This window comes from Cupriavidus sp. 2KB_3, from assembly GCF_052115685.1.
Classification (GTDB): domain Bacteria; phylum Pseudomonadota; class Gammaproteobacteria; order Burkholderiales; family Burkholderiaceae; genus Cupriavidus; species Cupriavidus campinensis.
Genome location: NZ_JBFRHD010000015.1, coordinates 1 through 112,600, shown reverse-complemented (window position 1 = coordinate 112,600; position 112,600 = coordinate 1). Strand labels below are relative to the sequence as shown.

At 67.7% G+C, this 112,600-nt stretch carries 101 protein-coding genes and 1 pseudogene (1 of these 102 cut by a window edge); 48 read left to right on the top strand and 54 right to left on the bottom strand.

Translation table 11 applies throughout. From position 1 onward, the window contains the following. The 3 genes from AB4120_RS17295 to AB4120_RS17285 all read right to left on the bottom strand — a co-directional run. Positions 1–285, bottom strand: the 5' portion of a protein-coding gene (locus AB4120_RS17295) for a 5-carboxymethyl-2-hydroxymuconate Delta-isomerase (protein ID WP_149137865.1). The gene continues 81 nt to the left of window position 1, outside the view; 285 of the gene's 366 nt are visible here — the first part of the coding sequence; the start codon lies at positions 283–285; its stop codon lies beyond the left edge, outside the window. Positions 286–360: 75 nt separating this feature from the next. After that, positions 361–1,191 carry an IclR family transcriptional regulator gene (locus AB4120_RS17290; RefSeq protein ID WP_149137864.1) on the bottom strand — a complete coding sequence of 277 codons (831 nt, stop codon included), beginning with the start codon at positions 1,189–1,191 and terminating at the stop codon, positions 361–363. Positions 1,192–1,201: 10 nt separating this feature from the next. Next, complete coding sequence (locus AB4120_RS17285; RefSeq protein ID WP_149137863.1) at positions 1,202–2,788, bottom strand: class I adenylate-forming enzyme family protein; 1,587 nt, start codon at positions 2,786–2,788, stop codon at positions 1,202–1,204. Positions 2,789–2,986: 198 nt separating this feature from the next. On the opposite strand from AB4120_RS17285, the gene AB4120_RS17280 reads away from it, so the two are divergent. The 4 genes from AB4120_RS17280 to AB4120_RS17265 all read left to right on the top strand — a co-directional run bounded on the left by AB4120_RS17280 (position 2,987) and on the right by AB4120_RS17265 (position 7,669). Continuing rightward, positions 2,987–3,355 carry a DUF3649 domain-containing protein gene (locus tag AB4120_RS17280; RefSeq protein WP_316248530.1) on the top strand — a complete coding sequence of 123 codons (369 nt, stop codon included), beginning with the start codon at positions 2,987–2,989 and terminating at the stop codon, positions 3,353–3,355. Continuing rightward, positions 3,355–4,995: a PepSY-associated TM helix domain-containing protein gene (locus tag AB4120_RS17275; protein WP_149137862.1), complete on the top strand. Its 1,641-nt coding sequence runs from the start codon at positions 3,355–3,357 to the stop codon at positions 4,993–4,995. Before AB4120_RS17280 ends, AB4120_RS17275 begins: the two co-directional genes overlap by 1 nt. After that, on the top strand, positions 4,992–5,366 hold the full coding sequence (locus AB4120_RS17270; RefSeq protein WP_149137861.1) for a DUF3325 domain-containing protein: 375 nt from the start codon (positions 4,992–4,994) through the stop codon (positions 5,364–5,366). Before AB4120_RS17275 ends, AB4120_RS17270 begins: the two co-directional genes overlap by 4 nt. Before the next feature lie 122 nt (positions 5,367–5,488). Further along, the gene (locus AB4120_RS17265) at positions 5,489–7,669 is read left to right on the top strand and encodes a TonB-dependent receptor (protein WP_262389832.1); all 2,181 of its coding nucleotides are present in this window, start codon (positions 5,489–5,491) and stop codon (positions 7,667–7,669) included. On the opposite strand, the gene AB4120_RS17260 is transcribed toward AB4120_RS17265, so the two are convergent. Next, positions 7,663–8,520 (bottom strand): AraC family transcriptional regulator, encoded by an 858-nt coding sequence (locus AB4120_RS17260; protein WP_149137859.1) that lies wholly within the window; start codon positions 8,518–8,520, stop codon positions 7,663–7,665. The two genes, AB4120_RS17265 and AB4120_RS17260, sit on opposite strands and share 7 nt — an antisense overlap. 142 nt (positions 8,521–8,662) lie before the next feature. Between AB4120_RS17260 and AB4120_RS17255 the strand changes: the two genes are divergently transcribed. Next, complete coding sequence (locus tag AB4120_RS17255; RefSeq protein ID WP_149137858.1) at positions 8,663–9,208, top strand: carboxymuconolactone decarboxylase family protein; 546 nt, start codon at positions 8,663–8,665, stop codon at positions 9,206–9,208. 15 nt (positions 9,209–9,223) lie between these two features. Here AB4120_RS17255 and poxB read toward each other — a convergent pair whose 3' ends face one another. The 5 genes from poxB to AB4120_RS17230 form a co-directional block, all read right to left on the bottom strand. Further along, the gene (gene poxB / locus AB4120_RS17250) at positions 9,224–10,951 is read right to left on the bottom strand and encodes a ubiquinone-dependent pyruvate dehydrogenase (RefSeq protein ID WP_441642624.1); all 1,728 of its coding nucleotides are present in this window, start codon (positions 10,949–10,951) and stop codon (positions 9,224–9,226) included. Positions 10,952–11,145: 194 nt separating this feature from the next. After that, a complete protein-coding gene (locus AB4120_RS17245; RefSeq protein ID WP_149137857.1) occupies positions 11,146–11,796 on the bottom strand; it encodes an HAD domain-containing protein in 651 nt (216 codons plus the stop codon). Positions 11,797–12,124: 328 nt separating this feature from the next. Beyond that, positions 12,125–12,328 carry a hypothetical protein gene (locus AB4120_RS17240; RefSeq protein WP_092296587.1) on the bottom strand — a complete coding sequence of 68 codons (204 nt, stop codon included), beginning with the start codon at positions 12,326–12,328 and terminating at the stop codon, positions 12,125–12,127. Positions 12,329–12,479: 151 nt separating this feature from the next. Then, the gene (locus AB4120_RS17235) at positions 12,480–14,087 is read right to left on the bottom strand and encodes a methyl-accepting chemotaxis protein (RefSeq protein ID WP_149137856.1); all 1,608 of its coding nucleotides are present in this window, start codon (positions 14,085–14,087) and stop codon (positions 12,480–12,482) included. A 198-nt stretch (positions 14,088–14,285) separates the two neighbouring features. Continuing rightward, on the bottom strand, positions 14,286–15,044 hold the full coding sequence (locus AB4120_RS17230) for a response regulator transcription factor (RefSeq protein ID WP_441642623.1): 759 nt from the start codon (positions 15,042–15,044) through the stop codon (positions 14,286–14,288). A gap of 316 nt (positions 15,045–15,360) precedes the next feature. On the opposite strand from AB4120_RS17230, the gene cls reads away from it, so the two are divergent. The 3 genes from cls (at position 15,361) to AB4120_RS17215 (ending at position 18,223) form a co-directional block, all read left to right on the top strand. Beyond that, the gene (gene cls / locus AB4120_RS17225; RefSeq protein ID WP_149137854.1) at positions 15,361–16,797 is read left to right on the top strand and encodes a cardiolipin synthase; all 1,437 of its coding nucleotides are present in this window, start codon (positions 15,361–15,363) and stop codon (positions 16,795–16,797) included. Positions 16,798–16,902: 105 nt separating this feature from the next. Continuing rightward, positions 16,903–17,556, top strand: a complete 654-nt coding sequence (locus AB4120_RS17220) for a TetR/AcrR family transcriptional regulator (protein WP_441642622.1) — start codon at positions 16,903–16,905, stop codon at positions 17,554–17,556. 247 nt (positions 17,557–17,803) lie between these two features. Beyond that, the gene (locus AB4120_RS17215) at positions 17,804–18,223 is read left to right on the top strand and encodes a hypothetical protein (protein WP_149137853.1); all 420 of its coding nucleotides are present in this window, start codon (positions 17,804–17,806) and stop codon (positions 18,221–18,223) included. A gap of 33 nt (positions 18,224–18,256) precedes the next feature. On the opposite strand, the gene AB4120_RS17210 is transcribed toward AB4120_RS17215, so the two are convergent. The 5 genes from AB4120_RS17210 to AB4120_RS17190 all read right to left on the bottom strand — a co-directional run bounded on the left by AB4120_RS17210 (position 18,257) and on the right by AB4120_RS17190 (position 23,805). Continuing rightward, on the bottom strand, positions 18,257–18,676 hold the full coding sequence (locus AB4120_RS17210; RefSeq protein WP_149139271.1) for a hypothetical protein: 420 nt from the start codon (positions 18,674–18,676) through the stop codon (positions 18,257–18,259). A 277-nt stretch (positions 18,677–18,953) separates the two neighbouring features. Continuing rightward, positions 18,954–19,772, bottom strand: a complete 819-nt coding sequence (locus AB4120_RS17205; RefSeq protein WP_441642621.1) for an endonuclease/exonuclease/phosphatase family protein — start codon at positions 19,770–19,772, stop codon at positions 18,954–18,956. After that, positions 19,772–22,006, bottom strand: coding sequence for a VTT domain-containing protein (locus AB4120_RS17200; RefSeq protein ID WP_149137852.1), 2,235 nt, complete (start codon positions 22,004–22,006; stop codon positions 19,772–19,774). Before AB4120_RS17200 ends, AB4120_RS17205 begins: the two co-directional genes overlap by 1 nt. Positions 22,007–22,139: 133 nt before the next feature. After that, entirely contained in the window at positions 22,140–22,913 is a 774-nt protein-coding gene (locus AB4120_RS17195) for a helix-turn-helix domain-containing protein (RefSeq protein WP_149137851.1), read from the bottom strand. Beyond that, the gene (locus AB4120_RS17190) at positions 22,897–23,805 is read right to left on the bottom strand and encodes a DMT family transporter (RefSeq protein WP_149137850.1); all 909 of its coding nucleotides are present in this window, start codon (positions 23,803–23,805) and stop codon (positions 22,897–22,899) included. The genes AB4120_RS17195 and AB4120_RS17190 overlap by 17 nt, the downstream gene beginning before the upstream one ends. 213 nt (positions 23,806–24,018) lie before the next feature. On the opposite strand from AB4120_RS17190, the gene AB4120_RS17185 reads away from it, so the two are divergent. After that, a complete protein-coding gene (locus tag AB4120_RS17185; protein WP_441642620.1) occupies positions 24,019–24,561 on the top strand; it encodes a cupin domain-containing protein in 543 nt (180 codons plus the stop codon). A gap of 179 nt (positions 24,562–24,740) precedes the next feature. Continuing rightward, positions 24,741–25,205 (top strand): hemerythrin domain-containing protein, encoded by a 465-nt coding sequence (locus AB4120_RS17180; protein ID WP_149139270.1) that lies wholly within the window; start codon positions 24,741–24,743, stop codon positions 25,203–25,205. Between the two features lie 96 nt (positions 25,206–25,301). On the opposite strand, the gene AB4120_RS17175 is transcribed toward AB4120_RS17180, so the two are convergent. From AB4120_RS17175 to AB4120_RS17165, 3 genes are all read right to left on the bottom strand, one after another. Continuing rightward, positions 25,302–25,838, bottom strand: coding sequence for a ferritin-like domain-containing protein (locus AB4120_RS17175; protein WP_441642619.1), 537 nt, complete (start codon positions 25,836–25,838; stop codon positions 25,302–25,304). A gap of 203 nt (positions 25,839–26,041) precedes the next feature. Then, positions 26,042–26,431, bottom strand: a complete 390-nt coding sequence (locus AB4120_RS17170; RefSeq protein WP_149137848.1) for a mechanosensitive ion channel protein MscS — start codon at positions 26,429–26,431, stop codon at positions 26,042–26,044. A gap of 131 nt (positions 26,432–26,562) precedes the next feature. Next, positions 26,563–27,060, bottom strand: a complete 498-nt coding sequence (locus tag AB4120_RS17165; RefSeq protein WP_262389935.1) for a Dps family protein — start codon at positions 27,058–27,060, stop codon at positions 26,563–26,565. Between the two features lie 289 nt (positions 27,061–27,349). On the opposite strand from AB4120_RS17165, the gene AB4120_RS17160 reads away from it, so the two are divergent. The 3 genes from AB4120_RS17160 (at position 27,350) to AB4120_RS17150 (ending at position 30,097) form a co-directional block, all read left to right on the top strand. Then, positions 27,350–27,712: a response regulator transcription factor gene (locus AB4120_RS17160; protein ID WP_316248529.1), complete on the top strand. Its 363-nt coding sequence runs from the start codon at positions 27,350–27,352 to the stop codon at positions 27,710–27,712. A 188-nt stretch (positions 27,713–27,900) separates the two neighbouring features. Further along, on the top strand, positions 27,901–29,454 hold the full coding sequence (locus AB4120_RS17155) for a sensor histidine kinase (protein WP_149137845.1): 1,554 nt from the start codon (positions 27,901–27,903) through the stop codon (positions 29,452–29,454). Next, complete coding sequence (locus AB4120_RS17150; protein WP_149137844.1) at positions 29,444–30,097, top strand: response regulator transcription factor; 654 nt, start codon at positions 29,444–29,446, stop codon at positions 30,095–30,097. The genes AB4120_RS17155 and AB4120_RS17150 overlap by 11 nt, the downstream gene beginning before the upstream one ends. Positions 30,098–30,106: 9 nt before the next feature. Here AB4120_RS17150 and AB4120_RS17145 read toward each other — a convergent pair whose 3' ends face one another. The 12 genes from AB4120_RS17145 to AB4120_RS17090 form a co-directional block, all read right to left on the bottom strand. Then, positions 30,107–30,259, bottom strand: a complete 153-nt coding sequence (locus AB4120_RS17145; RefSeq protein WP_187645257.1) for a hypothetical protein — start codon at positions 30,257–30,259, stop codon at positions 30,107–30,109. Between the two features lie 23 nt (positions 30,260–30,282). Further along, positions 30,283–30,582, bottom strand: coding sequence for a hypothetical protein (locus AB4120_RS17140; protein ID WP_441642618.1), 300 nt, complete (start codon positions 30,580–30,582; stop codon positions 30,283–30,285). A gap of 160 nt (positions 30,583–30,742) precedes the next feature. Next, positions 30,743–31,168: a DUF3331 domain-containing protein gene (locus AB4120_RS17135; RefSeq protein WP_149137842.1), complete on the bottom strand. Its 426-nt coding sequence runs from the start codon at positions 31,166–31,168 to the stop codon at positions 30,743–30,745. A gap of 31 nt (positions 31,169–31,199) precedes the next feature. Continuing rightward, positions 31,200–32,147, bottom strand: coding sequence for a helix-turn-helix transcriptional regulator (locus tag AB4120_RS17130; protein ID WP_149137841.1), 948 nt, complete (start codon positions 32,145–32,147; stop codon positions 31,200–31,202). 238 nt (positions 32,148–32,385) lie between these two features. Further along, on the bottom strand, positions 32,386–33,708 hold the full coding sequence (gene oxlT / locus AB4120_RS17125; protein WP_149137840.1) for an oxalate/formate MFS antiporter: 1,323 nt from the start codon (positions 33,706–33,708) through the stop codon (positions 32,386–32,388). A 564-nt stretch (positions 33,709–34,272) separates the two neighbouring features. Further along, entirely contained in the window at positions 34,273–34,842 is a 570-nt protein-coding gene (locus AB4120_RS17120) for a YcbK family protein (protein ID WP_149137839.1), read from the bottom strand. A gap of 40 nt (positions 34,843–34,882) precedes the next feature. Continuing rightward, the gene (locus tag AB4120_RS17115; protein WP_187645256.1) at positions 34,883–36,502 is read right to left on the bottom strand and encodes a L,D-transpeptidase family protein; all 1,620 of its coding nucleotides are present in this window, start codon (positions 36,500–36,502) and stop codon (positions 34,883–34,885) included. Between the two features lie 41 nt (positions 36,503–36,543). Further along, entirely contained in the window at positions 36,544–37,950 is a 1,407-nt protein-coding gene (locus AB4120_RS17110) for an ABC transporter ATP-binding protein (RefSeq protein WP_441642617.1), read from the bottom strand. After that, positions 37,947–38,744 (bottom strand): ABC transporter permease, encoded by a 798-nt coding sequence (locus AB4120_RS17105; RefSeq protein ID WP_149137838.1) that lies wholly within the window; start codon positions 38,742–38,744, stop codon positions 37,947–37,949. Before AB4120_RS17105 ends, AB4120_RS17110 begins: the two co-directional genes overlap by 4 nt. Beyond that, positions 38,741–39,793, bottom strand: coding sequence for an ABC transporter permease (locus AB4120_RS17100; protein ID WP_262389831.1), 1,053 nt, complete (start codon positions 39,791–39,793; stop codon positions 38,741–38,743). The genes AB4120_RS17105 and AB4120_RS17100 overlap by 4 nt, the downstream gene beginning before the upstream one ends. Further along, a complete protein-coding gene (locus AB4120_RS17095) occupies positions 39,781–41,343 on the bottom strand; it encodes an ABC transporter substrate-binding protein (protein WP_441642616.1) in 1,563 nt (520 codons plus the stop codon). Before AB4120_RS17095 ends, AB4120_RS17100 begins: the two co-directional genes overlap by 13 nt. Positions 41,344–41,348: 5 nt before the next feature. After that, positions 41,349–43,475, bottom strand: a complete 2,127-nt coding sequence (locus AB4120_RS17090; RefSeq protein WP_441642615.1) for a TonB-dependent siderophore receptor — start codon at positions 43,473–43,475, stop codon at positions 41,349–41,351. 215 nt (positions 43,476–43,690) lie between these two features. On the opposite strand from AB4120_RS17090, the gene AB4120_RS17085 reads away from it, so the two are divergent. The 9 genes from AB4120_RS17085 to AB4120_RS17045 all read left to right on the top strand — a co-directional run bounded on the left by AB4120_RS17085 (position 43,691) and on the right by AB4120_RS17045 (position 55,744). Continuing rightward, entirely contained in the window at positions 43,691–44,194 is a 504-nt protein-coding gene (locus tag AB4120_RS17085; protein ID WP_149137835.1) for a DUF4381 domain-containing protein, read from the top strand. Continuing rightward, positions 44,191–45,219, top strand: a complete 1,029-nt coding sequence (locus tag AB4120_RS17080; protein WP_441642614.1) for a vWA domain-containing protein — start codon at positions 44,191–44,193, stop codon at positions 45,217–45,219. The genes AB4120_RS17085 and AB4120_RS17080 overlap by 4 nt, the downstream gene beginning before the upstream one ends. Then, the gene (locus AB4120_RS17075) at positions 45,216–46,796 is read left to right on the top strand and encodes a vWA domain-containing protein (RefSeq protein WP_149137833.1); all 1,581 of its coding nucleotides are present in this window, start codon (positions 45,216–45,218) and stop codon (positions 46,794–46,796) included. Before AB4120_RS17080 ends, AB4120_RS17075 begins: the two co-directional genes overlap by 4 nt. Continuing rightward, positions 46,793–47,923 carry a BatD family protein gene (locus tag AB4120_RS17070; protein WP_441642613.1) on the top strand — a complete coding sequence of 377 codons (1,131 nt, stop codon included), beginning with the start codon at positions 46,793–46,795 and terminating at the stop codon, positions 47,921–47,923. Before AB4120_RS17075 ends, AB4120_RS17070 begins: the two co-directional genes overlap by 4 nt. Before the next feature lie 109 nt (positions 47,924–48,032). Beyond that, positions 48,033–49,328, top strand: coding sequence for a formylglycine-generating enzyme family protein (locus tag AB4120_RS17065; RefSeq protein WP_149137831.1), 1,296 nt, complete (start codon positions 48,033–48,035; stop codon positions 49,326–49,328). After that, positions 49,325–51,166 (top strand): arylsulfatase, encoded by a 1,842-nt coding sequence (locus AB4120_RS17060; protein ID WP_441642612.1) that lies wholly within the window; start codon positions 49,325–49,327, stop codon positions 51,164–51,166. The genes AB4120_RS17065 and AB4120_RS17060 overlap by 4 nt, the downstream gene beginning before the upstream one ends. Before the next feature lie 29 nt (positions 51,167–51,195). Next, positions 51,196–53,763 carry a fused MFS/spermidine synthase gene (locus AB4120_RS17055; protein WP_441642611.1) on the top strand — a complete coding sequence of 856 codons (2,568 nt, stop codon included), beginning with the start codon at positions 51,196–51,198 and terminating at the stop codon, positions 53,761–53,763. Next, entirely contained in the window at positions 53,760–54,746 is a 987-nt protein-coding gene (locus AB4120_RS17050; protein ID WP_441642610.1) for an AAA family ATPase, read from the top strand. The genes AB4120_RS17055 and AB4120_RS17050 overlap by 4 nt, the downstream gene beginning before the upstream one ends. Before the next feature lie 26 nt (positions 54,747–54,772). Further along, entirely contained in the window at positions 54,773–55,744 is a 972-nt protein-coding gene (locus tag AB4120_RS17045; RefSeq protein ID WP_149137829.1) for a DUF58 domain-containing protein, read from the top strand. 12 nt (positions 55,745–55,756) lie between these two features. On the opposite strand, the gene AB4120_RS17040 is transcribed toward AB4120_RS17045, so the two are convergent. The 5 genes from AB4120_RS17040 to AB4120_RS17020 all read right to left on the bottom strand — a co-directional run bounded on the left by AB4120_RS17040 (position 55,757) and on the right by AB4120_RS17020 (position 61,384). Further along, positions 55,757–56,836 (bottom strand): glycosyltransferase, encoded by a 1,080-nt coding sequence (locus AB4120_RS17040; RefSeq protein WP_149137828.1) that lies wholly within the window; start codon positions 56,834–56,836, stop codon positions 55,757–55,759. 91 nt (positions 56,837–56,927) lie between these two features. Further along, positions 56,928–58,157: a phage tail protein gene (locus AB4120_RS17035; protein ID WP_262389830.1), complete on the bottom strand. Its 1,230-nt coding sequence runs from the start codon at positions 58,155–58,157 to the stop codon at positions 56,928–56,930. Between the two features lie 333 nt (positions 58,158–58,490). Beyond that, positions 58,491–60,725: a phosphocholine-specific phospholipase C gene (locus tag AB4120_RS17030; protein ID WP_149137827.1), complete on the bottom strand. Its 2,235-nt coding sequence runs from the start codon at positions 60,723–60,725 to the stop codon at positions 58,491–58,493. A gap of 47 nt (positions 60,726–60,772) precedes the next feature. Continuing rightward, positions 60,773–60,922, bottom strand: coding sequence for a hypothetical protein (locus AB4120_RS17025; RefSeq protein ID WP_186296850.1), 150 nt, complete (start codon positions 60,920–60,922; stop codon positions 60,773–60,775). A gap of 138 nt (positions 60,923–61,060) precedes the next feature. Continuing rightward, positions 61,061–61,384: a hypothetical protein gene (locus AB4120_RS17020; RefSeq protein ID WP_144198312.1), complete on the bottom strand. Its 324-nt coding sequence runs from the start codon at positions 61,382–61,384 to the stop codon at positions 61,061–61,063. 345 nt (positions 61,385–61,729) lie between these two features. Here AB4120_RS17020 and AB4120_RS17015 point away from each other — a divergent pair, with 345 nt between their 5' ends. Both AB4120_RS17015 and AB4120_RS17010 read left to right on the top strand, forming a co-directional pair. Further along, complete coding sequence (locus AB4120_RS17015) at positions 61,730–63,688, top strand: lactonase family protein (protein ID WP_441642609.1); 1,959 nt, start codon at positions 61,730–61,732, stop codon at positions 63,686–63,688. A 45-nt stretch (positions 63,689–63,733) separates the two neighbouring features. Next, positions 63,734–65,719: a lactonase family protein gene (locus AB4120_RS17010; protein ID WP_149137825.1), complete on the top strand. Its 1,986-nt coding sequence runs from the start codon at positions 63,734–63,736 to the stop codon at positions 65,717–65,719. Positions 65,720–65,745: 26 nt separating this feature from the next. Here the strand turns inward: AB4120_RS17010 and AB4120_RS17005 are convergent, their stop codons facing one another. The 3 genes from AB4120_RS17005 to AB4120_RS16995 are packed head-to-tail and all read right to left on the bottom strand — an operon-like array spanning position 65,746 to position 69,007. After that, positions 65,746–66,501, bottom strand: a complete 756-nt coding sequence (locus AB4120_RS17005; RefSeq protein WP_441642608.1) for a Coq4 family protein — start codon at positions 66,499–66,501, stop codon at positions 65,746–65,748. Positions 66,502–66,524: 23 nt separating this feature from the next. Continuing rightward, entirely contained in the window at positions 66,525–67,493 is a 969-nt protein-coding gene (locus AB4120_RS17000) for an alpha/beta fold hydrolase (protein ID WP_149137824.1), read from the bottom strand. Continuing rightward, positions 67,490–69,007 (bottom strand): flavin-containing monooxygenase, encoded by a 1,518-nt coding sequence (locus tag AB4120_RS16995; RefSeq protein WP_149137823.1) that lies wholly within the window; start codon positions 69,005–69,007, stop codon positions 67,490–67,492. The genes AB4120_RS17000 and AB4120_RS16995 overlap by 4 nt, the downstream gene beginning before the upstream one ends. Before the next feature lie 73 nt (positions 69,008–69,080). Between AB4120_RS16995 and AB4120_RS16990 the strand changes: the two genes are divergently transcribed. The 3 genes from AB4120_RS16990 to AB4120_RS16980 all read left to right on the top strand — a co-directional run bounded on the left by AB4120_RS16990 (position 69,081) and on the right by AB4120_RS16980 (position 71,693). Next, positions 69,081–69,710, top strand: a complete 630-nt coding sequence (locus AB4120_RS16990) for a TetR/AcrR family transcriptional regulator (protein WP_149137822.1) — start codon at positions 69,081–69,083, stop codon at positions 69,708–69,710. Between the two features lie 70 nt (positions 69,711–69,780). Beyond that, positions 69,781–70,704 carry a bifunctional helix-turn-helix transcriptional regulator/GNAT family N-acetyltransferase gene (locus tag AB4120_RS16985; protein WP_149137821.1) on the top strand — a complete coding sequence of 308 codons (924 nt, stop codon included), beginning with the start codon at positions 69,781–69,783 and terminating at the stop codon, positions 70,702–70,704. After that, positions 70,701–71,693, top strand: a complete 993-nt coding sequence (locus tag AB4120_RS16980; RefSeq protein WP_441642607.1) for a DMT family transporter — start codon at positions 70,701–70,703, stop codon at positions 71,691–71,693. The genes AB4120_RS16985 and AB4120_RS16980 overlap by 4 nt, the downstream gene beginning before the upstream one ends. Here AB4120_RS16980 and AB4120_RS16975 read toward each other — a convergent pair. Then, entirely contained in the window at positions 71,616–72,491 is an 876-nt protein-coding gene (locus tag AB4120_RS16975; RefSeq protein WP_149137819.1) for a LysR substrate-binding domain-containing protein, read from the bottom strand. The genes AB4120_RS16980 and AB4120_RS16975 overlap by 78 nt on opposite strands. Before the next feature lie 96 nt (positions 72,492–72,587). Here AB4120_RS16975 and AB4120_RS16970 point away from each other — a divergent pair, with 96 nt between their 5' ends. The 6 genes from AB4120_RS16970 (at position 72,588) to AB4120_RS16945 (ending at position 78,008) form a co-directional block, all read left to right on the top strand. Next, positions 72,588–73,466: an HpcH/HpaI aldolase/citrate lyase family protein gene (locus tag AB4120_RS16970; RefSeq protein WP_149137818.1), complete on the top strand. Its 879-nt coding sequence runs from the start codon at positions 72,588–72,590 to the stop codon at positions 73,464–73,466. Between the two features lie 51 nt (positions 73,467–73,517). Continuing rightward, positions 73,518–74,525 (top strand): tripartite tricarboxylate transporter substrate binding protein, encoded by a 1,008-nt coding sequence (locus tag AB4120_RS16965; RefSeq protein ID WP_441642606.1) that lies wholly within the window; start codon positions 73,518–73,520, stop codon positions 74,523–74,525. Positions 74,526–74,551: 26 nt separating this feature from the next. Beyond that, a complete protein-coding gene (locus AB4120_RS16960) occupies positions 74,552–75,772 on the top strand; it encodes a CaiB/BaiF CoA transferase family protein (protein ID WP_149137817.1) in 1,221 nt (406 codons plus the stop codon). 28 nt (positions 75,773–75,800) lie between these two features. After that, entirely contained in the window at positions 75,801–76,664 is an 864-nt protein-coding gene (locus AB4120_RS16955; protein ID WP_149139265.1) for an amidohydrolase family protein, read from the top strand. Between the two features lie 32 nt (positions 76,665–76,696). Then, positions 76,697–77,674 (top strand): tripartite tricarboxylate transporter substrate binding protein, encoded by a 978-nt coding sequence (locus AB4120_RS16950; RefSeq protein ID WP_149137816.1) that lies wholly within the window; start codon positions 76,697–76,699, stop codon positions 77,672–77,674. Positions 77,675–77,885: 211 nt separating this feature from the next. Beyond that, positions 77,886–78,008: a hypothetical protein gene (locus tag AB4120_RS16945; RefSeq protein ID WP_262389829.1), complete on the top strand. Its 123-nt coding sequence runs from the start codon at positions 77,886–77,888 to the stop codon at positions 78,006–78,008. A gap of 10 nt (positions 78,009–78,018) precedes the next feature. On the opposite strand, the gene AB4120_RS16940 is transcribed toward AB4120_RS16945, so the two are convergent. The 6 genes from AB4120_RS16940 to AB4120_RS16915 all read right to left on the bottom strand — a co-directional run bounded on the left by AB4120_RS16940 (position 78,019) and on the right by AB4120_RS16915 (position 84,006). Further along, positions 78,019–78,699: a GntR family transcriptional regulator gene (locus tag AB4120_RS16940; protein WP_149139264.1), complete on the bottom strand. Its 681-nt coding sequence runs from the start codon at positions 78,697–78,699 to the stop codon at positions 78,019–78,021. 88 nt (positions 78,700–78,787) lie between these two features. Next, positions 78,788–79,789: a TRAP transporter substrate-binding protein gene (locus AB4120_RS16935; protein WP_149137814.1), complete on the bottom strand. Its 1,002-nt coding sequence runs from the start codon at positions 79,787–79,789 to the stop codon at positions 78,788–78,790. 73 nt (positions 79,790–79,862) lie between these two features. Beyond that, entirely contained in the window at positions 79,863–81,128 is a 1,266-nt protein-coding gene (locus AB4120_RS16930; RefSeq protein ID WP_149137813.1) for a TRAP transporter large permease, read from the bottom strand. A gap of 1 nt (position 81,129) precedes the next feature. Continuing rightward, positions 81,130–81,774 (bottom strand): TRAP transporter small permease, encoded by a 645-nt coding sequence (locus AB4120_RS16925; protein WP_149137812.1) that lies wholly within the window; start codon positions 81,772–81,774, stop codon positions 81,130–81,132. Between the two features lie 116 nt (positions 81,775–81,890). Then, positions 81,891–82,832, bottom strand: coding sequence for a dihydrodipicolinate synthase family protein (locus AB4120_RS16920; protein ID WP_149137811.1), 942 nt, complete (start codon positions 82,830–82,832; stop codon positions 81,891–81,893). Between the two features lie 316 nt (positions 82,833–83,148). Further along, entirely contained in the window at positions 83,149–84,006 is an 858-nt protein-coding gene (locus tag AB4120_RS16915; RefSeq protein ID WP_149137810.1) for an amidohydrolase family protein, read from the bottom strand. Between the two features lie 101 nt (positions 84,007–84,107). Between AB4120_RS16915 and AB4120_RS16910 the strand changes: the two genes are divergently transcribed. The 4 genes from AB4120_RS16910 to AB4120_RS16895 all read left to right on the top strand — a co-directional run bounded on the left by AB4120_RS16910 (position 84,108) and on the right by AB4120_RS16895 (position 87,190). Next, positions 84,108–84,878, top strand: a complete 771-nt coding sequence (locus tag AB4120_RS16910) for a GntR family transcriptional regulator (RefSeq protein WP_149137809.1) — start codon at positions 84,108–84,110, stop codon at positions 84,876–84,878. A gap of 36 nt (positions 84,879–84,914) precedes the next feature. After that, entirely contained in the window at positions 84,915–85,889 is a 975-nt protein-coding gene (locus AB4120_RS16905) for a tripartite tricarboxylate transporter substrate binding protein (protein WP_262389828.1), read from the top strand. Positions 85,890–85,934: 45 nt separating this feature from the next. Next, complete coding sequence (locus AB4120_RS16900) at positions 85,935–86,933, top strand: Bug family tripartite tricarboxylate transporter substrate binding protein (RefSeq protein WP_149137808.1); 999 nt, start codon at positions 85,935–85,937, stop codon at positions 86,931–86,933. 62 nt (positions 86,934–86,995) lie between these two features. After that, positions 86,996–87,190, top strand: a complete 195-nt coding sequence (locus AB4120_RS16895) for a DUF1059 domain-containing protein (protein WP_092296395.1) — start codon at positions 86,996–86,998, stop codon at positions 87,188–87,190. Between the two features lie 64 nt (positions 87,191–87,254). Here AB4120_RS16895 and AB4120_RS16890 read toward each other — a convergent pair whose 3' ends face one another. Then, positions 87,255–87,473 (bottom strand): DUF2188 domain-containing protein, encoded by a 219-nt coding sequence (locus AB4120_RS16890; RefSeq protein ID WP_149137807.1) that lies wholly within the window; start codon positions 87,471–87,473, stop codon positions 87,255–87,257. Positions 87,474–87,641: 168 nt separating this feature from the next. Between AB4120_RS16890 and AB4120_RS16885 the strand changes: the two genes are divergently transcribed. The 6 genes from AB4120_RS16885 to AB4120_RS16860 all read left to right on the top strand — a co-directional run bounded on the left by AB4120_RS16885 (position 87,642) and on the right by AB4120_RS16860 (position 95,110). Next, positions 87,642–88,076 carry a MerR family transcriptional regulator gene (locus AB4120_RS16885; protein ID WP_149137806.1) on the top strand — a complete coding sequence of 145 codons (435 nt, stop codon included), beginning with the start codon at positions 87,642–87,644 and terminating at the stop codon, positions 88,074–88,076. 70 nt (positions 88,077–88,146) lie between these two features. After that, complete coding sequence (locus AB4120_RS16880; RefSeq protein ID WP_149137805.1) at positions 88,147–88,437, top strand: hypothetical protein; 291 nt, start codon at positions 88,147–88,149, stop codon at positions 88,435–88,437. A gap of 79 nt (positions 88,438–88,516) precedes the next feature. Continuing rightward, entirely contained in the window at positions 88,517–89,350 is an 834-nt protein-coding gene (locus tag AB4120_RS16875; RefSeq protein ID WP_392388536.1) for a helix-turn-helix transcriptional regulator, read from the top strand. Between the two features lie 102 nt (positions 89,351–89,452). After that, on the top strand, positions 89,453–90,100 hold the full coding sequence (locus AB4120_RS16870) for a LysE family translocator (RefSeq protein ID WP_149137804.1): 648 nt from the start codon (positions 89,453–89,455) through the stop codon (positions 90,098–90,100). Positions 90,101–90,273: 173 nt separating this feature from the next. Further along, a complete protein-coding gene (locus AB4120_RS16865; protein ID WP_262389827.1) occupies positions 90,274–93,960 on the top strand; it encodes an autotransporter outer membrane beta-barrel domain-containing protein in 3,687 nt (1,228 codons plus the stop codon). Between the two features lie 22 nt (positions 93,961–93,982). Further along, positions 93,983–95,110, top strand: coding sequence for an NAD(P)/FAD-dependent oxidoreductase (locus AB4120_RS16860; RefSeq protein WP_149137802.1), 1,128 nt, complete (start codon positions 93,983–93,985; stop codon positions 95,108–95,110). 10 nt (positions 95,111–95,120) lie between these two features. Here the strand turns inward: AB4120_RS16860 and aspT are convergent, their stop codons facing one another. The 3 genes from aspT to AB4120_RS16845 all read right to left on the bottom strand — a co-directional run bounded on the left by aspT (position 95,121) and on the right by AB4120_RS16845 (position 98,195). Next, the gene (gene aspT, locus AB4120_RS16855; protein WP_441642605.1) at positions 95,121–96,809 is read right to left on the bottom strand and encodes an aspartate-alanine antiporter; all 1,689 of its coding nucleotides are present in this window, start codon (positions 96,807–96,809) and stop codon (positions 95,121–95,123) included. Positions 96,810–96,901: 92 nt separating this feature from the next. Beyond that, positions 96,902–97,672: a bestrophin-like domain gene (locus AB4120_RS16850; protein WP_187645255.1), complete on the bottom strand. Its 771-nt coding sequence runs from the start codon at positions 97,670–97,672 to the stop codon at positions 96,902–96,904. Between the two features lie 25 nt (positions 97,673–97,697). Then, positions 97,698–98,195, bottom strand: coding sequence for a hypothetical protein (locus AB4120_RS16845; RefSeq protein ID WP_441642604.1), 498 nt, complete (start codon positions 98,193–98,195; stop codon positions 97,698–97,700). A 326-nt stretch (positions 98,196–98,521) separates the two neighbouring features. Between AB4120_RS16845 and AB4120_RS16840 the strand changes: the two genes are divergently transcribed. Beyond that, positions 98,522–99,895 (top strand): glutamate decarboxylase, encoded by a 1,374-nt coding sequence (locus AB4120_RS16840; RefSeq protein WP_149137799.1) that lies wholly within the window; start codon positions 98,522–98,524, stop codon positions 99,893–99,895. 36 nt (positions 99,896–99,931) lie between these two features. On the opposite strand, the gene AB4120_RS16835 is transcribed toward AB4120_RS16840, so the two are convergent. From AB4120_RS16835 to AB4120_RS16825, 3 genes are all read right to left on the bottom strand, one after another. Beyond that, entirely contained in the window at positions 99,932–101,356 is a 1,425-nt protein-coding gene (locus tag AB4120_RS16835; RefSeq protein ID WP_441642603.1) for a DUF2252 domain-containing protein, read from the bottom strand. Positions 101,357–101,371: 15 nt separating this feature from the next. Next, positions 101,372–103,141 carry a SulP family inorganic anion transporter gene (locus tag AB4120_RS16830; protein ID WP_441642602.1) on the bottom strand — a complete coding sequence of 590 codons (1,770 nt, stop codon included), beginning with the start codon at positions 103,139–103,141 and terminating at the stop codon, positions 101,372–101,374. Between the two features lie 73 nt (positions 103,142–103,214). Then, positions 103,215–103,526 carry a hypothetical protein gene (locus tag AB4120_RS16825; protein ID WP_149137796.1) on the bottom strand — a complete coding sequence of 104 codons (312 nt, stop codon included), beginning with the start codon at positions 103,524–103,526 and terminating at the stop codon, positions 103,215–103,217. A gap of 429 nt (positions 103,527–103,955) precedes the next feature. Here AB4120_RS16825 and AB4120_RS16820 point away from each other — a divergent pair, with 429 nt between their 5' ends. Continuing rightward, complete coding sequence (locus tag AB4120_RS16820; RefSeq protein ID WP_441642601.1) at positions 103,956–104,498, top strand: hypothetical protein; 543 nt, start codon at positions 103,956–103,958, stop codon at positions 104,496–104,498. A gap of 16 nt (positions 104,499–104,514) precedes the next feature. Here the strand turns inward: AB4120_RS16820 and AB4120_RS16815 are convergent, their stop codons facing one another. Then, positions 104,515–105,498: an NAD(P)H-quinone oxidoreductase gene (locus tag AB4120_RS16815; RefSeq protein ID WP_149137794.1), complete on the bottom strand. Its 984-nt coding sequence runs from the start codon at positions 105,496–105,498 to the stop codon at positions 104,515–104,517. A 139-nt stretch (positions 105,499–105,637) separates the two neighbouring features. Here AB4120_RS16815 and AB4120_RS16810 point away from each other — a divergent pair, with 139 nt between their 5' ends. After that, positions 105,638–106,510 carry a LysR family transcriptional regulator gene (locus AB4120_RS16810; RefSeq protein ID WP_441642600.1) on the top strand — a complete coding sequence of 291 codons (873 nt, stop codon included), beginning with the start codon at positions 105,638–105,640 and terminating at the stop codon, positions 106,508–106,510. A 212-nt stretch (positions 106,511–106,722) separates the two neighbouring features. Here the strand turns inward: AB4120_RS16810 and AB4120_RS16805 are convergent, their stop codons facing one another. Further along, positions 106,723–107,187: a CBS domain-containing protein gene (locus tag AB4120_RS16805; protein ID WP_149137793.1), complete on the bottom strand. Its 465-nt coding sequence runs from the start codon at positions 107,185–107,187 to the stop codon at positions 106,723–106,725. Positions 107,188–107,454: 267 nt separating this feature from the next. Between AB4120_RS16805 and AB4120_RS16800 the strand changes: the two genes are divergently transcribed. Both AB4120_RS16800 and AB4120_RS16795 read left to right on the top strand, forming a co-directional pair. Then, on the top strand, positions 107,455–110,196 hold the full coding sequence (locus AB4120_RS16800; RefSeq protein ID WP_441642599.1) for a cation-translocating P-type ATPase: 2,742 nt from the start codon (positions 107,455–107,457) through the stop codon (positions 110,194–110,196). A 276-nt stretch (positions 110,197–110,472) separates the two neighbouring features. Further along, the gene (locus AB4120_RS16795; protein WP_441642598.1) at positions 110,473–110,883 is read left to right on the top strand and encodes a LysE family translocator; all 411 of its coding nucleotides are present in this window, start codon (positions 110,473–110,475) and stop codon (positions 110,881–110,883) included. Here AB4120_RS16795 and AB4120_RS16790 read toward each other — a convergent pair. Next, positions 110,880–112,262, bottom strand: a pseudogene (locus tag AB4120_RS16790) (ISNCY family transposase). The gene AB4120_RS16795 and the pseudogene AB4120_RS16790 sit on opposite strands and share 4 nt — an antisense overlap. Positions 112,263–112,600 lie beyond the last annotated feature (338 nt).

The window sequence follows — 112,600 nt, the reverse complement described above, 5'->3', positions numbered from 1 at the left end:
GCCGGGGCGCACCGCATCGGTGAGGACACCGCACACCGCCTGCGCGATCTGCTTGCGCACGGCCTGCTCGCGCCCATCCAGAATCCAGACCGTGGCGTGCACGAAGGCGCGGTCGCGGTTTTCCGTACCCTGGCGGTAGGTGGTCAGCGTCACGCAGCGGGACTTGATGTCCGGCTCGCCAAACTGGCCGGTGGCCAGCAGCGCGGCGTTGGCTTCATCCAGCAGCTCGTCCTGCGAGCAGGTCAGGCGGGTGTTTTCGGTGATTTCGATGATCAGTTGCGGCATGGCGGGAGCGTCGAAGGATCGGAGGGAAAGCCAGCATCGTACGGCAAACCGGCGCCCTCCGGGGAACCCCTCGGCTCAGGCCGCCACGCCGAACGCGGCCTCGATGCGGCGAATGTGGTCGCGCAGCAGCGGCCGCACCTTTTCCAGCAGATGCGCCGGCGGCACGATGGCGTTCGGGCCGCTGCAGCTGAGCGTCATCGGCGGCAGGGACTGGCCGGGCCGGAAGGCGAGGGCGATGGAGTTGATGTCCGGCAGCCATTCGCCGAACGATGTGGTGCAGCCGAGCCGGCGCGCCTCGTCACGGCTGGCGGAGAGCACGCCCTCGGCGTGGGCCGCGCTGACGCGGTCGTCGGCGCGGAACGCGGTCAGCGCCTGGCGCTGCTCGGCCGGCGGCAGGGCCAGGAGGTAGGCCCGCCCGGCAGCCGTGTTGAGCCCCGAGACGCGGCTGCCCACGGCCACGCGCAGCGTGAGGTAGCTCTCCGACTGGCAGTTCTCGTAGATCAGCATGCGGCCCCGGTCGCGCACGATCAGCGAGGTCACGCCCTGCGAGAGGTCCGCCAGTTCCTGCATGTAGGGCCGCGCCACGGCCAGCACGTCGGCGCCGGGCTGGCCGGCCGGTACCAGCGCCAGCGCGGAACTGCCCAGCCGGTAGCGCACCGGCTCCGTGAGCGCCTGCAGGTAGCCGAGTTCGGTCAGCGTGTGCGTGAGGCGCGAGACGGTCGATTTCGGCAGCCCGCAGCGCTGCGCCAGTTCGGCATTGCCGAGCTCGCTGTCGAAGGCGCGGAAGCACGCCAGCACGTCGAGCCCGCGCGCCAGCGCAGTCACGAAATGGCGGTCTTCCTTGCGGTTGTCCGCCTTGGGCGCGGCGGGCGGGAGGTCGGGGAGGGAATCGGCCTGGCTGTCCATGGTGCGTTGCTCAAAGGTTGCCGGCGGCAAGCTGCTCGCGCAGCTTCGCCTTGAGGATCTTGCCGGAGGGCGCCGCGGGCAGCTGCGCCACCACGCGGATTTCGGCCGGCATCTTGTAGGGCGAGAGGCGGTCGCGCAGGAAGGTGCGCAGCGCGGGCTCGTCCAGCGTCATGCCGCCGCGCACCTCGACGAAGGCGATCACTTCCTCGTTGCCCTCGGTGGCCCGGCCCACCACGGCCGATTGCAGCACGGCCGGGAACGCGTTGAGCGACTGCTCGACTTCTTCCGGGTACACGTTGAAGCCCGAGTGGATGATGATTTCCTTCGAGCGGCCGACGATGGACACCGCGCCGTCCGGGTCGATGCGCGCGAGGTCGCCCGTATGGAGCCAGCCGTCGGCATCGATGGTCTGCGCCGTGAGATCCGGGCGCCGGTAGTAGCCCTTCATCACGTTGGGGCCGTGCACCAGCAGTTCGCCGCTGCCGTCCGGCAGGGGGGAGCCCAGGCGGAGCTCCACATCCGGCACCACCGGGCCGACCGAGCAGTCGGTGCGCGGCGCATCCACGCGGGTCTGGCACACGGTGGGCGAGGTCTCCGTCATGCCGTAGCCGTTGTGCAGCACGATGCCGAAGGCGTCCTCGAACGAGGCCTTGAGCGACGCCGTGAGCGGCGCGCCGCCCGACTGCGCCATGCGCAGCGACGGCGTGCGCAGCGACTGGCCCTGCGCGCGGCTCCATTCGATCACCTTGGCGTACATGGCCGGCACGCCGTGCAGCACGGTGAGCTGTTCCTCGACCAGCGTGCGCGCCAGCTTCTCCGGGCGGAAACGCGGCTCGTAATAGACCGTGGCGCCGTTGGACACCGGGCCCACCAGCAGCACGGACAGGCCATAGACGTGCGAGATCGGCAGCACGCCATAGACCCGGTCGCCGGCCTGCACGCGGGCCTGCAGACGGTTGGAATGGCCGATGAACATCAGGTTGGCGTGCGTCAGCATCACCGCCTTCGAGGCCCCCGTGGTGCCCGTCGTATAGATCAGCGCGGCCACCTGCTCGCGGGCCTCGGCGGCCACCGGCTCGGCCACGGCCGTCTCGTCGATGGCGCTGACCAGCAGCTTGCCGACGTGCGCCCACGCCGCCGCATCGGCCCACTGCGCGCCGCGCGCCAGCCCGTGCTCGCGGGCTTCGGGGAAATCGTTGTCCAGATAGAAGGTCACGCGCGCGCCGGCGTGCTCGACGATATTGGCGATCTCGCGCGCCGACAGCCGGGCGTTGACCGGCACCGACCACGCGTCGATGGCGCTCAGCGCCAGCAGCAGCACGGCGCAGCCGACGCTGTTCTCGGTGACCAGCACCACGCGGTCGCCGCCGCGCACGCCGAGCGCGGTCAGCGCCTGGGCGGTCTCGCGCACGGCCAGGTCCAGTTCGCCATAGCGCAGCGCGCGGTGGGCATCCATCACGGCCACGCGGTCAGGATGGCTGGCCACCCACGGCCCCATGGTCTGGTGCAGGCGCTGGAAAGCCGGGCGGAAAGCGTTGGATTGGGCGGGGGTTGACGCGTGACCAGAACGGTCCGCGGGGGAAGCGGTACTGCGCATGCATGTCTCCGGGCAAGGCTTCCGGCGTGAAGTCGCCGGTATTGATGCGTCGCATCGTCCCATCGATCCGCGGGGGCTGTCAACCGCAGCGTGGAATCCACGTTCTGCAATGCAGAATTACGATAGGGCGCACGTGGGACGCACATTTGGGCTTTTCGCGACATGTATCCAATGTCTATACCGCGGAAACCCGCCAAAATGCGATGCCTGAAAGACAATGCAGATGAGAACGCTTATCATTGCGGCTTTTACGGAATTCGCAGCAACATGAAGCAGGGCATTTCGACCAGTTATCGCGTGGCGGTCGCCTCGCGGGCGATCGCCGGCATCCTGGGCGGCTACGGGCTCGCGGCACTCGCCACGGGCTGCGTCGCGCTCGCGCTGGCACGCTGGACCGGCATGGCGCGCGCCGAGGCGGTGGTCACCGCCTCCCTGCTGTCGTTCCTTTGGTACGCGCTGGCCGTGATCTGGGTGTTCGCCGTCGATTCGGCATGGCGCGCCTGGATCGGACTGGCCGTGCCCTGCGCGGCCCTGGGACTGGGCTGGCTGGCCCTGCGGAGCGCGTAATGGCCGAATTGCGAAAGGGTCAGGGGCTGCGCCAGTCGATGGCGTGGCTGCATACGTGGTCGGGCCTGCTGGTCTGCTGGGTGCTGTTCCTCGTCTTCTGCGGCGGCACCGCCAGCTATGTGAAGGACGAGATCACGCTGTGGATGAAGCCCGAACTGCACGCGCGGCTGGGTGGCGACATCTCCGCCGCCACAGCCAGCCAGGCCGCCGAGGGCGCCATCGCCTTCCTCCGCCAGCAGGCGCCCAATGCCGAGCGCTGGTTCATCAATCTCCCCGACGACCGCCGTCCCACCACCACGGTGTCCTGGCTGCGCCAGCCGCGCCCCGAGGATGCCGGCAAGGGCAACCGCGCCCGGCTGGAGACGCGCACGCTGGACGCCGTGACCGGCACCCCCGTGCCCGGCGCCCGAGAGACGCGCGGCGGCGAGTTTCTCTACCGCCTGCATTTCGACCTCCACTACATGTCGGCGATCTGGGCGCGCTGGATCATCGGCTTCTGCACCATGTTCATGCTGGTGGCCATCCTGAGCGGCGTGATCACCCATCGGCGCATCTTCGCGGACTTCTTCACCTTCCGCGCCCGCAAGGGGCAGCGCTCGTGGCTCGATGCGCACAACGCCACCGCCGTGCTGGCGCTGCCGTTCCACCTGATGATTACCTACACCGGCCTCGTGACGCTGCTGTTCATGTACATGCCGTGGGGCGTGCAGGCGGTCTACCAGGGCGATACGAAGCGGTTCGACGCCGAACTGGGCCTCCGCGCGCCGCGCGTGCAGGCCGCCGGCGTGCAGGCGCCGATGGCCCCGGTGGGGCCGATGCTGGCGCAGGCGATTGCCCGGTGGGATGGCGTGGCCCCGGCACGGATCAGCGTGGAGCGCCCCAACGACGCCAACGCCATCGTCACGATGACCCGCGATGCGGGCCACAGCCTGTCTTCACTCCGTCCCACCGTCGTGTTCGCCGGCACCACCGGCGCATTCAAGGAAACGTTTGGCGACGATCCGGGCAATGCCAGCGCCACGCGTGGCGTGATGGTGGGCCTGCACGTCGCGCACTTCGCGCCGCCGCTGCTGCGCGCGTTGTTCTTCGCCTCCGGGCTGGCTGGCTGCCTGATGGTGGCAACCGGCGCGCTGCTCTGGGCCGTGAAGACGCGCCAGAGCCACGCACGCACGATTGCCGCCACCGGCCGCACGCCGTTCGGGCTGCGGCTGGTGGAGGCGCTCAACCTCGGCGTGATTGCCGGCCTGCCGATTGCGTTCGCCAGCTACTTCTGGGCCAACCGGCTGGTGCCGGTGGGTATCGCGCAGCGGCCCGACATGGAAATCCGCATGTTCTTCACAGCCTGGGCGATCGCGGCGCTGGTCGCCCAGATCCGCCCGACGCGCGGCATGTGGCGGGTACTGCTGGGCATTGGCGCCGTACTGTTCGCGGGCCTGCCGCTGCTGAATGCGCTGACCGGCACCGACCATCTGGGCGTGACGCTGCTGCATGGGCCGGCAGTACTGGCGGGCTTCGACCTGACCGTGCTGGCGATTGGCGTGGGGCTGGGCGCGGCGGCGTGGTGGCTTGGGCGCCCGCGTCCGGCGGCACGTGGCGCCGGTGCGTCGGCGCGCACGGGTGCCATGGGGGAGGCGTCATGAGCGTACCCGCCATGTGGCCGGTCTGCGTGGCCGGCATCGGATTTGCCGTGGGCGGCTTTACCTGGCTGGCCCAGACCATCGACCGGCATCACGCCGACATCTTCGGCCGGGGCGCCGAGCCGCCGCCGGCTCGCGTGCGCCGCCTGCGCTGGCAGGGCTGGATCGCGCTGGCACTGGCACTGGCGGCCTGCGTGGCGGCCCAGGGCTGGGCCTTCGGCGTCATCTATTGGGCCGGCCTGCTTACCGTCAGCGCCCTGACGGTGGTGGGCGCCTTCTCTTATGCACCGCAGGTCACGCCGCGCATCGCGCGCGGCGCGATCGGCATCGGTGTGGCTGCCGCGCTGGCCGCGATCCTGATCGTGCAGGCGTAGCAGTACGAACGAGCGTCGCCGTCAGAGCGACGCCGCCATCCAGACGGATACGGGAAAAAACCCGCCCGCCGCGATCAGCGGCGCGGACGGGCATGAAATCGTTTTACTTTGGGAGTGTCACCTTGTCTTATTCCGTACCGCGTGCCGGACGTGCGTCCCGCACGCCGCTGCGCCATCTCGTGGCCGCATTGGCCGCTGCCGGCTTGTTGCCGACCATCGCCTTCGCCCAGGAGGCGACCCAGCCAGCCGCCACGGCGGAGAGCGCAACGCTGCCCGCCGTGACCGTGCATGCTGACGCCTCGCCAGACCCTTTGCCCACCCCCTATGCCGGCGGGCAGGTCGCGCGTGGCGGCCGCCTTGGCGTGCTGGGCAACCAGGACTTCATGGACGTGCCGTTCAGCGTGACGTCGTACACGTCCCAGCAGATGCAGAACCAGCAGGCACGCAGCATTGCCGGCGTGCTGGCCGATGATCCGGCGATCCGCACCGCCTACGGTTTCGGCAACTTCGCCGATACCTTCGTGGTGCGCGGCTTCCAGCTGACGACCGACGATATCCAGTACAACGGCCTGTTCGGCATCGCGCCGCGCCAGCTGGTGGCAACGGAAGGGCTGGAGCGCGTGGAAGTGTTCCGTGGCGCCAGCGCCTTCCTGAACGGCGTGTCGCCCGGCGGCACCGGCACGGGCGGCATGATCAACCTCGTGCCCAAGTACGCCACGGCGGCGGACATCACGCAGGCGACCATCGACTATACGAGCGACTCGCAGGTGGGCGGCCATGTGGATGTGGGCCGCCGTTTCGGCAAGAACCGGGAATTCGGCGTGCGCGTCAATGCCATGGCGCGCGGCGGCGATACCCCGGTGGACAACGAAAGCCGCCAGCAGCGCCTGTTCACGCTGGGCCTGGACTACCAGGGCGACGCGTTCCGCGTGAATGCCGACTTCGGCTACCAGAAACAGCGCATCAACCAGGGCCGCAGCACGGTCCAGCTGTCGGGTACGGCCCTGCCGGCGGTGCCGTCCGCCTCGACCAACTTCGCCCAGCCCTGGACGTATTCCGAGCTGGAGGACACCTACGGCACGATCCGCGCCGAGTACGACGTCACCAGGGACTGGACCACCTACGCTGCCTTCGGCGCGCATCACACCAACGAGTTTGGCAGCTACAGCGGCGCGAACGTCGGCAACAACGGCTTTGGCACGGCCACGCGGCTGACCACCCCGTTCAAGCAGGATACGTACACCGGTGAAGTGGGCGTGCGCGGCCGCTTCGTGACCGGCCCGGTCAAGCACACGGTCAACCTGAGCTGGTCCGGTCTGGAGCAGGCGAAATCCAACGCCTTCCAGTTCTCGCCGTCGTTTGCGACCAATCTCTACAACGCGCCGACCGTGCCGTACCCGGCCGCCTCGACCACGGGCAATATGGCCGATCCGAACGTGACGGGCCGGGTCAACATCAACGGGGTGTCGTTCTCGGACACGCTGTCGTTCCTGAACGACCGTGTGCTGCTGACCGGCGGCGTGCGCCAGCAGGTGATGAACATCCGTGGCTACGCAACGGCCACGGGCGTGCAGACGGCGAACTACAGCGAGTCCGCCACGTCGCCGATGTTCGGCCTGGTGGTGAAGCCGCTCCAGAACGTCTCGCTGTACTACAACTACATCGAGGGTCTGGCGCAGGGCGGCACCGCGCCGTCCAATACGATCAACGCCGGGCAGGTGTTCGCGCCGGCCAAGTCGAAGCAGCATGAAGTGGGCGCGAAGTACGACGCGGGCAGCTTCGGCAGCACGCTGGCATTCTTCCAGATCGAGCAGCCCACGGGCGTCACGCAGGGCAATGTGTTCGCCGTGCGCGACCAGCGCAATCGCGGCGTAGAGTTCAGCGTGTTCGGCGAGCCGCTGCGCGGCGTGCGCCTGCTGGGCGGCGTGTCCTATATCGACTCCAAGGTGTCGAACACGGGCAGCGCCAGCACCGAGGGCAAGCCTGGCGTGGGCGTGCCGATCTACACGCTGACCCTCAGCGGCGAGTACGACCTGCCGTTCCTTCCGGGTGCGACGGTGTCCGGCCGCTATATCCAGACCGGCCGCCAGTCCGCCAACACGACCAACACCATCAGCCTGCCGTCGTGGAACCGCTTCGATCTGGGGGCGCGCTACACGTTCAAGGCCTCGCAGCTGCGCTATACGGTGCGCGCGGGCGTGGAGAACCTCGCGGACAAGGACTACTGGGCGTCGTCGAGCGGTGGCATCCTGGTGATTGGCCAGCCGCGTACCTTCAAGCTGTCGATGACCGTGGACTACTGAGTCCGCAACCAGTCGCGCGGGGACTGGCCGACCTTGGCCAGGAACGCGCGCGACAAGGCCGACGGGTTGGCGTAGCCCAACTCGTCGGCCATCAGTTTCAGCGGCATGCCGTCTCGCAGGCGGGCCTGCGCGAGACTGATACGCCAGTCGGCCAGATAGTCGGCTGGCGTCTGTCCCACCACCTCCCGAAACGTCGCCGCGAACGCACTGCGCGACATCCCGGCGCACCGCGCCATCGACTCCACGCCCCATGCTTCGCCCGGTGCCTCGTGCACGGCCACCAGTGCCCGCGCCAGGCGCGCATCGGACAGGCCCGTGATCAGGCCCGGCTGGATGCCGGCCTGCTCGGGATGGTCGAGCAGCCAGCGCAGCAGCTGGATCAGCACCACCTCGAACAGCCGGTCGGCCAGCAGGCGCTGGCCGCAGCGCACCCGCTCGGTCTCGGCGAACAGCAGCGCGAGCGCGGGATCGAGCCCCTCCACCTGCGCCAGCGGCAGCACGATCAGCGGCGGCAGGGCGCGCGCCAGCGGATTCATCGCCCCGCCATCGAAATCGAGCGTGGCGCAGGTGAACTGGGACCCTTCCGCCGGCGGATTGTGGAAGGTGTGGACGGTGTAACGCGGATAGAACAGCAGCGATGGCTCCTCGATCACCAGCCGGGTGGGCAGGGCGCTCGCGCCGTGGGTGACCTCGGTGCGCCCCTCGCGCAACACGTGGAGGAAGCCCCGGCCGGCTTCATCGAAGCGGGTGACACCGCAGAGCGGCCCGGCGTGGAACAGGTGCGCGCGGATGCGGAAGCGTTCAAGCAGCGCGGAGAGGCGATCGGGCTGGGATTCTGGCAGTGCGGACATGGGCCTGGACGAAAAGGATGGTTTCGTGGACGAATTGTATCCTTTCGTACGGCGTCTGCGGCCATAGTGGAGACACCCCGGAGGCAGGCGATGAAGCCGGCACCCGGGAGCCAACCCATCTCTCTATATATAGGAGTTCATCATGACCGCACGTGTTTCCCTGCCCGACGCCAGCAACGCCCCCGCCGGCAGCACCGCCGCCCTGGCCCAGATCCAGGCCGCCTTTGGCACGACCCCGCAGATGTTCCGCGCTGTGGCCAATTCGCCGGCCGCGCTGCAATCGATGTGGGGCGCGTTCGGCGCGCTCGGCGGCGGTGTGATTCCGGCGCAGCTTGGCGAGAAGATCGCCGTGGCCGTTGCCGACCGCAACCGTTGCGAATACTGCCTGGCCGCCCATACGGCGCTGGGCCGCAAGGCCGGCGCCACCGCCGAGGAGATGGTCGCCGCCCAGGCCGGGCGCGCCGAAGATCCCCGCACCGCCGCCGCGCTGACCTTCGCGCTGAAGCTGGTGAACGACCGGGGTCAGGTGACCGACGCCGACGTGGCCCAGCTGCGCGAAGTGGGCTTCGGCGACGAAGAGATCGTGGAAATCGTCGCCCACGTCGCGCTGAACCTGTTCACCAACTACATCAACGTGGCGCTGAACGTGCCCGTGGACTTCCCCAGCGTGAAGCTCAACCCGCGCTAAGCCGTTAAAGCGCGTCTAGCGCAGCAAGTTCGACCGCGCCAGTTCGATGACCTCGTCGGCGCGGCCGTTCATCACGGCCTTCATCGCCCACAGGCTGAAGCCCTTGACCTGCTCCGCCTTCAGGGACGGAGGCATCGCCAGTTCCTGCGTGTTGGTCACCACGTCGAGCAGGGCCGGCCCGTCATGCGCGAGCATGGTGGCGATGGCCTCCGGCAGTTGCAGCGGGTCTTCCACGCGCTGGGCATGCACGCCGATGGCGCGCGCCATGGCCGCGAAGTCGGGGTTACGCAGTGACGTGCCCGCCTCCAGGAAGCCAGACGCCTTCATCTCCAGCGCGACGAAGCCCAGCACGCTGTTATTGAAGATCACCACCTTGACGGGCAGGCCCTGCTGGGCCAGCGTCAGGAAATCCCCCATCAGCATCGCAAAACCACCATCGCCGGACAGGCTGATGACCTGCCGCCCCGGACAAGCCGACTGGGCGCCGATGGCCTGCGGCAGTGCGTTCGCCATCGACCCATGCGCAAGCGAGCCGATCAGCCGCCGCTGGCCGTTCATGCGCAGGTAGCGCGCGGCCCAGATCGTCGGCGTGCCGACGTCGAAGGTGAAGACGGCGTCCTCGGCGGCCTGCTCGCTCAGCAGGCGGGCCAGGTACTGCGGGTGGATCGGCTTGCGGCCGCTGTCGCCGGTGGCCAGGTCGTCCAGTTGGCGGCGCGCGTCGCGGTAGTGGCGCAGGCTCGCCGCCAGATGGGCCTCGTCGGTCTTGGGGGTGAGGCGTGGCAGCAGGGCGTCCAGCGTGGCGCCGACATCGCCCACGAGCCCCATGTCCAGCCGCGTGCGGCGCCCGAGGTTTTCCGGGCGAATATCGATCTGCACGACCTGCGCGCCCTCGGGGTAGAACTGGCGATACGGGAAATCGGTGCCGAGCATCAGCAGCGTGTCGCATTCCTGCATGGCGTGGTAGCCCGAGCTGAAGCCGATCAACCCGGTCATGCCCACATCGTACGGATTGTCGTATTCGATATATTCCTTGCCGCCCAGGGCGTGCACCACGGGTGCCTTCAGCATGGCCGCAAGCTGGACCACCTGGTCGTGGGCACCAGCGCAGCCGCGCCCGCACAGCAATGTCGTGCGCTGGCTGCCGCGCAGCAGGCTGGCCAGTGCATCGAGCGAGGCGGCGTCCGGCGTGACAACCGGCGCGCGCAGGGCAATCGCGGCGGGCGCGGACTCGGCGAAGGTGCCCTCGCGCAACGCCACGTCGCCGGGAATCACGATCACGGCCACGCCCCGGCGGCCCACCGCGGCGCGGATCGCGGACTCGAGCACACCGGGCAACTGCTCGATGCTGGTGACAAGTTCGCAGTAATGGCTGCACTCCCGGAACAACTGCTCGGGGTGGGTTTCCTGGAAGTAGCCACGCCCGATTTCGGCGCTCGGGATATGGGCGGCGATGGCCAGCACCGGCACGCCAGACCGGTGGCAATCGAACAAACCGTTGATCAGATGCAGGTTGCCGGGCCCGCAGCTTCCGGCGCAGACGGCCAGCTTGCCGGTCAGGTGCGCTTCGGCGCCCGCCGCGAAGGCGGCAGTTTCCTCGTGGCGGGTGTGGATCCAGTCAATGTCGCCGCGCTGGCGCAGCGATTCGGTAATGCCGTTGAGGCTGTCGCCGACGACGCCGTAGATGCGTTCGACGCCCACCGCGTGCAGGACGCGGGTGATGAGGTCGGCTGCGTGGATGGCCATGGTGCTCTCCTTGTGCGATCGGTGCCTGCGAGCGAGGCGGAATTCCAAGGTACAAGGGTAGGCGGTGAGCGACGGCGAGGATAGCGCGCGGGGTCGGTCCTTTCCGATCCGCACGGCGCGCCGGCAGGGCGAATGCGCTGTGGCCAATGAAAAAGGCCGCCTTGGAGGCGGCCTTGTGAGGGGCGCGGAGCCGCTCAGGCGTGCAGCGCGGCCGGTTGCAGCGATTGGCCGGTCAGGCTGGCCACGGCGATGGCCATGGCCTGCTCGCGGGCCTCGGCGGCGGCCGGCGCGGGCATGAAGCGCTCGGGGGCTTCGCGCGCCAGTTGTTGGAGGTGGCGCAGCTTGGCCTGGAGGCCGGGTTCCACGCGCGAATCGGGCGTCACCGTCGACGGGCAGGCCACGCCGAGGATGTCCAGCGCCTGGCGGAAGTTCTCCACCGTCAGCCCCTCGGCCGGATTCACCTGCACGAGGTGGCGGCGCTGCGCTGCCGTCATCGACGACGGGGCGGCCGTCGACAGGATCACCCAGCTACCGGGTGCGGCGCGCTGCGTGAACCAGGCGTCGATCTCGGCGCCATGACCGCCCGCCACGCGCGGGGTCATGCCTTCCACCTGGAGGTCGAGCTGTTGCAGGATCGCGGCGGGGGTGCCACGACGCCAAGCGTCGGACACCACCACGCGGGCGCCGGCAATGCCGAACAGCCGGCGCAGGAAGCCCAGCGCGATCGGATCGAAGAAACGGACATCCCTCAGGGTGCCGCTCGTTGGCGTACCGCCCAGGCGGGCAGCGGAGCGGTCCGAGTAGAGGACGCCGGGTACGTCCAGCATGATGAGGCGTTCAGACATGATTTCCCTGTGGTAGTCGGTGCTGTTTTGGTCGAGACAAGCGTACTCGGCAATTCGGCCTCTGCGGCGCCACAAAACGTGCGTAAGTGCAACAGTTCTGTAACTTCTACACCGGAGGCGTAAATGCCCGTTACCCCTTGTTCTCAAATGTTTCTGCCCGACACACCTGCCTGATGCCGGGGTCGATTCCGGCGCGGATGCGGGCGCAATGGAGATGAAAACGAGCGCGCCTGCACATCGGTTGACATAACTCGATTAGGGGAATTACTAGGATTTACCCGAGGCGGGAAGGGGCGGTGGGAATGGCGCTGAAACCGGAGGGGGCGGCTTACCGCTTACGCAGTAAACGCATTTCGAAATGCTCGAATGATTGCTGGCACGCCGCGCTGCAAAACAACACGGTGGGACCCACGGGCTGCTCGCAGCCATGACAGGCGCCGCACGGCTTGAGCCGTGGCGCCCAGTCGCGGCCCGCCGCGTCCAGATCATCATGAAAGGACGAATCGTCCTGCACTGCCTTGCGTAGCGCCATGCCAGGTCCTTGCTGTGCGTCCCGGTTGAGAGGCAAGCGAACATGCTAGCCGGGCTGTGGCCCGGAAAGAATCAGCATTCGCTTATTTACGACAGCAAAGACCGGAAACTTTAACAATGGCGTGACATTGGTGCGGTGCAGCGTGGCCGGGCTACTGGAACTGGAAGCGGGACACGTCAGATTCCAGCGCGGCGGCTTCCTCGTCGAGCCGGTTGGCGTGCAGCGCTACCGTGTCCACGAGCGCGCTGTTCTGCGCCCCGGTCTGCTCGAGTTCCGCGAGGGCATCGCCCACGGTGCGGATGCCGGCGGCCTGTTCCTCGGCCAGCGCACGCAGATGGCCCGCGAGGCTGTGGCTGCGGTCGACCGCCGATTCGATGCCTTCCATCGCCGCCACCACGCTGCTGCTGAGGCTGGCGCTGCGTTCGATCTCGCGCGTGGCGTCGCCGACGATGCCGCCGATTTCGCGCGCGGCGTTGGCGCTGCGCTGGGCCAGCGCGCGTACCTCCTGCGCGACCACCGCGAAGCTGCGTCCCGCCGCGCCGGCGCGCGCGGCTTCCACGGCGGCGTTGAGCGCGAGAATGTTGGTTTGAAACGCGATGCCCTCGATCACCGTGACCACCTCGGCGATATTGCGCGAGTGGCCCAGCACGGTGGCCATGGTCCCGTTCATGTCGCGCACCACCGCCATGCCGGCGCCCGATGCGGTGCGTGCCTCGTTGGCCATCGTGCTCGACTCATTGGCCTGCTCATGCACCTGTTCGACGAGCGCGGTCAGGCGCGCCATGCTGGCCGCCGCGTGGCGCAGGGCCTCGGCCTGCTGCGCGGTGCGCGCCGCGAGTTGCTGGTTGCCGTCGGCAATGTCGCCGCTGGTGGCTGTGATCTCGTGGGCGGATTCCTGAATGCGGGCCAGCACGCCGGCCAGTTCGTCGCGCATGCCGGCCAGGAAGTAGAGCAGGCTGGTTTGGTCGTCCTTGCGCAGGGCGATATGCGCGGTCAGGTCGCCGCTGGCGATGCGATTGGCTGCCGCCGCCGCGTCGCGCGGCTCGCCGCCGAGTTCGCGCGTCAGGCTGCGCGCCGCGAACCACGCCAGCGCGCCAGCCGCCACGAAGCTGGCCACCAGCAGCGCGGCCATCAGCGTTTGCGCGCCGACCTGGCTCGCGGCAACGCCGGCCACAGTGTCGGCAGCCTGCCGCTCCATGCCGGCGCGCGTGGTCTCCATCAGCGCGCCGAGCTTTTGCAGTTGCTCGCCCAGGAAGTGACCATCGACGGAGACGGCGCTGTCGAACTGGAGGGCGTCCAGCGGCTGCTTGTTGATCAGCGCTACATAGCCTTGCATCAGCTCGCCCGCCGCCGCGCGCTCCTTTTGCAGCGCCTGTGCCTGGCGCGGCGCGGCCTGGCGCACGCCGTCCACGGCGGCGTCCAACTGGCGCATGGCCTGTTGGATGTCCGCGCCGGCAGCGTCGCGCTCGGTGGTGCTCGTGGCCAGCGTCAGCGCGAGTTGCGCGCGGCCCAGCGTGGCCAGCGCAGCCTGCGCGCGCTCCGCCGAGATGGCGCCGCGCATATCGCGTTGATACAGCGTGTCAGTGTCCTGCTTGAGGGAAACCAGATTGAGGATGCCGATCAGGCCGACCACGGCCCCGAAGACATAGACCAGGATGAATGCGGCGGACAGCCGCGCCGCCAGCGGCAGTCGCAGCAGCCGTTGCCACACGGCTTCGCCGCGTGCGCGCGGCAGACTCAATTGGATGGCTTGCAACACGAAACACACTCCTGCCGGGGTTGCCCCGGCCATGCCATGACCCGATGCCCGCCGCGTGGCTGCCTGGCCGTGCCGCCCGGTTGTGGTCGGCCGGGGCATGTTCCCGTTGCGGTGCGCCGCCATGCTCGGCGAACGGTGTGACGCAGGCGTGACACCCTCGCACAGGCAGGGGAGATGGGCGCAGGCTGGGCGGGCTGGCTACGGCTGCAGCAGGGGCTGGCCGGGCGGGCCCGTCAGGTCGGCGCGGACGGTCTGGTCGAGGATGTCGAGCCGGTAGCCCTGCGCGTAGACGACGTTGACGGTGACGCCGTTGGCCGGGCAGAGGTCAAGCGTGCGCCGCATGCGCGAGACCAGCCCCGCCAGCGCGCGCGAGAGCGGCGGCAGGTCATGACCCCAGATCATGTGTTCGATCCGCTTGCTGGCCAGGATGCGGCCTACGTTGGCAAACAGCAGCGTGGCCAGGTCGAACTCCTTCGGCGTCATGGCGATGCGGCGGCCGTTCAGCATGGCAAAGCGGCCGGGGCTGTTCAGCTCGTAGGGGCCGGCGCGCATCGGCAGGTTGTTGCGGAAGCGTGCGCCGCACATGCGCCTTCGCAGGGCGGAGATGCGCGCCAGCAGCACGCGGTTGCTCAGGGCTTCGAGCACGTAGTCGTCGGCGCCGGCGTCGAGCGCCTCGACGAGGTCGTTGTCGTTGTTATGCTGCCCGCCGATCATGATGATCGGCATGTCGCGGGCCCGTACGGCGCGCACGGCACGGATCACGTCGATTGCGGAAATGTCGTGCAGGTCGCGGTCGACCAGCAGCATGTCGTAGCTGTCGTGGCTGAGGCCGTGGATCAGGTCCCGTCCGGCAAGGAACAGGGTGCACTGGAAACCCGCGAGGGAGAGCAGGTCCTGGATGGGGTGGAGGCGGGCCGCACGGCTAGCCAGTAAGGCGATGTTGGTTGAAACACTCATGCTGCAACTACCAGAAAACTGAAACGGATTGACGGAGAGGAACCGTCAGAGCGTAGCGGTGGCATGCCTGGCCGGACAATCGTCATTCCCTTAAATGTGGGGCAGCGGCGTCGCGGCGGCGGGCTTATCCACAGAACGTGTGGATAACTGGCAGGCGGGCGGAGGCGCACCGGCGTCGGCACGCCATTGCATCGGCGCGCCTAAAAATGAGGCAGCCGCGCAGGCATATGGCGATCGGGGGGATGCCCTCATGTGACGGGTATGCCAGAATGAGGCTCAATCCATGTACGGGCCCGCAGCGCCGAACCATCCGCCAATGTTGATGAGTCCTAGCGTGATCGCCGCAGTGATGGTCGCCTTCCACATCGTTGGCGTGATGGCCGCGCTGCATGCCGTGATGACGGTCCGCACCGCGCCCGGTGCCATTGCGTGGGCGGGGTCGCTGGTGATGATGCCGTACTTCGCGCTGATTCCGTACCTGATCTTCGGCCGCAGCACCTTCGCCGGCTACGTCAACGCCCGCCGTTTCAACAACGACCGCCTGCGCGAGATCCGCCGTGGCATGACCGCGTCCGAGCGCGAGGCCCTGTCGGCCTGCGTGGTGACAGCGCCGGCGCAGGCGTGCATGCGCGCGCTGCCCGGGCTGACCGGCATGCCGTGCCTGGCCAATAACGACGTGCGCCTGCTGATCAACGGGCAGCAGACCTTCGAAGCCATCTTCGCCGCCATCGACGCCGCCACGCAGGTCGTGCTGGTGCAGTTCTTTATCGTCCATGACGATGAACTGGGCCGCGAACTCCAGCGCCGCCTGTGCGAGCGTGCCCGCGCCGGCGTGAAGGTCTATTTCCTGTTCGACAGCATCGGCTGCCACGGACTCGGACGCGGCTACGTGCGCACGCTCCAGCAGGCGGGTGTGGAGGCCCGGCCCTTCGCCACTCATCCCGGCTTTGTCAATCGCTTTCAGCTGAATTTCCGCAATCACCGCAAGCTCGTGATCGTAGACGGCGCGCGCGCCTTCCTGGGCGGGCACAACGTCGGCAACGAATACCTGGGTGGGCGGGCGCCGCTCTCGCCGTGGCGCGATACGCATATCGAAATTCGTGGCGCGGCGGTGCTGGAGTTGCAGATGGCGTTCGCCGAGGATTGGTACTGGGCCGCACGCGAGGTGCCGTACCTGATGTTGCCGCCGCAGGGCGATGTGGGCGAGATGATCTGCCAGGTGGTGCCCTCCGGCCCGGCCGACGCGCAGGAGACCTGCTCGCTGTTCTTCGTCGAGGCGATCCAGTCGGCGCAGAAGCGGGTCTGGATCACCTCGCCATACTTCGTGCCGGACGAGGCAGTGTTCGCGATGCTGCGCCTTGCCGTGCTGCGCGGGGTGGACGTGCGGATTCTGATTCCGTCGCGCCCGGACCACCTTGTGGTGTACGCGGCGTCCACCATCTACGCCTACCAGGCGGTGTGCGCGGGCGTGAAGGTCTACCGCTACCAGCCTGGCTTCCTGCACCAGAAGGTCATCCTGATCGACGACGAGGCGGCCGCCGTGGGCACCGCCAATCTCGATAATCGCTCGTTCCGGCTCAATTTCGAGATGATGGTGATGACCGCGCATCCGGCATTCGCGCGGGATGTCACGCGCATGCTGGAGGCCGACTTCGCCGAGGCGCGCGAGATCAGCCGCGACGAGTTCCTGGCCTCGCCCGCGCTGCTGCGGGTGGCGATGCACGTGGCCAAGCTGTTCGCCCCCATTCTCTGAACGGCGCCGCTGCCGACGTTGTCCACGTTGGCGCTGGCGCTATTTGTGTACACTGTCTACTATACATAGCAGAATGAGTGGGCGATGTCCACATGGGAGTTTGACATGAGCCGAGTCGCCAACACGCCGCCCACGCGGAGCACTTATCGACATGGCGATCTACGGCGCGCCCTGCTCGAGGCCGGGATCGATCTTGCACGCACCGGCGGCCCGGAGGCCGTGGTGCTGCGCGAAGCCACGCGCCGCGCGGGCGTGGTGCCGAATGCCGCGTACCGTCACTTCGCGAGCCGACAGGACCTGTTGCAGGCGGTACGTGCCGCCGCGCTGTCCGGTCTGGCCATGGCCATGGAGACCGAACTGGCCACGCTGCCCGCCAATGCTTCTGCCGCCGAGCATGCGCGCGGGAGCCTGCGCGCGGTCGGTGCGGGCTACCTTCGTTACGCACTGGCCGAGACCGGCCTGTTCCGCACCGCATTCTCGGTGCCGGACGACGTGGAGGATGACCCGGACCCCGCCAAGGCCGGCAACAGCGGCCTCAACCCCTTCCAGTTGCTGGGCGCCGCGCTAGACCTTTGGGTCGATGCGGGCCTGCTGCCGGCGGCCCGCCGCCCCGGCGCCGAGTATGTGGCCTGGTCCGCCGTCCATGGGTTGGCCATTTTGTTGATCGACGGCCCCCTGCGCAGCCGCGCGCAGGAACAGGCCGGCATCATCGGTGCGCGGCTGCTGGACATGGTGGAGAACGGCCTGACGATGGCCTGAGACCAAAAAAATGCCACGTGGCGGGGACCACGTGGCATCCAAGTAAAAGAATGCCAGCGAGGGGTCAACTCTGGCACTCCAGCGGGTACCTGCATTGCACAGGCGGGGGCCAGTGTAAGAAGACGATTCTGATTCGTGAATAGGAATAGTCCGAAAGTGGATTTTCGCCGCGCAAATATTGTCTAACGCCCATGGGGCGACGGTCGAAGTCGCCCTCGGCTTTGATGCAGGTCAATGGGAGTGCACGATGAATGGGGCGCGCGGTTGGAAGATGGCGGGCATTGCGGGCGCCACATGGTTGCTGGGCGGCTGCGTGGCATATCCCGGCTATGACACGGCGGACTACTACGGGAGCTATCCGTCCGGCTATGCGTCGTCAGGGTATTACGGCGGCTATTACAGCGGCTATCCCGCCTATGCCTACGGCTATCCGTACGCCGGGTATCCGTACTACTACCGGCCCTGGTATGGCGGCTTCTACGGCAACGTCTGGTATGGCAGCGGATATCGCGGCTACTACGGGCGTGGGTATCGGGGCTATTACGGGGGCTACCGCGGCTACCACGGGGGACACGGCGGTTACCACGGGGGTTACCACGGCGGTTATGGTGGCTACCATGGCTATGGCGGTGGGGGCAGAGGTGGCGGCGGCCGTGGCCGGCGCTGAGCCTGTGACCCAGCGCGATCCCGCCTACGGCAACTACGGCAACTGCCTGAGCTGGCCGATCACGGACATCAGCCGCCCGTGCGCCACGATGACCGACGATTCATCCTGCAACGCTTCCTGATAGCGCTTGCGAAACGCCTCGTCCCCGCGCTCGCTGAACAGCTTCTGCGCGGCGCCGGCCACGGCCCGGCAGGTATCGTCATGATGTTCGTCGCCCTCGAGTTCCTCGTCGATCTCGATGATGAGGCGCGACAGCGGGTCCAGCCAGCGAAAGAAAGATTCCTCGGTGACCAGTTGCACGAACTGCCCGGCCGGAATCGGACCGTGCAGACGCTCGTATTGACCACGGTCGTAGCCGATGACTTCCTTGTGTACCTGGAGCAATGCCGCGCGCAGGGCGCGCAGGCCTAAGCGGCGGGTTTCCTGGGTGGCAAGGAACTGTTCGCTGGGCATGCCTTTTCTCCACTTTCCTGTTCCGGGACAGGGCGTGTCGACATGACCCGTCGGCGGGGTCCTCCCGGGAACCGCCATCGCCTGCCCGATCGTTTTCGGTGTTGCATCGCCATGCGGCATGACATGGCGTCTGCGAGAGTCAAGTATAGGAAGCGAGCGTGGCGCAGACCAGCGCGCAAGCCTAGCGAGATACCCGTATTGCGGCCCTGCGGCAAACCGTGGCGGCCATGTGGGTGAGCCTGAAACAAGATGCCGATGCTGCGATGCAAGGCGCTGTTCAGGCACCCGGCTCCTGCAACGGTGCACCCGTTGTGGCGACGATTTCCTCGGGGGAAGGATGGGCGCGCGCGGTCAGCCGCAGGCGCGCGAGCAGCGGAAGATGATCGGACGCCAGGCGCGTCAGCGCGCTGCGATGGCCTGCCACCGACACCAGGTGCGCGCGTGGCGAAGTCCAGATCCGGTCCAGCGCGAGGAAGGGCCAGCGCGACGGAAATGTCGAGACATGGGGCGTGCGTTCGAAGTACGCATGCAGCCAGCGCAGCGGCCTTCCCCACAGGAACCACTCGTTCACATCGCCGAGCAGGATGGTGGGCTGCTCGGGCGCCTCCGCCAGCGCGGTGAGCAGGCGGCGCACCTGCCAGCGCCGCTCGCCGGGCATCAGGCCGAGGTGCGTGGCAATCACGCGCAGCGCGAAGGTGTCGTGCTCCACGGCGTTGCATTCGAGCATGGCGTCGATGGCGCCGCGCGGCTCGTGCCCCTTCACGCTGAGGTCGATATGGCGGATGCGCAGCGGCCGGTAGCGCGTGAGCAGGCCGTTGCCGTAGTCGCCGTCCTCGCGGACCAGCGTGGGGCCGGGAATGGCGTGCAGGCCGGTGTGCGCGGCGAGGAAGCGCAGCATGTCGAAGCCGGTGGTGCGCGACTCCACCTCCTGCAGGGCGATCAGGTCTGCGCGCAGTTCCGTCACCACATCCGCGATGCGCTTCGGCACGAAATGCCCATCGGTGCCCACCCCGCCGTGGATGTTGTAGCTGGCCACGGCGATGTCCGCATGCAGTGACCCCGAGGGGTCTTGGGTGGGCGGCAATGGCGCGTGCATCAGGCCCCCTCGCGCGACGGCGCGCTGGTGCAGGGTGGCGGGTGCCGCGCCGCCGCAGTGGCAGTCGCAGTGGCTGCCGCATGGCGTTCGGCGTTGGCTGCGCGCTCCCGACGCTTGCGCCGCCGGCGCAGCAGCACCGCCACGGTAATCGGAATCAGCAGCACCAACGCCAGCAGGGCGAAGGTGCCCGCGCCTGGGTCCTTGGCCACGGCGGCAATCCGGTCCACCAGCGAGGCGGTGATGAGAATGCCCGGCGTCATGCCGATGGCGGTGCCGAGCAGGCAATCCCGCAGCCGGATGCGCGACGCGCCCACCACCAGGTTGACCAGCGTGAACGGCGCCACCGGCACGAGCCGCAGCACCACCATCGCCAGCACGCCATGCTGCCGCACCTTGTGGCTCAGCCGGTTCAGCCGGCGTCCGCCCAGGCGCCGCACCGCGTGGCGGCCCAGCAGGCGGCCCGCCGTGTAGCCGCCTGCGGCACTCAGCACCGTGCCGGACAGCGCCAGCAGCGCGCCGTACCAGGGCCCGAACACGACCAGCGTAACCACGATCAACAGCGTCACCGGAAACATCACCAGCCCGCCCGCCACGAAGGCGGCCATCATCGCGCCTGGGGCAAACGGCATGTCGCGCACGTGCTCGATCATGGTCAGCAGGTAGCGGAAGTCGGCCCACTCGCGCAGCGGTGTGTAGCGCCACGCGAAAGCCATGCCGCCCAGCACGAGCACCAGCAGCACGAACACCGCCACGCGGTTGGCCGCGTGGGGGCGGGCCTCGTGGCTGACGAACTCACCCATGATCTGATCGCTGTCGATGGGTTCGATGGGGTCCAGCAGCCGCGCATCGGGCAGCGCGGCGTCGACTTCGTCCGGCACGGTCGGCGAGAATCGCTCCAGCGTGCGCCCGTCGCTGCGGTGCAGGGTCTCGATGGCGGCGTGCAGGCCGCCGGCGTCCGCCAGCGCGGCGTCGAGCTCGTCCGGCGTGACGGCGAGGTGCTCGCTCAGCAGCCGCCCGCGCATCGCCCGGATGCCGGCAGCGATCTTGGGATCGCCATTGGCTTCCACCACGAGGTTGCATTCGGTATCGAGCCCGAACGAGCGATTGCTGAGATTGGCCGACCCGATCGTCAGCAGCTGGTCGTCCACCACCATGACCTTGCTGTGGACGTTGACACAGGCATCGCCAAGGTCCGGCACATGCGGGCAGTACAGGTGGAACCGCGCGTGCGCGTCCGCGCCGCGCAGGCGCCGGCAGAGCCGTGCGCGCAGCACCCCCATGCTCGCTTCCTCCAGCCAGCCGCTCTCGGTGCGCCGGGACACCAGCGCAATCTCGGGCCCCTCGGGCTCGCGCAGGCGCTTGGTGAACGCATCGGCAATCAGGCCGGAACTGAAATACTGGTTCTCGAGGTAGATGCCCTGGCGTGCCGCGCCGATGGCATCCAGATACAGCTCGCGGATCTCCGACACGCCGGGCTCGTCCTCGCAAGCCGGCGAGGTCCGGCTGATGCCGACGTCCACATTGGTCAGATCGGGTGCGATGCTCTCCGGCCACGCATCCCCCAGCGGCCGGTCCGGCACACGCGGCTGGCGGCCCGTGGCGCGCAGCCAGCGCGCCGCCGCCAGGTCGCCCAGCGCAGCGGCGGCATCGCCATCGACCACGCACTGCACGTCATGGAAGGGCGGGTAGGGCTTGCCGTCCAGATCCACGCGGCGCGGGTCGTCGGCCAGATGATGATGGGTGTCCCAGCGCCGGATGGTCAGGTCCAGCCCGCCCACGAAGGCCACCTGATGATCGACCACGACCACCTTCTGATGATGCGAGGCCCCGGGCGGATGGTTGCCATCGAGCCGGAAAGACAGCCGCCGATGCGTCTGCCAGTGCATCTTGGCGGATGGCAGCCACTCGCGCTCCAGCGCGAACACCATCGCGAAATCCCAGCTCAGCACGTAGATCCGCAGGCCGCGCCGGCGTTTGCACAGCGCGTTCAGGAAGTCGCGCAGCGTGGGCGGCAGGCCATCGTCATGGTCCCCGCCGCCCGGGGTCATCACCATCCGGCTGTCGATGTCCCAGCCGAGGATGAACACGCTGTGCGTGGCCTTGGCCAGCGCCTCACGGAGTGCGGAAAAGTACGCATCGGCGTCCACCAGCATCGAAAAACGCTGGCACGGCTCCACCCGCCAGCAGTTGTGGCCGGGGCGCAGGAGCGGGGAATTGGGAAGGGCGTCGGACATCACCCGGCCACAGGCGCAAGTTTTGTACCGGATCGGGAATTCGCGCCAGGACTGGCTTCGGAGGAGGGCGGACCCCTGCCGGCGGTGTGCGCCTTACTCGGCTTTGTAATTCTGACAATCGATGGCGAGCGCTTCAGGGGCCCCGCGCCGCCTCGCGCCACGCCCCCGGCGGCAGGCCGAAGCGGCGGGCAAATGCACGGGTGAACGTGGTCTGGTCGGGATAGCCGACACCGAAGGCGATGTCGGCCAGCGGCATCGTGCCGGCCATCAGCCACTGCACGGCCTGATCGAGGCGCAGGCGGGTCTGGTAGCCGTGCGGGGTGTCGCCGAAGGCTTCGCAGAACAGCGTATGGAAGTGGCGGGCGCCCCAGCCGAAGCGGCTGGCGAGTTGGTCGGCGCGCGGCGGCTCGGCGAGGCTGGCGCGCAGGCAGGCGTCGATCGCCAACACCGGGAAGCGGGCGGCGTCGTGCCGGGCGAGATCCTGGCCGAGCGAGGTGGCCAGATTGCCAGCCAGGATGGCCGCGCGCTGCCAGTCGTGCTGCGGCGGGGCGCCCGGGCGGGTTTTGGGGATGGCGACGAGCGTGCGCACCTGGGCGGCAAGTGGGCCGTCCAGCGCAAAGGTGCGGGGGCGGGCCATCAGTCGGGCCGGGAGCGCCACGGAGCTGGCCGGGAAGTCGGCCACCAGTTGCAGGTTCTCGGTCAGGCCCACGCAGACATGGTGTTCGCCGCCGGGCACGACGAGGCCGTGTTCGGCATCCACCCGATAGGCGTGGCCATCGATTTCCAGTTCGATGGCGCCGTCCACGCCGAACAGCAACTGGTGGTAGTCGTGCGCATGGCCGAGCGGCTGCGGCTGGAACCGCCGGGGCTCGACCAGCGGGGCGGCGTGATCAGCGCGCTTCGGCACGTTGCGTCCGTCCCTGGGTCTGGCACAGCCACACGCCGGCGCCGGCCACCGCCATGCCGAGCCACTGGAGCGGCACCAGATGGTCGCCAAACAGCAGGGCGGCCTGCATGGCGGCCAGCGGCGGGGCAAGGAACATCAGCGCGGCGGCGTTGGCGGCGCGTCCGCGGCGCACCAGCGCCAACAGCAGCCAGGTGCCCAACCCCGACAGCACCAGCGCGGCATAGGCCAGCGACGCCCAGAGCGTGGCGCCCGGCTCCCAGTGCAGCGCCCCCGGGCCGCCATTGACCATGACCAGCGCGCCGGCCACCAGCATCGCGCCGGCATTCTGCCAGGCCGAACTGGCGCGAATGTCGGCCTTGGCGATGGAGGTCTTCTGCAACAGCGTACCCATGGTGATGGAAACAATGGCCAGCAGGCCGATCAGCACGATCCACGGCGACACCGCGTGCGGTGCGCCGGCCCGCATCGCGGGCAGCACGACCAGCCCCACGCCGGCCGCGCCGAGCGCGAGCCCGCGCCAGGTGCGCATCGAAGGTAGCTCTTTTAATAGGGGGATGGCAAGCAGCGCGGTCAGCAGCGGCTGCAGGGCGCCCAGCAGCGCCATCACGGACGGCGACAGGCCGTGCGCCACGGCGCCGTAGCCGGCACACAGGTAGATGCCCTGCATCAGCGCGCCGGCCAGCAGGTGGCGGGGCACCTCGCGCGGCGCCGGCCACGCCGCGCCGGTCAGCAGCGCCGCCAGCGTGAACATCAGCCCGGCCAGCGCGAAGCGGGCGAGCAGGAACAGGCTGGTGTCGGCCACGGGCACGACCGCCTTGCCGACAATAAAGCCGGTGGACCAGATCAGGACGAAAGCCAGGCCAGGCAGCCAGGCGGGCAGGGGGCGCGACATGGGAGCGGTACTCGATCAGATTCCGGGGCGGCCGGCATTGGCCGCAATGGGGGAGATTGTCCGGCAGCGTAGCGGGGCGGAAATCGGCTGTCTTGGCGATTCCTGCAATCGGCGGCGGGCCGATGCCGTCGATCATCGGACAAATCCAATAGACCTCATGGACAATAAGCGCCTCGTCCACGTCTCTCGGCCCCGATTGGGCCGCTTTCTGCCATGCAACCGACCGCGCCCCATCACCGCCTGATCCAGGACCTCGGCCTCGTGCCCCATCCGGAGGGGGGATTCTACCGGGAGACGTACCGGGACGCCGCACGGGTCCGCCGGGCCGATGGCGCGGAGCGCTCGGCCTCCACGGCCATCTATTACCTGCTCTGCGATGACGCGTATTCGGCGTGGCACCGCATCCGCGCGGACGAAGGCTGGCATTTCTACGCCGGCGGGCCGCTCGACGTGCATGTGATCGATGGCGCAGGCCGGCTGCACACCCACCACCTCGGCAACCCCCTGCACGACGCCGGCACCGCGTTCCAGGCGGTCGTGCCGGCCGGCTGCTGGTTCGCGGCCGAGCGCGTGGCGGGCTACGGCGGCGGTTATTCACTGGTGGGCTGCACGGTGGCGCCGGGGTTCGAGTTCAGCGAGTTCGAACTTGCCGATGCGGCGGCGCTGGCCGCCGCCCATCCGGACCACGCCGAGGTCATCGCCCGGCTGGCGCCCCGGCCCCCCAAGCGCCCCCCCTCGCGGCCACAGCAGGGCTGACCGCCTCGATCCCTACGTTTGCCGGCAAGTTTTACACGTAGCGGGTGCGCCCCGCCCCCGCCGCGCGCCGATGTTGCGGCGCCGGGCGGTCGGGAACGGCTTTTGCAGAACCGGTCCACGGACCCGTTTTCGCATGTCCGCTACCTACCCCGCAAAACCCCACAGAACGAGGAGTCATCATGGATAAATCCAAGATCCCGGTCGGCCAGCGCCCGGCCCTGAGCCTGTTGCTGGACGACCACCGCGCCGTCAAGAAGCTGTTCAAGCAGTTCGAGGAAGCCAGGGAGGACAGCGCCAAGCAATCGATTGCCGCAGAAACCTGCCACGCGCTGACCATTCACGCCCAGATCGAGGAAGAGATCTTCTACCCCGCCCTGCGCGGGGTTTCGGACAAGATCGACGACATGCTCGATGAAGCCAAGGTGGAGCACATGGTGGCCAAGCAGTTGATCGCGAAGATCGAGTCTGGCGACAAGGACATGCTGGACGCCAACTACAAGGTGCTGACCGAGTACGTCGGGCACCACGTGGAGGAAGAGGAAGGCGAGCTGTTCAAGGCCGTGATCCAGGCCAAGATCGACCTGAAGGCCGTGGCGGCGCAACTTGAGGAGCGCAAACACGAGTTGGAAGGCGTGACCGCCTGACGCTAGACGCGGACGTAAAAGCCAAAAGGCCCATCCATGGCGGATGGGCCTTTTTTATGAGCTGCGATTAGTGGCGTTTAATGCGCTTTATCGCCTTCAGCCCTGATTCGCGAGCAGATCGGCCAGCTCACCGGCATGTTCTTCCTCGACGGCCAGGATCTCTTCCATCATGCGGCGCGTGGTCGGGTCCTTGTCGCCCAGGTACTGGACGATCTCGCGATAGCTGTCGATCGCAATCCGCTCGGCCACGAGGTTCTCGCGGATCATGCTGGCGAGGTCGTCGCCCTCGCTGTACTCCGAATGGCTGCGCGTCAGCAGGCCGTCCGGCGACAGGTTGGGCTCGCCGCCCAGTTGGACGATGCGCTCGGAGATCTGGTCGGCGTGGCCTTGCTCCTCATTGGAATGCTGGAGGAATTCGTCGGCAACGCTCTTCGAGTTCGGGCCCTTGGCCATGAAATAGTGGCGGCGATAGCGCAGCACACAGACGATTTCCGTGGCGAGTGCGGTATTGAGCAACTCGATCACGGTGTTGCGGTCGCCATCGTAGCCCTCGGTGACGGCGCCGTCTTCGATCTTCTTGCGGGCACGTTCACGCAGGGTCTTGATGTCGGTGAGGAAGGGCTGGGATTGCATTGTGATGGACTCCTTTGCCAACCGAGAGCGGGGCCTTGAGTGGGCGCTGATGTGGACGCTGATGTGGGGATTTGGTGCGTATCTATCTTAGAGTTCCGCCCCCACGGCGCGGCGTCAGCCCGTGCCCCATTCTGCTATCGGGCTCGGTCCTACAACCCGCCGGCCAGCCGTCTGGGCTGGCGCGGCGCAGGCTTGACGGCGGCTCAGTAGCCGTAACGGTTGTAACCGGGGTTGTAACCTTGGTTGTAACCCTGGTCATAGCCCTGCTGGTACTCGACCTGCCCGTAACCGACCGGGGCGCACGGCACGTAGGCACGGTGGTAGTTGCTGTAGCAGTAGCCCGGCGGCACCTGCGGGGCGGCGTAGGCCACCGGCTGCGGCGGCGCGTAGACCGGCGCCGGCGCAGCCACCACGGGCTGGCTGTAGACCGCTGCGCCGATGGCCAGCGCCGCGATGGCGCCCACGGCCAACGCGGCCACCGCGCCGTCCGACCCGCCGCCACCGTGATGGCGGCCGCGGGCCGACGCCGGCCCGGCGGCCAGCATGGCGGCGCAGAGAACGGCAATACCGGTGTAACGAATCGATTGACGCATGTCGGGCTCCTTGTCGGCCGATGATCGGCCTTGCTCGATGGGAGCCATCATGCCCTGCGACGCATTACAGTGGGTTACGCGATGGTGAGCAGATGTTACGGCTGCAACATCTGGCGCGGCTCTGGCGCGAGTTACTCGCTGGCTTCGGCCAGGAACCAGGCGCGGCGCTGGGCTTCGTCGATCCAGTTCTCGAGCAGGCTGGCGGTGGCCACGTCGCCGTGGTCGTCGCAGACGCCGTGGGCGTCGAGCATGATCGCGGCCAGTTGCAGATTGTCGGCGCGAAGTTCCGCCAGCATGTCGCGCGGGGCCACGCGGTCGGCATCGTTGTCGCGCAGGCGCTGCTGGCGGGTCACGTCGCCGACGGAGCGCAGCGTGGCGGCGCCGAGCTTGCGCACCCGCTCGGCGATGTCGTCGGTGATCGCGAAGATCTGCGCCGACTGCTCGTCGAGCATCAGGTGGTAGTCGCGGAAGTGCGGGCCGGACATGTGCCAGTGGAAGTTCTTGGTCTTCAGGTAGAGCGCGAAAACATCGGCGAGCAGCGGGTTCAGGTGCGCGGCGATGGCGGCGACGCCCTTGGCATCCGGGATGGACGGGGCGACGGTGGCGGTGACGAGGGAGGGCGCGGGCATCATGGCTCCTGGCGATCGGCAAACATTCGGGGGAATCCGGGCAAGGCTCGGGGTGTCTTGCCGCCATGATCGGGCCGCATGCCGCGCCGCCGTTGCCGCCGGACCCCGGAATTGTCGATAACGCACGCTGGCGCGCCCGGCTGGGGGGGCGGACCAGACTATACATACATATAGTTACGCCGCCGGAGCGGGCCTCGTATCATGCCTGCACGCATCCCGGCATGTCGCTCCGGGCATCGCTGCGTGTTTCAGTCGGGTCGAGGTAGTCGCTTTGCACAACAAACAGTTATTGGCCATCGTCGACGACGATGACTCTGTCCGGGTCGCCACGTCGCGCCTGGTTCGCTCCCTGGGTTGGGAAGTCATCCTTTTTGACACCGCCACCGCATTCCTGAACTCCGGCTGTGCCGCCGAGGTGGATTGCGTGATTTCCGATGTCCAGATGCCTGGCATCACCGGCATCGAGATGCATCGCCGGCTGACCGAAGCCGGCGTGCACGTGCCCGTGATCTTCATCACCGCGTTTTCGGTGGAAGCCACGCGCAGGCAGGCGATGATGAACGGTGCGCTCTCCTTCCTCAGCAAGCCGGTGGACGGCGCCTCGCTGCAGGCGTGCCTGGACCGGATCGGCAAGGCGGCACCCAGCGCATAAGTGCCGTACCCTGCCGTACGTCACATTTTGCCACCTGCTATGTATAATTCCTGCGCACACATCCAAGGTGGATCGATGGCACGTCCGTGCCCGCCCGCACCACGACTGTGCACGCGACCGCCCCGCAAGACTGCCGACGGCCAGCGGTAGTTGAAACCGCCGAAGTCCCCCGAGGAGCCACCCCGAGCATGTCCCAGCCAACCGCCGTGCACAGGCCGAAATCCGAGAATCCGCGCGTGCTGCTGACCCTGGCGGCCCTGCTGACGCTGGCGATTTTCCTGATCGATATCCTGACGCCGCTGACGATTGCCGTGGCGGTGCTCTATGTCGTGGTCGTGCTGCTGGTGGCCGCCACCGGCTCGCAGCAGGCCACGCTGTATTCGGCCATCGGCTGCGCCGTACTGACCATCTTTGCCTTCCTGTTCCAGCGCACGGTCAGCGAGGACGCCGGCCCGCTGGCGCGCTGCGTGTTCAGCCTGCTGGCGGTGGCCAGTACCTCGCTGCTGGCCATGCGCAACCTCGCCAAGACGGCCCAGCTGCACGAAGAGATGCAGATCCGCGCCACGGCCGAGGCCGCCCTCGCGCGCAGCGAAGCCTTCCTGGCCGAAGCGCAGCAGCTGAGCCAGACCGGCAGTATCGCCATGCGCGTGCCCGACGACACCATGACATGGTCCGACGAGGCCTACCGGATCTTCGGCTATGACCGCACGGTCACGCCCGCCCCGGATCTGATCCTGGCGCGCGCCCATCCGGAAGACCTGCCGCTGGTGGTATCCGTGCGCGACCAGATGCGCCGGGGCGTACCGCTGATCGACGTGCGGCATCGGCTGCGCATGCCGGACGGCACGATCAAGCACGTGCACCTGGTGTCGCGCCGGCGCGCGGCGGCGCCGGACTATACCGAATACGTGGGCGCGCTGATGGACACCACCACGGCCGTCCAGACCCAGCAGGCACTGCAGCGCACCTCCACCGAACTCGCGCATGTGATGCGCATGACCACGCTGGGCGAGCTTGCAGCGTCCATCGCCCACGAGGTGACGCAGCCGATTGCGGCCATCGTCACCTGTGGGGACTCCGCGCTGCGCTGGCTGAACCGGCCGCAACCGGACGTCGGCGAGGCCACCCAGTCCATCGACCAGATGATCCGCGATGCACGGCGCTCCAGCGACATCATCCGGCAGATCCGCTCGATGGCGCAGAAGCGCGATCCGGTCTACGCCGAGACTGCGCTCGACAGCCTGGTGCGGGAGTCGATCGAACTGATGCGCCGCGAGCTGCAGGATCACCATGTGGAATCGGTGATCGACCTGACGCTGCCGGACGCGATGATCTGCGGCGACCGCGTGCAGCTTCAGCAGGTGCTGATCAACCTGCTGATGAACGCCGTGCAGGCAATGGAAGGCGCCAGCCGTCCCCGCAGGCTCTGGGTCAACACCGCGCTGGCCGAGACGCGCCAGGTGCAGGTCACCGTGCGGGACGCCGGCAAGGGCATCGCGCCGGAAGATGCCGACCGGCTGTTCAGCGCGTTCTTCACTACCAAGGCCGAGGGCATGGGCATGGGCCTGTCGATCTGCCGCTCCATCGTGGAGGCGCACGGCGGCCGCATCTGGGCCGAATCGCCGCCCGAGGGCGGCGCGGCCTTCCACATCATGCTGCCGTTGCATCTTGCCGATGCGGCGGACGGCGAATGCGCGGCGCTTCGGCACGCTGCAGAAGCAGGGAGCGAACATGGGCAATGAGTCGGGCGCCGCCAACGAGGTGGCAGGTGGCGTGGTCTATGTGGTGGACGACGACGAGTCGATGCGGGTTGCCGTGGCGATGCTGCTGCGCTCCGTGGGCCACCAGGTGCAGACGTTTGCCTCCGCGCAGGAATTCCTGGCGTGCGAGCGGCCCGACGCACCCAGTTGCCTGATTCTCGACGTGCGGCTCAAGGGCCTGAGCGGCCTGGCCGTGCAGGAGCAGATCGGCGCGGGCCAGATCAGCATTCCTATTGTCTTCATGACGGCTCATGGCGACATCGCCATGTCGGTCAAGGCGATGAAGGCGGGCGCGACGGACTTCCTCGCCAAGCCGTTCCGGGACCAGGACATGCTGGACGCCGTGAACAGCGCCCTGGCGCGCGACGCCCAGCGGCGCGTGGCCGACCAGTCGAGCGCGGACTTGCGCCAGCGCTATGCCACGCTGACCCAGCGTGAGCGGGAAGTCATGGCCCAGGTGGTGCGCGGGCTGATGAACAAGCAGATCGCGGCGAACCTGGGCCTGAGCGAGATCACGGTGAAGATCCACCGCGGCCAGGCCATGAAGAAGATGGGCTCGCGCTCGCTGGCCGACTTCGTGCTGAAGGCCGAAGCGCTCGGGATGACATCCGACGCTTCGCAGTAAGCCGTCGCGTCAGCCCGGCCCCCACGCCGAGATCAGGGCCGCCATGCCGCAGCAGGCGGTGCAGACCCCAATCCAGCAGCAAATCAGCTTGCGTTCGCGCCACGTGATCGGGGCGGGATAGGACACGTGCTGGGCGGGCATCGTCGAGGTCTGGATGGGCATGATGGGCTCCGGGGGCCTGGGACTCAGGCGTCCGACTTCTCGGGCGAGGCCGAGACACCGGTCAGGTCGCGCCCGGCCAGTTGCAGCCTGGCGGAGGCATCCACGGATTGATCGAAGCGTGCGCCATCGGTGTAGGGGTCGCGCGGCGAATCGACGCGTGCGCCATCGGTGTAGGGGTCGCGCGGCGAATCGACGCGGGCACCATCGGTGTACGGGTCACGCGGCGAGCTGACGCTGGCGTGGGCCACGGTGGCGAAGCTGCCGAGGCTGCCCAGCACGAGCAGGGCGGTTGCGGCGAGGGTGCGTTGGGTGCGTGTGGTCATGGGAATCTCTCCATCAGTGAGGGTGCAGCTTTGGGTTTCCTGGCGGCTCACCGCGCATTGCCGGCTGCCTGGAATCAAGCTTAGAGACTCACGCCCCGGAAATCATTTGTACATCCGTTGCCGCCGATAGCGCATTCGTTGCGGGGCCTCATCCTTAGGTTTAACTCGCCGCAACGGCAGCCACCACGGACTGCGCCAGCAGGACTTCGGCCAGGATCATCGCATCGGCATTGCGCGCACGGGGGCGCTGCGGCCGGGGCTTGTAGATGGCATCGCCGGGCTCGATCTCGCGGCCGCTCATGGCGCAGAAGCCTGCCACGCGCGCGAAGGCGGTGCCCCATTGCTGCTCGCCGTAGCGGCAGTGGGTGGCATCGTTCCACGACAGCACGGCGGTGTGCGCATCGGGCAGGTCGATGATGCGGATCAGCACGCCGGCCAGGTCCTGGCGGCCGCAGCGATGGTAGGACACGGCGCTGCCGGCGGGCTGGTCGGGCTGCGCAAACAGCAGCCCGAGTGCCTGCTGCCAGGGGTCGGGGCGGTTGCGCGTCGGCGCAACCTGGTCTGTCACGAGGTTGTCTGCAAGCATGATGGGGCTCCGGGTTGAGGGCGACGGCCGCTCAGGCGGCCTTGCGGTCCAGGCTGCGTTTCACGCGCCAGTTGTAGGGCGTCTCGCCCACAAAGCGCTTGAACACGGTGGTGAAGTGCGATTGCGAGCGGAAGCCGCAATGCATGGCCACGTCGAGAATCGTCTGGCCGGTGGCGGTCAGCAACGACTGCGCGTGCTCCACGCGCCGCCGCAGCAGGTATTCGTGCGGACGCAGGCCGGTGGCGCGGCGGAACTGCGCCGCGAAGTGCATGCGCGTGAGGCCGGTGCTTTGCGCGATATCGGCCAGGCCAATCGCTTCGGACAAATGAGCGTCGATGTAGTCGGTGGCGCGGCGCAGGCGCCACGGCGGCAGCGGCGCCAGGCTGCCGCCCGTGGCCTCCGTCGCACCGGCCTGGAAGTGCCGCGCCACGAGGCGCGAGACAATGGCCAGGCTCACGCTCTCCACGAAGATGCGGCTCGCGCCGGCGTCCTGCACCTGCGTCATCGCCAGGGCCTGACCGAGCCGCTCGAGCGCCGGGTCCTGCAGCAGCCTGGGCGAGTCCAGCACAATGTCGCCGGCATGGGGGCGATCGAACAGGTCGGCGTGGCATTCGGCCAGTACCGCCTGCGTGGCATACAGGTGGAGCACGTCGGCGGGCGCCTGGAAGGTGGCGCGCACCGGTACGCCCGGCGCGGTCACCTGCACGGCGCCGGCGGTGACGCGCCCGTCCACCAGCGGCCGGCCTGCATGCACGAACGCCAGCGTGGTGCAGCGCAGGTTCATGGCGATGCAGTGGTGGGTGTCGGCGCCGGGGTGGAAGACCTGGAGCGGCTCGCTGGGCTCGAGCGTCCAGCGCGAGACCGGGATCTGGGCGCCCGTGTCGTGGGAGGGTGCGCGCCACCGCTGCTCTGCGCCGATGAGCCCTGGTGGCGCGGACGGGCGGGCGGTACTGACCGGGATGAGCGAAGCGTGATGCATGACGGCCCCTTTGAACTGAACGTTGAAGCGGTTCTGGGCCGCTAGACCCAGCATGGCTTCAAGGTATATCAGGCAAAGGAGGCCGAATAGCCCTACAAACGGTTGCGCACGGTGTCAAATGGTTTGCGCAACTCATACCTTGGTTTAGTCGGCCAGGCGCGCTGGGGACCAAGAAAAACGGGCTTCCGAGGAAGCCCGTCGTCCGCTGGATAGTACGCGGTCTCGTGCGAAAGTGCTTTCAGGCGCTGACGGGCGCGCCGCCCGCTGCCGACTCCTTGGCGAACAGGCTCTTGGATGCCGCCACATGGCTGGCCAGCACCGGCCGCAACACCACCACGGCCAGGAAAGCCGCCGTCAGATCCATGCATGCCACGGTGTAGAGCACCGTGGACCACGTGCCCGTGGCCTCCATCATCAGGTTGCCGATCGGCACGAACAGCGCGCCAATCCCCTTCGCCGTGTAGAGCACGCCGTAGATCTTGCCGATGTGCTTGGTGCCGAAGGCGTCGCCGGCCAGTGCCGAGAACAGCGAGTAGACCTCGCCCCAGGCCAGGAACACCACGGCGGACAGGATCAGGAACGCGTACGGGTTGCTGCCGAAATACCCCAGCGCGATGATGCCGATGCCCTCCAGCGTGAAGGCGATCACCATCGTCTTCTCCCGGCCGATATGGTCCGAGATCCACCCGAACAGCGGCCGCGAGATGCCGTTCATGATGCGGTCCAGCATCAGCGCCAGCGGCAGGGCCGCCATCACGAAGAAGTGGAGATCGACCTTGAAGTCTTTGACGCCGAGATCCTTGGCGATGACGCCGAGCTGGGCCACGGCCATCATGCCCCCGGTCACCACCAGGATGAACATCATGAACATCAGCCAGAACAGCTTGGTGCTCATGGCCTCCTTGAGCGTGTAGTCGCGCGTGGCCTGGGCCAGCTTGTGCGACGCCCGGGTTTCCTGGGCACGCGGCGAGCGCAGGAACCACGCGGCCACAAAGGCGATAGAGCCCTGCAGCACGCCGAAGAAGAAGAACGTGTCCTGGAAGCCGGACGACTCGATCATGGCCGCAATGGGCAGGATCGTGGCCGCCGAGCCCGCGCCGTAGCCGCCGGCGGTCAGGCCAACTGCCAGCCCGCGCCGATCCGGGAACCATTTCAGGGCGTTGTTGATGCAGGTGGCATAGATCGACCCGACGCCAATCCCGCCCACCGCCGCACCGAAGTAGAAGCCCGCCAGCGTGGTGGCCTGCGAGTTGATGATCCAGGCCGCGCCGATAAACAGTGCGCCGAACGCCACCATCAGGCGCGGGCCGAATTTGTCGATGAAGTAGCCCTCCACCGGCGCGAGCCAGGTCTGGACCAGCACGAACAGCGTGAACGCCACCTGGATCTGCGCGCGCGGCCAGCCGTAGGTCTGCTGGATTTCCGGCACGAACAGCGTCCAGGCGTACTGGATGTTGGCCGTGGCCACCATGCAGACGACGCCAAAGGCCAGCTGGATCCAGCGGGTCCGATCCGATGCCTGTTGGTTCGGGGTGAGTGCGGCGGAGGATGGGCTAGTCATGGCGCGCTCCCTGGGTGGTTTGTTGTGGCATGTTTGTCTCCTGTTTCCTGGTTGCGATGTGCGCTCGCGAAAAGGAATAAATCGTATGCCGGCCCATTTATCGATTGGGCGGTCAAATACAAAGTATGTGATATACCAGCCCAGCGCAAGATAAAGACGCAGCAGGGTTTTCACCAAATACAGTGATTATCGGAATCAATGCGGATGGCTCAGATCAGGGACGAATCAATAATGCCCAAAAAAAATGCCCGCAGGCGTCCCGGCGGGCGGAGGCACGTTGCGTGACACCAGTCCGCAGCATGTAGCTGCAGTTATACGCACAAAATAAGGGGCGCGTACGCGGTTTTCCGTCAAATGACAAAAATGTAATGGAGATAATCTATCGGGGCAGATCGATTAATGCCGTAATTGGCGCGCTGCGGAAAAATGAAAATGCAGGGGAATGAGCGGCAGGACGCCGGGTGGGGGTAAATGCCGCGAGTCTGATTGATGGATTATCAGCCGGGACGAATCAGGTTAAGTCATGAATCCGCGCGAGGGCCGCGCGGGATGTTACGGGAAAAATCAACCCCAGTGCCGCACGCGGCCGGTATCCACGTGCACGAAGTTGTCGCGCGTGTAGATGCCCACGCCACCGCCGCCCAGGGACACCGCCGCATCGCGCAGGTCTGCCAGCGGCACGCCGGGCAGGCGGATGTCGATCGCCATGCCGTCCATGTGCAGGCTGCGCCGGGCCACGCCACCGCCCCGGCTCTTGCGCAGGCGCTCGTTCGTGACCGGGCTGCGGTAGCCGGAAATCACCTCGTACGCCTGGTCGGCACCCAGCACGCCGCGCAGGTCGGCGAGCAGCCCGAACAGCTTCGGATCGATGTTGCCCACGTCGCCCGAGTAGTGGTCGCGCAGGAAGCGGTTCAGCGCCTGCTGGGCGTCCGGCAGCACATGGTCGCCCATCGCGTAGACCAGCGAGATCTGCTCGCCAGTATGCGTATGCGAGAACGACAGCGCCCGCGCCCCGGGCACGCTGGCCAGCGCCAGACGCGGCACCGCCAAGGCAGACAAGCCAGCGGCAAGGGCCACACCGCCGGACTGGCGAAGGAAACGGCGGCGGGCTGGCGTGTTGCGGGTATGCGTCATGGCGATGGGGGCGAAAGGGGGCAAACGCGAAACCGGGAAGTCAGGAAGCACGCGCAGGGCGCGCGGCAGCATCGCTAGTGGGGCTTTGCCGCCGCACGGGACGCTGTTGAAGCGCCTGTTCGAGCACTTTGTCCTGTCCGTAAATATCAGCGAGGAAGTATACCCGCCCATCGGCCCGCGCAATCGCCGTGCCGTAGGCCAGCACCACCGGCAACGGCGCCTGCAGGGACACCGTGTTCGAGCTGCCCTTGGTCATGGCCTGACGGATGCGCGCCTCGGTCCAGTCCGGCTGGTCCTGGAGGACAAACTTCGCGAGTTCGACCGGCGCCTCCACGCGGATGCAGCCGTGGCTGAAGTCGCGCCGGTCACGCTCGAACAGCTGCGGCGACGGCGTGTGATGGAGGTAGATGTTCTGGTTGTTCGGAAACACGAACTTGATGTCGCCCAGCGCGTTTAGCGGCCCGGGTCGCTGGCGGATGCGCATCTTGCCGGCCAGCACCGCGCTCAGGTTGGCCTCGTTCAGCGTCGGCACGGCCGTCGTGCCGGACACGAATTCGAAGCCCTGCCGCGTGAAATAGCCCGGATCGCGCCGGAAGCGCGGCACCAGCTCCGCCCGCGCGATGGAGGGCGGCACGTTCCAGTACGGGCTGAACTCGATGTAGCGCATGTCCTCCTCGAACAGCGGTGTGCGGGTGTCCAGCGCCTTGCCGACGATGACCTTCATCTCCAGCCGGATGTCGAGCTTGCCGTCGCGGTAGTCGTAGGCGCGCAGCACGAATTCCGGCACGTTGACCACGATCATGCGCGGGCCGTCGGCCAACGGGGTCCAGCGCAGCCGCTCCATGGTCAGGGCGATCTGCCTGACGCGCGCCGCCGGCGGCGTATTCAGCTGGGCCAGCGTGCCCTTGCCGATCACGCCATCGGCGGTGATCCCATGACGGGCCTGGAAGGTCTTCACCGCATCCACCAGCGCGCCCTTGTAGCCGTCCGTCGCGGGCGTGCCCGCCGGCAGGTCGCCCAGTGCCGCCAGCCGCTGGGTCAGCTGGGGGAGGGCGCTGTAGGGCTGGCCCGGCGTCAGCTTGCCACCGGGCGGCGCGGGCAGCGGCGCGGTCCACAGCGGCTCGGCGGCGAGCGCGCGATAGCGGGCCAGCGCCGTGCGCAGCGTGCCATAGAGCGGGAAGGCCGGCGGCGCCTCGCGGATCGCGTCGGGCAGCCGGTTGGCGGCCAGCGCGGCGCGCAGGTAGGCGTCCGGATCGAACGGCTTTTCCTTGGAGACATCGAAGCCCGCATGCACCTTGCGCGGATCCACGCGCCCCCGGCGCAGGTCGGACAGAAAGTGTTGCATCGACTGGGTCAGTGCGCCGTCGATGCGCTCCACGGCCTCCGGTGCCAGCGCGGGGCCGCCAGCGGCCTGCGTGACCACGCGGCCCAACGACTCGGCGTCGTAGTCCTGGGCCTCGAGCCCGTCCGCGCCGGCATCGCTCAGTGCCGTCACGGCCTGCCGCGCGGCCTGCGTCGGCTTGCCCTCGACAAACCAGAGCGGCTCCGCCCACGCGCTGGCCGCGCCGCAGAGCAGCCACGCCGCGCAGATCGCGGCAAGGCGATGACGGGCACGGGAGGGGGACGCGGGCAGGATCGGCGGCGCTGCGGCAAATGTCATCGTCATTGGCATGGGCGAGTGCATTGCGGGAACGGGCTATCCTACCCGATCGCCATGCGACGGTCGCTCACGCGGGCGGCGATCTCCTCGTCGTGCGTGACCAGCATCAGCGCCGCGCCAGTGTCCGCACAGGCCTCGAGGATCAGCGCCAGGGTGTCTTGCTGGGTCACCGGGTCGAGCCGCGAGGTGGGTTCGTCGGCGAACAGGAAGGCGGGCGTCAGCAACAGTGCGCGCAGCAGCGCAAAGCGCTGGAGTTCGCCACCAGAGACCGCGCCAGGCCGGCGCGCGAGCAGGTTCGGCGCCAGCTTCAGCCGCTTGAGCAGCGGCGCGATGCGCGTCCGGTCGATCCGGTGCAGCGCGGCCAGATCCTCCAGCGCGCGGCCAATGCTGGCATGTGGGGCGAACGCGCCGGCAGGGTCCTGGTAAAGTTTCTGATAACGCACTTTTTCGATCCAATCCGGCCGATGCACTGTCCCGGCGTCCGGCGCGACCAGCCCCAGCAGCACGTTGCCGAGCGTGGACTTGCCGCTGCCGCTGGGCCCGGTCACCGCCAGCCGCTCCCCGGCGCGCAGGGTGACGTCGAGGGAACGGAACAAGCTGCGGTCGCCGAATTGCTTGCTCACGCCACACGCGCGCAGGATTTCATCGCCACCGGGCGACGGCGCGCGCACCGCCGGCCAGTTCGCCGGTTCGGCGGCCACCAGCGCGCGGGTATAGGCATGCGCGGGTGCGCCGAGGACCGCCGCGGCGTCGCCCCGTTCGACCAGCCTGCCGTCGAGCATGACCGCCACATCGCCCCCCAGCGCGCGGGCCACCGCGATGTCGTGGGTGATCGTCAGCAGCGCGCAGCCAACGCCCAGCGCCGCCTGCAGCCGGGCCACCAGTTCATCGCGCCAGACGCGGTCGAGGCCCTTGGTCGGCTCATCGACAATCAGCACCGGCGCACCGCCCGCCCGCGTGATGGCGAACGCCACCCGCTGCGCCATGCCGCCAGACAGCGTCGTCGGCCACGCCTGCGCCGCGTGCGCCATGCCCAGCCCGTGCAGGTCGTGCAAGGCGCGCTGCCACGCCTGCGCGTTGCCGAGCCCGGCCAGCGCATGCGTCTCCGCCAGTTGCCGGCCCACGCGCATGGTTGGATCGAGCGCGAACCACGGCTCCTGTGGCAGCAGCGCCAGTTGCCGGCCCCACATCGCCCGCCGCGTGGCGGGGTCGGCGGCATCGCAGCGGCGGCCATCGACGGTGAGGGTGCCGCCCGCGCGCAGGCCGTGCGGCAGCGTGCCCATCAGCGCATGCGCCAGCAGGCTCTTGCCGGAGCCGCTTTCGCCGAGCAGCGTCAGGGCGCGTCCTGCCTCCAGCGTGAACGACACCGGCGCAAGCAGCTGGCCATCGGCGCTGGCTACGTTCAGCGCATCCACGGCCAGCAGGGGATGGGTGTCGATGTGGGTCATGCGGCGGCCTCCGCCGGCTCGCCAGTCGATACCAGCACCAGCCCCAGGATGGCGAGGCCGAGCAGCAGGATCGGCCAGGCGATGATCCACGGCGCCTCCGCCGCGTAAGGGAGCAGCTCGGTCATCATCAGCCCCAGTTCCGCCGCCGGCGGCTGCGCGCCCAGGCCGACAAAGCCCATTGCCGCCAGCGCCAGCACCGCCGCGCCCGCGCCAAAACTCATCAGCGTGGCCAGCAGCGGCGCCAGTTCCGGCAGCAGATGCCGCCGCACGATATAGCCCGGGCCAAAGCCGAGCAGCCGCGCCGCTTCCACGTGATGGCTGGCCAGCACCACGCGCGCCGTGGCCCGCGTCACGCGGTAGTACTCGACCCACAGCACCAGCGACAGGCCCACATAGAGCGGCCAGTAGTCGCCCGGCGCAAACGCGCTCAGCAGCAGCACCAGCAACAGGCCCGGCAGGGCCAGCACCGCGTCTGCCACGGCGCCCGTCAGGCGCTCGGTCCAGCCGCCGCGCCACGCGGCCAGCAGGCCCAGCAGCGTGCCCGGCACGGCGGCGGAGGCCACGCTCAGCAGCGCCAGCCCGAGCGATAGCCGCGCCGCGCTGGCCAGCCGCGCCAGCATGCTGCGGCCCAGATGGTCGGTGCCGAGCGGCTCGGCCAGCTGCGGCGCCTGGAGAATGCCGTACAGGTTCTGCTCGAACGGCGCGCGCGGCGCCAGCCAGGGGCCGACGATGGCGAACAGCGCCAGCATCAGCAGCAGGGCGGCGCCGGCTTTGCGGCGGGGATGCCAGGTCATCGGCCCCTCCCGATGCGCACGCGCGGATCGATCCCCGCGCAGGCCAGATCCACCAGCGCATTGAGCGCCACGAACAGCAGCCCCATGACCAGCGCCGTGCCCTGGATCATCGGCACATCGCGCCCGAAGATCGCGTGCACCAGCGCATGGCCGATGCCGGGCCACGCGAACAGCGTCTCGATCACCACCACGCCCTCCACCAGAAAAACCAGTTGCACGCCGAGATAGGCCACCAGCGGCACGGCGGCGTTGCGCACGCCGTGGCGCAGCAGGGCGGCCCGGTCGGAGAGCCCCTTGGTGCGCGCAAACAGGAAATACGGAGACGCGGTCACCGTGACCATCGCATCGCGCGCCACGCGCATCGCCGTGGCGGAGAGGCCCAGCCCCAGCGTGAGCGCCGGGGCGATCAGCGAGCCGTGCGCCGCATCGCCGCCGGCCGGAATCAGGCCGAGTTGCACCGCCAGCACGGCCACCAGCACGATGCCGAGCACGAACGGCGGCAGCGCGCGCAGCAGCACGGACAGCCACAGCGTCAGCCGGTCCAGCCGGCCCCGGGGCCGCAGCCCCGCCGCGAAGCCGAGCGGCACGGCGATGGCGCAGGACACCGCCAGCGCCGCCAGCGCCAGGGCCAGCGTATGGCCCAGTTGATGGGCGATTTCGGCCGCCACCGGCGCGCCCGTGACCGCCGAGACGCCCAGGTCCAGCCGCAGCAGGTGCCCCCACCAAGCCACCAGGCTCTCGAACCACGGCAGGCCGAGCCCCAGCTCCGCGCGCACCGCCTCGGCGGCCTGGGCGGTGACCATGTCGTAGCCATAGCGGCCGGCGGCGATCCGGAAGGCCATGTCGCCGGGCAGCAGCCGCATCATCAGGAAGCTCACCGTGCCGACCAGCGCGGCCACCACGAGGGCCTGCACGCCGCGCTGGAGCACGATGCGGCCCAGCTGGCGTGCGGTGTCGCGGCGGGATGTGGGGAATGTGGAAGGAGGCGTGAGCGTGGGCTCGGCCACCGGGGCGGCGCCGGGCAGGGCGGCGCGGGTCAGGTTTTCCATTGCAGTTGCGTGAGCCGGTAGGAACGTTCGAAAGGATCGATGGACACCCCGGCCAACCGGGGGCTGGCCGCCAGCGTCTGGCGATACCAGACCACGGGGATCAGCGGCATCGCGTCGTGCAACGTGTCCGCCACCTGCCGGCGCAGCGCCTCGGCGCGCGGGCCTTCCGGCGTGGACGGCAACGCGGCCAGCGCCGCAGTCACCACCGGCGACGACCAGCGCATCGGCCCCCAATCCCCGCCCTGGCCCGCAAAGTCCTGCGCCACCGCGCCGAAGGCGTCCGGCACCACGCCAAAGTTGCGCGCCAGCAGGCCCACTTCGAGCGTGCCGTCGCGATGCCCGAACGGAATGTCGCTCGAATTGCCCACCGCCACGCGCACCGCCACGCCCACCTGCCGCCACTGCTCCTGGATGGCGGCGGCGATCACCGGCAGCTCGGGGCGGTCCGGGAAGGTGCGCAGCGTCAGCGCGAGCCGATCCGGGCCGCGCCGCAGCAGGCCGTCGGCGTCGGGCCGGAAGCCGGCCTCGGCCAGCAGGCCGCGCGCGGCGGCAGGGTCGTAGGCCAGCGCGGGCAGGCGCGGATCGTGCCAGCCGGGCAGCGCGGGCGGGAACAACTGGCCCGCCGCCAGTGAAGGGTCGCGCAGGATGGCGCTAGCCATGCCGCGCCGGTCCAGCGCCAGCGCCAGCGCGCGGCGCACCCGCGCATCGGCCAGCAGGGGATGGCTGGCATTGAGCTTCAGCAGCGTGGTCCGGGGAACGGTTACGGCGTGGACGGCGACGGCGCGGCCACGCTGGAGCCGCGCGATGCTGCCCGGATCGAGCCCATAGGCCAGATGGGCCTGCCCGGCCTCGGCCATCAGCGCGCGCATCTCGGCGCGGCCCACCGACAGATACGCGGCCCGCGTCACGGCTGGCCGGGCGCCGTGCCAGCCGTCGAAGGCTTCCACGGCGAAGTGCTGCGGCGGGGCCAGTTCGGTTACGCGGTACGGGCCCGATCCGATGATCGTGCGCACCGAGCCATCGGCGCCGAACGAGGCCGGCGCCAGCACCTGCGTGCTGCTATGGGAGAGCAGCGCCAGCAGGGGGGCGAAGGGGCGCGCGAGACGGATGCGGACCGCATCGGCCTCTGCATGGGCCTCTGCATCGATCCCCGCGATAGGCGCGGCACCCAGCACCCCGGCGGCGTGACGGTCGCGCCCGAGGGCGGCCACCACATCGGCAGCCGTCACCGGCGTGCCGTCATGGAAGCGCGCGCCCGGCCGCAGCGCGAAGCGCCATTGCAGGCCGTCTGGCGACATCTGCCAGCCAGCCGCCAGCCCCGCTACCGGCACGCCGGCCGCGTCGTAGTCGACCAGCGTCTCGGTGACCTGCATGCGCGAGAACAGATAGCCGTTGCGCAGCGGATCGAGGCTGGAAAGCTCCCACGGCCCGATCACGCGCAAGGTGGGCAGCGGCTGGGCGCACACGGCTTTCCCAGCGCCCACCGTCGACGCAATCGGCGCCGCCAACGCAGCCTTCAGCAGCCGCCTGCGCTTCCCAATGTTCGCCATGGCGGTCAGTAGCTGAGCCGCAGGCCCAGCCGCACCGTGCGGCCCGCGCCCGGCAGCACCCACACGCTGCTGTAGGAGCTGGCGTACCAGGTCTTGTCGAACAGGTTGTCCACGTTCAGCGTCACGCGCACGGTCTTGCTGTACTGCCAGTAGGCCAGCAGGTCCGCCAGCGTGTAGGCGGGCAGCGAGAAGCTGTTCTGCGCATCGCCCGACCGCTTGCCGACATAGCGCACCCCGCCGCCCACGCCGTAGCGCTGGCCGATGGGCGCGGCGTCCTCGTAGACCGCCATCAGGCTGCCGCTGGTACGCGGGATATTGAGCAGCGGCGTGCCGGCGGCCAGCGTGCTGTCCTCGGTGATCTCCGCGTCGGCATAGGCCAGGTTGCCGCTCAGGCGCCAGTGCTTGCCAAGCTGCCCGGCCACGTCGAGTTCCACGCCCCGGCTGCGCGCCTCGCCGGCAGCCACCGAGTAGGACGGATCGACCGGGTTCGCGGTCAGCACGTTGCGCTTGCGGATCTCGTACACGGCCAGCGTGCCGCCGACGCGGCGGTCATCGCTGTCCAGCTTCACGCCGGCTTCCACGGCGCGGCCGTGCTCGGGCGAGAACGCGTTGCCCGCCGCGTCGCTGCCGGCATTGGGCCGGAACGAACGGCTGGCGTTGGCGAACAGCGATACGTTGTGGCTGGCCAGATAGGTCAGCCCCACGCGCGGCGACACCGCCGTCTGGTGCTGGCTGGTCTCCGTGCCGCGCAGCCGGTTGTCGAGCGACTGGTTGAACGTATCGAAGCGCACGCCCGCCAGCAGCCGCCAGCGCTCGCCCAGCCGCAACTGGTCCTGCGCATAGAGGCCGAGGCTGGTCTGGCGCTCGTAGGTGTCGGTGTTGGGGGCCAGCGCGGGCGGCGTCTGGCCGTACACGGGCTGGTAGATGTCGATGGCGTAGGGCGCGGCGGCGCTGGGGTTGCGCCGCAGCTGCACCTGCGTATTGGCGAAGCGGTAGGTGTCGATGCCAACGATCACCTCGTGCCCGACTGGCCCGGTGGTGAACTTGCCGGTCACATCGGCCTGCAGCGACACATCGTCGGACTGATAGTCCCGATAGCGCCGCTGGCGCGTCAGCGTGCGGTTGTCCGCCTGCAGCGCGCTCGCCTCGGTCGAATAACCCTCCAGACTGCCGCCGCGATAGGCCACGGCCAGCCGGCCCTTCCAGTCGGGCGAGAACTGGTGCTCCACGCTCAACTGGTGCGACTGGCTGTCCAGCCGCATCGCGCCGTCATCGGGCTCGCCCAGGAAGCGCGAGCGCGGCACCGCGCCGAGCCGGCCCTGCACCGCCACCACGCCACGGTCCAGCGGCGTGTTGAAGCGCTGGAATTCGCCCGCGTACTGGACGATGGTGTCGGCGCCGAGCATCCACGTCAGGGACGGCGCCACCAGATAGCGCTGGCTGTCGATGAAATCCCGCGTGCTGCCCTGATGATCGGCCACGGCCACCAGCCGGCCTGCCAGCGTGTCGGTGAGCCGCCCGGTAACGTCGGCGGCGGCGCGGTAGCCGTCGCGGCTGCCCACCTCCAGGTCATAGGTCTGGCCGGGCTGGAAGCGCGGCTGCTTGGTGACGATGTTGAGGCTGCCGCCGGGCTCGCCACTGCCGTAGAGCGACGAGGTCGGGCCCTTCAGCACCTCCACGCGCTCGATGGTGGCGGCATCGCGCGGGGCGGTGAAGCCCCGGTTGGCCGTGAAACCGTTGACCAGATAGGCCGCGCCGGTGTTCTCGTTGCCGGAGAAGCCGCGGATCGCGTAGTTGTCCCAGAGCCCGCCGAAGCTGTTCTGGCGCGCCACGCCGCTCGCGTAGTCGAAGGTCTGGTCCAGCCGCGTGGCGCCGATGTCGTCCAGCAGCGCGCGCGGCAGCACCCGCACAGACTGCGGCACCTCGCGCAGCGGGGTTTCGGTCCGCGTGGCGCCGCTGGCCAGCGCCGGCGCGTAGGCGTCGTCCACCTGGCTGACCACGGACACCTCGGGCAGGAGCGGGGCGTCGTCAGCCTCGGCGGCGGATGCCATGGCGGTTGCCGTGGCGGTGGTCGTGACAAGCGCGGCGTAGCGCAGCCGGTGGCGGTGGGCGGAAAAATAGCGGGTTCGCATCGATGAAAACGGTTTGGCGGAGCGGGCGGGGCGACTTCCTTTTTGCAACAGGGTTGCATTATATGGAAATTTGCGACGGATACGCCACCATTTTTTCCGCGTATCGACATGCGAAACGTCCGCAACAAAACTATTGAAAAGGCGCCCGAAAAAATTGACTTCAGCCGCACGGGCCGGCGGCGTAGCCTGTGCGGATCCCTATCCCAAGCGCGCCCATGCCCGAGCTGGCCGACCTCGTCACGCCTCCGCCGCCCTCGTGGATGCCGCAGACCACGGGCTGGCTCGTGGTGGCGCTGGTCATCCTGGCCGGTCTTGCGTGGCTGGGCTGGCGCGCCGGGCGGCGCTGGTACGCCAACCGCCATCGGCGCGCGGCGCTGGCGGAGTTGTCGCGCTGGACGCCCCGGCTGGCTGGCGACGATCGCACCCGGGCCCAGGCCCTGCTGGCGCTGGCCGAACTGCTCAAGCGGGTGGCCCTGGCCGAATGGCCGCGCGAGGCTGTCGCGCCCTTGTCCGGCCCCGGCTGGCACCAGTTCCTCCACGCCCACGCGGGCACCGCCGCCGACGCCGTGCCCGGTCTCGCCGCGCTGGTCGATGACGCCGAGTACCGGGGCGCCGCCGTGCTGGCCGCATGGCCGCCGCAACAGGCCCATGCCACCGCCGATGCCTGCCGCCGGTGGATCGCGGCATATCGTCGGGAACTAACGCCCGCCCACCGATGATCGTCTTCGCCTATCCGTGGCTGTTCGCGCTGCTGCCCCTGCCGCTGCTGGTCTGGTGGCGTCTGCCGCCGTACCGGGAGCGCAGCGCCTCCGTGCGGCTGCCGTTCTTCGAGGAAGTGGCCGATGCCGTGGGCTTGAAGCCGGCCACCGGCGCCCACGTGCCGCGCCGCAACCTGGTCCAGCGCGTGCTGGCGCCGATTGCCTGGGCGCTGGTGGTGACGGCGCTGGCGCGGCCGCAGTTCCTGGAGCCCCCGATATATAAGAAGGAGCCCGTGCGCGACCTGCTGGTGGCGCTGGACCTCTCCCAGTCGATGGACACCCGCGACTTCCGCGACACCGCCGGCGCGCTGGACACCCGCGTGCACGCCGTGCGCCAGGTGGTGGGGGATTTCGTCGCCCACCGCCCCGGCGACCGCATCGGCCTGATCGTCTTCGGCGACGCCCCGTACCCGCTCGCCCCCTTCACGCTCGACCACGCACTGGTACGGACGCTGATTGCGGACATGGTGCCCGGCATGGCCGGCGCCAGCACGGCGCTGGGCGATGCCATCGGCCTCGGCATCAAGCTGTTCGACCACAGCCACGCCGCCGAGAAGGTGATGATCGTGCTGACCGATGGCAACGACACCGCCAGCCGCATGCCGCCGGCGCAGGCCGCCGAGATTGCGCGCACGCGCGGGGTGGTGGTGCATACGGTCGGCATCGGCGACCCGGCGGCCACGGGCGAGGCCAAGGTCGATCTGGACATGCTCAAGCGCATCGCCAGCAGCACCGGCGGGCGCTATTTCTTTGGCGCGGACCAGAACGCGCTGGCGGCGATCTACGCCACGCTGGACCGCGTCACCCCGCATCAGGAAAAGACCCTGAGCTGGCGCCCGCGCCGCGAGCTGTTCATGTGGCCGCTTGGCGTGGCGGTGCTGATTGTGCTGGGCTACCAGCTGGCGATGGCCGCCTACGCGCGCTGGACCTTGCGCGGCGCCCGGCAGCCCACCCCACGCACCACCCGGCAGGAGCCCGCCGCATGAGCGCCCTGTTCGCCACGCTCGCCCAGTTCCACTTCCTGCGCCCGTGGTGGCTGCTGGTGCTGCTGGCCGCCGTGTGGCTGCCGTGGGCGGTGGGGCGGCAGGGCGATGTGCGCCGGCGCTGGCGCGGCACCATCGCCCCGCATCTGCTCGATGCCCTGGTAGTGGGCGAGAAGCGCCGCCGCGCGCTGCGCCCCGTGCATGGGATTGCCGCGCTGCTGGCGCTGGGCGCCATCGCGCTGGCCGGCCCCACCTGGGAGCGCGAGCGCCCGCCGTTCCTCGCCGACAAGGCGCCGCTGGCCATCGCCATCGATCTCGGCACGACCATGGATGCCATCGACGTCAGCCCCACCCGCCTGGAGCGCGCCAAGCTCAAGGTCAAGGCGCTGCTCGCCCACCGCGACGGCGGCCGCACGGCGCTGTACGCCTACGCCGGCTCCACGCACATGGTCCTGCCGCTGACGGATGACGCGGACTTGCTGCAGACCTTCGTCGATGCGCTGCAGACCCGCATCATGCCGGTGCCGGGCAAGGACACCGCACATGCCGTGCGCACCATCGACACGGCGCTCGCCAAGGAGCCGGTGCCCGGCACGATCCTGCTCCTCACCGATGGCGTGGAAACCGGCGCCGCCAAAGCCATCCAGGCGCAACGCGGCAGCCGGCGCACGCAGGTGGTGGTGCTCGCCATCGGCACGGCGGAGGGCGGGCCGCTGCGCGCGGGCGACGGCACCGCGCCCGGGCTCGATGCCGATGGCCTGCACGCCTTGCGGGACAGCGGCATCCCGGTGGCCACGCTGACCACCGACAGCGACGCCGACGTGGCCTGGGTGCAACGCCACGTGCAATCGCATGTGGAGCAGACCCACGCCAGCGACACGCAGCGCTGGCGCGACGCCGGCTGGCCGCTGACCATCCCCATCGCGCTGCTGGCCGTGCTGTGGTTCCGCAAGGGCTGGTCGGTGCGATGGACTGCCGGACTGGCCGTGGCGATGGCGCTCGGCTTGCCGCCTGGCCCCGTGCAGGCACAGGCCGCGGAGAAACCCTGGGACTGGGCCGACCTCTGGCTCACCCCCGACCAGCAAGGCCGGCGCGCCTTCGAACGTGGCGATTACGCCACCGCCGCGCAGCACTTCACCGATCCGATGTGGCGCGGCGTGGCCTACTACCGCAACGGCCAGTACGCGGAGGCCGCGCGGGCCTTCGGGCAGGTCAACACCACGGACGGCCAGTTCAACCTCGGCAACGCGCTGGCCCGTCAGGAGAAATACAAGGAGGCGTCGGCGCGCTATCGGCTGGTGCTGCAACAGCGGCCGGGCTGGCAGCCGGCGCAAAAAAACCTCGCGCTGATGACGCAGATGCTGGCGCGCAAGCCGCCCCCGCAGAGCGACGAGGAGGCGCCCGACATCCCGCCGGACAAGATCGTGGACGACCCCAGCAAGCCCCCGCCGCCGCCCGGCGACCAGACCCAGCAGATGGGCCGCGTGCAGCAGAACGCCGAGATGTGGATGCGCGCGATCCAGACCTCGCCCACGGAGCTGCTGGCGCGCAAGTTCGCGCTGCAGCAGGGCAAGCCATGAGCGCGCACGGGATGCGTCACGCGCTGGCCACGGTCCTGCTGTGCGCGGCCATGCTCGCGCACGCGGCCGGGCCCAGCGTGCGGGTCAGGGTGGTCGGGCCGCAGCCGGTAGTGGCGGGCCAGTCGGTGCAGGTGGAAGTCACCGTGCTCGCGCCGAATTTCTTCCTCTCGGCGCCGGCCTTCCCGGTGCTGCAGATCCCGGGCGCCGTGGTCACCATGCCGGACGACCGTGGCATCAACTCCACCGAGACCATCGACGGCGCCAGCTTCGCAGGCATCCGCAAGACCTACGTGGTCACGCCGCAGGGCGCGGGGGACTTCACGCTGCCGCCTACCGAGTTCCGCTTCACCCATGCCGGGGACGATGGCAAGCCGCAGACGGCCACCGTCACGCTGCCGCCCGCCACGATCCACGCCACCGGGCAGGCCGCCCAGACCGCGCAGGCCGGGAATGCCGGGCAGGGCACGGAAGGCTCGATAGCGCTGCCGGCCGGGGCGCTCCAGGTGACCCAGCAGTTCGACAAGCCCATAGACGGTGACAGCAAGCTGCGCGCCGGCGACGCGCTGGTGCGCACCATCACCATCGTCGCGCCGGGCACGCCGGCGATGATGATCGCCCCGCCGGCCCCGCCCGCCCTGCAGCCGCCGCGCGGCGTGCGCCAGTTCCGCGCCGACCCGGTCCTGCAGGACGATGCATCGGGCGGGCGCCGCACCGAGACCATCACCTATGTATTCGAGGACAGCGGCCGCCACACCCTGCCGGCGGTGCCGGTGAGCTGGTACGACGCCGCCACGGGCCGGCGCGCCACCTCGACGGCCCCGGCGGTGACCGTGAACGTGGCGCGGGCGGCGCCCGGGCTGGGGCTGTCGCCCTCGGGCGGGTTGGCGTGGCGCCCGCCGGCATGGCTGGACGAGATCGACTGGCGCGTGACCGGCGCCATCGTCCTCGCGGCGGTGGTGCTGGGCTACGGGCTCTGGCGATGGCGGCGCGGGCACGGTGCCGCCCGTGCCGCATGGCGTGCCCGCTGGCACCGCACCATGGAGACGTGCCACAACCTCTGGCACCGGTCCGGCCTGCCGCCGCTGAATCCCGGCCCCGGTGCCGTGCGCGGCATCCCCCGGGACTAGATCTGTTTCTAAATCATTCAGATCGCACAAAAAAAGTTTGCATTCCTTTCGCCGCAAGGAGTCGCCAAACTTCTCAGTGTTCACTGAAGTGCACTGGACGAGGGGTGGCATGTCACAGCGGCAGCGGGGGAAAGCGGAAGCGAAAGCGAAAGCGGAAGCGAAGGCGGCCGGGAGCGCAACGTGGCGCGGCCGCCTCTGGCTGGTGGCACTGGCCGGCGCGATGGCGCTGGCTGGCGCGGGCGGCTCGTACTGGTATGCCTCGCGCACCGGCCCAGGTCAGGGCATTGGGGCCGGCGCATCGGCGGTCAAGCCGGGCGATGGCATCAGCGGTCCGCTCGGCATGGCGCATGTGCCCGGCGGCGAATTCCTGATGGGCAGCGACCACAAGCTCGCCCAGCCCAATGAGCGTCCGGCCCACAAGGTGCGCGTGCAGGGCTTCTGGATGGACCAGCACCACGTCACCAATGCCGAATTCCGCAAGTTCGTCAGCGCCACGGGCTACCTGACCACGGCCGAACGCGCGCCCGACTGGGAGACCATGAAGGTACAGCTCCCGCCCGGCACGCCGCGCCCGCCCGATAGCGCGATGGTGGCCGGCGCGATGGTCTTCGTCGCCACCAACGGCCCGGTGCCGCTGCGCGAGAACTGGCGCTGGTGGCGCTTCGTGCCCGGCGCGGACTGGCGCCATCCCACCGGCCCCGGCAGCAGCATCGAGGGCAAGGACGATCATCCCGTGGTGCAGGTGTCCTACGAGGACGCCGAGGCCTATGCCAAATGGGCTGGCAAGCGCCTGCCGACCGAGGCCGAATGGGAATTCGCGGCGCGCGGCGGGCTGGAGCAGGCCACCTACGCCTGGGGCGACCAGTTCGCGCCGGATGGCCGCCAGATGGCCAACGTCTGGCAGGGCCAGCAGGTGCAGCCGTTCCCGGTGGTCAGCGCCAAGGCGGGCGGGGCGGCGGGCACCAGCCCCGTGCGCACGTTCCCGGCCAACGGCTACGGGCTCTATGACATGACCGGCAACGCGTGGCAGTGGGTAGCCGACTGGTACCGCGCCGACCAGTTCCGCCGCGAGGCCGCCGAGATGAAGACCGTGGTGCTCAACCCGGCGGGCCCCCGTGACTCCTGGGACCCGAGCGAGCCCGGCGTGCCCGTGAAGGCGCCCCGGCGCGTCACGCGCGGCGGCTCCTTCCTCTGCAACGAGGATTTCTGCCTGAGCTACCGCCCCAGCGCGCGGCGCGGCACGGACCCGTACACCAGCATGTCACACCTCGGCTTCCGGCTCGTGATGGATGACAGCCGATGGACGGCCCTGCGCAAGCAGCCCGCTACGGCCATGCAGCCCCCGCCCCAGGGCAGCCCCCACGCCCTGTCCGCCCAGCTTTCCTCAACCGGAGTCAATCGATGAATGCGAAAGGACTTCACTCGCAGCGGGCCACGGCACGCCGCTGGCAACTCGCGGCCACGGCCGTTGTCGCGGCGCTCGCGCTAGCGGGCTGCAAGCGGGCCGACGAGAACAAGCCCGCAGAAACGCAGGCGCCGGCCGCCCAGGCTCCGGCACCGGCACCGGCTGCGCCGCCGCCCGTGACAGCGACGGCCCCGACCAGCCCGAGCACCCCGACCACCCCCGTGCCGGACGCCTCCGCGCCCGCGCAGGGCGCCTCGCCGGTGGCCGCCGCCCCGGCCGGCGCACGCGGCGGCAAGCCCAACATCGTCGTGATATTTGGTGACGACGTGGGCCTAGGCAACGTCAGCGCGTTCAGCCACGGCGTGGTCGGCTACAAGACGCCGAACATCGACCGCATCGCCAAGGAAGGGATGATGCTGACGGACTACTACGCCGAGAACAGCTGCACGGCGGGCCGGTCCACCTTCATCACCGGGCAGACCGTGTTCCGCACCGGCCTCTCCAAGGTGGGCCTGCCCGGCGCGCCGGTGGGCCTGCAGGACCGCGACATCACCATCGCCCAGGCCCTCAAGCCGCTGGGCTACAACACGGCCCAGTTCGGCAAGAACCACCTGGGCGACCAGGACCGCTTCCTGCCCACCAAGCACGGTTTCGACGAGTTCTTCGGCAACCTGTACCACCTGAACGCCGAGGAGGAACCCGAGCGCGCGTACTGGCCCAAGGACAACCCCGACTTTCTCAAGTACTACAACCCGCGCGGCGTGATCCACAGCACGGCGGACGGCAAGATCGAGGACACCGGGCCGCTGAACCGCAAGCGCATGGAAACCATCGACGACGAAACCACCGGCGCGGCGATCCAGTACATCCAGAAGCAGGCGCAGGGCGACAAGCCGTTCTTCCTGTGGATGAACTTCACGCGCATGCACCTGTTCACGCACGTGCGCCCCGAATACCGTGGCAAGGCCGGGCTGGGCCAGGGCCACGAGTACGCGGACGGCATGTGGGAGATGGACCAGAACGTGGGCAAGCTGCTCAAGTCGATCGATGACGCCGGCATCACCAATAACACCATCGTCATCTACACCACGGACAACGGGCCGAACTTCTTCACCTGGCCGGACGCCGCCAACACGCCGTTCCGCAGCGAGAAGGACTCCAACTGGGAAGGCGCGTTCCGCGTGCCGGCGATGATCCGCTGGCCGGGGAAAATCCAGCCTGGCACGGTTTCCAACGGGCTGATGTCCGGGCTCGACTGGTTCCCCACGCTGCTGGCGGCCGCCGGTGACGGCGATGTCAAGGACCGCCTGGTCAAGGGCACCACGCTGGGCGGCAAGAGCGCCAAGGTGCACCTGGACGGCTACAACCAGTTGCCGATGCTGACCGGCCAGACCGATAAGAGCGCGCGCAACGAGTTCTTCTACTTCAACGACGACGCCGAACTCGTGGCCATGCGCTACGACGTGCTCACGCAGGGCGCCACCCAGCCCACGGCGTGGAAGGTGGTGTTCTGCGAGCAGCGGGCGCGGGGCGGTTTCGAGGTCTGGAAGGAGCCCTTCACCTGTCTGCGGGCGCCTAAATACTTCAACCTGCGCATGGACCCCTACGAGCGCGCCGACACCGGGCCCACCAACCTTTACCACCAGCTCGAAACCGAGAACCCGTACCTGTTCATCGAGGGTAACCGGCGGGCCATCCAGTTCCTGCAGACCTTTGTCGACTATCCGCCCAGCCAGCTTCCGGCCAGCTTCACGATTGACCAGGCCGAAGCGAACGTGAAGCGCAAGGTGGCCGAGCAGATGGCCAAGGCGCAGTCGGCCCAACCGCAGAAGAAGTGACGGCGGCGGACCGGAAGCTGGAACCCGCCATGGGCGCGCGCCGGCGCCGCACCGCCGCCCAGGCTGCGGTGCGGGCCGGTGCAGCCTGGCGGCTGCCCGCCGCGCTGCTGGTGCTGTCCGGCGCGGCCGGGCTGGTCTATCAGGTCCTGTGGGTCAAGCAGCTCTCGCTGGTGCTCGGCGTGGACGTGCAGGCCGTCACCGTCGGCGTCAGCGCGTTCTTCGCCGGGCTGGCGCTGGGGGGCTGGGCGATCGGTCGATGGGCAGACCGATTGGCAGACCGCGCTGCCTCGCCCTGGCGGCTTTATCTTTGGCTGGAATGCGGGATTGCTGCGCTGGCGCTGGGCGCCACCGTGGCGCTGGCCCATGCGGCGGCGCCGTTCGCGTGGCTGGAAACCCGCGCCGGGATCGTGGCCTGGGCCTTGCCCGTGCTGCTGGTGGCCCTCCCGGCCGTGGCCATGGGCGGCACCATGCCCGTGCTGCTGCGCGCGATCCGTCCCACTGAAGAACTTGGTGAACTTGGCGGACATGGAGAGCTTGGCGCCCACGGCGGGCGGCTCTATGCCGCCAATACCGCCGGGGCGATTGCCGGCACGCTGCTGGCGGCGTTCGTCGCCATGCCGCTGTTTGGCGTGTTTGGCAGCGCCTGCGCGGCGGCGGGGCTGAACCTGCTGGCCGGTGCCGGGGCGCTCTGGCAGAGCCGGCGGGTGCCCATGGCCGCTCCGGCGGCTGCCTCCCTTGCACCATCCACCGCGTCAACCCCGGGCGCCGCGCAGCGCCGGCTGGCGCTGGCGCTCTACGCCGTGGCGGGCGGCATCGCCCTTGGCTATGAAGTGGTCTGGTCGCAGGCTATCGTCCAGTTCCTGAGCACGCGCGCGTTTGCGTTCGCCGTGGTGCTGGCCACCTATCTGGCCGGCCTCGCGCTCGGTAGCGCGCTGGTGGCGCGGCGCGTGGACCGGTCGCGCGACCCATGGAGCGCCTTCGCGCTGCTGGTGGTCGGGGCGGGGCTGGTGGCGCTGGTCGAATTCGCGTGGCTCGGGGAATGGCTGCCGGCCCTGCAATCCGCCGCCCATGCACGCGTGCTGGAGGGCACGGGCAACCTGCTCGCCGCGTCCAGCGCACGCTTCGCCGTGGCGGCGCTGTGCATCGTCTTCGTGCCCACCGTGCTGCTGGGCGCGGCATTTCCGTACGCGGTGCGGCTGTCGGTCGATCCGGCGCGGGTCGGGTCGGGGTTGGGCGCCGTGCTGGCGCTCAACACGCTGGGCGGCATCGCCGGATCGGTGCTGGCGGGCGCGGTGCTGGTGCCGTGGATTGGCGTGGTGCACACGCTGGGCGTGCTCGCCGCCGCCAGTGCGCTGGTGGCTGTGCTGGCGATGGCCTTCGGCGATGGCGTCACGCGCCGTGCCCGCGTGGCCATTCCGCTGCTGGCCGTGGTCACGCTGATGGTGGCCGTGGCCACGCCCGCAGATCGTCTGGCCCGCCTGCTGGCACAGGCGCGCGGCGGCGAACTGGTGTTCTACGAGGAAAGCCGGGGCGCCACGGTGGCTGTGGTGGAACAGTCCAAGGGCACCCAGAGCTTCCGCCGGCTTTATATCCAAGGGGTGTCGAACTCCGGCGATACCATGACGTCGCTGCGCTACATGCGCCTGCAGGCGCTGTTGCCACTGATCGTCCACAACGGCACGCCGCGCTCGGCGCTGGTGATCGGGCTCGGCACCGGCATCACGGCCGGCGCGCTGCTCCAGTACCCGGGCCTCGAACACCGCGTGGTGGCGGAACTGCTGCCCGCCGTGGTGCGCGCCGCGCCAAGCTTCCAGGGCAATTTCGACGCCAGCCACGACAAGCGCATCGACATCCGCCTGCGCGACGGCCGCCGCGAACTGCTCCAGGGCGCGCAGCGCTACGACCTCGTCACGCTGGAGCCGCCGCCGCCGTCCGCCAGCGGCGTGGTCAACCTCTATTCGCGCGAGTTCTACCAGCTGGCCGCCAGCCGCCTCCAGCCGGGCGGCATCGTCGCCCAGTGGCTGCCGCTGCCGACCCAGAACCGCGACGACACCCGCTCGCTGGTGCGCAGCTTCCTCGACGTATTTCCGCATGCCTCGCTCTGGACCACCGAGCTCCACGAAATGCTGCTGGTCGGCTCGGCGGAACCGCTGGCGCTCGATGCACCGACCATCGCCGCGCGCTTCCGGCAGCCCGAGGTCGCCAGCGCGCTGCGCGCCGTGGGCGTGGCATCTCCGGCAGCACTGCTGGCCACCTACATCACCGACCGCGATGGCCTGGACTGGTTTGCCGGCGATGCCCCCGCCGTGACCGACGACCGCCCCCGCATCGAATACGCGGGCTGGGTGCGCCAGAAGGCGTTCGTGCCGGTGCTGCGCGAGCTACTGGCGCTGCAATCGGACCCGCCGCTCACCGGCGCCGACGATAGTCTGCAACAAGCCATCCGCCGGGAGCGTGACAACCTCCAGACCTTCTACGCCGCCGGCCTCGACGCCTACGAGGGCAACCGGCAAGCCTGGAGCCACCACATCACGGAGGCGATCCGGGCCGACCCCGACAATCCCTACTACCGCTGGTTCACCGGAGGCGGCCGATGAGCGCCCGCGACGACATCCTCACGCTCCAGGCCCGCATGGGCGAGTCTATCGTCGGGCAGGCGCGCATGATCGAACGGCTGCTGCTCGGCCTGCTGGCCGATGGCCACCTGCTGGTGGAGGGCCTGCCGGGGCTGGCGAAGACCCGGGCGATCAAGAGCCTGGCGCGCCATCTGGACGCGCGGCTCTCGCGCATCCAGTTCACGCCGGACCTGCTGCCGGCCGACATCACCGGCTCGGATATCTATGTGACGGACGCCGGCCGGGGCGATTTCCGCTTCCAGGCCGGGCCGATCTTCGCCAACCTGATCCTTGCCGACGAGGTCAACCGCTCGCCGGCCAAGGTGCAGGCCGCACTGCTCGAAGCCATGGAGGAGCGGCAGGTCACCGTGGGCGGCCAGACCCACAAGCTTGAACCGCTGTTCCTGGTCATGGCGACGCAGAACCCGATCGAGCAGGAGGGCACCTATCCGCTGCCCGAGGCGCAGATGGATCGCTTCCTGATGCATGTGAACGTGGGCTACCCCGAGGCCAGCGCGGAGGCCGAGATCATCCGGCTGGCGCGCACCGAGGAAGCGCCGCCGCAGCAGGCGGCACCAGCCGCCGGGGGCGGCGCGGCGCAGCGGCTCTCGCCGGAGTCCGTGTTCGCGGCGCGGGCGGCCATCCACGGGATTGCCGTCAGTGAGCCGGTGGAGCGCTATATCGTCGCGCTGGTGCAGGCCACGCGCGACCCGGGCCGGTTCGACGATGACCTCAAGCGCTGGATCCAGGTGGGCGTGAGCCCGCGCGGGTCCATCGGGCTGGACAAGGTGGCGCGCGCCATCGCCTGGCTGCGCGGGCGGGACCATGTGACCCCGGACGATGTGCAGGCCGTGGTGCACGACGTGTTCCGCCATCGGCTGATCCTGTCCTACGAGGCCCACGCCGCGTCCGTCAGCACCGATGCGGTGATTGACCGCCTGCTGCAACGCGTGGCCGTGGCCTGACATCCTCTCCACTACGCCACCCCGCCATGCCGCGCGACTTCGCCGCCCGTGACCGGGCCGCCACCGGCGCCGGCGCGGCCCCCTCGACCGCCACGCCGGGGGTCAATGTCGACATGAACGCGCTGGCCGCGCTGGAGGCCACCGCCCGCGACTTCCACTTCCGCACGCGCCAGCCGGTGCACAGCCTGCTGTCCGGCCGGCATGGCTCGCGCGTGCGTGGGCGCGGGCTGGCCTTCGAAGAGGTGCGCGGCTACCTGCCCGGCGACGATGTGCGGACCATGGACTGGCGCGTGACGGCGCGCACCGGCAAGCCGCACGTGCGCGTCTATGCCGAGGAAAAGGAGCGCCCGGTGCTGCTGGTGGTGGACCAGCGCATGAACATGTTCTTCGGCAGCCGGCGGGCGATGAAATCCGTGGTGGCGGCGGAGGTGGCCGCGCTGGCGGCGTGGCGCATCGTGGCCGACGGCGACCGCGTGGGCGGCATCCTGTTCGGCGATACCGACCTGACCGCCAGCGCCCCGCGCCGCAGCCGGGACGCGGTGCTGCACCTGCTGGGCGACCTCGTCGCCCATAACCGCCGCCTGCATGCCGAGGCCGAAGCCCGGCGCGGCGCCGGCCAGTTCAACGCGGCGCTGGAGCGCGCGGTGCGGCTGGCGGGCCACGACCATCTGGTCATCGTCATCAGCGACTTCGACGGCGCCGACGACCGCACGCGCCGGCTGATGCTGGCGCTGCGCAGCCGCAACGACGTGCTGTCGGTGCTGGTCTACGACCCCTTCCTGCTGGAGCTGCCCGATTCCGGCCACCTCGTGGTCAGCGACGGCGAGTTGCAGGTGGAACTGGGCTTTGGCCGCGCCGCGCTGCGCGACCAGATCGGCAGCTTCGCCAGCCAGCACAGCCAGGCGCTGTTCGACTGGCACCATGGCATTGGCGTGCCGCTGCTGCCGGTGTCCGCCGCCGAGGACGTGGCGGTGCAGTTGCGGCGGCTGCTGGGCTAGGCGGGACGGCGACTACAGCCCGTAATAGGGCCGGTTCGCCTCGATCCGCGCGCGCTCTGACTCCGGAAACGCGCCGTCGGCGAGCAGCCGGATCAGCGCAGCGCGGCCTTGCTCCTGCGCGCCGATGTAGTACGCGCAGACCGTCAGCTCGTCCAGCGCGCGCCAGCGGTACACCGAGGTATCGACGAACAGCGCGTCGGCGGGCAGCGGCAGCGCCGCCGCCTGCTGGGCGTAGAGGTGCCCAAGCGCGTATTCCCCGCGCTGGCGGTGCCAGCGGGCCAGGTCGCACAGCGGCTCGGCGCGGGTGGGGCGGGCCTGATAGGCGGCCAGGTAGGCGGCGGCCACCGTCTCGGGCGGTGCGCCGTCCAGCGCGAGCATCGCCGCGCACTGGTAGGTGGCGAACCACTGCTCCTCGTCCCATCCCCCCATGGCCGCCCGCGCGCGGTAGTGGCGCAGGGCGTCTGCCGGCCGGCCGGCGTCCCGGCAGCTTTGGGCGAGGTAGAAGCGGTAGCGCGTGTTGTCCGGGGCGTCTGCCACGGCGCGCTCCAGTACCTCGATATCGCGCAGATAGGTGTTCGGGTCCCGGGCCCGCGCGCCGTCGCGCGAGACCACGATGGCCGGGCCTTGCAGGTCGTCCCAGACCGCCGGGGCGTCGCTGGTCAGGTATTCGTGGATCACGCCCTCCCAGCGCCATGGCACCCCCGCCCGCACCAGCGCGTTGCGCTGGTACTGCCAGCCGCTCAGCTCGCAGCGCAACCGATAGCCATCGGTGCCGAGCGCCGGCCAACGGAAGTCGTCCGGCACGCCCAGCGTTTCGTCGGCATCGATGAACAGGATGTAGTCGTCCGGCTGGCACTGCGCCCGGGCCAGGGTGAGCGCCTCGTTGCGGTTGTGGGCGAAGTCGCGCCAGGGCCGCTCGTGGAGCGCGCCCGGCAGGCCCGCCATGCACTCGGCAATGCGCTGCTGCGTGCCATCGGTGGAGCCGGTATCGACGATCAGCCAGCTATCGATCCATGGGCGCACGGACGCAAGGCAGCGCGCGATCACCGGCGCCTCGTTCTTGACGATCATGTTCAGGCAGATGCGTGGCATGGGGCGTGGCATGGGGATGGGGATGGACGTAGGTAGTGTCTTGCGGCCACGGCGGCGTGGGCTGCCGTGGCCGGAGGCGGTATTGTTACCGTCAGATGCGCGACGGGTACAGGCCCTCGGTACAGATCATATAGGTCAGGTTCGCCGGCGCCTGGCCGGTCAGGTTCGGCAGGGCGAAGTTCGTCGTGCCGTCGCCGCCAAACGTGTTGCCGATGAGCGAGAACAAGGGCGCATAGAGCTGGATCGGCAGAAGCTGGCCTTTTGCAACCATGCCGCCCATGTCGTAGTTCTCCGGGTAGGGCAGGGCGGTCAGCCAGACGTCGCCAATCGTGCATACACCGCTCGCGCCGTCCTGGCCTTGATTGCCGGTCGGGCCTTGGGCACCCGTTGCGCCTGTGGCGCCGGTCGCCCCCGTCGCGCCGGTTGCCCCCGTGGCGCCGGTCGCGCCTGTGGCACCCGTGACACCCGTAGCTCCGGTGTTGCCGGTCGGGCCTTGCGGGCCGGACGGGCCGGTAATGCCCGTGGCGCCAGTGGCACCCGTAGCACCGGTAGCGCCCGTCGTACCCGTGGGGCCTGCGGCGCCGGTCGCGCCCGAGGGGCCGGTGCTGCCGGTTGCCCCGGTGGCACCCGTGGCGCCGGTCGGGCCCGTCGCGCCCGTGGCACCCACGGCGCCCGGACTGCCGACATCGCCGCGCGCCACATCCTGCGAGAGCGCGGCCAGCGTGGTCTGGCGGGCGGTCAGCTGGGTGGCGAGGGCTTCGAGCTTGTCGTCATAGGCATCGCCAAACACCGGCTTGAATGGCTGGTTTAGCAGGTTCAGGCCGCTGGTATCCACCCCCAGGTTGACCAGGCGGGCGCGCACGAGGTTGAGCGTGCTGGCCAGGTTGGACTGCATCAGGCTGGCCAGCGTGGCGTTGAACGCGTTGAACACCGTGGCGGTGTCGGGGTTCTGCGCGGCGGCGGCCACCACCAGTTCCGTGATCGGCGTGATGTTGGTCGTGCCCGGGCTCTGAATGTAGGAATGCAGCGTCAGCCCGGCGGGGCCGGTTACGCGCGCCACGCAAGGCAGGGCCAGACCGGCGGACGAGACCGACCATGCGCCGTTGGCGTCACTCGTGGTCGAGGCCGTGCCCGCGGCGCAGCGCAGGTCGATGGCGCCGTTCTGGACCGGCGCGCCGGTGGCCGCCGTGCCCGAGAGCGTGGCCGCCGCCGGGGCGGCCGCCACCGGGGCGCTGGTGCCTGCATCGTCGCCGCCGCCGCAGGCGGTCAACAGTTGGGCCGTGGCCATGGAAAGGGCGAGCGCCCACCGGTTCTGTTTCATCGAATTCCCCTGGGAATGGCGCGTCGCCGGCGTGCGAGTCGCCAGTCCCGAGCCTGTTATGTATCGAATGGAAAGGAGGCCGCGACCAAACGGCCGTGGCGCTCGCGGGGTGGATTCACCCGGGATGCACTCGAGATTCACCCGCGGCGCCGGGCGTGATGATAAGTCAACAAAGCCAGGTTTTCTGCCACCGATAGGGGGCAAGGGGAAGTGCTAGGGCCTGCGGGAGGTTGGGGTCGCGCATGCGGGGCGTGTGATGTTTGGGGCGCTTTTCACAGCGCCCCGCATGGCTGGTGCGGATGACAACGGGATGACAACGGGCTTAGACTGTGCTTACACCGTACCCATCGCCGGGTCGGTGATGGTGTGCTGGCCGGTTTCCACGCGGCCGGCAAAGCGGCGGTAGTACGCGGTGTCGACCGGGGTCGTCACCGCGAAGTCGTACCACTGTCCGCTGTCCTTCAGCGACCAGTGCAGCGTCTGCGTGCCGCCGGCCGCCACCGTGGTCTCCCACGGGCCGTCCGTGCGATACGCCAGCGGTGCCACCCGGAAGGTGCAGGCGGCCTTGCCGGTGTTCAGCAGGTCGACGTAGACGTCGCCATTGGCGATGTCGTAGCAGACGCGCACCTCCGGCACGCCCAGCGCGCCGCCCAGCACGGTGGTATCGCCCTTGAAATGGCGATGGAAACCGTTCGGGCCGAGTACCCACAGGTCGTACTGGCCCGGCGCGGCGGCCGACGTGCTCCAGCTATCGGACAGATTCTTGCCGGCCTCCACCATGTAGCGGCGCGGAATGCTGCTCAGGTCGTTGCGGTCATACACGTGGAACACCGCCGCCTGCGTGCCCGAGTTGGCGAACAGGATCTCCACGTGGCCGTTGACGTGGGCGCGCGCACTGGCGTGCAGCTCGTAGGGCAGGGCGCGCGACGGACGCGTGCCGGTGGCCTGCTCCGGCAGGTTGATGTCGGACGGCACGGGCACCGCCGGCAGCGCCTGCTGGGCGACGCGCAGGGCGTCCGCCGACGCGCGCGTGCCGCGGCCGGCCAGCGTGGGCAGTGCCTCGCTGTTCGGCGTCTTGAAGTTGAACGCCGAGGTCAGGTCGCCGCAGACCGCGCGGCGGAACGGGCTGATATTGGGCTCCTGCACGCCAAAACGGGCCTCCAGGAAGCGCAGCACCGAGGTGTGGTCGAACACCTGCGAGTTGACCCAGCCGCCCCGGCTCCACGGCGAGATCACGAACATCGGCACGCGCGGGCCCGGGCCGAACACGCGGCCATCGCGGGGCGGCTGGCTGGTGCTGCCGTCCGGCGGCGACTGCGTGTAGTACTCGGCAGCGAGGTCGGCATCGGCCAGCGTGGTCTTGCCGGCCAGCGAGCTGTCGGCATTGCGCGACGGCGCGGACGGCGACGGCACGTGGTCGAAGTAACCATCGTTCTCGTCGAAGTTGACGAGCAGCACGGTCTTGCTCCAGACCTCCGGGTTGGCGGTCAGCGCGTCCAGCACTTCCTGGAGGAACCACGCGCCCTGCACGGGCGTGGACGGCCCCGGGTGCTCGCAGTAGATCGACGGCGCGTTGATCCAGGAGACCTGCGGCAGCTTGCCATTGGCGATGTCCTGCCTGAAGGCGTCCAGGTACTGCTCCGGCTGGGTGCCCGGCAGCGTGTTGGCGATGCCCTTGTAGAGCGGATTGGCGGCGTTGTCGGTGGCCGCGTCGTAGGCCTTGTACGGCACGGCCTGCCCGGTGTTGGTGTACGGGGCGCCCGGCGAGCCGCCGCTGGACACCGGGAAGCCCGAGTTCAGGTTGGCGCGGCGGAAGGTCTGGAACGCGCCCAGCATGTTGTCGCCCCATTCGTCGGGCATGTTCTGGTAGCTGATCCAGTTGATGCCGGCTTCCTCGAGCCGCTCGGCGTAGGTCTTCCACGTGTAGCCGATGTTGGCGTCGGCGGCCACGCCGTTGATGGCATCCCACTCGTTGTTCACGAAGGCCCGGTTCAGCGGCATCGCGCCGTTGGTGCCGGAGATGTGGAAGGAGCGGTTGGCGTCGGTGCCGGTGTGCATCGCGCAGTGGTAGGCATCGCACAGCGTGAAGGCGTTGGCCAGCGCGAACTGGAACGGGATTTCCTGTTCCTTGAAGTAGCCCATAGACGTGTCCGTCTTGGCCACCGGCCAGCGCGACATGCGGCCGTGGTCCCAGGCGGCCTGGCTGTCCGCCCAGGCGTGCGGCGTGCCTGCGGTGCGCTGGGCGTTGTTGGCGCTGCCGTTCAGGTGGTACGGCGTGATCAGCGAGCCGTTGGTGCGCGCCTGCTGCCAGACGTTGCGGCCATTCGGCATCGGGATGGTCAGGCGGTCGCCAAACCCGCGCACGCCGCTGAGCGTGCCGAAGTAATGGTCGAACGAGCGGTTTTCCTGCATCAGGATGACCACGTGCTCCACATCGGCGATGGTGCCGGTGGCGTTGTTGGCTGGAATGGCCAGCGCGCGGCGGATGCTGGGCGGAAAGGCGGCCAGGGCGGCGGCGGAGAAAGCCGTGCCCATGCTCGCCTGCAAGAACTTGCGGCGGGAGATCATTGTTCGGTTTTTGGGGAAATGTTGGGAGGAGGCGTGCCCGGCGGGGCTCAGGGGGCGCAGCGCTTGTCCGGGGCCGGCGCGGAGGCGGGGGGCGGATCGCCGGCGGGCGGCTGGCTCGGGCTCGGCTTGTTGTCGTCACCGCCGCAGGCGGCCAGCAGCAGCGCGGCAAGGCACGCGGCCGCGAGGGCGGTCGTCAAACTGGCTTGTTTCATGGGGTCAGGGCTGGTTGGATCGGGTCTGCCACATCAGCAGACCCGCAAGCCTATGTGTCAGGGATGACACAATCGTGACCCTCGCTGCACTAAGTGATGTATGCAGCATGCGGGGGGAGACGCCTACAACGGTCCTCGGAGTGACTTGAGTCCCACCCAGATGACCCCGATCACCAGGTTGATTGGCACGCTGAGCACGCTCGGCACGTAGAAGATGGCCGATAGCGCGGGCGCGCTCATCATGGTTTCGGCGATGCCGCCGAGGGCGAACAGGATCAGGCCGCACCAGAGCCAGCGCCGCATATAGGTGGGTAGCCAGTGGGCGCGCGACTGGTTGAAGCGCCACGCCGCGGAGCGCTCGAACAAGTCGCCCCGGCTGGCGTCCTTGAACAGCCAGCCGAAGAAGAAAAAACGGTATAGCAGCGTGCGAAACGCAAGCTCTTGCATGATGCGCGGGCAGCCGGGCTGCCAGGTTGCCGATTCAAGAAAGCGGGGCTTCCTGACGTAATAGGCCGAATAGGCGGGTTTCGCAATATGGATGCGAGCCTGGGAAAACGGCGCCCCAAAATGGGGACTGGGCCGGGTTGCAACCCGGGTTTTCCCGCTGGGCGCTATGCCCGCCTGGCCGCCGGTTGTCCCCCCGCTTGTCCCCCCATTTGGGGACAGTCAAAACGTGACAGCGCTGTTACAGTCGCGCGCAATGCACCGGTCGACAAGTCCGGGCTAAACATCAAAAAAAAACGGGTCGGGTCCATGTTTTCACACTTCTCCGCTGGCGCACGCGCGTTCGGCATGGCTTTGCTTGCCACTGCGGTGCTCACCGCCTGCGGTTCCGATGACAACGCTGCGCCGGCCACGCAGCCCACGCCAGCGGCCACCAAGGTGGTGGTGGACACCACCAGCGCCACGCCGGTTGCCGGCGGCAGCCTGACGCTGAAGGCGACGCTGCTGGCCGCCGACGGGAGCGAGGTCAAGGGCGCCAGCTTCGCCTGGACGTCTTCGGATGAATCGGTCGCCGTGGTCACCGCGGCTTCAGACAAGGCGCCGGCGGGGGTGTCGGCCTCGGTCTTCGTCGGCACCTACGCCACCGTGCAGACCCGGAACGCCGGGGAAGTCGACATCACGGCCACGGCGACGCTGGCCGATGGCACCCGTGCGACGTCCGTCACCCATCTGGTCGTGCAAGCCGCCCCGGCCAAGTCGTACACGCTGACCCTGTCGCCCGCGAACCTGACGGTGACCGCTGGCGCGGCGGCACAGACCGTCACCGCAGCCGTGCGGCGCTCGGATGGCGTGGATGGCATCGCCGACCTGACCAACTGGACGTGGACCACCGGCGATGCCACCTTCCCCGTGACGCCGGCAGCGGACGGCCATTCGGCACAGGTCAGCAGCCCGTCTTCGGCCACGCTGGCCGGCTCCGCCGTGCTAGCGGCCTGCGCGGACGCGCCCACGGGCACCCGCCTGTGCGCCAATGCCGCGCTGGCCCGCCCGGCCACGCCGCCGCCGCCGACCTACACCGTAGGCGGCACGGTGTCCGGGCTGGCCGTGGGCAAGAGCCTGATGCTGGCCGGACCCAACGGCGATACGGCGGTCATCAGCGCCAGCGGGGCGTTCTCGTTCCCGACTGCGCTGGTCGCCGGGGTGCCGTACGCCGTCACCGTGACCGGCCAGCCCGCCGGCCAGACCTGCACGGTCCAGAACGGCAGCGGCACCATCGCTGCCGCCAACGTCACCAACGTGGCGATCACCTGCGTGCAGGCCCAGTTCGTGGTAGTGGCCAACCGCCAGGAACTGACCCTGTCGGTCTATCGGACGCATCCGGAGACCGGGGCACTGACGGCCGTGCCGGGCAGCCCGTTCCCGACCCTCGTGCCGGTCAGCGACATCGCCTTCCTGCCGTCCGGGCTGATCGGGTACGCGGTGATGGCGGACAACAACTTGATCTTCCCGTTCGAACTGAATGCCGCCACCGGCGCGCTCACGCCCATGCCCGGCGCCAGTGTCCCCAGCACGCCGGCGCCGCAGGTCGTCGCGGTGGACCCGACGGGCCGGTGGCTCTACGTCGGCGCCTTTGGAACGCTGACGAGTTATGCCATCCAGCCCCTGACGTATGGCCTGACCAGCACGTCCGTCATTCCCGCCAGCGTGCCGACAATGCCGGCTGGGATCGCCGTGTCCCCGAACGGGCAAAACGTCTACGCCACGAACATTGACCTGGGCCATGTGTGGCGTCTGGCGGTCGATCCGGCTACCGGTGGGCTGGCGTCAGGCTCCGCGTTGTCATCGTTCGGCGTGCAGCCGACGGGAGTGGCCGTGTCGCCCAATGGCAGCACGCTGTACTTCACCAACCTGGACACCGGCACCCTCGGCATCGGGACGCTCAATGCCGCAGGCGAAATCATCAACGACGTCGTGATGCCGACTTGGGGAACGGCACCCATCGACATTGCACTCGCGCCGTCCGGTCAGTTTGGCTACGTGCTCGACACGGCGAGCGGCCGCATCGAGACGTTCCAGCTTGGCGGCTCGGGCGCTCCGGTGTCGCTCGGCGTGACTAACGCCAGTGCCAACGGCCTGCGCCTGCGCATCACACCGGACGGGCGCTTTCTGTACACGCCGTCCTTCAACGGCACGCTGTACGGCTTTGCGATCAACGCGGCGAGCGGCGCGCTGACGCCGGTGCCGGGCAGCCCGTTCGTCACGGGCAATAACAACGTTGCCATGGCGATCGTGCAGCCGACGCCTTAAGCCAGTCGGATTTATCCATTCAACACAGATTACGGGTCGGGTCTCATGTTTTCACGCTTCTCCGCTGGCGCACGCGCGTTCGGCATTGCCTTGCTTGCTGCCGCGGTGCTTGCCGCCTGCGGTTCCGATGACAACGCCGCGCCGGCCACGCCGGCCGCTACCAAGGTGGTGGTCGATACGACCAGCGCCACGCCGGTTGCCGGGGGCACGCTGACGCTGAAGGCGACGCTGCTGGCCGCCGATGGCAGCGAGGTCAAGGGCGCCAGCTTCGCCTGGACGTCCTCGGATGAATCGGTCGCCGTGGTCACGGCGGCGTCGGACAAGGCGCCGGCCGGCGTATCCGCCTCGGTCTTCGTCGGCACCTATGCCACCGTGCAGACCCGGAACGCCGGGGAGGTCGATATCACCGCCACCGCTACGCTGGCCGATGGCAGCCGCGCCACCTCTGTCACCCATCTGGTGGTACAGGCCGCGCCGGCGAAGTCGTACACGCTGACGTTGTCGCCGTCGAACCTGACCCTGACCGCTGGCGCGGCGGCACAGACCGTGACGGCAGCGGTGCGGCGCTCGGATGGCGTGGATGGCATCGCCGACCTGACCAACTGGACGTGGAACACCGGCGACGCCACCTTCCCCGTGACGCCGGCAGCGGACGGCCATTCGGCACAGGTCAGCAGCCCGTCTTCGGCCACGCTGGCCGGCTCGGCCGTGCTGGCGGCCTGTGCGGACGCGCCCACGGGCACCCGGCTGTGCGCCAACGCGGCACTGGCTCGCCCGACCGCGCCGCCGCCTACCTACAGCGTGGGCGGCACGGTCACCGGGCTGGCGGCGGGCAAGAGCCTGACGCTTTCCGGCGTGAATGGGGATACGGCGGTCGTCAGCGCCAATGGTGCCTTCACGGTGTCCAGCGGGCTGGCCAATGCCACGGCCTACAACGTCTCCGTATTCGCCCAGCCCGCCGGCCAGACCTGCACGATTCAGAACGGCGTCGGCACCATCGCCGCCGCCCATATCACCAACGTGGCGATCACCTGCGTGCAGGCCCAGTTCGTGGTGGTGGCCAACCGCAATGACCGGACCCTGTCCGTCTATCGGATCGACCCCAACACCGGCGCGCTGGCCGCCGTGCCGGACAGTCCGTTCCCGACCGTCAACCAGGTCAACGACATCGCTTTCCTGCCGTCCGGGCTGGTCGGCTACGCGGTCATGGTGGACAACAGCGCGATCGTCCCCTTTCAGCTGGATGCCGCCACCGGCAGGCTGACCATGATTGCCGCGGCGAGTGCCTCGACGCCGCCCGCGCCCCAGGTGGTCGCGGTGGATCCGACAGGCCGGTATGTCTATGTCGGCGGCGTTGGTACGCTGACGAGCTTTGCCATCAATCCCGTGACGCAAGCTGCGGAATTGACGTCAAGCCTGTCCGCAGGCGGGTCGGCCAGTGCGGGCGGGATCGCGGTGTCCGCCGACGGGCAGAACGTCTATGCCACGAGCATCGCGGCGGACGCGTTGTGGCAAGCTCCTGTCAGTCCGGCGACGGGCTTGTTTACGTTCGCCTACGCCAGGTCATCGCTTGGCTCCCGGCCGATGGGGGCGGCCCTGTCACGCGATGGCAGCGCGCTGTACTTCGCCAACCTGGACACCAATAGCTTCGGCAGCTGCACGCTCGATGCCACCGGGGCGATTACGAGCGTCATGGACATGCTGATTGGGGTGTCGCGTCCCGTCGACGTCGCCGTCACGCCGTCGGGACAGTTTGTCTATGTACTCGGTACCGGGAGCAACAACATCCAGACGATGCGGATCGACCCCATGTTTGGCCCCTTGCCGGGCGCCATCACGCCCGCCAGCACCAATGGTCAGCGCCTGCGCATCGAGCCGAACGGGCGCTTCCTGTACACGCCGTCGCTCAACGGCACGCTGTACGGCTTCGCCATCAATGCGACGACTGGCGCGCTGACACCGGTACCGGGCAGCCCGTTCGCCACGGGGAATATCAACGCCGGCATGGCGATTGTGCAGCCTACGCCATAAATCGGCGGATCGTTACGCGGGGATCGTTACGCCGTCCAGGCCTGCGCCGGGTTGCAGGCCAGGTAGCGCGCCGGTTCGGCAATGCCGAGCCGCGCGCGTGCCGCGTCCAGCGGTTCATGCAGCAGGGTTTCGTAGTCCTCCCCCAGCAGCCAGCCGGCGCGGCGGCCCAGCCGGTAGCCTTCCAGCACTGCGCGGGCGAACGCCATGCTACGGCTCACGCGCAGGCTCTTCAGGGCAGCGGCAACGGCGATGAAGGCCCAGCCGGTGCCGCCGGTCTGCGCATAGCTGAACGCCACCAGCGCCGCCTCGCCCAGGCTCTCGTCCGCGCGGTAGCCGGTCAGGACGTGCCAGATATCGTGGATGTCCCGCGTGCGGCGCCCAAACCACATATAGGCGTCCTCGATCACCGGCTCCTGGTTCAGGTTCGACACCTTGGCCAGCCCATCGGCGCTGTAGCCGGTCTTTTCCAGAAATTGCCGATAGGCGGCGCCCACCGTGCCCGGCGCGAAGCTGGCGATATAAGCCGGGTCGGACAGCCGCTCGGCCAGTTCGATGCGCTGGTAGGCCAGCCGCCGGCCCTGCCGGGTACTGAGCAGCCGGCGGTAGTTCTTCGGCATGGCGGGGCCGTTCAGCGCCCGCATGATGCGGAACACCTGCTCGGTGTCGTTGCCGTCCGCCAGCAGCTTGCGCACGGCACGGAAGGCGGTGAGCAGGTCGCGCTGGTAGGGATCGGGGGCGGGATCGGGGGCGGGCGAGGGGGAAGCAGAACTGGAACTGGCCATGGCAGGCTCCTCGGTCTTCACGGTCAGGCGGGCACGGCCGCGCGCAGGCTGGCGGCGGCGTTGCGTACGAAATCGACACTGGCCTCCACGGCCGTCACCGGCAGCATATGCCCGCCGGTCACCAATGTCAGCCGGGCCTCCGGCAGCTTGGCGACCAGCGCCTCGCCGTTCTCGCGGTAATCGAGGATGCGGTCCTCGCGGCCAAACAGGATGCTCACCGGCACCTTCAGGTCGCCATAGGTGGGCAGCAGTGGCGGCAGGCTGTGCGCCACGCCGAGCAGGTCTTCGGACGCCCCGAGGAAATGGCCGGGCCGCAGCGCCAGCAGGCCGCCGCCGCGCGTGGGGAAGTCCGCCGGCGCCGCATCCGGGCCGAACACGATCTGCATGACCTGCTCGCGGTTGCGGATCGACATCGGAATCAACAGCGTCCAGGCGATCAGCCGGCGCATCAGCGCGCTCTGCATCGTCATGGCCTTGAACACCGGCGAAACCACCTCGGGCGGGTGGGTGAGCGGGGCGATCAGCGCCAGCCCGCCCACGCGGGCCGGGTGATAGGTGGCCAGCGCCAGCGCGATGGCGCCGCCGAGCGAGTGGCCGACCACCAGCGGCTGCTCCAGCCCGAGCTGGTCGATCAGTGCGGCCAGCGTGTCGGCCTGCGCGCGCAGGTCTGCCGGCGCGCCGGGCGTGCGGGTGGAATACCCCGCGCCGGGGCGATCCACCGCAATCACGCGGTAGTCGCGCGCCAGCGGCGCGATCATGCCGTAGTCGAAATTGGCCAACTGGCCGGACAGCCCATGCACCAGCAGCACGGGCGGGCCTTCGCCGCGCTCCACCACGTGCAGGCGGGCGCCGGGTACCTCCACGAAACGGCCGGTGGGCGGCAGCGCCGCCTCGATCTTGCGCGCCGTGCGCCAGGTGAACAGGAACAACAGCGCGCCCAGCACCAGCAGCGGCACGACGATGACGAGTACGAGAATCAGCAGGACGTTCATGGTTGGGCTTCGGCAAGGGGGTCTTGGGACGGCATCGTGGTGGCCTGCGTGGTATCGAAGCGGAGCACGCCATCGTCGATGCGGCCATGGCGGATGGTCAGCATGTCCATCAGATAGTTCTGATACACGCGCCACGGCTTGCGGTGGCCCTGGCGCGGCAGCACGGCGGCGGCGCGCTGCACGTAGCCGGAACTGAAATCGAGGAAGGGCACCCGCTGCACGTCCGGCTCCACCTGCGGCAGGGCGTAGCGATGGCCGTGCCGATCCATGTACTTGAGCAGCCGGCAGACGTATTCGGCGGTGAGGTCGGCCTTGAGCGTCCAGGACGCATTGGTATAGCCGAAGGCCAGCACTAGGTTCGGCACGTTGCTCAGCATCATGCCCTTGTAGGCCAGCAGCTCGGACGGCCGGCGCGGCTGGCCATCCACATGCACGGCGATGTCCCCGAGCATGTTCAGCTTGAGCCCGGTGGCCACCACCACCAGATCGGCCGGCAGCGTCTGGCCGGACTTCAGCACGATGCCCTCGGCGGTAAACCGCTCGATCTGGTCGGTGACGATGGAAGCGCGGCCGTTGCGGATCGACTGGAACAGGTCGCCATCGGGCACCAGGCAGACGCGCTGGTCCCATGGGTTGTAGCGCGGGGTCAGATGCGTGGCGACGTCGAAGCCCGGCTGGAGCTGCGCGGCGGCCATGCTGACCAGCCGCTGCTTGACCTTTTCGGGCCGGCGGCGCGCCAGCTGGAAGAAGAACATGCCCAGCAGCACGTTCTTCCAGCGCGTGGCGCGGTAGGCCAGCCGCTCCGGCAGCACGCGCCGCAGCTGGTTGGCGATGGCGTCCTCGCCGGGGCGGGTCACGATATAGGTGGGCGAGCGCTGGAGCATGGTCACGTGCGCGGCGGTCTCGGCCATGGCCGGCACCAGCGTCACGGCGGTGGCGCCGCTGCCGATCACCACCACGCGCTTGCCGGCGTAGTCGATCGACGGATCCCAGAACTGCGGGTGCACCATCTGGCCCCGGAAGGTTTCCTCACCCGGAAAGGCGGGGCGGTGCCCTTCGGCATAGCTGTAGTAGCCGGCGCAGACGTAGAGGAAGCGGGCGCGCAGCCGTACGCGGGTGGCGTCGGGTGCACGTTCGGCGTCGATGGTCCAGCAGGCGTCGCGGCTGTCCCACGCCGCGCCCACCACCTTGTGGCCGAAGCGGATGTGGGCCGTGATGCCGGCTTCCTCGGCGGTTTCCTGGATGTAGCGCAGGATCGACGGCCCGTCCGCAATGGCCTTGGCGCCGCGCCACGGCTTGAAGCGGTAGCCGAGCGTGTACATGTCGGAGTCGGAACGGATGCCGGGATAGCGGAACAGGTCCCAGGTGCCGCCCAGGGTCTCGCGGGCTTCGAGGATGGCGTAGCGCTTGCCGGGGCAGCGCTGCTGGAGCTGGCGGGCGGCGCCGATGCCGGACAGGCCGGCGCCGACGATCAGGACATCGAGGACTGCGTCATCGGAAGTGGGGGCGGTCATGACGGGCATCCGGATCTGGGGAGTTCTGACAACATAGGTTGTCAGACGCCATCTGACAATAGGGAATGTCATACTGGCGCCCATGACTGCCGAGCTGACCCCTGCCCGCCGCTATCGCGGCGCCGAAGCCGAAGAGCGGCGCGCCCAGCGCCGCGCCCAGCTGATTGCCGCTGCCGTGCAGGTCTACGGCGAGCGCGGCTACCAGAACGCCACGGTCAAGGCCGTGTGCGAAGCGGCTGGCCTGACCGAGCGTTACTTCTACGAATCGTTCGCCAATAGCGAGGCGCTGCTGCTGGCTTCGTTTGAAACGGTCACGCATCGGTTGCTGCGGCGCATCGAGCAGGCGGGCGAGGATGCCGGCGGCGATGGAGAACATCGCGCGCTGGCCATCTTGCATGCTTATTTCGGCACATTGCAGTGCGAGCCACGCTCGGCCCGGGTATTCCTGGTGGAGATCCGGGGCGTGAGCCGGCTGGTGGACGAGGCGTTGGGCCGGTCGCTGCGCGAATTCGGCGGACTGCTTGCCCGCACACTGCTGCCGGGTGCCCCGGAGCCCGATCTGATGCTGCTGGCCGGCGTGGCGGGCGGCATCATCCACGTGGCCCTGCACTGGATTCGTCACGGCCATGTGCCCGATGTGGACACGGTGGCGGCCACCGCGCTCCAGTTGGCGCTTGTTCTCAGGGCGAGCGCGCGGAATTGATCGGGATTTCTTGATTTAATTGCCTGGGGCAACCAATAATTTGCCTCAGGCAAATAAATCGTACTCCCCCATGGCCCCCAATCCGCAAGTGCTGGCGCGCGCCGAAACCGTGCGCCGCTTCAATCGCTTCTACACCCGCCAGATCGGCCTGCTGCACGAGCATCTGCTGGAAAGCGAGTTTTCCCTCACCGAAGCCCGCATCCTCTATGAGCTGGCCCATCGCACGGGCCTGACCTCGTCCGACCTGTGCCGCGAGCTGGGGCTGAACGCCGGCTACCTGAGCCGCGTGATTGCCGGCTTCGAGAAGCAGGGGCTGGTCGCCAAGACCCGCTCGCAGGCGGACGCACGCGTCAGTGAACTGGCGCTGACCGATGCCGGCCGGGCGACCTTCGAGGTGCTGAACCTGGCCTCGCGCAACGAGGTGACGGCGATGCTCGGCCGCATGACCGAGTCCAGCCAGCAGCAGTTGGTGGAGGCCATGACGCAGATCGAAGCCCTGCTCGGCGAATCGACCCCGAGCTACATCCTGCGTGACCCGCAGCCGGGCGACATGGGCTGGGTCGTGCGCCAGCAGGCGGTGCTGTACACGCGCGAGTACGGCTGGAATGGCGAGTTCGAGGCGCTGGTGGCGGAGATCGTCGCCAAGTACCTGCGCGAGTACGACCCGAGCGGCGAGCGCTGCTGGATTGCGGAGAAGGACGGCCAGGCGGTGGGTTCGGTGTTCGTCGTGCGGCACGACGCGGAGACCGCCCAGCTACGCATGCTCTATGTGGATGCCAGCGCGCGCGGGCTGGGCATCGGCCATCGGCTGGTGGATGAGTGCCTGCGCTTTGCCCGGACAGCCGGCTACAAGCGGATGATGCTGTGGACCAACAGCATCCTGACCGACGCGCGCAGGATCTACGAAAAGGCCGGCTTCACGCTGGTGGAGGAGGGGGCCCATCACAGCTTCGGCAAGGATCTCGTCGGCCAGATCTGGGCGCGGGACCTGTGAGGGGCGATCCCTCGGCCATCGTCGCTGCCGCGTTGACCGGCATCCTGGTGGGGGCGGCGATGGTGTCGACCCGGGCGGTGTCCGCCGATGCGTCGCCGGCCACGCTGGCCTTCCTGCGTTATCTGATTGGCCTGTGCGTGCTGGCGGGGCCGGCCTGGCTTGGCACCCGCACCCGCACCGGGACTCGGACCCTGACCCGCTTCGCCCGCAAGGATGCGGCGGTGCTCGCCGGGCTGGGCGTGTTCCAGTTCGCCGTGCTGATCGTGTTGCTGAACCATGCACTCGGCGTGCTCTCGGCGGCCACCTGCGCGCTGGTGTTCTCGACCATGCCGCTGTTCACGATGCTGCTGGCCGTGCTGAGCGGGCGGGAGGCGTTCAGCCTGCCCAAGCTGGCGGGGCTGGTCTGCGCCGTCTCGGGCGTGGCGGTGCTGCTGCATGGGGCGCCCCTCGGTGGCGTAGGTGGCGTCGGCGGTGGGACGCACCTCGGCGCCATGGCTGCGCTGATCGGGGCAACCGTGATTGGCGCCGTGTGCAGCCTGCTGTACCGCCCCTTGCTCCAGCGCTATGCCGCCTTGCCGACCAGCGTACTGGCGATGTGCGCGGCGGTGGTGTTCCTGCTGGCGCTCTGCGCGATGACCGGCCAGCCGCTGTGGCCGTCCCTGTCGCTGACGCAGTGGGGGCATGTCGCCTTTATCGGGCTGTCCAGCGGCGTGGGGTACTTTTGCTGGCTCTGGGCGCTGACGCGGCTGGAGGCGAGCCGGGTCGTCGGCTTCCAGGCGCTGGGGCCGGTGACGGCGGCGGTGCTGGAACTGCTGGTGGGCCGCCAGTTGCCCTCGTGGTCACTGCTGGTGTCGATTGCGCTGGTGGTCAGCGGGTTGCTGATTACCCAGCAGGGGCGCGGCCCCTCCGGATCAGGTGCCCGCCGCCAGCCGGGCCTGCTCGAGGAAGGAGCGGATCACGCTGGCACCGGGCGACGTCCGGCGCCATAGCAGGCCGAAGCGGCGCGGCTCCGGCTCGATCGGCAGGGTCAGCTTGGCGATATGCAGGCCGGCGGTCAGCGGCGAAGCGATGTCCGGCACCAGCGATACCCCGAGCCCACGGTCCACCATCATGGCGATGGCCAGCAGCGAACTCAGTTCGAAGCGTTCCTGCGCGGGCGTGATGCCGGCCCGGCGCAGGTAGTCGCTGGCCTGCTTGCCGCCGCCCAGGCTGCGGTCATAGCGGATCAGGGGCCGGGTGCGCAGCAGTTCGTGCGGATCGGCGTTTCGGTCCTGCGCGGGTGCCAGCACCACCAGCGGCTCTTGGCGCAGCAAATCCCAGGCGAAGGTCTTGGGGAGGGCGAAGGGCGGGTGCAGGCAGACGGCGGCATCGAGTGATGCATCCTTCACCGCATCGAACAATTCGTGGGAGAGCGCCGAGCGGATATGCACCGACACCCCGGGGTGCACCGCCGCGAACCGCGCGAGCGCGTCTGGCAGCAGGCTGTGCAGCGCCGTGTTGATCGTGCCGATGCGAAGTTCACGCACGGCATCCGCCTGATTCACCCATCCCCTCAGTTCGTCCACCTCCCGCAGCAGGGCCGGGCAGCGCTCGGCCAGCCGTCGTCCGGACTCGGTGGGCGCCACGGTACGGCCGGCCCGCCCCAGCAGCGTAGTGCCGAGTTGCCGCTCCAGCACCTGAATCTGCTGCGAGATGGCCGCCGGGGTCACATTGAGCCGCCGCGCGGCTTCTGCCAGCGTGCCGGTCTCCACCACCAGCGCGAACGCCTTCAGGTAAGCGGTTTCCATAGAATTTCTAATGTATGAAGGTAGTAAAGGATAGTTTATCTTTTTCATCGCTTGGCGGACACTGCCCCTCACCCCTACGGAGATACGGTATTCGCCATGAGAAGCAAGCTATTCGTCCCCGGTTCACGCCCCGAGTTTTTCGCCAAGGCGCTGGCGAGCGATGCCGACGCGCTGTCTTTCGATCTTGAGGACGCGGTGGCCGAGGAGAAGAAGGGCGAGGCCCGCGCGCTGCTCTCCGGGCTGCTGCGCGCCGCCGAGACGCGCGCCAGCACCAAGACGCTGATCGTGCGCGTCAATGGGCTCGATACGCCGCATTTCGAGGCCGACCTGACGGCGGTGGTCGTGCCGGGTTTGCATCTGGTCAACCTGCCCAAGCCCGAGAGCGCCGATGACGTGCGCCGCGCGGCGACGGCGATCGAGCAGGCCGAGCGGGCGAATGGGTTTGGCGATGGCGATGTGAAAGTGGGGCTGCTGCTGAATATCGAAACACCCCGGGCGCTGCGGCTGGCCGCCGAACTGGCCGGCGCCCATCCGCGCGTGGCGGGCCTCCAGCTTGGGCTGGGCGACCTGTTCGAGCCGGCTGGCGTGCATCGACGCAACACCGCCGCGATTGCGTCCGCCATGTTCGCCGTGCGGATGGCGGCCGCCGAGGCCAATGTCTATGCCTACGACACGGTGTTCGCCAACATCCGCGACACCGAGGGCTTCCGCGCCGAGGCCGAGATGTCCCGCCAGATGGGCTTCCTGGGCAAGAGCTGCATCCACCCCAGCCAGATAGCGCTGGCCAACGAGGTGTATCGGCCGTCCGACGAGGAAATCGCCCACGCGCTGCGCGTGGTGGCTGCCGCCGAGGAGGCGGAGACCAACGGCGTGGCCGCCTACGTGGTGGACGGCAAGATGATCGATCCCCCGTTTGTGCGCCGCGCGCAGGCGATTGTCGAGATTGGCCGGCGGCTTGGACTGATCGCCGCCTGACCCTGATTTCCCCGCGTTCCTACACAAAAAAACACACAGGAGACAAACATCATGACGAATCCATCGTCGCTGCGTGCCGTGGCATGCCTTGGCCTGATGGCCGCAACCGCCGGTATGGTCGCAATGGTCGCAATGGCGGCGCCGGCTCTGGCCGCCGAGGGCGCCTACCCCTCCAAGCCCATCACCCTGATCGTGCCGTACCCGCCGGGGGGCTCGAACGACATCTTCGCGCGCATCGTCGCCAAGGAGATCGGCGAGGAACTGAAGCAGCCGGTGGTCATCGACAACCGGCCGGGCGCGAGCGGCAACACCGGCACCGGTCTTGCGGCCAAGGCCGCGCCGGACGGCTACACGCTCGTCGCGGTGTCCTCCAGCATGACCACCAACGCAGCCATCCAGAGCAAGCTGCCGTTCGACGCCGTGAAGAGCTTCGCGCCGGTGGCGATGGTGGCCCACGGGCCGTTTATCGTGGCGGTCAGCAATGACTTCCCGGCCAAGACGCCGCAGGAGTTGATCAACGCCATCCGCGCCAATCCCGGCAAGTACAACTACGCATCGTCCGGCCCGGGCAGCGTGAACCAGTTCGGCACCGAGCTGCTCAAGGCGCAGGCCGGCAAGCTGGCCATCACGCACGTGCCGTACCGGGGCATGGGCCCGGCCGTGACCGACCTGATCGGCAACCAGACCCAGCTGCTGATCTCCAGCGGGCCCTCCCTGCTGCCGATGGTGCGCGCCGGCAAGGTCCGCGCCGTGGGTATCACCAGCCTGAAGCCGAGCCCGATTGCGCCGGATCTGGTGCCGATGGCCAGCGCCGTGCCCGGCTACGAGTTCGAACTCTGGTGGGGCTTCCTGGCGCCGGCCGGCACCCCGCCGGCGATTGTCGCGCGGCTGAATGCGGCGGTGAATCAGGCGCTGGCCAAGCCCGCCGTTAAGGAGGCGATCCTGAAAGAGGGTGCCGAGGTCACGCCCGGCACGCCGCAGAAGTTCGCCGAGACGATTGCCGCCGATGTGACCCGCTGGAAGGCGCTGGCCAAGCAGCAGAACATCGTCGCGGATTGAGTTTTCAGAGATTTTTCGGAGTGAGTATGCAATCCAACACCAACGGGCAGACCACGGGGCAGACCACGGGGCAGACCACGGGCTTCGGCACCCAGCGGGCAGGACAGCCCGGTCCGCTGAGCGGCGTGCGCGTGCTGGACCTGAGCGCCTACATCGCAGGGCCGTACGGCTGCTCGCTGCTGGCGGATCAGGGCGCGGACGTCATCAAGGTGGAGCCGCCCGTCGGCGACAACCTGCGCAAGTACCCGTCCACGCTGGAGGCGGAGTCCCGCGCCTTCCTGGGCGTGAACCGCAGCAAGCTGGGCGTGGTGCTCGACCTGAAGGCCCCGGCCGATCTGGAACGGCTGCTGGCGCTGGTGCGCGAGGCCGATGTGCTGGTGCACAACTTCCGGCCCAGCGTGCCGGGGCGGCTGGGCATCGGCTACGCGCAGTTGGCCGCCGTCAATCCGCGCCTGATCTACTGCGCGGTCACCGGCTACGGCGAGGCCGGGCCGCTCAAGGACAAGGCCGGCTACGACCAGGTGCTGCAAACCATGACCGGCATGTGCACGCTGCAGGGCAAGCACGGCGGGCCGCCCGAGATCCTGTACGGCTCGGTGGTGGACTACTACGCCTCGGCGCTGGTGGCGGGCGGCGTGGCGTCCGCGCTCTATGAGCGGGAGAAGAGCGGGGTGGGGCAGTACGTGGGCGTGTCGCTGCTGCGCGCGGCGCTGACCATGCAGTCGGCCCGCATGATCTGGGCCGAGTCGGAGCCGCGCGACGTGGGGCGCGACATGCGCTCGGGCGGCATCACCGGCATCCATCCCACCCGGGAAGGCTATCTCTATATCTCGGCCAATACCCCGCATTTCTGGCGCGCCCTGTGCGAGAAGACGGGTTTGGGGGAACTGCTCTCGACCGACCGTTACGACAGCGTGCGCAAGCGCGCCCAGCATCAGGGCGAGATCCTGCCCAAACTGCACGCGGCCTTGCAGCAGCGGTCGGCGCTGGAATGGGAGGCCGAATTCGGCGAGGAAGTGCCCTGCGCGGCGGCGCGCTCGGTGGAAGACATGTTCGATTTCCCCCAGGTGCTGGCCGAGGAGATGGTGACGACGTTCGACCACCCGGTGGTGGGCCGCTATCGCGGCTTTACGCGCGCCGTGAAATTTGGCCGCACGCCGGGGCCGGAGCCGTTCGCCGCGCCGGCGCTGGACCAGCACGGGGCCAGCGTTCGCGAGGCGGCCGACCGGCTGGTTGGCCGTGGCTGAAGTCGGGGCTGAGGCTGGCTTCCAGCCAGTGCCGAACAGTTCGGCCAGCGCCGCGCCACGCAGCGCGGCATGGCCGGACGCCTGCGACGCCCATCTCCACATCTATGACCCGCGCTTCCCGGCCATCGCGCCGAGCGTGGCGAACGCCACCGTGGCGGACTACCGGCGCGTACAGGCGCTGCTGGGCACGCGCCGCGCGGTGATCGTGCAGCCCCGCTGCTACGGCACCGATCACAGCGCCACCCTCGATGCGATCCGGCAGCTTGGCATCGCCAGCACGCGCGGCGTGGGCGTGGTGCGGCCCGATGTGTCCGACGACACGCTCCAGGCGCTCGATGCCGGCGGTATCCGGGGCATCCGCTTCTCGCTCTACACGCCGGCTCACGCCGTGGTGGGCTTCGAGATGGTGGAGACGCTGGCCCACCGCATCGCCGAACTCGGCTGGCACCTGCAGCTGCACTGGACTGCCGACCAGATCGTCGCCCATGGCGACCTGCTGGCGCGGCTGCCCACGCCGCTGGTGTTCGACCATCTGGCCCGCCTGCCGCTGCCCGGTGGCACGGCGCACCCGGCGTTCGCGCTGGTGTCCGGGCTGCTGGCGGAAGGCAAAGCGTGGCTGAAGCTGTCCGGCGCCTATCTGGATTCGATGGTCGGCGCCGCCGGCGGGTATGCCGATATCGCCCCGGTGGCTCGGGGGTGGGTGCGCACGGCGCCGGAACGGCTGGTCTGGGGCAGCGACTGGCCCCATTCCACCGAGCCGCACGCCAAGCCGGACGACGCCTTGCTGTTCGACCTGCTGGCCGACTGGATCGATGGGGCCGGCACCGAGTCGACGCGCCGCCGCATTCTGGTGGACAACCCCGCCACCCTGTACGGATTCGAGGCGCCATAAACGCCCACACAAGAAATCTTTCGGAGACAACCATGAGCAAGACCCTGCAACGCCTCGGCAAGGCCGTGGCGAGCCTGACTGCGACCCTGGCTGCGGCCGTGCCGCTGGCCGCTTTCGCCTTCCCGGACAAGCCCATCCGCATGGTGGTGCCGTACTCGGCCGGCGGCGGCGCGGACAACACCGCGCGGGTGGTCGCCCAGAAGGTGGGCGAACTCCTCGGCCAGACCGTGGTGATCGACAACAAGCCGGGCGCCGGCGGCGTGATCGGCGCGGATGCGGTGGCCAAGGCCCCGGCGGATGGCTATACGGTGCTCTACGACGCCTCTGCCTTCGCCGTGAACGGCGCGCTGCGCAAGCTGCCGTTCGACCCATCGGCCGATTTCATCCCGATCTCGCTGGTCGCCACGGCGCCGCAGATCCTGGTGGTGGCCACCAACGCGCCCTACAAGACCGTGGCCGAATTCATCGCCGCCGCCAGGAAGGCGCCTGGCAAGCTGACCTACGCCTCTGCTGGCGCCGGCACCGGCTCCCATCTGGCCGCCGAGATGTTCAACGAGCAGGGCAAGATCGAATTGCTTCACGTGCCCTACAAGGGCGGCGCGCCGGCGCTGACCGATGTGATGGGCGGGCAGGTGGCGTCCTACTTCGGCAACACCGCCTCCACGCTCCAGTACGTGACCGGCGGCAAGCTGCGTGCGCTGGCGGTGACGTCGAAGACGCGCCTCAAGGCGCTGCCCGATACGCCGACGCTGGCCGAGAGCGGCATGCCGAACTACGAGGTGCTGGAGTGGAACGGCGTCTTCGTGCCCAAGGGCACGCCGCCGGACCGTGTGCAGGCCATCGCGAGCGCTGTGCAGAAGGCAGTGGCCGACCCGGCGGTGCGCGCCAAGCTCCAGCAGGCCGGGCTCGATCCGGTGGGCAACACGCCGCAGGCGTTCAAGGCCTTCCTGCACACCGAATCGACGCGCTGGCAGGCGCTGGTCAAGGCGCGCGGGATTCGGGTGGAGTAAGTGCCTGGCGCTCGGTGGCCTCGGCCTCGGCAGCGGGTACGAAGCGCCGCTGCCGCATCCACTTGGTCGCCACCCACTTCTCGCCGGCTGCAGCGCCCCGGACGCCCCCAACAAAGCCAACTTCCGCGCCGCGCTGGAGAAAGGGGCGCGGCTTCGTCAAGGCCCATCCCAAGACGGCTGCGAAGGGCACGGACACTGCCGAGCCGGATCTTTGCTACGGCCACGTCCGCGTGAACAAGGTCACCGGCGCCTGGCTCGCGTGGTGCGCGGCAGCGGCACGATGGAGCTGACGCAGCAGCTGGTGGCCACCGGCGGCGGCTGGCAGCTGATGTAACAAGGAGGGATCAGGCGTTGACGACGCGGCGCGCGAAGCGTTCCAGGTAGTCCATCAGCCGCTCCGCGCCGTTGGCGGCTTCGGCTTCGTTGCCGCTGGCGATGGCCTGTGCCATGACCAGATGGGCCTGGGCGCCCTCGGCAATTTCGCCTTCGTGCTGGTAGGCGTACCAGAAGCGCCGGCACTGCACGATCAGCGGGATCACCGCCTTGACCGCCGAGCGGTTGCGGCAGGCCGCGTGGTTCACGTGGTCCAGCGCCTGGTCGGCGGCCATGTATTCGTCGAGGTTGCCGCGCTGGGCGGCCTTGACCATCTTCTGGGCGCAGGCGATCAGCGCCTTGCGCTGGGCGTCGGTGGCGCGGCGTGCGGCGTTGGCGGCAATCAGCCGCTCCAGCACGCGGCGCGTGGCCAGCACGTCCAGATGGTCCATGACGTCGATGGTCGAGACAATCAGCCCGCGCCGGGGCTGCTGGAGCACCAGCCCCATCGACACCATGCGCACCAGCGCCTCCCGCACGGGCGTACGGCCCAGCCCGGTGAGTTCGGCCAGCTCGGCCTCCACCACGGGGCTGCCGGGGGCGATCTCAAGCTTGGAGATCAGCGTCTCGATGCGGTCGTAGGCCACGTCGGCGGCGCGGCGCTTTTCACGATTGTCAGTCTCGGCGCTCTGGTTTTTGGAAGGTGTCGGCATCTCGAACAGGTTGGCAGCGGGGGCGGCGGTCGACATTATGCCGTGACCGCCGCCGGGGGGCTCAGAGCGCCTGGAACGCTTGGAGCGCTTACAGCGTGGCGCCGATCTTGCGGAGCTCGGGAATCGCCGGGGCCTTGGCCACCCACAGGGCGTCGAACTTCTGGATCGCCGGCTGCGGGTCGTAGTTGGCCACGCTCTTGAAGTGGACCGACGACTGCTTGAGCTTCTCGATCAGCCCCGCCTCCGTGGTGACGATGTCGTTGATCTGCGCGGTCAGGGACTGCGTGACCAGCGCACGCACGAGGTCCTTGTCCTTCGCGTCCAGCCCTTGCCAGATCCGGCCCGAGACCAGCGGCGCGAACGGCATGAACAGGGCGTTCATCGGCAGCAGGGACTTGGAAATCTTGTCGTAGCGCTGGTTCCAGGACAGTTCGATATCGGCCTCCAGCCCGTCCACCTGGCCGTTGGTCATGGCGTCGAACACGGCCGGGGTGGGGATCGGCGTCGGCGCGGCGCCCAGCATCGAATAGAAGTCGCGGTAGACCGGCGTGGGGTTGATGCGCAGCTTCATGCCCTTGAGGTCGTCCGGCGAATTGATGTCGCGCGTGGCGAACACCACCCGCATGCCGGTGATGCCCCAGCCCAGGCCGATGGAGCCGGTCTCGCGCGGCAGGGCGTCCAGCAGCTTCAGGGCCGCCGGCGTGCGCACCAGCTTGGCCACGCTGCTGGTGGAGCGCACCAGGTAGGGCGCGTTGATGGCGGCCACGCTGGACACCCGCGAGCCCAGTTCGGCCGCCTGGATCCAGCCCATGTCGAGCGCGCCGGACTGGAGCTGCTGCATCATCGCGGACTCATTGCCGAGCTGGCCCGAGTGGAACACGGTCACGGTCAGGCGGCCGTCGGTCTCCTTCTTGAGCGACTCGCCGAAGGCCACGGCGGCCCGGTTCCACGAATGGCCGGCGGGCGTGATCAGGCCCAGGCGGAATTCCTTGGTGGTGGCGGCGCGGGTGGTGGAGGTGATGACCATGGGCGCGGCAACGGTGGCCAGCGCGGTAGTCTTGAGGAAACGGCGGCGGGTGATGAGGGTCATGGCGGCTCCTGTGCGAATCGATGGGTAACGGCGAGGCGGATGGGACGGCAAGGGATCGGGTTGGATCGGTCGGCTAGTCCAGCAGGCCGATGGACAGGCTCGGGAACAGCGAGAGCAGCACCAGGGCCACGCAGCTGATCAGGAAAAAGGGCAGCGTGACCATGAACATCTTCCCCGGCTTGGCGCCGGTGACGGCGGAGGCCACGAAGAAGCTCAGCCCCACTGGCGGCGACATCAGCCCGAGCACGAGGTTGATGACGATGACCACCCCAAAGTGGCGCGGGTCGATGTGGTAGACCTCGGTGGCAATCGGCAGCAGGATCGGCACCGTCATGATCAGGCCCGGAATACCGTCGATCACGGTGCCGATGATCAGCAGGATCACGTTGGCCAGCAGCAGGAATTCGATCGGGCTGTGGGCGATGGTCTGGATCCAGGCCGCCACCATCTGCGGGACCTTGCCATAGATCAGCAGCCACGAGAACACGGCGGCAGCCGCCACCAGGAACAGCACGATGGCCGAATAGATGGCCGAGCGCAGCAGGATGGCCGGCATGGTGCGCAGGTCGAACTCCCTGGTCACGTAGCGGCCGACCAGCGCCGCCGCCAGCGCGCCCACGGCGGCGGCTTCGGTGGGGTTGGCCACGCCGGCGAGGATGGAGCCGACGATCACCACCGGAATCAGCAGCGTCGGGCTGGCCTGGACCACGGTGGTGGCGCGCTCGCGCAGCGTCTTGCGCGCGCTGCGGGGGTAGTTGTAGAAGACCCCCATGATGGCGATGATGATGAAGAACAGCACCGTCAGCAGCAGCCCGGGCAGGATGCCGGCGATCAGCATGTCGCCCACGGCCACCTGGGCCAGTACGCTGTAGACCACGAACATCACCGAAGGCGGGATGATCGGCCCCAACATGCCGCCGTAGACAGTCAGCCCGGCCGCGAAGGTCTTGTCGTAGCCCTGTTTCTCCATCTCGGGCACCATCACCTGCGACATGATCGCCACCTGGGCCGTGGCCGAGCCGATGATCGACGACACCAGCATGTTGGCCAGGATGTTGACGTAGGCCAGGCCGCCCTTGATCGAGCCGACGAAGGCCATCGACAGGTCTACCAGCCGGCGCGTGATGCCGCCGCTGTTCATGATCTCGCCGATCAGGATGAACAGGGGGATGGCGATCAGGCCGTAGCTGTCCACGCCCGCGAACATCTGCGAGGGGAACGATTGCAGCAGCACGGTGGCGCCGGTGCTGAAGATGAACGCCAGCCCGGCCAGGCACAGGCAGATGCCGATCGGCACGCCAACCAGCATCACACCGCAGAAGAAGAAGGTTGTCGGCATGTCAGTTCACCGTCTCGGAATTGCCCACCTGGAACTCGGGGAAGGTGCGGCGCGGGGCGAGGTCGAGGTCTTCGAGCAGGTTGGCCAGCGCGTGCAGGCTCAGGGTGCAGGAGAACAGCGGCATGATCAGCTGGAGCACCCAGACCGGCCATTCCAGCGTCTGGGTGTGCTCGGTGTAGAGGAAGTTGAACGATTCGGCCGCGTACTCGCGGGCGTCGAAGCCGTAGCGCGCGATGCCCACCGGGTCCATCCAGATCCAGCACATCGCCAGCAGCGCCAGCCCGAACACCAGCACGCCGCCGGTGGAGATGGCCTTGGCGGCGCGGGCGGCCTTCGGCGGCAGGTGCTCGGTGAGCAGCCCCACGGCGAAATCGAGCCGCAGGCGCGTCATGACCGAGGCGCCGACGAAAGTCAGCCACACCACGGCGTAGACCGACGCCTCGTCCACCCAGTACAGCGGCAGCCCCGCATAGCGCGTGACCACGTTGAGCAGGATCAGCAGCACCAGCAGCGTCATCAGGCCGCCGAGCACGTAGCGCTCCACGGCGAGCACGGCGTCCGAGGCGCGCAGCACCCAGCGCACCGGTCGCGCAACGGTGGCCGCGGCGGGCGCTTCGGCCGCGGTGAGGGAGGAAAGGTCAGGCATGGCAGGCAGACTCCAGGACGAAGGGCGGTCGTGACGATGGCGGACGCGACGACTAGTGCAAGTTGGATGCCTGCGGCGGCACGGAACCGCCGCAGGCAAGCCTCACAGGATCGGCCTCACACCACCGACTGGTACTTCGCCGGGCGCGTCTCCAGCGCCTGGCGCACCACGCGCTCGACGAAGGCGCGCTCCTCGCCCACCAGCGGCAGGCGCGGGCGGCGCATGAACTCGGAGCCCACGCCGACCAGGGTGTCGATCAGCTTGAGGTTCTGCACCAGCTTGTTCGAGACATCGAGGTGGAGCATCGGGGTCATCCACTGGTACAGCTTGAGTGCCTCGGCAAAGTTGCCGGCTTTCATCAGGTCGAACAGCGCCACGGTCTCGCGCGGGAAGGCGCAGCCCACGCCGGCCAGCAGGCCGTCGCAGCCCAGCGCCAGCCCTTCGTAGGCCAGGTCGTCCACGCCCATGAAGATCTGGTAGCGGTCGCCCAGGGTGTTGCGCAGGTCGGTCACGCGGCGGATATCGCCCGTGCTTTCCTTGATCGCCGCCACCCACTTGCAGTCCGCCAGCTCCACCATGTGCTCGGGCTTGAGGTCCACCCGGTAGGCGACCGGGTTGTTGTAGACCATCACCGGCTTCTGGGCGGCTTCCGCCATGACGCGCACGTTCTGCATCGCTTCGCGGGCATCGGCCACGTAGATCACCGAGGGCATCACCATGAAGCCGGCCACGCCGAGCTTGTTCGCGCCGTCGATGTAGCGCAGCGCCTCGCGCGTGCTGGTCTCGGAGACGTTGGCCAGCACCGGGATGCGGCCATCGGCGGCTTCCACCGCGATGCGCGCCACCTCGAGCTTCTCCTCGAGCGAGAGCGTGCTGGCCTCGCCCAGCGAACCGCAGGTCACCAGGCCGTGGATGCCATTGCGGATCTGGAACTCGATGTGACGGCTGGTGCCCTCTGCGTCGATCCGCTCGTCGGCGTGGAACTTGGTGGTGATGGCCGGGAAGATGCCGGTCCAGCGGGGATTGTTGGGGGTGCTCGAATTGGTCGAATTGGTCACAGGGACTCCTCGGTTGGGACGGATGGGGCTCGCAAATATCTGCTTAATATATTTAGGATATCTTCCAGCATTGGTCTAGCAAGAGCAATGCCAGTGAATACCCTGATAGCCGGCACACCCGGAAGCCGGCCTGGGGACTGGGATTGGGGGAATGAGGAGGGAAAAACGGACGGAAAGGGGGGAGGGGGGGGCGAACGGGTTCGCCCCGGCGCAGGGCATGCCGTGCACCGCCGGCGGGGCTGGTGCACCGGCACGGACGCGCCGCGTCAGCGCGTCAGGCGGTGCTCGCGGCCACGCGCGCTAGAAGCAGATTGGGTCAGCCCACCAGCGCGAAGCCGTAGAGCGCGGCGGCATTGCGCCAGCGCAAGCCTTCCGCCAGATCCGGCCGCTGCGCGAGCCAGGCCATCACCGCGCGGCACTCGTCGGCGCGCGCCGGGGCTTCGTGGTTGGTCCACGGCCAGTCGCTGCCCCACAGCAGGCGGTCTGGTCCGGCGACTTCAGCCCAATGCGCGGCCAGTGTCGGCCATTGTTCGGGGCTGGCCAGCCGGTAGGGCGCGCTGATCTTGATCCAGAGCGGGCGCCGCGCGGCGATGGTGCGAGCCGTGTCGAAGACCGGGTCATTCACGCCGAGCGGGCCGGGGCGGCCGAAGTGATCGAGCACGATGGGGGCTGATGTTTCGCCCATCGCGATGTCGAGCGCGGCCAGCACCATCGCGCCATCGCCGTTGTTGGTATGGAGTTCGACGTGCCAGTCCAGCGCCGCCACGCGCTGGAACAGCGCGCGCCACGGCGCGGTGTCAATGCGGCGCCAGCCGGCATCGCCATACAGGTTCAGGCGGATGCCCCGGACACCGGCGGCATCCAGCGTGGCGAGTTCGGCGTCGTCCACGGCGGGATCGACCACGGCCACGCCGCGCAGCCGCCCCGGCATGCGGCCCAGCGCGGCCAGCATGGCCGAGTTGTCGGTGCCAAGGAAGCTGGTCTGGACCACCACGCCGTAGGGGTCCACCGGGTCCACCGCCGGGTCCACGGCCGGGTCGCCCAGCGCGCCGGCCATGGACAGCCAGTCCGCCAGCGGCGCGGCATAGGGCGGCCGATAGCGCGCCGAGGCCACGGCCACGCCGGCATCGAAGACATGAAAGTGGCAATCCACCAGCGTCTGGCTTGTCGTCATCGGCACGATTCTCCTCTGTGCGGGTTAGCCCCGATATGGCGGGCTGGCCTGGTCCGGGTACTCTAGTCCTCTATAGGAGTGGAATCTAACACGGACACCAGATGCCAGACAATGCCACGCGCCAACCGGCGGCCGCCTCGGCAGGCATGAGCCGCTACGGGCAGATTGCCGCGCAATTGCAGCAGAAGATCGTCACGGGCGAATGGTCGCCGGGCACCGCCATTCCGGCCGAAAGTGCGCTGGCAGTCGAATTCGGCATTGCGCTCGGCACGATCCGGCAGGCGATTGCCGTGCTGGTGCAGCAGGGACTGCTGGAGCGGGTGCAGGGCAAGGGCACCTTCGTGCGCACCGGCCTGACAGGGGGAAGCGGGGCCAGCATGATGCGCTTTTTCCGCTTCCGCTCGGAGGCGGACGCCGATGCGGCGCCCACGGCGGTGCCGCACTCGGAAATCCTGGCCTGCCGCAGCGTGCGGCTGGACAAGGCCATGGCCGGCCGCTTCGGGCTGGAGGCCGGCGCGCGGGGCCTGGCTATCTCGCGCCGGCGCTGGGTGGCGGACACCCCGCGCCTGCTCGAATCGATCTGGCTGCCGCTGCCGCGCTGCGCGGCGTTGCAGGACACCCCGGTGGCCGAGTGGGGCGAGCTGCTCTATCCGCTGTTGAGCCAGCGCTGCGGCATCACCGTGCACCGGGCGATGGACGAGGTGACCTTCCGGCTGCTTGATGCCGAGGAGGCCGAACTGCTCGCGCTGCCGCCCGCCCACCCCTGCGCCCTGGTCACGCGCCAGGCGTTCGATATCCAGGGCCAGTGCGTCGAATACCGGCTGACCCGGGGCGATGCCTACGCCTTCCGCTACACGGCAGAGATCCGCTGACCTCGCCCCCAAAAAACTGATTCAACGGAGACACCCATGCGTTCCCTGATCCCTCTCAGTCTGGCTTGCCTCGCCTTGCAGCCGGCCCTGCTGCACGCCGCCGACGCTGCCCAGCCATGGCCCACGCGCCCGCTGACCATCGTCGTCACCTATCCGCCCGGCGGCGGCGCCGACCTGATGGCGCGGCTGATCGCGCCGGGGCTGGGCCGGGAACTCGGCCAGACGGTGATCGTGGAAAACCGCCCCGGGGCGGGTGGGCAGATCGGCGCGTCGTACGTGGCCAAGGCCGCGCCCGATGGCTACACGCTGATGGTGGACGCGTCCTCCTACGCGGTGAACCCGAGCCTCTATCCGCGCCTGCCCTACGACCCCGCCAAGGCGTTCCGGGCGGTGGGCGTGCTGGCGCGCTACCCCAACGTGCTGGTCGCCAATCCCGCCTTCCCGGCGACGAACGTCAAGGACGTGCTGGCGCTGGCGAAGCAGAAGCCGGGCACGGTGGCGTTTGCCTCGTCGGGCAACGGCTCGGCGCAGCACCTGTCCGGCGTGCTGTTCGAGCAGCGCGCCAGCGTGGACCTGCTCCACGTGCCATACAAGGGCGGCGGTCCGGCGATGACCGATGTCATTGCCGGGCAGGTGCCGCTGTTCTTCGCCAACGTGGCTTCGAGCCTCCAGCACATCAAGGCTGGCAAGCTGCGGCCGCTGGCGGTGACCAGCCATACGCGCACGTCCGCGCTGCCCAACGTGCCGACCATGCAGGAAGCCGGCGTGGCGGGCTACGAGGTCTATGAATGGAATGCCGCCTTCCTGCCCGCCGCCACGCCGGAAGCCGTGGTGGCGCGGCTCTCGGACGCGCTCCAGAAGGTCATGACCAGCCCGGAGATCCGCCAGCGCGTGGCCGAACTGGGCGGCGAGGTGGTGGCCGCCCCGCCGGCCGAGGCGGCGCGCTATATCGACACCCAGACACGGCTCTGGGCCAAGGTCATCAAGGACGGCAACGTCAAGCCGGAATAGGCGCCGGCACGAAGTCTTAGCACACCAAAAACGAAGGAGACCCCCATGTCCAAAGATTCCCTCTTTGACGCCGATCGCCGGCACCTGCTCGGGCTGATGGCCGCGCTGGGCGCCGGCGCGCTGGCGCCCACGCTGGCCCGCGCGCAGGCCTGGCCGTCCAAACCCATCCGGCTGGTGGTGCCGTTCGCGCCGGGCGGCAGTTCCGAGATCGTGGCGCGCTCCACGGCGGCGGAGCTGACCAAGCTGCTCGGCGTATCGGTATTCGTTGAAAACAAGCCGGGCGGGGCGGGCAATATCGCCATGGGTGAGGTGGCGCGGGCCGACGACAACCACACCTTGATCCTCGGCCATATCGGCACGCTGGCGGTCAATCCGTACATCTTCTCCAAGCTGCCGTACGACCCAAACAAGGACTTCCGGCCGATTTCGCTGCTGTCGAAGGTGCCCAGCCTGTACGTGGTGCACCCGGACCTGCCAGCGAAGAACCTCAAGGAATTCGTGGCGCTGGCCAAGAGCAAGCCCGGCAAGCTGAACTACGGCTCGGCGGGCAATGGCAGTGCCGGCCACCTGGCCTTCGAGTACCTGAAGGCGACCACCGGCACCTTCATTACCCACGTGCCGTATCGCGGCAGCGGCCCACAGATCACCGACCTGCTGTCCGGGCGGCTGGACGCGGCGGCGGTGGGCGCGCCGGCCATCATCCAGTTCATCAAGACGGGCAAGGTGCGCTGTATCGCCACGGGCACGGCGCAGCGCATTCCGCAACTGCCGGACGTGCCGACGGTGGCGGAGCAGGGCTATCCGGGCTTCGAAATGACGCAGTGGTACGGGCTGCTGGCGCCGGCCTCGCTGCCGCAGCCGGCGGTGGCCAAGCTGGCGGAGGCCACGATCAAGGCGGTGAAGAGTCCCACCTCGGTGGAGCGGCTCAGCGCGGACGCGGCGCTGGTGGCGGGCAGCACGCCCGAGGAATTCGCCCGCTTCATCGCGGCCGAGCAGCAACGCTGGAAGCCGATTGTGGCGCGCGCGGGCATCAAGCCGGACTAGGCGTTGCGCCCGCCCTATCTATACTTCAAGGCACCGGCCCCAGGCCGGTGTCAGGAGGCGATATGGGACGCAAGTACATCGATTGCCGCGACTATCCGAGCGAGAAAAACTGCACTGTGGCGCTTAGCGCCGACAATGAAGACGAACTGCTCGAGGCTGCGGTCCAGCATGCGGTGGCGGTGCATCAGCATCAGGATTCCCCTGAGCTGCGCACGCAGCTGAAGTCCTTGTTCAAGGAGGGTGCCCCGCCGGCCTGAGCGTCGGCGTTGTCAGCGAGAGGCGGGACCGGCCAGCGGCTGATCCCGCACTTCCGGCGCGCGGCTAGCGATCCTGATAGGGGTCGTACCAGGCCCTGCGCAGGTGCACATCCCCATCCTGACGATGGATGTGCAACTCGGCGTTCTCGCGCCGGGCCATGTCCCAGCCGGCGGCAATGGCCGCTTCCATGGTCGTGAATCGCTGGGGCTTGAAATCGAGGCCATCGAACTGCAATGACCAGCCAGACTCGGCGGGCAGAACGCGAATGATGCGCGATTGCATATCGCTTCCCTTTCCAGGATGTTCTTGTTTTTTCCGGACCGCTACGCAGCCCAGCGCAATCCCGCAACTCCGCAACTCCGTAACTCCGCAACCCCGTATTCCCCGCCATTTTCTTTCGAGAAATTTATCGCTAGCCTAGATGCGTACCAAGGTACGGAGTCAAGCGCGATGCATCACACCATGACAATCGGGAAGCTCGCCAAGGCAGCAGGGGTTGGCGTGGAGACGGTGCGTTACTACCACCGGTGCGGGCTTCTGCCGGTGCCGGAGCGCGCCTTTGGCGCCGTTCGGCAGTATTCGGACGAGAGCCTGCAACGGCTTCATTTTATTCGCCGGGCGCAATCGTTCGGCTTCACGCTGGACGAAGTCCGCGTGCTGTTGCGCCAGGACGATGGCGACATGTGCGGCACGGCGCGCGCGCTGGCCGAACACAAGCTTGGGCTTGTGGAAGATCGCCTGAAGGACCTGCTACGCCTGCGCGACGAGCTGAAGATCCTCATCGCGCAATGCCACGCCAATGGCAGTGCGACGTGCTGCCCCTTGATCGAGACCTTGTCCAACGTCAGACGCTTACCTCCGCCACCCGGGCCCACTGGCATCTAGACTGATTCCGTTGCAGCTTAACTTTGCGCACTGCGCGAAAAGCCGGGGCCCAAGCAATGGAGGACCCATCATGCACACCGTCGTCAGAACGTATTCCGGAAGCGGCGCCAGCGAGCTATTCGACCTGCTGGCACAACACAAGGACGAGATCGAACCATTGATGCGGGAGGTTCAGGGGCTGGTCAGCTACACGCTGGTGCGCGGAGACGCCGGCGGCTTCTCGGTGACCACCTGCACCGACGAGGCGGGCACGGACGAAAGCGTCAAGATCGCCAAGACCTGGATCGCGGAGCACGCCACCGGCATCTCGGTGGGCGCCCCGACGATCGCCGAAGGCACGGTGATCCTGCAGTCGAAGTGACTAATATGGCGCACGGCGGAGGTGGATCGTCGCGCTTAAGGACAGCGGCCCAGCCTGCGGCGCAGGTAGAATCGCGCCCATGACTGGCGAAGCTGGGCGGATGCGGCCCGATGACAAGACCGAATTCTGGCGCGATCCCGCCATGCCCTGCGCCGAGAGCCGCCGGGCGTGCCAGAGCCGTGCGGCTTATCGGCAGCATAGCCATCCGACCTGGTCGATTGGCGCCGCGGATGGCGGCGCCAGCGTTTTCACGGGCGCCGGCCCCGCGCCGGTGGCGCTGCACGCCGGGACGCTGGTGATTGTGCCGCCGGGCCATGTCCACGCCTGCAACCCGGCGCCGGACAGCGCCTGGAGCTACCAGATGCTCCACCTTGATCCTGGCTGGGTCGCGGCGATCTGCGCGGAGGAGGGAGCGGATGCCCGTGGCATGGGGGTTCGGGTGACGCAGCGGCCGGCGCACTATCAGGCGTTCTGCCGGCTCAATGCGCTGCTTTTTTCCGCCGCCAGCGTTCCCGAGAAGGAAGCCGCACTGATTCTCTTTGTTGGCGACACCCTGCGCCTGCCCGGGCAAGCCATCGACACGGCCCCGCCCGGCGCAGCCGTCTGGCGACAGCGGCTGGCCACCGTGTTCGCCGCGCTGGCCAGCTCGCCTGTGGAGGGCCACCAGCTCGCGGAACTGGCGGGGCTGGCCGGTCTGAGCCGCTACCAGTTGATCCGCGCCTTTCGCCGGGCCACCGGCATGACGCCGCACGCGTGGCAGATCAACCAGCGCGTCAATATGGCCCGCGAGCGGCTGCGGGCTGGAGAAGCGATTGCCGATGTGGCCTACCGGCTTGGCTTCGCGGATCAGAGCCACTTCCAGCGTGTGTTCAAGGCGCACGCCGCCGTGACGCCGGCCCGGTATCGGGCCTGATTGCAACGCGTCCCGCCTGATCCCCCAGATCCTGCAATTTCCTTCAAGACGCGGCCCGCGCAGGGCGGCAGACTCCGCCGGTTTCCTCAGCGAGTTTGCGTCATGCACATGTTCCTCATCGTCGCCACGGCCCATTTTCTGGCGCTGCTGTCGCCCGGCCCCGACTTCTTCCTGATCGCCCGCACGTCGCTGGCCGCCGGCTGGCGGCGCGCCGCCGGGGCGTGCCTTGGCATTGCGCTGGCCAACGGCGTGTTCATCGCCGGGGCGTTCGCGGGAGTGTCCGCCATGCGGGCCGACAGCGCGCTGTTCGCGCTGACGCAACTGGCTGGCGGCCTGTACCTGCTCTATCTCGGCTGGCAGTTCGTGCGGTTCGCCGGGGCCACCCCGCTGGGCGCGGCGAGCGCGGGTGGCGGAGCGGCGACCGGGATCGCGCAGGCGGTGGCAAGCGGCTTCCTGTTCGGCATCCTCAACCCCAAGAACGCCTTGTTCTACGCCAGCCTGGCCGCCATGCTGAGCGGGCCGCACGCCAGCACGTCGTGGAAGGTGGCGTACGGCGTGTGGATGTTTGGCGCGGTGCTGGGGTGGGATCTGCTGGTCGCGGTGTGCATTGGCCACCCACGCGTGCTGCGGCGCTTCGCCCGGGTGCTGCCGAAGCTGGAGCGCGCGACGGGCGGCATGCTGTTCGTGTTCGGGGCGGCGGTGCTCGTAGCCGTAGGCCGGCGGGCAATCGGCGTGGGGCAACCGTTTTAACTCACTCTGCCAAAAGTTTCACTTCTCCGTCAGATTTAGCACTCCATACTGTTTCGACCACGTCAGACTATGGCACGGGAGACTCTATGGGGCGGCCGGGACGTTGTGTGAGGACACGGATCGCATTGGGCGCCGCAGCATTGTTCCCCACGGCACTGCAAGCGCAGACATCCATGTGCAGTACGAGTATCAGCGGGACGTTCTCGGCTGGCGTGTTCTGCCAACCGGCGGCGGGCACGGCGGCTAACATCGGTACCTTGACGGGCACCACCTTCAATACGTCGACCGGGGCCAGTATCCGGGCCACCGCGTCCGCAGCCAATGCCACGGCAACCGTGGCGGGCACCACCATCACCAACCAGCCGGCGACCGCCGCGAATGGCGTGACGGCCCAGGTCACCGGCACGGCGACAGCCGGCAATGCCGCTGCGATCTTCGACGGCGGTATTACGTCGATCACGATGCAGGGCGCCGGCCTCGACGGGGTGGGCGTGGTCAACGTGAGTCCGGGCAGCTCGACGATTACCGTGACACCCGGCACGACGCTCAATGTGACGAATCGGGTCACCGGCAACGAGCACGACGGCCTCGACATCACCGCCAGCGGCGGTGGCAGCGCCACCATCCTCCATCAAGGCAGCGGGACCATCTCGACGGTCGGCGGCCATGGCATGTCCCTGAAGACCACGGCGACCAGCGCGGGCGCGGTCTCGGCGACGGTTGGCAGCGGCGTGACCTTCATCATCGACAACACCACGGCAATCGAGGATCCGTCGGACCCTGGCCTGGAAGCGGGCCCCGCCAATCACGCCGGCGTGCGCGCCTACAGCCCCGGCAGCGGCACCATCACCATCGACAGCAACGCCACGATCCGGGCCACCGCCACCAATGCGTTCGGCATCATGACCGATGCCGGCAGGGGTGCGACAAGCATCCGCAACGGTGGCGCCATTACCACCGACGGGCTGAACGGCTTCGGTATCCGCGCCAGCACGCAGGGCGGCGACGTGGCGGTGGTCAACGAGGGCGCCATTCTGGCCACGGGAGAGTGGGGGCATGGTATCTATGTCACCTCGGGACTGAACACATCCGGTTCGTTGTCGGTCGACAACCGGGCGCCGATCACGGTCGGCGCTACTGGGAATACCGATGGCTCGCGCGGCATCTATATGATCGCCCGTGCTGGCGGGAAGGCCACCGTCACGGGCACCGGTGACATCACGGTGCTCGGCAACGCCGCCACGGGGCGCGCCTTTGGCATTACCGTTGGCGCGGAAGCCGGCGACGTCACCGTCAACTATTCCGGCAAGATCACCACCTACGGCGATGGCTCGGCCGCCATTCGCGCACATTCCGTCAGCGGCAATACGCAGGTGACCTACACCGGTGCCCGCCTCGAGACCTTCAACGGTAATGCCAACGGCATCTACGCCACCACCGGCGCGGCGACCAACACGGTAGGCATCACGGCGCAGGGCACCATCATCACGCACTCGGACAATGGCGGTGGCGAGGGCTCCGGCGGCGGGTCGTTCGGCCTCCAGGGGACCAGCCTGGGCGGCGACGTCGACATCAACTTCCTGAGCGGCAGCATCGACGTGAACGGCAGCGGCGCGGCCATCGTGGCCGGCAGCGGCTACAACGGCGGCACGGGGCTGGGGCGCGTCACCGTGCAGAACGCCGGGACACTGACGGCGCGCGGCAACGCCCAGCGCGGTATCACCACGCTCTCGGGAACGGGGACGCAGACCATCGTCAACCGGGGCGCGATCCAGACGCTCGGGGCCATCGACGCGCAGGGCATCCTGGCGCGGGGCAGCGGCGCGGCGGCGATGTCCGTCGTCAATGATGGTGCGATCTCCACCGTCGGGAACAACGCATCGGGCATGGAGATCACCACGGTGGGCGGCGCAGTTGACTTGCAGAATCTCCAGCCGGTTCGGGCGGGGTGGGGCACGAGCGCGGGCATCGCCACCGCCGGGCTCACGCAGGCCGTGCGCAACGCCTCTTCCATCGAGGCCCTGAGCGACCAGGCCGTGCGCGCCGACAGCAACGGCTCGGCGGGATCGTTCCGGCTCGACAATACCGGCACGATGACGGGCGTTGTCTCGGCGGCAACGTCTGACGTCACCCTCAACAATGGCGGCACGTGGACCCTGCGCAGCTTCGCGGATAGCACGGGAAGCGGCTCGCGGGACAGCTGGAACGTGGCAATCGCCAACCTCGGCACGGGCCCGAACAACACGGTCGACAACACCGGCACGCTTGCGCTGGCCGCGCAGCCGGTGTCAGGGGCAGGCGGCACGCGGCAACCGGCCGACGCCATCGTCACATTCAACCCGGCCGGCGCCTACCTGCCACTGGGCCAGACGGCCAACACGCCGGTGGCCGGCGGCGCGGTGCAGGGACAGATCCTTGGCGTGCAGACGTTCACCAACAGTGGAACCATCGATTTGACAGGGGGCGGTGCGGCGGTCGGCAACGTCTTGGTGATCGGCGGCGGCCAGACGGCGGGGCAGTACGGCGGGGGACGCTATGTCTCCAATGGCGGGACGCTGAAGCTCAATGCCGTGCTCAATGAGGGCGGGCCCGCTTCGCGTGCCGACATGCTCGTTGCGGATGCCACGGCGACCGGCTCCGGCGGCGCCACGCGGATTCGGGTCAACAACGTCGGCGGGCAGGGCGCGCTGACGGTCGCCAGCGGGATTCCACTCGTGGAAATCCTGAGTCCGGCGGCGAGCGACAGTGCGCCCGGCGCCTTTGCGCTGGATGGCCGCGCCGTGGCCGGCGCCTACGAATACCGGCTGTTCCAGGGCGCGCCGGATGGCAGCGCCGCAAACGTCTGGTATCTGCGGTCCGAGCAGGACCCAGGCCCGACCCCGCCCCCAACGCCGGCCGGCGCGCTCTATCGCCCCGAGGTGGCGGCCTATCTGGCCAACCAGCGCCTGGCCGGGCAGATGTTCGTCCATAGCCTGCATGACCGGCTGGGCGAGCCGCAGTATGTAGAAGGGCAGGATTTCGACCGCGAGAACGACAAGCCGCGCTCCGGTTGGCTGCGTGCGGTAGGCAAGTGGGAGGGCAGCCACAGCAGCAATGGTGTGTTCAAGACCAGCACGGACGCCTTCCTGCTCCAGGGCGGCGCCGAACTGGCCAAGTGGAAGGTCTTCGGCGAAGCCGCGCGCGCCCACCTCGGCCTGATGGGCAGCTACGGCAACGCCTGGACGGACGCGGAAGCGCAGGGCAACGCCTTCCGCGCCAAGGGGCGGGTAGAAGGATGGAGCGTGGGCGCCTATGGCACCTGGTACCAGAATGATGAACACAAGCTCGGCGCTTACGTGGACACATGGTTCCAGTACGGCTGGTTCACCAATCGCGTGGAAGGCGACCTGCTGCCGGTGGTCCGCTACCATGCGCAGGGTTTCGCTGTATCGGCGGAGGGCGGTTATGCCATGCCGCTGCGCCACGATTGGGTCATCGAGCCGCAAGGTCAGTTGATCTACGTCGGCTACAGCGAGGACGACATCACGGAGCCGAATGGCACGCGCGTGAGTGGGGCGGATTCGCACGGCTGGATCACGCGGCTCGGGGCGCGGCTGCATCGCACCTACGTGCGCGACGACGCGCGCAAATGGCAGCCGTACCTGACCCTCAACTGGTGGCATACCAGCGTGGGCAGCAACGTTTCGTTCAATCAGCTTCCCGTGGGAAGCATGTACCCGGATAATCGGTACGAAGTGAAGGTCGGCGTCAATGTGGACTTTCGCAAGCGCTGGACCGGCTGGACCAATGTGTCGGGCGCGTGGGGCGCGCAGAGCTTCTACCAATATGTGGTGCGCGCGGGGGTGAAGTACACGTGGTAGCTGTTGTCAGGGTAAGTAAGGGATGAGACTCGCGGTAATCGGACGTGGAATGATCGGCGCGGCGGCGGCGCGGCATTTGTCCAAGATGGGACATCAGGTAGCGTTGATTGGGCCCGATGAGCCGGCCGACTATGCCGGCCATGGTGGCGTCTTTGGCAGCCACTACGATGAAGGCCGCATCACGCGGCGTTTCGATTCCACCCCGTTTTGGCGGGACCTGAACCGCGCCGCGATTACGCGCTACGGGGAGATTCTTGCCGAAAGTGGGGTGGAGTTCTACCGAGAGGCCGGCGTGCTGCACGTGGGTCCGGGCGAGCGCCCGGAGCTGTCTTCCATCGGCGGCATCGCGGCGGAAGCCGGCATTCTCGTTGAAGCCTACGACAACGCCGGCCTCGCGAAGCGATTCCCGTACCTGGGATTTCCGGCTGGAACGCAGGGCTACTTCGAGCCGCAGCATGCCGGCTATATCAGCCCGCGCCGCCTGGTCCGGGCGCAGACCATTGCCGCGGAGCGCGCCGGGGCGCGGATTATCGCCGAACCTGCGCTTGGCATCTCGGAAAGCGACACCGGTGTGACGATCCGGACGAGATCGGGCGATGTGGAGGTCGAACGCGTCCTCGTTGCGGCTGGCGGGCATAGCCAATCACTGCTCGGCCGATCACTGGGTTTCGTCGTCTATGCGCGGACGGCGGCCATGTTTCGGCTGGGTGTCGCGGAGGTTCAACGCCTCGCCGGCATGCCATCGATGCGCTGTTTCGGACCCAAGGGCGCGGATCCTTATATTCTGCCGCCCATCCGCTATCCGGACGGTCAAACCTGGCTAAAGCTCGGCGGAGATCCGGTGGATATTCCCCTCGAAAGCGAGGCGGATATCAAGGACTGGTTCCGCTCCGGCGGCTCGAATGCCGTGGCGGACGCGCTGGAGCAGCAGATCCTTGACCGCATTCCCGGCCTGCATGTTGAAGAACGCCGCGTCGTGCCCTGCATGACCACCTTCGGCAAGACTGGCTTGCCTTGCATCGGGCCGCTTTCGGCGCGCGTGGCCATTGCATTCGGCTGCTACGGCAAGAGCGCGAAGTGTTCGGACGAATTGGGTCGATTGGGGGGTATGGCGCTGCTTGGTGAGATCAACGCAGCGCTTGCGCCCTGACGATGCCAATTCAGGACAGGATCATGATGATGACCATCCCCGAGATCGTGAGGAGCGTGTTGCCGACGGCATAGCACACCGTATAGCCGAGCCCCGGAACCTGACTCTGCGCCACTTCGCAGATCATGCCCAGTGCTGCCGTGGTGGCCCGAGCACCGGCGCAAGCCCCCAGCAGGATGGCCGGGTGAAAGCGGAAGACGTACTTGGCCAGGAACATGCTGACGAGCAACGGCACAGTGGTGGCGAAAATGCCCCAGAGCAGCAGGCTGACGCCAAGCTTCTGCAAGCCCGCGATGAAGCCCGGGCCGGCGGAGATGCCCACCACGGCGATGAAGACGTTCAGGCCGACCGAACTCATGAACCAGATCGTGGGCTCGGGAATCTGGCCGAACGTGGGGCGTATCGCCCGGATCCACCCGAACATCAGTCCAGCGATGAGGGTGCCGCCTGCGGTAGAGATCGTCAGTGGGATGCTGCCCAGCCTCAGCACAGCCGCTCCCACCAGCGCGCCGATCAGAATGGCCAGTGACATGGAGGCCACATCCGTCACTTTGGTCGGGCGGTCGATATAGCCCAGTTGCCGGGCCGCAGCGTTGATGTCCTGGGTTCGGCCCACCACCGTGATCACGTCACCACGGTAAAGCTTGGTCTTCGGCAATAGCGGAATGCCGGTTTCGGTCGGCCCCCGCTTGATGTGCTTGAGAAACACCCCACGCGCTCCCGGCCAGCGGGCCAGTTCGCGGAGCGTGCGGCCATCCACCGCCTTGTTGGTGACATAGATGTCGACGCCCTCGGTCTGCACATTGAGGAGTTCGGCATCCTCGACCTCCAGAGACATCGGCCCCAACCGCTCGATCAGCTGGTCGCGCTTGCCGCCGATTGCGACGATATCGCCGGGCGCCAGCTTTGTGTCCATCCCCGGTTCGATGATCCCGCCATCGCGCCGAATGCGCTCGATGAAGGCGCGATGGCCCTCCGGGGTGTGGGCTTCCAGGTCCGCGACCGTCCGGCCGATGAACGGACTGTCCGCCCCAACGCGATAAGCGCGGATCTCGAAGTCATGCCATTCCGTTCCCGCTTCGGCGGCTTCTCCTGCGCCAAGCTCCCGCTCGTAGTCCTTGCACGCGGCAACAAGATCGATTCCCAGCAGCTTTGGCCCGAGCTGCGCGAGGATCAGGGCTGACCCCACCGTGCCAAAGATATAGGTGACCGCGTAGGCGATGGGCATGCTCTCCAGCAGTTCGCGGGTCTCGTCCGGCGGCAGGCCGAGGCGGTTGATGGCATCGGTGGCCAGGCCCATCGAGGCGGAGATGGTCTGCGATCCCGCGAACAATCCGGCCGCCGAGCCCAGGCTGTAGTGGGCCATGACCGCCGCCCCGGTCACTGCAGCCAGGGAGAGCAGGCATGACACGGCCGCAAAGATGACCTGGGGCACGCCGTCCCGGGCGATGCCGCGCACGAATTGCGGGCCGACGCTATACCCCACCGCAAAGAGGAACATCAGGAAGAAGACGGCCTTGACGTTGGGCGAGATGGTGACGCCGAGCGTGCCGATGGCGATGGACACGAGCAGGGTGGCGGTGACCGCGCCAAGGCTGAAGCCCTTGAAGCTCTTGCCACCCACCCAGTAGCCAATGCACAGCGCGAGGAAGATGGCGATCTCCGGATACGCTTTTAACGTCGATGCGAGCCAGGACATGGTGATACTCCGTTGTTCAGCAAGGGATACGGCGTGGATTCCATGTCTTCGTCCAGAACCACGCGGGACTGTGCGCCGATCCCCATCGACGCTTATTGGATTTGAAGGGATTTGGCGAGCCGGAGGAGGTTGTGCGGGTCCACCCGGATCAGTCCGCCCCGCGGGCTATCGATGTCCGCGATCAGCATGAACGACGCCGCGACAACCAGCGGCAGCACGAACAACATCCTTCGCTCCGAGCGCGACTTCCTGACTGCGTATCCAATGAGTACATTGCTGCAGATCGCAACCAGCAGCATGAATAACCACGCGGCACTCGGAATGCGGTTCCACCACGCTGCCTGCGTGTAGCCTTCGCTGTTCAGTACATCGTTCATTCCCGCCGCCACCAGCGCGCGGACCACATTTGGCTCGGCGATGGCGTTCCGCTGCACGATGGTCCAGAGCTGCGTCTGCAATGCCGACGTCTCGGCATCAGCGTGCTGGAGTTGCGAGGGGTCACGAATCGTATAGAAGCGCAAACGCTGGTCCAGATACAGCCTGAGCAGGTTCCGGGTCTTTTCTGCCTCGTCACCGGGTAGAAATCCCGCCCGAAGGAATTCCGTGCCGATGGCGTTGGCTTCCGCTTCCTCGTAGTTCTTGCGCAAATCGTAGCGATTCACTGCCATGGCGAAGCTGAAGCCGATCAGCAAGGCCAGCAGTGTCAGCACGGAACCCTGGATGACGCCGTCGCTCGCTTCAGATCGTTCTCCTGCGTCGCGCCCCGGAAACAGCAGGCGGGAGCCGAGCCATTCGGCTAACCATAACGTGATGAGTGTGATCAGGAATACCAGTAGCGGGTAATCCTTGATGACCAGTTCCATGGTCTTCTCCGATAAATGGAGCATCTCAGCGCGCGCGCGGAAATAGATTGACCACCCGAGTGGCCACGGCGCGTGCCACGGCGTACGGGAGGCAGATCAATACTGGCCCGAGCACGGCCGCCGCACCGGGATGCACCACACCATAGATAAGCAGTTGCGCCAGCGCATCCAGCGTAATGCCCATGGCCAGCAAGTCGCGTACGGCGGACAGTCCGCTGCGCAGCAGATCCTTGCGATGCCCGGCATCGGTGACCAGCGCATAGATATAGGGCAGGCGCCCCGCGTGAGCGTCGTGCCACCCGGCGCGCACGCCGAGCAGTACGGCAATCAGCGGTTGCAAGACAAAACGCATCCGGCCTGGGCCCGTGAAGCGTTGCGGCAGCTCCTCAAGGAACTGGTGGGAGAAGAGATAGATTCTCCCGGTCTCGAACGTGTCGCGCACGGCCGACGGCAGCGCAGCTACGAGGATCAGTACGGCGATGACAGTCAGGACAGTGCTGACCTTCCTGCGCTCGATATTCATAAGGCCTCGCCAGGTGCGTAAGACTCCCCCCCCACACATAAGAAAAGGCGATTATCTCGATCCGCCATTGCGCTATATCAATCTGTTCGCGTGAAGCGTGCCGGAATTACTCAATCGTCAGCTTGTCGGGTATCGGGCGCACAAAGGCGAGCCGCGCTGCCCTCCATTTGTTGATCTGCAACAAGCATTTCAGTACGACATCACCTAGCGTGGACATTACCCAGTGGGCCGAGGGCGTAAGCGACTGTCGCGAGCGCGTGGCGCTGGACAAAAAGATTCCCAAAGGACGCTTTGTCCGTCGGGTTAAGCGCTAAGCGAGGTGAATAATGGCCGTCATTTCAGACAAGGTTACCGCCTACGATGAATTCAACTACAAGGTGTCTGATGATCAGTTTCCGAAGGAGGGCATGTCAGCGCGCGCGGCAGCCGCGCTGGTCATCAGTGAAGAATGGACCGATGCGAATCCGATGCTGAATATGTCGTCCTTCGTGACGACGTGGGCGGAGCCGGAGGCGAGAGAGGTGGCTGCGCGGAACATCTTCAAGAACTATATCGACCACGATATGTACCCGCAGGTCTTCGCGAACGAGCAACGGATGGTGCGCTGGCTGCATCAGCTCTGGAACGGGCCCAAAGGTGCGGAGCCCTATGGCACGGCGACCGTCGGCTCGTCCGAGGCCTGCATGCTTGCGGGCCTCGCGCACAAATGGAACTGGCGGCAGAAACGCCAGGCGGAGGGCAAGGACGTCACGCGACCCAATATGGTGACAGGCGGAAACGTGCAGATTGTCTGGAAGAAATTCCTGCGCTATTTCGATGTCGAGCCGCGCATCGTACCGCTCAAACCGGGTAACTATCGGCTGACTGCCGAAGACCTTGACAAGTACGTTGACGAAAACACGATTGCTGTGGTGGCGATTGCCGGACAGACATTCACCGGGGAAGATGACGACATCCAGGCCATTCACGACTGGCTGGACGACTACGAGCGGCGCACAGGCATCTCGGTGCCGATGCATATCGACGGGGCTTCCGGCGGCTTTGTGAACCCGTTCCTGTACCCGGATTATAAATGGGATTTTCGTCTGCCACGGGTGTTATCGATCAATGCCTCGGGCCATAAGTATGGGTTGACGCCGCCGGGGCTGGGCTGGGTGATTTTCCGCGAGCGCAAGATCTTCAACGAGGATCTGGTCTTCTATGTGAATTATCTGGGCGGGGAGATGCCCACCGCCACGCTCAACTTCAGCCGTAACGCCTTCCAGGTCGCCGTGCAGTATTACCTCTTTCTGCATCTCGGCTTCGAGGGGTATCGGCGGATCATGAAGCACACCTTGGACAACGCGATTGCGTTGCGCAAGGTTCTGGTCGAGAGCGGGTATTTCGACATCATGAACGAGAGCCAGCGCATTCCGGTGGTGGCCGTTACCCTGAACAAGAAGATCAAGAATTTCAACGAATTCGATGTCTCGAACAAGGTAAGGGAGCGCGGCTGGGTATTGTCCGCCTATACGATGCCGCCGAATGCGGAGTCGGTGACGAGCCTGCGCGTTGTCATTCGACCGCACATCAATCACACCGTGGCGATGTTGCTCGCGCAGGATATCGTCAAGGCCTGCCAATACCTCGAAAAGAATGGCGGCAATGCGAAGCCTCCCATGCTCCACGCCAAGGAGAAGACAACGCAGGTCAAGTGCTAGTGGGAGGAGGGGAGGGGCCTATTGGCCCCTCCACGCCTATATTTCCTCCCTCTGCGCCTCGATGCGTCCGTCCCGGATGGCTGCGAGAAAGGCTCGATAATCTCCGCGATTCTGCGAGCAGTACTCTGTGGCGAATTCGCAGATTGCGTCGTCAAACGTCTGGCCAGAACCCATATAGCCGGCGATCACGGCGGCATCCCCAGAGCGCGCATGGGCGCGGGCCAGTGCGTGGGCGCACATCCTTCCATACTGGCGAAGCATGCCAGTGTCCCAGTCTTCAATCACCGCGCTGAGTTTCATGTCGCGCAACTGGCGGACGTAGAAGTCGCGTCTGTTCTTGCCTCGGGTCCACCCAAGAAAGACATCGCTGGCCGCCTGCATCAGGCGCTGCCCGGCGACGACGCGCTCGCCATGATTCTCATGCAGGCTCGCGCCCGCGTACGGTTCCAGCACCGACGCTCTTGCTTCCTTGACCTGCAGGAAGACGGGATCGTTATCGGATGCCAGGAACAGGGCGACGGCGCACATTGTGCCGACGCTGCCGACGCCAACCACCTTGATGGCAAGGTCCACAAGGTGAAAGCGGTCGAACAGCACGCGGGTGTGGGCCGGCAGGCTGTCGCGATAGACCGACAGCGCCTCGGAGAAACCTGATGCCATGCCGGGCGCCAATTCCTCTGTCGGATGGAAGATCAGCGGTGGCTCGTCCTTGATACGCGGCGTGGTGCCCGCATCCGTGACGAGCTTCGGATAGAGGTAGTCCGGAACCGATTTGCGTCGTTCCGCCTCGAGGCGCTCGGCCAGACGCTTGCGCGCCTGTGCAACCACCGCGGGGTCGCCATTGCGGTCCTCATACTTCTGCAGATCAATCTTGTCGTACCAGACGTCCAGCGACCGCATCCAGCCATAGTTGAACATGCGCTCGCGATATTCCCTGACCAGGTCGGTCACCACGCGGGCCGCGTCGGCCTTTGGCAAGGCAAGGTGCTCCGCAGCGATGGCAGCGCTGGCCGCCAGGCGCTTGAGGTCCCACTCGAATGGCGCCGGCAGCGTTTCGTCGAGATCGTTGATATCGAAGATCACGTTGCGCTCTGGCGTGGCGAACCCCCCGAAATTCATGAGGTGCGCGTCCCCACACGCCTGCACGCGGATACCGCTGGTCGGTGTGCCGCTGAGGTCCGCCGCCATGATGGCCGCCCCGCCTCGATAGAATGCAAACGGCGAGGCCGCCATGCGGCCGAATCGGATGGGTACCAGCTGGAGGATCCGCCCCTCATTCGATGCCTTCAGGCACTCCACAGGATCGATGCGGTTTGGCGGGGGATGCCAACCGGCCTGCGATGCGCGCGGGGCCATGTCGCGCAGGGCGCGGCCTTTGGCGGCACGTTCGTCCGCCGTCAGGTAACCCGCCGGATGTGTCGGGACTGCGGTACTCATCTGGCGTTTGTCTAGTTTCGTCATCCCGGACTCCTTTTCTCAAACCGGATCGCCCCGCAGCAAGGCCGGCTCACGCTGCGCTGTTTCGTATCCATGGTCGCTTTCCACGATATCGGCGACTGACGTCTGCCGGTCTATCTCGCCCACGCTGTGGTCAAGCCCTTCAGCGCGAAGCAGGGTTCGCGCCTCGCCGAGTGCGCCTACGAGCCGTAGCTGTACTCCCGCCGCGTGCAACTCGTCGGCAAGGGCGGCCAGCATGCGTGCCCCCGCGATGTCCACGGCGGGGGCGGCCGAGAGGTCGCAGATGACGCGCGACAACGGTCCCGCAAACTTGCGGCACTCTTCGCGAATGCGGGCACGGACATGGTCGACGTTGAAATAGAGCAGCGAGGCCTCCGGGCGCAGCACGAGCGTGTGCGGCACGGGTTCGTTGTCTGGATGGCGCTCAGCGTCTGAAAATGCCCGCGTACCCGGTATCCGTCCCAGCACCGCAACATGCGGGTGCGCGGCGCGCCGGATGATCAGCACCATTGAAACCAGCACCGCGATGATCACGCCTTTCAGGATGCCGAGCAGAAGCACGGCAGCGAACGCCACCATGGAGACCACGAATTCGAACCGGCTCACGCGCCAGACGTGGCGAAGCTCCGTCAAATTGACCAATCCCTTCACTGCCACCAGGACGATGGCTGCCAGCACGACAGTGGGCAAGTTTGCCAGCAGACCCGTGAGGAAGATCAGGCACAGCGCAACCGCGATGGAGGCGAACACGAGTGCCAGGGGGGTCTTCGCGCCGGCCTGGTCATTGACAGACGACTGGGAGAGTCCGCCTGCGACCGGGTAAGCCTGGAACAGTCCCGCCGCCAGGTTCGCCGCACCCAGGGCCAATAGCTCCTGTCGCGCATCGATCTCATACTGATGTGCCTGCGCAAGTGCCCGCGCGGCCGATACGCTCTCTACGTAGGATAGGAGCAGGCACGCGAAGGCCAGCGGCACGATGCCGTCTACATCCCGCAGTCGCAACTCCGGCACCCGAAATGCTGGCAGGCCCTGCGGTATGGCCCCCACCACTTTGAACCCTAGCGGCTCCAACGAGACGATTGACGCGATCACAACGGAGACCATGACCACGGCGAGCGCAACGGGCTTCCCGGGCAGGAATCGTTCCCCCAGCAGCAGTACGACGATGACTGCTGCGCCAAACGCGAGCACGGTTACGTTGGTATGTGGAAGCTGGGTGGCGAGGATTTCCACCCGCTCGAAGAAGAACTCGCCGCCGCCTTTGACACCAAACAGTTTTGGCAGCTGGGTCAGGGCGATGGTCAGGGCCGCGCCGGCCTTGAAGCCCAACAGGATGGTTTCGCTGATGAAGTTGACGAGTGAACTGAGTTTCAACAGCCATGCCAGGAAACACATCACGGCGATCAGCACGGCTGTCAGCGCGCAAATGGAAGCCCAGCGTGCCGGGTCTCCGGCGGCCATACCGGCCACGGTGACGCCAACCAGCATCGAGATGGCCGATGTCGGCCCAATCGCGAGTTGGCGCGATGTGCCGAATACTGCATAGAACAGGCCGCCGACCAGGTAGCAGTAGATGCCGTACTCCGGCGGCAATCCGGCAAGCGAGGCATACGCCAGGGACACCGGAATGCCATAGGCGGCCAGCGTGACACCGGCCACCGCATCGTGGGGAAGATATGCCCACGAATAAATGGAGAGCCATTGCGATGGCGGAAACACTGCGCGCCAGCCAGTTGACAACGACGCCGGTCGTTGCGATGCGTCTGGATTCGCGGGCTGCTCGCGCATGATTGCCTCCCCATCTTCGCGGAATCGACCCAGCCGCGGCTCTGGCCTTCGGGTATATGAAGAGATCTGCGCTTTATTCGCAGGACGGGTTTAGCGGTGCTTCGGTACGATTGACGGCATCTAGCAGCAACTTGCTACGGGCACATAGCAGGGTCTCGTCAAAGCGCGCCCTGGCATCGCTAAGGCCCGCCACGTCCTGATGCCTTGCACGTGGGGACTTAAGCAGCATATCGATTTCCGCATGAAGTTCGTCACCCAGATCGCGCACGAACTCCGGACGCAACATGCCCTGCGAGATCAGGTGAGACAACTGGTAGAGGAGGGCGCTCAGACCCTCGGCGTCCGAGGCCGGGCCCTGCTGGGCACGGGTATCGCGCTTGTGCATACATCGTCTCCTGCCTGTGGTTCGCTACTGCAGCATCGCGCATCGGCAAACAGACGCTCTGGTATGCATGTCATCTGCTGCGTTCGATCGGATATCTGTCGAACAGTCGCGACTGCTTTCCATGAAAAGTAGCCGACATTGACGGGCGATCGTTGACGCAACGCAAGTCGTCGAACTGCGGCGGGAGACGTGGGCCCACGCACGACGGGTACGTTGCACTTCACCAGGTATCACGGCCAGTTGCCCGTAGCGGGGCGAATTGCGATGTGCCTTAATCAGCACGTCATAGCGCGCTGTGGCGACCTTGATTCAAGGCAGTGCAATCCGGAAATGGCTCGTCGTATCAGGCAAAAGGCCACATTGTGATTGCGAGAGACTTTTAGGCAGTAATCGACGCATTTGCCAAACCGCAATTCTTGGAGCACTGAAATGACCACTGTACGCAAGGACCTCATCCTGTCGCAGAGCGCTTTCAGCCATGTTGTCGATGTCGACGTCCAAAAGGTCGATATTGCAGCGTGGCTCTTCAATCTTCCCGATGCAGAGTATCAACGCTGCGCGCCGCCCGATCACATCGCCGCCGGCGCAACGTGGACGGACGATGGGCAGCGCATGTCCATCAACGTCGAAATGATCGGCACCGGCCTCGTGGTCCAGCACTACGTCGGCGAAGTCACCGAACCGCAATACTGCAAGATGGTGTCGATCTCCGATGTCTTCACGCCGCATGGACGCACCAAGGTCCAGGTGATCTGGGAGCTGCGCGCAAAAGGCCTGCCTGACGGGAAGACCGAGTACACCAATAGCGTGACCTCACATCCGACCGAGGATTTTCTCGCGTTCCTCGAGAAGAATGGCGTGCCCTTCGAGCAGGCAGCTCGCGGCCGCCAGGCTGCCTCCAGTGATCACAATCGCCGGGAAACTCCGCTCTTCGCCGAAAGCATCGCCCGCGCTGCAAGGATGAGCGGCTGACACATCGCCCGCTGACCTACGCCATCGTCAGCATGATCTTCCCGACATTCTGGTTGGATTCCATGCGGCGATGCGCTTCTGCGGCCTTTTCCAATGGAAACGTGCTGTCGATGACGGGCACCAGGCTGTGACTCGCAAATTGGGGGAGCCACGCCTCGGCGAACCGGCGAGTCATGGCATGTTTCACGGCCGGCGGGCGCGATTTCATGACCGTTCCCATGATTTGCAGGTGCCGGTAGAGCACCCGGTCCAGCGGAAGCTCGGCCCCTTCGATGCCGCCAAGGATGCCAACTTGAACCAGCCGGCCGCCAAAATCCAGGGAGCGAATGTTGCGTGCCAGGTAGGGCGCGCCGACGAAATCGATGATCACGTCCACGCCGCGCCCCGCGGTGACTTTATTCACCACTGCCTCGAAGTCTTCGCTTTTGTAATCAATGGCGATATCCGCGCCGAAGCCGAGTACGGCTTCGCGCTTGCTGCCGTCGGCCGTTGCCAGGACCCTGGCGCCTACCGCGTGCGCCAGTTGCACCGCGGCCGAGCCAACGCCACCAGCCGCCGCATGGATCAGCACTGACTCGTCTGATGTCAGCCGACCCAGATGACCAAGGGCTTCCCAGGCGGTGACGAATACTTCTGGCAACGCACCCGCATGTACGTCGCCCAGCCCATCGGGAATGTGCATGGCCATGCGATAGTCGATGCGTGCCAGTTCCGCGTAACCGCCGCCGCCCACGATTCCCATGACGCGGTCGCCAATGGCGAAGCCCTGCGTCTCGGAGCCCATCGCAATCACCTCGCCGGCGATCTCCAGGCCCATGATGTCCGAATCGCCGAAGTTCGCGCGTCCGTACCCGCCACGCCTGTGCGTGAGGTCAGCACGGTTGAGACCGGCAGCACGATTGCGCACCAGTAAGTCATGGGGCCTGACCTCCGGATCCGGCACGTCGGTGAGTTGCAGAACGTCGGCATCGCCGAATTCAGCGAAAGTGATGGCTTTCATTGCTAGTCCCTGGTTGATCGCACTCGCGCCGGACGATAGGCGCCCGGCCATTGGCAGCCAGTATAGAGTTGCGTACCGATGAATTGGTGCGGCAATATTCAGCTTCTCTAATGCAAAAACGCATCACAAGGCCAACAGCATGAATTGGGATGACGCACGAATTTTCCTTGCGGTGCAGCGTGAACGTACGCTGCGCAAGGCCGCCAAGGTAGTGGGGCTGGACCAGGCTACCGTAGGACGGCGCCTTGCTGCGCTTGAGCATGCACTGAGCGCCACCTTGTTCTTTCGGGCGTCGGATGGCTATGCCCTGACGTCTGCCGGCGAAAGCGTCCTGAAAGCAGCCGAGAAAATGGAGCAGTCCGCCCATGAACTGGTCAGGCAGGCACACGGTATAGACAATCGGCTGGCGGGTGAGGTGAGGGTGACGACGACCGACTCGCTCGCACTCGCGTTCGTGATCCCTGCGATTGCCAGCTTGCATGTCGATCATCCGGACGTGAGAGTGCAGTTGAGCACGTCCACGCAGATGCTCAACCTCGCTCGGCGCGAATCGGATATCGCCATTCGTACGCAGAAGCCAGAAAGTCCCGACCTGGTAGCGCGAAGGCTGGCGCGCTGGCGTGTGGGGCTCTATGCAACGGAGCAATATCTGCGGCGCCACGGCGAGCCCGAACGTGGCACGGGATTGGCGGGACACGATCTCGTGCTGTACCAGCCGTTCCTGTCAGGCAATGGCAGGCCCACCTTGGTGGGCGAGCCTATCCATGCAGGACGCATCGTCGCCAGCGTTCACTCAAGCCTCATGCTGCGAGCGATGATCCGTGCCGATATCGGCATTGGCGAGGTGCCGGTGCATATGGGCGAGCGGGACGGGCTGGTAAGGATCTGGCCTGAACTTTCGAGGGGGGCTGCCTACGAAGTCTGGCTGGTCACCCACCAGGACCTCCGCCATACCGCGAGGGTTCGGGCCATGATCGATGCCATTGTGGCGCGCTTTGAGGTCGAGGACTGAGGCATATGGGTGTCAAAAACGCCTTTATCGCGTGCGCCTGAACCCCGGGGACTGGACCCTGCCTCCGGGGTGGCCCGGCGCAATGGAATCGGGGACATGGAGAATGATCTGGGGCCCCGTATACGACCGTTTGGCTTCATGCATGCTTTACCCCCGTGCGAGATCGGCGCTGGAGATGGTGCCGGAAGTTGAATCCATGGGTGGTTTGGTGGTCACGTGGATGCCGGGGTGGGTGCGCTGGCGGAACGCTCCTTATCCTGCTCGGTGCGCACGAGCGAAGACAACATGTTCCAGTCGCTTGCGAGCGCGCCGAACAGGTCATCGAGCGAAATCACCCCAATTACGGCATCACCATCCAGTACAGCCAGCCGCCTTACGCCGTGGCTGAGCATCAACTGCATTGCGTCGCCGACACCCGCATCTCGTGGAATCGCCACCAAGCCGCGCGTCATGACCTCGACCACGTCGGTCTGGCACGGATCCGCACCGATGGCCGTCGCACCAATGACGATGTCCCTGTCCGTGACCATGCCGACTGCGCGTGTCCCGGTCGATGAGTTCTCTGTCACGATCAGCGCACCGACGTGTTGGTCCCGCATTTGGGTGGCTGCTTCCTGGAGGGTGCAGGACAGTGGGACATGCACGGCTATGGCTGAGCAGATATCCTGAATTAGCATCTTTGTCTCCTTTTGGTATGGACGAATGTAGGTGTTGCGCCTCGCTGTGGCTTGCGCTGGGTCAAGCCAGCTTCACGGGGCGTGCCGGGCGGTGGTCAACCGTCACTTGATCCACGTCAATTGGGTCCGGATGCCCTCACATACGCTAGAAGACGGTCAGTGGGCGAGCCAGGCCGGCAAAGACACCTTCTGCGACATTTCTTTCGCTGTCTCCAACATCACATTGCTGCTACCGACATGCACGGGACAAACGGCGAAGACTCTCCTTTGGATCTCTCCAATGCCGCAGACGCCGACCGTCCTGACCAGAGAGATGGCAGTCACCAGGGCGGTATGCGCCCCGCAACCGCGCAACTCGGGCTGAGCAAGGCAGAGGCAGCCCAGCGCTTGGTCGAGATAGGTCCCAACGCGCTACCGCGAGCGGGGCCGCCGTCGATCGTCGCAGTGTTCCTCCGGCAGTTTCTGAGCCCTCTCATTTACATTCTGCTCGCTGCAGCGGCGGTTGCGCTTGCCCTTGGAGACCCGAGGGATGCCTTGTTTATCGCTGTCGTGCTGATGATCAACGGGGTCGTCGGCACCGCGCAGGAACATTCTGCAGACAAGGCCGCGGCCGCGCTTTCCAAGATGGAGCAGCCGGATGCCACCGTCATCCGCGATGGGGTGCAGCAGCGAATCGAGGCACGCTGTGTGGTGCCGGGTGACATTGTGCTGGTGGAAGCAGGTGGCAGGGTGCCGGCGGATCTCGAACTCGTGGAAGTATCAGATCTGCAGTGCGATGAATCGTTGCTAACCGGCGAATCCTTGCCTGTGCGAAAGCGCGTTATGCAGGAATGTGCCGATGATGAGCCTCACAGTCGCCTGTGCCGTGCCTATGCGGGCACAGTGGTCAACCGGGGGCGGGGCCGGGGCGTCGTGGTGGCAACGGGTGCATCGAGCGAGTTCGGCCGCATAGCCCGTGAACTAAACCGAGAATCGGTATCACGCCCCCCGCTTCTCATTCGACTTAATCGCTTCTCTCGATTGATCGCCCTGGCGGTGGGTGTTGCCGTGGCGCTGCTGGTAGCGGTGGGCCTGCTGCGCGGCATGCCGTTGTCCGAACTTTTCATGATGTCAGTGGGACTGGCGGTGAGTGCGATTCCCGAAGGACTGCCGGTCGCGATCTCGGTGGCATTGGCCATCGGCATGCGGCGGATGGCGAAGGCCAACGTCATCGTGCGCAAGATGCCTGCAGTGGAGGCGCTCGGCTCCTGCACGATGATTGCCACGGACAAGACTGGCACATTGACGATGAACGAGCTTGTCGTAACGGACATCTGGCTACCTGATGGGACTGCGCTATCGTGCGATGTTGGCCCGGATGTGGATCGTTGCGCCATCCACACCGCGGACACGACCGATGAGGAAGCCAGGACGCGCGTGTCGGCCTTGCTGAGGGCTGCGGCACTGCCCAATGAAGCGCAGTTCGCCAGGGAAGCGAAGGGCTGGTCCGGTACCGGGGACACTGTGGACATCGCACTTCTGGCTGCGGCGCACAAGGGGGGAACCGTTGCTCACGAGGTCAGGCAACGGTATCCACTGGTCGCGCGCATCCCCTATGAGCCCGACCTGAGATACGCCGCGTCGTTCCACCGGCACGAAGACCGGATCCGCGTTTTCGTCAAAGGCGCACCGGAGACGTTGATCGCAATGTGCGACCAGGTGGATGTGCGTGGAAGCGTCTCGCCGATCAGGCGAGAAGCGCTACTGCAACAAAAGGAGGCGCTCGCCGCACAGGGCCTGCGAGTATTGGCGTTCGCCGAGGGGATCATCGGGGCCGAACCGGACGAGGTCTACGGCCACGGGCACCTGGTCAACCTGACCTTCCTGGGTCTGGCAGGCATGCGGGACCCGGTTCGGCCCGAGGTACCGGATGCCATTCGAAGATGCTACGGCGCCGGCATCGAGATCGCGATGGTGACAGGTGATGATCCGGTCACCGCCAGTGTGGTAGCCACCGAGGCAGGAATACGCTTCAGTGCTGAACAGGTGGTGACAGGCGATCAGGTCCGCCAGGCCGAGCAGCTCGGCGAGGATGCCCTCGACCAATTGACGCGCCATGCGCGGATCTATGCGCGAGTGAGCCCCGACCAGAAGTTGGCGATTGTGATGTCGCTCGCAAGAGCAGGTCATTTCATAGCGGTGACTGGAGACGGGGTGAACGACGCGCCTGCGCTCAAGCATGCCCATGTCGGCGTGGCAATGGGGCGCCGGGGTACCGAGGTGGCCAAGGAAAGCGCGGATATCGTCATCGCAGACGACAACTTTGCGTCGATTGTAAGTGGCATCCGCGAAGGTAGGGTAGCCTACGCGAACATCCGCAAGGTGATCTTCATGCTGGTCTCCACGGGCGCTGCAGAAGTCACGCTGTTCATGCTGGCGATCCCGCTCGGACTGCCGATGCCTTTGCTGCCGGTGCAACTCCTCTGGCTCAATCTGGTGACCAACGGCATTCAGGACGTAGCGCTGGCCGCTGAGCATGCCGAAGGCGACGAACTGTCCTATCCCCCTCGCAAGCCGCAGGAACCCATATTCGACAGCGTGATGATCCGCCGCATCGGTCATTCGACACTTGTGATGGGCGCTGGTGGCTTCATTACATTCTATTGGATGCTCAGGCACGGCTATCCGGAAGAGGAGGCCCGCAACCTTCTGCTTCTGCTGTTTGTGCTCTTCGAGAACGTACAGACTTTCAACAGTCGCTCGGAGCGCCAGTCTGTAATCCGACTGGGCTTCTTTTCGAATCCGATGTTGGTGGTAAGCGTGCTTGCCGCCCAGGCGCTGCATATAGTGGCGATGTATGTGCCGGGTCTGAGTGAGACGGTGCATCTCACCCCTGTGTCGGTCACTGCATGGATCAGTCTGGCGCTGGTCGCAATGATGCTGACGATGGTGATGGAGCTCGACAAAGGGTACAGCAGGGCTGGAAGGAGACGGGCGGGGCATGGCGATGCGCCGGGGATGTCGCCGTGATGGACACGCCAGACCGGGGCCGAACGTGCGCTGGCGCGCGAAGCAGGGGCGTTCGGTCTCGCTGATCATGTCCTGACGCTGGAACGATTCATCACGCACCTGAGGCGTGCGGCCCTCGGCATGGCATGGTCGCGTCTCGCGTCTATGCTTCGAGGACGTATCATGAATTTCCAACTGCGGGCGGGCTGCTGAGCAGGGGATGGGGCCGCCCATTTTAGGTGTGTTTTATGGCAAGCTTCAGCCGAAGACTCCATCCAATTCGGGACTGTCGAAGCTATGAGCCTCCACACTTATATGCTGTTTATAGGCGCGAGCCTTGTTTTGTGTCCCGTCCCTGGACCCGATATGTTGTTTTTGCTCGGAAGAATGATTGCCCAGGGGCGTGCGGCAGGTCTGTGCGCTGCGTTCGGAATCAATCTCGGCGCCTATGTGCACTTGCTCGCCGCGGTAACGGGTCTCTCAGCACTTATCCTCGCGTCGGCGACGGCGTTTTCCGTAGTCAAGTGGTTAGGGGCGGCATATCTGATTTATCTCGGTTGGGGAGCGTTGCGCTCTAAAGGAGGCATCGTTCCTAGCGAGCTCGATGCTCGGAAGAACGCTCTGCACCGGATATTCTGGCAGGGCTTTCTTAGTGATGTGTTGAATCCGCAGTCGGTAGTCGCCTCTCACCCTGTAGGCGGTAACTAATCCGTCTGCCGGCCGCGAGATACGGAGACAGGCGGATTGTGGTGAATCGCACGCTCCAGATCGAGCCTATTGATCTGTCGTTGCCGCTTCACGCTTAGCGGCACCTTTGCGGGCCGCGGCGGATCCCCTGAGAGGGTGCGCGAGGGCGCGCCCCAGCGGCGGTTATCCCTCTGCGCCTGCACTTCTGCGGCAACGGCCAGCGTGCGCCCCAGCCGCTTGTTGTCGACGATCGCACCCTGGTCGACTTCGGCGAACCGGTCATAGGTGGTCTAGGGCAGGGCAGCGCCATCGGCCCATAGCTCGACCCGGCCATCGGGGTACTCCGCCACCTCGATATAGCGGTGGATCAGCCGGCGATGTTCAGGCAGGTCCTCGAGCAGGTACATGACCTTCGCATACTGCAGTGTGAGGCTCTGCGAGACCTTGCGCCATTCGCGCCAGCTGAAGATCCGTTCCAGRTCCTCGTCACCGCGCAGCGGCCGATGGGCATCGAAGTCGCTGCGCGGCACCTTGGCGAAGCGCGCGTTGAAGTCAGCCATGAAGGCCGGCGCGTAGGCGTTGGCGGCTTCCATGCTGGAAATCTCCCGCAGCCGCAATTCCTTGACCAACCGGTCCTGCAGCGTGCCGTTCATTCGCTCGACGCGGCCCTTGGCCTGGCTCGTGTTGGCGCACAGGATGTCGATGTTCAGCTCGAACAGGGCGCGCCCGAACTGCGTATAGCCGCGGCCTTCGGCATTCTCCTGTCGGTTGACGCGGAAGACGCCAGCCTTGTCGGAATAGAACGCCATCGGCTTGCCGTGCCGTTCGATATAGGCCCGGGTGGCGGCAAAGTAGGCTGGCGTCGATTCGGTCGGCACGAACAGCAGCTGCATCAGCCGGCCGGTGGCGTCGTCCACGTAGACCAGCAGCGTGCACGCCGCCGCCCGGTCCTCGAACCAGTGATGATCGCTGCCATCGATCTGCACCAGCTTGCCCAGGCAGGCGCGGCGGTTCCTCGGCTGGTGGACCTTGGGCGGGCGCAGCTTCCTCGGCACCCAGAAGCCGGCGTCGATCATGATCCGGCGGACGCACGCGGAGGAGATATCAATGCCGTGGCGCTCGCGCAGCTTCTCGGCGGCCAGGGTCGGACCAAAGTCGGCGTAGCTGTCGCGGACGAGGCCGCGGACACGAGATTCCAGGCCGGGAGGCAACTGGCGATTGCTGGAACGTCCGCGCTTGCGCGATACCAGCCCGCTTGGCCCGTCCTCCAGGAGCCGCAAGACCAGCCGTCTGACATGCCGGGCACTGACGCCCAGACGTTCGGCTGCCCGCCAGCGCGCAAGGTGCCCATCGGCCACAGCCTGGATCACCTTCATGCGGTCAACTTCGCGCATGCTCATGGTCACCAATCCTTGTCTGTGCATGGCTGCCTCCCAAAGCGCCCGACGAAACTCGGAGCGTCCGGGGAGGCAGCCTCAGGTGACATCTCTATTCATCGCAAAGGTGACATTACTAATAACGGCCAACATCAATTGTCTAGGCGGTTCTGAAAGGTCGCCTCGTCCGCTAAATAGAAATGTCAGTCCGGGCGTGCTTTTTGTGCGGGGTGGGATGTTTTTTGTGGGGTGCCCGTAAGGCGGTGGCGCTGGCCGATGGCGCCTGAGCCGGGAGCAGGGTGGGACATTCCGTTCCCGCGATGGCGCGTTCCAGATCCAGCCGGTTGATCAGCCGTTGGCGG

What these genes read in the sequence shown, in the direction of transcription:
- AB4120_RS17035 (WP_262389830.1), bottom strand. Translation starts at nt 58,157, where the DNA reads ATGAAACAGAACCGGTGGGCGCTCGCCCTTTCCATGGCCACGGCCCAA.
- AB4120_RS17270 (WP_149137861.1), top strand. Translation starts at nt 4,992, where the DNA reads ATGAGCGTACCCGCCATGTGGCCGGTCTGCGTGGCCGGCATCGGATTT.
- AB4120_RS16995 (WP_149137823.1), bottom strand. Translation starts at nt 69,007, where the DNA reads ATGACCGCCCCCACTTCCGATGACGCAGTCCTCGATGTCCTGATCGTC.
- AB4120_RS16795 (WP_441642598.1), top strand. Translation starts at nt 110,473, where the DNA reads ATGAGCCTCCACACTTATATGCTGTTTATAGGCGCGAGCCTTGTTTTG.
- AB4120_RS17215 (WP_149137853.1), top strand. Translation starts at nt 17,804, where the DNA reads ATGAATGGGGCGCGCGGTTGGAAGATGGCGGGCATTGCGGGCGCCACA.
- aspT (WP_441642605.1), bottom strand. Translation starts at nt 96,809, where the DNA reads ATGTCCTGGCTCGCATCGACGTTAAAAGCGTATCCGGAGATCGCCATC.
- AB4120_RS16975 (WP_149137819.1), bottom strand. Translation starts at nt 72,491, where the DNA reads ATGGAAACCGCTTACCTGAAGGCGTTCGCGCTGGTGGTGGAGACCGGC.
- AB4120_RS17030 (WP_149137827.1), bottom strand. Translation starts at nt 60,725, where the DNA reads ATGATCTCCCGCCGCAAGTTCTTGCAGGCGAGCATGGGCACGGCTTTC.
- AB4120_RS16930 (WP_149137813.1), bottom strand. Translation starts at nt 81,128, where the DNA reads ATGCCGACAACCTTCTTCTTCTGCGGTGTGATGCTGGTTGGCGTGCCG.
- AB4120_RS17105 (WP_149137838.1), bottom strand. Translation starts at nt 38,744, where the DNA reads ATGACCTGGCATCCCCGCCGCAAAGCCGGCGCCGCCCTGCTGCTGATG.
- AB4120_RS16820 (WP_441642601.1), top strand. Translation starts at nt 103,956, where the DNA reads ATGACCACTGTACGCAAGGACCTCATCCTGTCGCAGAGCGCTTTCAGC.
- AB4120_RS17020 (WP_144198312.1), bottom strand. Translation starts at nt 61,384, where the DNA reads ATGCAAGAGCTTGCGTTTCGCACGCTGCTATACCGTTTTTTCTTCTTC.
- AB4120_RS17070 (WP_441642613.1), top strand. Translation starts at nt 46,793, where the DNA reads ATGAGCGCGCACGGGATGCGTCACGCGCTGGCCACGGTCCTGCTGTGC.
- AB4120_RS17110 (WP_441642617.1), bottom strand. Translation starts at nt 37,950, where the DNA reads ATGACCCACATCGACACCCATCCCCTGCTGGCCGTGGATGCGCTGAAC.
- AB4120_RS16940 (WP_149139264.1), bottom strand. Translation starts at nt 78,699, where the DNA reads ATGCCGACACCTTCCAAAAACCAGAGCGCCGAGACTGACAATCGTGAA.
- AB4120_RS17005 (WP_441642608.1), bottom strand. Translation starts at nt 66,501, where the DNA reads ATGGCCAGTTCCAGTTCTGCTTCCCCCTCGCCCGCCCCCGATCCCGCC.
- AB4120_RS16860 (WP_149137802.1), top strand. Translation starts at nt 93,983, where the DNA reads ATGAGACTCGCGGTAATCGGACGTGGAATGATCGGCGCGGCGGCGGCG.
- AB4120_RS16885 (WP_149137806.1), top strand. Translation starts at nt 87,642, where the DNA reads ATGCATCACACCATGACAATCGGGAAGCTCGCCAAGGCAGCAGGGGTT.
- AB4120_RS17085 (WP_149137835.1), top strand. Translation starts at nt 43,691, where the DNA reads ATGCCCGAGCTGGCCGACCTCGTCACGCCTCCGCCGCCCTCGTGGATG.
- AB4120_RS17230 (WP_441642623.1), bottom strand. Translation starts at nt 15,044, where the DNA reads ATGAGTGTTTCAACCAACATCGCCTTACTGGCTAGCCGTGCGGCCCGC.
- AB4120_RS16875 (WP_392388536.1), top strand. Translation starts at nt 88,517, where the DNA reads ATGACTGGCGAAGCTGGGCGGATGCGGCCCGATGACAAGACCGAATTC.
- AB4120_RS17060 (WP_441642612.1), top strand. Translation starts at nt 49,325, where the DNA reads ATGAATGCGAAAGGACTTCACTCGCAGCGGGCCACGGCACGCCGCTGG.
- AB4120_RS17010 (WP_149137825.1), top strand. Translation starts at nt 63,734, where the DNA reads ATGTTTTCACGCTTCTCCGCTGGCGCACGCGCGTTCGGCATTGCCTTG.
- AB4120_RS17205 (WP_441642621.1), bottom strand. Translation starts at nt 19,772, where the DNA reads ATGCACGCGCCATTGCCGCCCACCCAAGACCCCTCGGGGTCACTGCAT.
- AB4120_RS16905 (WP_262389828.1), top strand. Translation starts at nt 84,915, where the DNA reads ATGCGTTCCCTGATCCCTCTCAGTCTGGCTTGCCTCGCCTTGCAGCCG.
- AB4120_RS17170 (WP_149137848.1), bottom strand. Translation starts at nt 26,431, where the DNA reads ATGCGTCAATCGATTCGTTACACCGGTATTGCCGTTCTCTGCGCCGCC.
- AB4120_RS16810 (WP_441642600.1), top strand. Translation starts at nt 105,638, where the DNA reads ATGAATTGGGATGACGCACGAATTTTCCTTGCGGTGCAGCGTGAACGT.
- AB4120_RS16915 (WP_149137810.1), bottom strand. Translation starts at nt 84,006, where the DNA reads ATGACGACAAGCCAGACGCTGGTGGATTGCCACTTTCATGTCTTCGAT.
- AB4120_RS17150 (WP_149137844.1), top strand. Translation starts at nt 29,444, where the DNA reads ATGGGCAATGAGTCGGGCGCCGCCAACGAGGTGGCAGGTGGCGTGGTC.
- AB4120_RS17240 (WP_092296587.1), bottom strand. Translation starts at nt 12,328, where the DNA reads ATGGCGCTACGCAAGGCAGTGCAGGACGATTCGTCCTTTCATGATGAT.
- AB4120_RS17155 (WP_149137845.1), top strand. Translation starts at nt 27,901, where the DNA reads ATGTCCCAGCCAACCGCCGTGCACAGGCCGAAATCCGAGAATCCGCGC.
- AB4120_RS17100 (WP_262389831.1), bottom strand. Translation starts at nt 39,793, where the DNA reads ATGGAAAACCTGACCCGCGCCGCCCTGCCCGGCGCCGCCCCGGTGGCC.
- AB4120_RS16835 (WP_441642603.1), bottom strand. Translation starts at nt 101,356, where the DNA reads ATGACGAAACTAGACAAACGCCAGATGAGTACCGCAGTCCCGACACAT.
- AB4120_RS17275 (WP_149137862.1), top strand. Translation starts at nt 3,355, where the DNA reads ATGGCCGAATTGCGAAAGGGTCAGGGGCTGCGCCAGTCGATGGCGTGG.
- AB4120_RS16890 (WP_149137807.1), bottom strand. Translation starts at nt 87,473, where the DNA reads ATGCAATCGCGCATCATTCGCGTTCTGCCCGCCGAGTCTGGCTGGTCA.
- AB4120_RS17000 (WP_149137824.1), bottom strand. Translation starts at nt 67,493, where the DNA reads ATGAACGTCCTGCTGATTCTCGTACTCGTCATCGTCGTGCCGCTGCTG.
- AB4120_RS16935 (WP_149137814.1), bottom strand. Translation starts at nt 79,789, where the DNA reads ATGACCCTCATCACCCGCCGCCGTTTCCTCAAGACTACCGCGCTGGCC.
- AB4120_RS17120 (WP_149137839.1), bottom strand. Translation starts at nt 34,842, where the DNA reads ATGACGCATACCCGCAACACGCCAGCCCGCCGCCGTTTCCTTCGCCAG.
- AB4120_RS17165 (WP_262389935.1), bottom strand. Translation starts at nt 27,060, where the DNA reads ATGCCCGCGCCCTCCCTCGTCACCGCCACCGTCGCCCCGTCCATCCCG.
- AB4120_RS17255 (WP_149137858.1), top strand. Translation starts at nt 8,663, where the DNA reads ATGACCGCACGTGTTTCCCTGCCCGACGCCAGCAACGCCCCCGCCGGC.
- AB4120_RS17145 (WP_187645257.1), bottom strand. Translation starts at nt 30,259, where the DNA reads ATGCCCATCCAGACCTCGACGATGCCCGCCCAGCACGTGTCCTATCCC.
- AB4120_RS17285 (WP_149137863.1), bottom strand. Translation starts at nt 2,788, where the DNA reads ATGCGCAGTACCGCTTCCCCCGCGGACCGTTCTGGTCACGCGTCAACC.
- AB4120_RS17245 (WP_149137857.1), bottom strand. Translation starts at nt 11,796, where the DNA reads ATGTCTGAACGCCTCATCATGCTGGACGTACCCGGCGTCCTCTACTCG.
- AB4120_RS16870 (WP_149137804.1), top strand. Translation starts at nt 89,453, where the DNA reads ATGCACATGTTCCTCATCGTCGCCACGGCCCATTTTCTGGCGCTGCTG.
- AB4120_RS16850 (WP_187645255.1), bottom strand. Translation starts at nt 97,672, where the DNA reads ATGGAACTGGTCATCAAGGATTACCCGCTACTGGTATTCCTGATCACA.
- AB4120_RS16970 (WP_149137818.1), top strand. Translation starts at nt 72,588, where the DNA reads ATGAGAAGCAAGCTATTCGTCCCCGGTTCACGCCCCGAGTTTTTCGCC.
- AB4120_RS17140 (WP_441642618.1), bottom strand. Translation starts at nt 30,582, where the DNA reads ATGACCACACGCACCCAACGCACCCTCGCCGCAACCGCCCTGCTCGTG.
- AB4120_RS16900 (WP_149137808.1), top strand. Translation starts at nt 85,935, where the DNA reads ATGTCCAAAGATTCCCTCTTTGACGCCGATCGCCGGCACCTGCTCGGG.
- cls (WP_149137854.1), top strand. Translation starts at nt 15,361, where the DNA reads ATGTTGATGAGTCCTAGCGTGATCGCCGCAGTGATGGTCGCCTTCCAC.
- AB4120_RS17095 (WP_441642616.1), bottom strand. Translation starts at nt 41,343, where the DNA reads ATGGCGAACATTGGGAAGCGCAGGCGGCTGCTGAAGGCTGCGTTGGCG.
- AB4120_RS17280 (WP_316248530.1), top strand. Translation starts at nt 2,987, where the DNA reads ATGCGATGCCTGAAAGACAATGCAGATGAGAACGCTTATCATTGCGGC.
- AB4120_RS16960 (WP_149137817.1), top strand. Translation starts at nt 74,552, where the DNA reads ATGCAATCCAACACCAACGGGCAGACCACGGGGCAGACCACGGGGCAG.
- AB4120_RS16845 (WP_441642604.1), bottom strand. Translation starts at nt 98,195, where the DNA reads ATGAATATCGAGCGCAGGAAGGTCAGCACTGTCCTGACTGTCATCGCC.
- AB4120_RS16910 (WP_149137809.1), top strand. Translation starts at nt 84,108, where the DNA reads ATGCCAGACAATGCCACGCGCCAACCGGCGGCCGCCTCGGCAGGCATG.
- AB4120_RS17015 (WP_441642609.1), top strand. Translation starts at nt 61,730, where the DNA reads ATGGCTTTGCTTGCCACTGCGGTGCTCACCGCCTGCGGTTCCGATGAC.
- AB4120_RS17065 (WP_149137831.1), top strand. Translation starts at nt 48,033, where the DNA reads ATGTCACAGCGGCAGCGGGGGAAAGCGGAAGCGAAAGCGAAAGCGGAA.
- AB4120_RS17220 (WP_441642622.1), top strand. Translation starts at nt 16,903, where the DNA reads ATGAGCCGAGTCGCCAACACGCCGCCCACGCGGAGCACTTATCGACAT.
- AB4120_RS17135 (WP_149137842.1), bottom strand. Translation starts at nt 31,168, where the DNA reads ATGCTTGCAGACAACCTCGTGACAGACCAGGTTGCGCCGACGCGCAAC.
- AB4120_RS17045 (WP_149137829.1), top strand. Translation starts at nt 54,773, where the DNA reads ATGCCGCGCGACTTCGCCGCCCGTGACCGGGCCGCCACCGGCGCCGGC.
- AB4120_RS17130 (WP_149137841.1), bottom strand. Translation starts at nt 32,147, where the DNA reads ATGCATCACGCTTCGCTCATCCCGGTCAGTACCGCCCGCCCGTCCGCG.
- AB4120_RS16880 (WP_149137805.1), top strand. Translation starts at nt 88,147, where the DNA reads ATGCACACCGTCGTCAGAACGTATTCCGGAAGCGGCGCCAGCGAGCTA.
- AB4120_RS16895 (WP_092296395.1), top strand. Translation starts at nt 86,996, where the DNA reads ATGGGACGCAAGTACATCGATTGCCGCGACTATCCGAGCGAGAAAAAC.
- AB4120_RS17055 (WP_441642611.1), top strand. Translation starts at nt 51,196, where the DNA reads ATGGGCGCGCGCCGGCGCCGCACCGCCGCCCAGGCTGCGGTGCGGGCC.
- AB4120_RS17200 (WP_149137852.1), bottom strand. Translation starts at nt 22,006, where the DNA reads ATGTCCGACGCCCTTCCCAATTCCCCGCTCCTGCGCCCCGGCCACAAC.
- AB4120_RS17075 (WP_149137833.1), top strand. Translation starts at nt 45,216, where the DNA reads ATGAGCGCCCTGTTCGCCACGCTCGCCCAGTTCCACTTCCTGCGCCCG.
- AB4120_RS16815 (WP_149137794.1), bottom strand. Translation starts at nt 105,498, where the DNA reads ATGAAAGCCATCACTTTCGCTGAATTCGGCGATGCCGACGTTCTGCAA.
- AB4120_RS17050 (WP_441642610.1), top strand. Translation starts at nt 53,760, where the DNA reads ATGAGCGCCCGCGACGACATCCTCACGCTCCAGGCCCGCATGGGCGAG.
- AB4120_RS16865 (WP_262389827.1), top strand. Translation starts at nt 90,274, where the DNA reads ATGTGCAGTACGAGTATCAGCGGGACGTTCTCGGCTGGCGTGTTCTGC.
- AB4120_RS17190 (WP_149137850.1), bottom strand. Translation starts at nt 23,805, where the DNA reads ATGTCGCGCCCCCTGCCCGCCTGGCTGCCTGGCCTGGCTTTCGTCCTG.
- AB4120_RS17040 (WP_149137828.1), bottom strand. Translation starts at nt 56,836, where the DNA reads ATGCCACGCATCTGCCTGAACATGATCGTCAAGAACGAGGCGCCGGTG.
- AB4120_RS17290 (WP_149137864.1), bottom strand. Translation starts at nt 1,191, where the DNA reads ATGGACAGCCAGGCCGATTCCCTCCCCGACCTCCCGCCCGCCGCGCCC.
- AB4120_RS17260 (WP_149137859.1), bottom strand. Translation starts at nt 8,520, where the DNA reads ATGTCCGCACTGCCAGAATCCCAGCCCGATCGCCTCTCCGCGCTGCTT.
- AB4120_RS16950 (WP_149137816.1), top strand. Translation starts at nt 76,697, where the DNA reads ATGAGCAAGACCCTGCAACGCCTCGGCAAGGCCGTGGCGAGCCTGACT.
- poxB (WP_441642624.1), bottom strand. Translation starts at nt 10,951, where the DNA reads ATGGCCATCCACGCAGCCGACCTCATCACCCGCGTCCTGCACGCGGTG.
- AB4120_RS17180 (WP_149139270.1), top strand. Translation starts at nt 24,741, where the DNA reads ATGGATAAATCCAAGATCCCGGTCGGCCAGCGCCCGGCCCTGAGCCTG.
- AB4120_RS16825 (WP_149137796.1), bottom strand. Translation starts at nt 103,526, where the DNA reads ATGCACAAGCGCGATACCCGTGCCCAGCAGGGCCCGGCCTCGGACGCC.
- AB4120_RS17210 (WP_149139271.1), bottom strand. Translation starts at nt 18,676, where the DNA reads ATGCCCAGCGAACAGTTCCTTGCCACCCAGGAAACCCGCCGCTTAGGC.
- AB4120_RS17115 (WP_187645256.1), bottom strand. Translation starts at nt 36,502, where the DNA reads ATGACATTTGCCGCAGCGCCGCCGATCCTGCCCGCGTCCCCCTCCCGT.
- AB4120_RS16925 (WP_149137812.1), bottom strand. Translation starts at nt 81,774, where the DNA reads ATGCCTGACCTTTCCTCCCTCACCGCGGCCGAAGCGCCCGCCGCGGCC.
- AB4120_RS16805 (WP_149137793.1), bottom strand. Translation starts at nt 107,187, where the DNA reads ATGCTAATTCAGGATATCTGCTCAGCCATAGCCGTGCATGTCCCACTG.
- AB4120_RS17080 (WP_441642614.1), top strand. Translation starts at nt 44,191, where the DNA reads ATGATCGTCTTCGCCTATCCGTGGCTGTTCGCGCTGCTGCCCCTGCCG.
- AB4120_RS16840 (WP_149137799.1), top strand. Translation starts at nt 98,522, where the DNA reads ATGGCCGTCATTTCAGACAAGGTTACCGCCTACGATGAATTCAACTAC.
- AB4120_RS16965 (WP_441642606.1), top strand. Translation starts at nt 73,518, where the DNA reads ATGACGAATCCATCGTCGCTGCGTGCCGTGGCATGCCTTGGCCTGATG.
- AB4120_RS17090 (WP_441642615.1), bottom strand. Translation starts at nt 43,475, where the DNA reads ATGCGAACCCGCTATTTTTCCGCCCACCGCCACCGGCTGCGCTACGCC.
- oxlT (WP_149137840.1), bottom strand. Translation starts at nt 33,708, where the DNA reads ATGACTAGCCCATCCTCCGCCGCACTCACCCCGAACCAACAGGCATCG.
- AB4120_RS17175 (WP_441642619.1), bottom strand. Translation starts at nt 25,838, where the DNA reads ATGCAATCCCAGCCCTTCCTCACCGACATCAAGACCCTGCGTGAACGT.
- AB4120_RS16985 (WP_149137821.1), top strand. Translation starts at nt 69,781, where the DNA reads ATGGCCCCCAATCCGCAAGTGCTGGCGCGCGCCGAAACCGTGCGCCGC.
- AB4120_RS17185 (WP_441642620.1), top strand. Translation starts at nt 24,019, where the DNA reads ATGCAACCGACCGCGCCCCATCACCGCCTGATCCAGGACCTCGGCCTC.
- AB4120_RS16830 (WP_441642602.1), bottom strand. Translation starts at nt 103,141, where the DNA reads ATGCGCGAGCAGCCCGCGAATCCAGACGCATCGCAACGACCGGCGTCG.